This window comes from Mycolicibacterium arenosum, from assembly GCF_024320865.1.
GTDB lineage: Bacteria > Actinomycetota > Actinomycetes > Mycobacteriales > Mycobacteriaceae > Mycobacterium > Mycobacterium arenosum.
This window is the reverse complement of the sequence record NZ_JANDBD010000007.1, coordinates 1-115,343: the sequence shown is the minus strand read 5'-3', so window position 1 is coordinate 115,343 and position 115,343 is coordinate 1. Positions and strand designations below refer to the sequence as shown.

Annotated in this window: 100 protein-coding genes and 1 pseudogene (1 of these 101 running past the window's edge); 45 read left to right on the top strand and 56 right to left on the bottom strand. The window is 67.6% G+C overall.

The features are described 5' to 3' along the window. A protein-coding gene (locus NM203_RS17710) for an MMPL family transporter (RefSeq protein ID WP_255061362.1) crosses the window boundary here: on the bottom strand, positions 1 to 2,013 show its 5' portion. 240 nt of this gene lie to the left of the window's left edge; the window shows 2,013 of its 2,253 coding nt (coding positions 1-2,013); its start codon is at positions 2,011 to 2,013; its stop codon lies off the left edge, out of view. 305 nt (positions 2,014 to 2,318) lie between these two features. Between NM203_RS17710 and NM203_RS17705 the strand changes: the two genes are divergently transcribed. Continuing rightward, entirely contained in the window at positions 2,319 to 5,495 is a 3,177-nt protein-coding gene (locus NM203_RS17705; RefSeq protein WP_255061361.1) for an adenylate/guanylate cyclase domain-containing protein, read from the top strand. On the opposite strand, the gene NM203_RS17700 is transcribed toward NM203_RS17705, so the two are convergent. Next, positions 5,492 to 8,104 (bottom strand): helix-turn-helix transcriptional regulator, encoded by a 2,613-nt coding sequence (locus NM203_RS17700; RefSeq protein WP_255061360.1) that lies wholly within the window; start codon positions 8,102 to 8,104, stop codon positions 5,492 to 5,494. The two genes, NM203_RS17705 and NM203_RS17700, sit on opposite strands and share 4 nt — an antisense overlap. Positions 8,105 to 8,359: 255 nt before the next feature. Between NM203_RS17700 and NM203_RS17695 the strand changes: the two genes are divergently transcribed. Beyond that, positions 8,360 to 9,442: an FAD-binding domain-containing protein gene (locus NM203_RS17695; protein WP_255061357.1), complete on the top strand. Its 1,083-nt coding sequence runs from the start codon at positions 8,360 to 8,362 to the stop codon at positions 9,440 to 9,442. Between the two features lie 82 nt (positions 9,443 to 9,524). Here NM203_RS17695 and NM203_RS17690 read toward each other — a convergent pair. Continuing rightward, a pseudogene (locus tag NM203_RS17690) lies at positions 9,525 to 9,956 on the bottom strand (MFS transporter); the annotation flags it as partial. Positions 9,957 to 10,047: 91 nt separating this feature from the next. Between NM203_RS17690 and NM203_RS17685 the strand changes: the two are divergent. The 3 genes from NM203_RS17685 to NM203_RS17675 are packed head-to-tail and all read left to right on the top strand — an operon-like array spanning position 10,048 to position 12,637. Then, entirely contained in the window at positions 10,048 to 10,305 is a 258-nt protein-coding gene (locus NM203_RS17685; RefSeq protein WP_255061354.1) for a hypothetical protein, read from the top strand. Further along, positions 10,302 to 12,314, top strand: coding sequence for an RNase A-like domain-containing protein (locus NM203_RS33340; RefSeq protein ID WP_255061353.1), 2,013 nt, complete (start codon positions 10,302 to 10,304; stop codon positions 12,312 to 12,314). Before NM203_RS17685 ends, NM203_RS33340 begins: the two co-directional genes overlap by 4 nt. Further along, on the top strand, positions 12,311 to 12,637 hold the full coding sequence (locus NM203_RS17675) for a contact-dependent growth inhibition system immunity protein (RefSeq protein WP_255061352.1): 327 nt from the start codon (positions 12,311 to 12,313) through the stop codon (positions 12,635 to 12,637). The genes NM203_RS33340 and NM203_RS17675 overlap by 4 nt, the downstream gene beginning before the upstream one ends. Here NM203_RS17675 and NM203_RS17670 read toward each other — a convergent pair. From NM203_RS17670 to NM203_RS17645, 6 genes are all read right to left on the bottom strand, one after another. Continuing rightward, on the bottom strand, positions 12,634 to 13,413 hold the full coding sequence (locus NM203_RS17670) for a hypothetical protein (protein ID WP_255061351.1): 780 nt from the start codon (positions 13,411 to 13,413) through the stop codon (positions 12,634 to 12,636). The genes NM203_RS17675 and NM203_RS17670 overlap by 4 nt on opposite strands. 27 nt (positions 13,414 to 13,440) lie before the next feature. Further along, entirely contained in the window at positions 13,441 to 13,650 is a 210-nt protein-coding gene (locus NM203_RS17665; RefSeq protein WP_255061350.1) for a hypothetical protein, read from the bottom strand. 254 nt (positions 13,651 to 13,904) lie between these two features. After that, positions 13,905 to 15,503 (bottom strand): MFS transporter, encoded by a 1,599-nt coding sequence (locus NM203_RS17660; protein ID WP_255061349.1) that lies wholly within the window; start codon positions 15,501 to 15,503, stop codon positions 13,905 to 13,907. Positions 15,504 to 15,572: 69 nt separating this feature from the next. Beyond that, positions 15,573 to 16,133, bottom strand: coding sequence for a hypothetical protein (locus NM203_RS17655; RefSeq protein ID WP_255061348.1), 561 nt, complete (start codon positions 16,131 to 16,133; stop codon positions 15,573 to 15,575). Positions 16,134 to 16,222: 89 nt separating this feature from the next. Further along, positions 16,223 to 16,591, bottom strand: a complete 369-nt coding sequence (locus NM203_RS17650; protein WP_255061347.1) for a hypothetical protein — start codon at positions 16,589 to 16,591, stop codon at positions 16,223 to 16,225. A gap of 12 nt (positions 16,592 to 16,603) precedes the next feature. After that, positions 16,604 to 18,343 (bottom strand): SIR2 family NAD-dependent protein deacylase, encoded by a 1,740-nt coding sequence (locus NM203_RS17645; protein WP_255061716.1) that lies wholly within the window; start codon positions 18,341 to 18,343, stop codon positions 16,604 to 16,606. Between NM203_RS17645 and NM203_RS17640 the strand changes: the two genes are divergently transcribed. Continuing rightward, complete coding sequence (locus NM203_RS17640; RefSeq protein ID WP_255061346.1) at positions 18,314 to 19,129, top strand: hypothetical protein; 816 nt, start codon at positions 18,314 to 18,316, stop codon at positions 19,127 to 19,129. The genes NM203_RS17645 and NM203_RS17640 overlap by 30 nt on opposite strands. A gap of 271 nt (positions 19,130 to 19,400) precedes the next feature. Beyond that, positions 19,401 to 19,940, top strand: coding sequence for a hypothetical protein (locus tag NM203_RS17635; protein ID WP_255061345.1), 540 nt, complete (start codon positions 19,401 to 19,403; stop codon positions 19,938 to 19,940). A gap of 60 nt (positions 19,941 to 20,000) precedes the next feature. On the opposite strand, the gene NM203_RS17630 is transcribed toward NM203_RS17635, so the two are convergent. From NM203_RS17630 to NM203_RS17620, 3 genes are all read right to left on the bottom strand, one after another. Beyond that, a complete protein-coding gene (locus NM203_RS17630) occupies positions 20,001 to 20,939 on the bottom strand; it encodes a metallophosphoesterase (RefSeq protein WP_308212839.1) in 939 nt (312 codons plus the stop codon). A 40-nt stretch (positions 20,940 to 20,979) separates the two neighbouring features. Next, positions 20,980 to 21,294, bottom strand: a complete 315-nt coding sequence (locus tag NM203_RS17625) for a hypothetical protein (protein WP_255061343.1) — start codon at positions 21,292 to 21,294, stop codon at positions 20,980 to 20,982. A 263-nt stretch (positions 21,295 to 21,557) separates the two neighbouring features. After that, positions 21,558 to 21,986, bottom strand: coding sequence for a hypothetical protein (locus tag NM203_RS17620; RefSeq protein WP_255061342.1), 429 nt, complete (start codon positions 21,984 to 21,986; stop codon positions 21,558 to 21,560). Positions 21,987 to 22,841: 855 nt separating this feature from the next. Between NM203_RS17620 and NM203_RS17615 the strand changes: the two genes are divergently transcribed. Continuing rightward, the gene (locus NM203_RS17615) at positions 22,842 to 23,816 is read left to right on the top strand and encodes a hypothetical protein (protein ID WP_255061341.1); all 975 of its coding nucleotides are present in this window, start codon (positions 22,842 to 22,844) and stop codon (positions 23,814 to 23,816) included. A gap of 33 nt (positions 23,817 to 23,849) precedes the next feature. Further along, complete coding sequence (locus NM203_RS17610) at positions 23,850 to 24,350, top strand: hypothetical protein (RefSeq protein ID WP_255061339.1); 501 nt, start codon at positions 23,850 to 23,852, stop codon at positions 24,348 to 24,350. Positions 24,351 to 24,376: 26 nt separating this feature from the next. Here the strand turns inward: NM203_RS17610 and NM203_RS17605 are convergent, their stop codons facing one another. Genes NM203_RS17605 through NM203_RS17595 form a run of 3 tightly spaced genes read right to left on the bottom strand, consistent with a single transcriptional unit; the run spans position 24,377 to position 28,905 of the window. Next, the gene (locus NM203_RS17605; RefSeq protein ID WP_255061338.1) at positions 24,377 to 27,493 is read right to left on the bottom strand and encodes a cytochrome P450; all 3,117 of its coding nucleotides are present in this window, start codon (positions 27,491 to 27,493) and stop codon (positions 24,377 to 24,379) included. 60 nt (positions 27,494 to 27,553) lie between these two features. After that, on the bottom strand, positions 27,554 to 28,264 hold the full coding sequence (locus NM203_RS17600; protein WP_255061337.1) for an RES family NAD+ phosphorylase: 711 nt from the start codon (positions 28,262 to 28,264) through the stop codon (positions 27,554 to 27,556). Next, positions 28,258 to 28,905: a helix-turn-helix domain-containing protein gene (locus tag NM203_RS17595; protein WP_255061336.1), complete on the bottom strand. Its 648-nt coding sequence runs from the start codon at positions 28,903 to 28,905 to the stop codon at positions 28,258 to 28,260. Before NM203_RS17595 ends, NM203_RS17600 begins: the two co-directional genes overlap by 7 nt. 187 nt (positions 28,906 to 29,092) lie before the next feature. On the opposite strand from NM203_RS17595, the gene NM203_RS17590 reads away from it, so the two are divergent. The 3 genes from NM203_RS17590 (at position 29,093) to NM203_RS17580 (ending at position 32,163) form a co-directional block, all read left to right on the top strand. Continuing rightward, complete coding sequence (locus NM203_RS17590; protein ID WP_255061335.1) at positions 29,093 to 30,061, top strand: YihY/virulence factor BrkB family protein; 969 nt, start codon at positions 29,093 to 29,095, stop codon at positions 30,059 to 30,061. Between the two features lie 71 nt (positions 30,062 to 30,132). Next, the gene (locus tag NM203_RS17585) at positions 30,133 to 30,300 is read left to right on the top strand and encodes a hypothetical protein (RefSeq protein ID WP_255061334.1); all 168 of its coding nucleotides are present in this window, start codon (positions 30,133 to 30,135) and stop codon (positions 30,298 to 30,300) included. Between the two features lie 108 nt (positions 30,301 to 30,408). After that, a complete protein-coding gene (locus NM203_RS17580; protein ID WP_255061333.1) occupies positions 30,409 to 32,163 on the top strand; it encodes a protein kinase domain-containing protein in 1,755 nt (584 codons plus the stop codon). On the opposite strand, the gene NM203_RS17575 is transcribed toward NM203_RS17580, so the two are convergent. Continuing rightward, positions 32,076 to 32,468 (bottom strand): hypothetical protein, encoded by a 393-nt coding sequence (locus NM203_RS17575; protein ID WP_255061332.1) that lies wholly within the window; start codon positions 32,466 to 32,468, stop codon positions 32,076 to 32,078. The two genes, NM203_RS17580 and NM203_RS17575, sit on opposite strands and share 88 nt — an antisense overlap. Before the next feature lie 7 nt (positions 32,469 to 32,475). Between NM203_RS17575 and NM203_RS17570 the strand changes: the two genes are divergently transcribed. Then, positions 32,476 to 32,862 (top strand): hypothetical protein, encoded by a 387-nt coding sequence (locus tag NM203_RS17570; RefSeq protein ID WP_255061331.1) that lies wholly within the window; start codon positions 32,476 to 32,478, stop codon positions 32,860 to 32,862. 13 nt (positions 32,863 to 32,875) lie between these two features. Here NM203_RS17570 and NM203_RS17565 read toward each other — a convergent pair whose 3' ends face one another. The 4 genes from NM203_RS17565 to NM203_RS17550 form a co-directional block, all read right to left on the bottom strand. Further along, positions 32,876 to 34,618 (bottom strand): sulfite reductase subunit alpha, encoded by a 1,743-nt coding sequence (locus NM203_RS17565; RefSeq protein WP_255061330.1) that lies wholly within the window; start codon positions 34,616 to 34,618, stop codon positions 32,876 to 32,878. Next, the gene (locus tag NM203_RS17560; protein ID WP_255061329.1) at positions 34,615 to 40,068 is read right to left on the bottom strand and encodes a glutamate synthase-related protein; all 5,454 of its coding nucleotides are present in this window, start codon (positions 40,066 to 40,068) and stop codon (positions 34,615 to 34,617) included. The genes NM203_RS17565 and NM203_RS17560 overlap by 4 nt, the downstream gene beginning before the upstream one ends. A 161-nt stretch (positions 40,069 to 40,229) precedes the next feature. Beyond that, complete coding sequence (locus NM203_RS17555) at positions 40,230 to 41,903, bottom strand: alpha-amylase family protein (RefSeq protein WP_255061328.1); 1,674 nt, start codon at positions 41,901 to 41,903, stop codon at positions 40,230 to 40,232. Beyond that, positions 41,900 to 42,874, bottom strand: a complete 975-nt coding sequence (locus NM203_RS17550; protein WP_255061327.1) for a TIGR03885 family FMN-dependent LLM class oxidoreductase — start codon at positions 42,872 to 42,874, stop codon at positions 41,900 to 41,902. The genes NM203_RS17555 and NM203_RS17550 overlap by 4 nt, the downstream gene beginning before the upstream one ends. Positions 42,875 to 43,012: 138 nt before the next feature. Here NM203_RS17550 and NM203_RS17545 point away from each other — a divergent pair, with 138 nt between their 5' ends. Next, a complete protein-coding gene (locus NM203_RS17545) occupies positions 43,013 to 45,337 on the top strand; it encodes an esterase-like activity of phytase family protein (RefSeq protein WP_255061326.1) in 2,325 nt (774 codons plus the stop codon). A 72-nt stretch (positions 45,338 to 45,409) separates the two neighbouring features. Continuing rightward, the gene (locus tag NM203_RS33530; RefSeq protein WP_303624810.1) at positions 45,410 to 47,227 is read left to right on the top strand and encodes a serine/threonine-protein kinase; all 1,818 of its coding nucleotides are present in this window, start codon (positions 45,410 to 45,412) and stop codon (positions 47,225 to 47,227) included. Positions 47,228 to 47,287: 60 nt separating this feature from the next. Here the strand turns inward: NM203_RS33530 and NM203_RS17535 are convergent, their stop codons facing one another. Continuing rightward, positions 47,288 to 48,022, bottom strand: a complete 735-nt coding sequence (locus NM203_RS17535; protein ID WP_255061325.1) for an SDR family NAD(P)-dependent oxidoreductase — start codon at positions 48,020 to 48,022, stop codon at positions 47,288 to 47,290. After that, a complete protein-coding gene (locus NM203_RS17530; RefSeq protein WP_255061324.1) occupies positions 48,019 to 49,032 on the bottom strand; it encodes an alpha/beta fold hydrolase in 1,014 nt (337 codons plus the stop codon). The genes NM203_RS17535 and NM203_RS17530 overlap by 4 nt, the downstream gene beginning before the upstream one ends. A gap of 75 nt (positions 49,033 to 49,107) precedes the next feature. Between NM203_RS17530 and NM203_RS17525 the strand changes: the two genes are divergently transcribed. From NM203_RS17525 to NM203_RS17505, 5 genes are all read left to right on the top strand, one after another. Continuing rightward, positions 49,108 to 50,031, top strand: a complete 924-nt coding sequence (locus tag NM203_RS17525) for a LysR family transcriptional regulator (RefSeq protein WP_255061323.1) — start codon at positions 49,108 to 49,110, stop codon at positions 50,029 to 50,031. Between the two features lie 178 nt (positions 50,032 to 50,209). Beyond that, positions 50,210 to 51,319, top strand: coding sequence for a glycosyltransferase (locus NM203_RS17520; RefSeq protein WP_255061322.1), 1,110 nt, complete (start codon positions 50,210 to 50,212; stop codon positions 51,317 to 51,319). After that, positions 51,316 to 52,338, top strand: coding sequence for a glycosyltransferase (locus NM203_RS17515; protein WP_255061321.1), 1,023 nt, complete (start codon positions 51,316 to 51,318; stop codon positions 52,336 to 52,338). Before NM203_RS17520 ends, NM203_RS17515 begins: the two co-directional genes overlap by 4 nt. Further along, positions 52,335 to 53,819, top strand: a complete 1,485-nt coding sequence (locus NM203_RS17510) for a glycoside hydrolase family 130 protein (RefSeq protein WP_255061320.1) — start codon at positions 52,335 to 52,337, stop codon at positions 53,817 to 53,819. The genes NM203_RS17515 and NM203_RS17510 overlap by 4 nt, the downstream gene beginning before the upstream one ends. A 120-nt stretch (positions 53,820 to 53,939) precedes the next feature. Continuing rightward, entirely contained in the window at positions 53,940 to 55,022 is a 1,083-nt protein-coding gene (locus NM203_RS17505) for a fatty acid desaturase family protein (RefSeq protein WP_255061319.1), read from the top strand. Positions 55,023 to 55,028: 6 nt separating this feature from the next. Here NM203_RS17505 and NM203_RS17500 read toward each other — a convergent pair whose 3' ends face one another. The 4 genes from NM203_RS17500 to NM203_RS17485 form a co-directional block, all read right to left on the bottom strand. After that, a complete protein-coding gene (locus NM203_RS17500) occupies positions 55,029 to 56,249 on the bottom strand; it encodes an acyl-CoA dehydrogenase family protein (protein WP_255061318.1) in 1,221 nt (406 codons plus the stop codon). 81 nt (positions 56,250 to 56,330) lie between these two features. After that, positions 56,331 to 57,230, bottom strand: coding sequence for a MetQ/NlpA family ABC transporter substrate-binding protein (locus NM203_RS17495; RefSeq protein WP_255061317.1), 900 nt, complete (start codon positions 57,228 to 57,230; stop codon positions 56,331 to 56,333). A gap of 10 nt (positions 57,231 to 57,240) precedes the next feature. Then, entirely contained in the window at positions 57,241 to 57,981 is a 741-nt protein-coding gene (locus NM203_RS17490) for a methionine ABC transporter permease (RefSeq protein ID WP_255061316.1), read from the bottom strand. After that, positions 57,978 to 58,988: a methionine ABC transporter ATP-binding protein gene (locus NM203_RS17485; RefSeq protein ID WP_255061315.1), complete on the bottom strand. Its 1,011-nt coding sequence runs from the start codon at positions 58,986 to 58,988 to the stop codon at positions 57,978 to 57,980. The genes NM203_RS17490 and NM203_RS17485 overlap by 4 nt, the downstream gene beginning before the upstream one ends. Positions 58,989 to 59,117: 129 nt before the next feature. Here NM203_RS17485 and NM203_RS17480 point away from each other — a divergent pair, with 129 nt between their 5' ends. Next, a complete protein-coding gene (locus tag NM203_RS17480) occupies positions 59,118 to 60,038 on the top strand; it encodes a MetQ/NlpA family ABC transporter substrate-binding protein (RefSeq protein ID WP_255061709.1) in 921 nt (306 codons plus the stop codon). Next, positions 60,035 to 61,387, top strand: coding sequence for an LLM class flavin-dependent oxidoreductase (locus NM203_RS17475; RefSeq protein WP_255061313.1), 1,353 nt, complete (start codon positions 60,035 to 60,037; stop codon positions 61,385 to 61,387). Before NM203_RS17480 ends, NM203_RS17475 begins: the two co-directional genes overlap by 4 nt. On the opposite strand, the gene arr is transcribed toward NM203_RS17475, so the two are convergent. From arr to NM203_RS17440, 7 genes are all read right to left on the bottom strand, one after another. Then, complete coding sequence (gene arr, locus NM203_RS17470; protein ID WP_255061312.1) at positions 61,384 to 61,809, bottom strand: NAD(+)--rifampin ADP-ribosyltransferase; 426 nt, start codon at positions 61,807 to 61,809, stop codon at positions 61,384 to 61,386. The genes NM203_RS17475 and arr overlap by 4 nt on opposite strands. A gap of 166 nt (positions 61,810 to 61,975) precedes the next feature. After that, on the bottom strand, positions 61,976 to 63,058 hold the full coding sequence (locus NM203_RS17465; protein WP_255061311.1) for an HNH endonuclease: 1,083 nt from the start codon (positions 63,056 to 63,058) through the stop codon (positions 61,976 to 61,978). A gap of 91 nt (positions 63,059 to 63,149) precedes the next feature. Next, positions 63,150 to 64,334, bottom strand: coding sequence for an SfnB family sulfur acquisition oxidoreductase (locus NM203_RS17460; protein ID WP_255061310.1), 1,185 nt, complete (start codon positions 64,332 to 64,334; stop codon positions 63,150 to 63,152). Next, positions 64,331 to 65,500: an LLM class flavin-dependent oxidoreductase gene (locus NM203_RS17455; RefSeq protein ID WP_255061309.1), complete on the bottom strand. Its 1,170-nt coding sequence runs from the start codon at positions 65,498 to 65,500 to the stop codon at positions 64,331 to 64,333. The genes NM203_RS17460 and NM203_RS17455 overlap by 4 nt, the downstream gene beginning before the upstream one ends. 1 nt (position 65,501) lies before the next feature. After that, positions 65,502 to 66,953: an LLM class flavin-dependent oxidoreductase gene (locus tag NM203_RS17450; RefSeq protein ID WP_255061308.1), complete on the bottom strand. Its 1,452-nt coding sequence runs from the start codon at positions 66,951 to 66,953 to the stop codon at positions 65,502 to 65,504. Between the two features lie 76 nt (positions 66,954 to 67,029). Then, a complete protein-coding gene (locus NM203_RS17445) occupies positions 67,030 to 67,476 on the bottom strand; it encodes a hypothetical protein (protein ID WP_255061307.1) in 447 nt (148 codons plus the stop codon). A gap of 26 nt (positions 67,477 to 67,502) precedes the next feature. Then, the gene (locus NM203_RS17440) at positions 67,503 to 67,691 is read right to left on the bottom strand and encodes a hypothetical protein (RefSeq protein WP_255061306.1); all 189 of its coding nucleotides are present in this window, start codon (positions 67,689 to 67,691) and stop codon (positions 67,503 to 67,505) included. A gap of 123 nt (positions 67,692 to 67,814) precedes the next feature. On the opposite strand from NM203_RS17440, the gene NM203_RS17435 reads away from it, so the two are divergent. Beyond that, positions 67,815 to 68,492: an HxlR-like winged helix-turn-helix transcriptional regulator gene (locus NM203_RS17435; RefSeq protein WP_255061305.1), complete on the top strand. Its 678-nt coding sequence runs from the start codon at positions 67,815 to 67,817 to the stop codon at positions 68,490 to 68,492. A gap of 82 nt (positions 68,493 to 68,574) precedes the next feature. Further along, the gene (locus NM203_RS17430) at positions 68,575 to 68,997 is read left to right on the top strand and encodes a nitroreductase family deazaflavin-dependent oxidoreductase (RefSeq protein ID WP_255061304.1); all 423 of its coding nucleotides are present in this window, start codon (positions 68,575 to 68,577) and stop codon (positions 68,995 to 68,997) included. On the opposite strand, the gene NM203_RS17425 is transcribed toward NM203_RS17430, so the two are convergent. Beyond that, the gene (locus NM203_RS17425) at positions 68,994 to 69,455 is read right to left on the bottom strand and encodes a DUF5994 family protein (protein ID WP_255061303.1); all 462 of its coding nucleotides are present in this window, start codon (positions 69,453 to 69,455) and stop codon (positions 68,994 to 68,996) included. The two genes, NM203_RS17430 and NM203_RS17425, sit on opposite strands and share 4 nt — an antisense overlap. Positions 69,456 to 69,732: 277 nt before the next feature. Here NM203_RS17425 and NM203_RS17420 point away from each other — a divergent pair, with 277 nt between their 5' ends. Continuing rightward, positions 69,733 to 70,815, top strand: coding sequence for a glycosyltransferase (locus NM203_RS17420; RefSeq protein WP_255061302.1), 1,083 nt, complete (start codon positions 69,733 to 69,735; stop codon positions 70,813 to 70,815). Positions 70,816 to 70,821: 6 nt separating this feature from the next. Here NM203_RS17420 and NM203_RS17415 read toward each other — a convergent pair whose 3' ends face one another. The 3 genes from NM203_RS17415 to NM203_RS17405 all read right to left on the bottom strand — a co-directional run bounded on the left by NM203_RS17415 (position 70,822) and on the right by NM203_RS17405 (position 73,594). Next, entirely contained in the window at positions 70,822 to 71,250 is a 429-nt protein-coding gene (locus NM203_RS17415; protein ID WP_255061301.1) for a hypothetical protein, read from the bottom strand. Then, positions 71,247 to 72,290 (bottom strand): TFIIB-type zinc ribbon-containing protein, encoded by a 1,044-nt coding sequence (locus NM203_RS17410; protein ID WP_255061300.1) that lies wholly within the window; start codon positions 72,288 to 72,290, stop codon positions 71,247 to 71,249. The genes NM203_RS17415 and NM203_RS17410 overlap by 4 nt, the downstream gene beginning before the upstream one ends. 113 nt (positions 72,291 to 72,403) lie before the next feature. Beyond that, positions 72,404 to 73,594 (bottom strand): SPFH domain-containing protein, encoded by a 1,191-nt coding sequence (locus NM203_RS17405; protein WP_255061299.1) that lies wholly within the window; start codon positions 73,592 to 73,594, stop codon positions 72,404 to 72,406. A 179-nt stretch (positions 73,595 to 73,773) separates the two neighbouring features. Here NM203_RS17405 and NM203_RS17400 point away from each other — a divergent pair, with 179 nt between their 5' ends. Beyond that, positions 73,774 to 75,039, top strand: coding sequence for a KasA/KasB family beta-ketoacyl-ACP synthase (locus tag NM203_RS17400; RefSeq protein ID WP_255061298.1), 1,266 nt, complete (start codon positions 73,774 to 73,776; stop codon positions 75,037 to 75,039). Here the strand turns inward: NM203_RS17400 and NM203_RS17395 are convergent. From NM203_RS17395 to NM203_RS17380, 4 genes are all read right to left on the bottom strand, one after another. Then, positions 75,029 to 75,883 carry a cyclopropane mycolic acid synthase family methyltransferase gene (locus tag NM203_RS17395; RefSeq protein WP_255061707.1) on the bottom strand — a complete coding sequence of 285 codons (855 nt, stop codon included), beginning with the start codon at positions 75,881 to 75,883 and terminating at the stop codon, positions 75,029 to 75,031. The genes NM203_RS17400 and NM203_RS17395 overlap by 11 nt on opposite strands. Positions 75,884 to 76,009: 126 nt before the next feature. Beyond that, positions 76,010 to 76,918 carry a cyclopropane mycolic acid synthase family methyltransferase gene (locus tag NM203_RS17390; RefSeq protein ID WP_255061297.1) on the bottom strand — a complete coding sequence of 303 codons (909 nt, stop codon included), beginning with the start codon at positions 76,916 to 76,918 and terminating at the stop codon, positions 76,010 to 76,012. 45 nt (positions 76,919 to 76,963) lie between these two features. Further along, positions 76,964 to 77,674 carry a M15 family metallopeptidase gene (locus tag NM203_RS17385; RefSeq protein WP_255061296.1) on the bottom strand — a complete coding sequence of 237 codons (711 nt, stop codon included), beginning with the start codon at positions 77,672 to 77,674 and terminating at the stop codon, positions 76,964 to 76,966. A gap of 43 nt (positions 77,675 to 77,717) precedes the next feature. After that, on the bottom strand, positions 77,718 to 78,215 hold the full coding sequence (locus NM203_RS17380; protein ID WP_255061295.1) for a T3SS (YopN, CesT) and YbjN peptide-binding chaperone 1: 498 nt from the start codon (positions 78,213 to 78,215) through the stop codon (positions 77,718 to 77,720). 150 nt (positions 78,216 to 78,365) lie between these two features. Between NM203_RS17380 and NM203_RS17375 the strand changes: the two genes are divergently transcribed. After that, on the top strand, positions 78,366 to 80,018 hold the full coding sequence (locus NM203_RS17375) for a nuclease-related domain-containing DEAD/DEAH box helicase (protein ID WP_255061294.1): 1,653 nt from the start codon (positions 78,366 to 78,368) through the stop codon (positions 80,016 to 80,018). A 33-nt stretch (positions 80,019 to 80,051) separates the two neighbouring features. On the opposite strand, the gene NM203_RS17370 is transcribed toward NM203_RS17375, so the two are convergent. Continuing rightward, positions 80,052 to 81,056, bottom strand: coding sequence for a YihY/virulence factor BrkB family protein (locus tag NM203_RS17370; protein ID WP_255061292.1), 1,005 nt, complete (start codon positions 81,054 to 81,056; stop codon positions 80,052 to 80,054). Between the two features lie 106 nt (positions 81,057 to 81,162). Between NM203_RS17370 and NM203_RS17365 the strand changes: the two genes are divergently transcribed. Then, the gene (locus tag NM203_RS17365) at positions 81,163 to 81,444 is read left to right on the top strand and encodes a GlsB/YeaQ/YmgE family stress response membrane protein (RefSeq protein ID WP_255061291.1); all 282 of its coding nucleotides are present in this window, start codon (positions 81,163 to 81,165) and stop codon (positions 81,442 to 81,444) included. On the opposite strand, the gene NM203_RS17360 is transcribed toward NM203_RS17365, so the two are convergent. The 3 genes from NM203_RS17360 to NM203_RS17350 are packed head-to-tail and all read right to left on the bottom strand — an operon-like array spanning position 81,434 to position 84,403. Next, the gene (locus NM203_RS17360; protein ID WP_255061290.1) at positions 81,434 to 82,582 is read right to left on the bottom strand and encodes a DNA cytosine methyltransferase; all 1,149 of its coding nucleotides are present in this window, start codon (positions 82,580 to 82,582) and stop codon (positions 81,434 to 81,436) included. The two genes, NM203_RS17365 and NM203_RS17360, sit on opposite strands and share 11 nt — an antisense overlap. Further along, positions 82,570 to 83,856: a DNA cytosine methyltransferase gene (locus NM203_RS17355; RefSeq protein WP_255061289.1), complete on the bottom strand. Its 1,287-nt coding sequence runs from the start codon at positions 83,854 to 83,856 to the stop codon at positions 82,570 to 82,572. The genes NM203_RS17360 and NM203_RS17355 overlap by 13 nt, the downstream gene beginning before the upstream one ends. 55 nt (positions 83,857 to 83,911) lie before the next feature. Next, the gene (locus NM203_RS17350) at positions 83,912 to 84,403 is read right to left on the bottom strand and encodes a hypothetical protein (RefSeq protein ID WP_255061288.1); all 492 of its coding nucleotides are present in this window, start codon (positions 84,401 to 84,403) and stop codon (positions 83,912 to 83,914) included. A gap of 89 nt (positions 84,404 to 84,492) precedes the next feature. Here NM203_RS17350 and NM203_RS17345 point away from each other — a divergent pair, with 89 nt between their 5' ends. From NM203_RS17345 to NM203_RS17330, 4 genes are all read left to right on the top strand, one after another. After that, positions 84,493 to 85,254: a glutaminyl-peptide cyclotransferase gene (locus NM203_RS17345; RefSeq protein ID WP_255061287.1), complete on the top strand. Its 762-nt coding sequence runs from the start codon at positions 84,493 to 84,495 to the stop codon at positions 85,252 to 85,254. Position 85,255: 1 nt separating this feature from the next. Then, positions 85,256 to 85,675: a very short patch repair endonuclease gene (locus tag NM203_RS17340; protein WP_255061286.1), complete on the top strand. Its 420-nt coding sequence runs from the start codon at positions 85,256 to 85,258 to the stop codon at positions 85,673 to 85,675. Between the two features lie 82 nt (positions 85,676 to 85,757). Continuing rightward, the gene (locus NM203_RS17335) at positions 85,758 to 86,492 is read left to right on the top strand and encodes a YwaF family protein (protein WP_255061285.1); all 735 of its coding nucleotides are present in this window, start codon (positions 85,758 to 85,760) and stop codon (positions 86,490 to 86,492) included. Positions 86,493 to 86,659: 167 nt separating this feature from the next. Then, the gene (locus tag NM203_RS17330; protein ID WP_255061283.1) at positions 86,660 to 87,529 is read left to right on the top strand and encodes a hypothetical protein; all 870 of its coding nucleotides are present in this window, start codon (positions 86,660 to 86,662) and stop codon (positions 87,527 to 87,529) included. A gap of 62 nt (positions 87,530 to 87,591) precedes the next feature. Here the strand turns inward: NM203_RS17330 and NM203_RS17325 are convergent, their stop codons facing one another. Further along, positions 87,592 to 89,058: an AAA-type ATPase lid domain-containing protein gene (locus NM203_RS17325; protein ID WP_255061282.1), complete on the bottom strand. Its 1,467-nt coding sequence runs from the start codon at positions 89,056 to 89,058 to the stop codon at positions 87,592 to 87,594. A gap of 154 nt (positions 89,059 to 89,212) precedes the next feature. Between NM203_RS17325 and NM203_RS17320 the strand changes: the two genes are divergently transcribed. The 4 genes from NM203_RS17320 to NM203_RS17305 are packed head-to-tail and all read left to right on the top strand — an operon-like array spanning position 89,213 to position 92,333. After that, entirely contained in the window at positions 89,213 to 90,250 is a 1,038-nt protein-coding gene (locus NM203_RS17320; RefSeq protein ID WP_255061281.1) for an amidohydrolase family protein, read from the top strand. Continuing rightward, positions 90,250 to 90,954 carry an iron-sulfur cluster assembly protein gene (locus NM203_RS17315; protein WP_255061280.1) on the top strand — a complete coding sequence of 235 codons (705 nt, stop codon included), beginning with the start codon at positions 90,250 to 90,252 and terminating at the stop codon, positions 90,952 to 90,954. The genes NM203_RS17320 and NM203_RS17315 overlap by 1 nt, the downstream gene beginning before the upstream one ends. Positions 90,955 to 90,965: 11 nt before the next feature. Next, on the top strand, positions 90,966 to 91,991 hold the full coding sequence (locus NM203_RS17310) for an NAD(P)-dependent alcohol dehydrogenase (protein ID WP_255061279.1): 1,026 nt from the start codon (positions 90,966 to 90,968) through the stop codon (positions 91,989 to 91,991). 18 nt (positions 91,992 to 92,009) lie between these two features. Next, complete coding sequence (locus NM203_RS17305) at positions 92,010 to 92,333, top strand: putative quinol monooxygenase (protein ID WP_255061278.1); 324 nt, start codon at positions 92,010 to 92,012, stop codon at positions 92,331 to 92,333. 6 nt (positions 92,334 to 92,339) lie between these two features. On the opposite strand, the gene NM203_RS17300 is transcribed toward NM203_RS17305, so the two are convergent. Continuing rightward, on the bottom strand, positions 92,340 to 92,921 hold the full coding sequence (locus NM203_RS17300; protein ID WP_255061277.1) for a TerD family protein: 582 nt from the start codon (positions 92,919 to 92,921) through the stop codon (positions 92,340 to 92,342). 656 nt (positions 92,922 to 93,577) lie between these two features. Between NM203_RS17300 and NM203_RS33330 the strand changes: the two genes are divergently transcribed. Genes NM203_RS33330 through NM203_RS17275 form a run of 5 tightly spaced genes read left to right on the top strand, consistent with a single transcriptional unit; the run spans position 93,578 to position 98,537 of the window. Continuing rightward, positions 93,578 to 96,706: an FtsK/SpoIIIE domain-containing protein gene (locus NM203_RS33330; protein WP_255061276.1), complete on the top strand. Its 3,129-nt coding sequence runs from the start codon at positions 93,578 to 93,580 to the stop codon at positions 96,704 to 96,706. Position 96,707: 1 nt separating this feature from the next. Further along, entirely contained in the window at positions 96,708 to 97,694 is a 987-nt protein-coding gene (locus tag NM203_RS17290) for a hypothetical protein (RefSeq protein WP_255061274.1), read from the top strand. 5 nt (positions 97,695 to 97,699) lie between these two features. Continuing rightward, positions 97,700 to 97,909, top strand: coding sequence for a hypothetical protein (locus tag NM203_RS17285; protein ID WP_255061273.1), 210 nt, complete (start codon positions 97,700 to 97,702; stop codon positions 97,907 to 97,909). A gap of 9 nt (positions 97,910 to 97,918) precedes the next feature. After that, entirely contained in the window at positions 97,919 to 98,185 is a 267-nt protein-coding gene (locus tag NM203_RS17280) for a WXG100 family type VII secretion target (RefSeq protein ID WP_255061272.1), read from the top strand. A gap of 7 nt (positions 98,186 to 98,192) precedes the next feature. Beyond that, on the top strand, positions 98,193 to 98,537 hold the full coding sequence (locus NM203_RS17275) for a hypothetical protein (protein WP_255061271.1): 345 nt from the start codon (positions 98,193 to 98,195) through the stop codon (positions 98,535 to 98,537). Positions 98,538 to 98,551: 14 nt separating this feature from the next. On the opposite strand, the gene NM203_RS17270 is transcribed toward NM203_RS17275, so the two are convergent. From NM203_RS17270 to NM203_RS17260, 3 genes are all read right to left on the bottom strand, one after another. Beyond that, positions 98,552 to 99,475, bottom strand: a complete 924-nt coding sequence (locus tag NM203_RS17270) for a hypothetical protein (RefSeq protein WP_255061270.1) — start codon at positions 99,473 to 99,475, stop codon at positions 98,552 to 98,554. Positions 99,476 to 99,793: 318 nt separating this feature from the next. Further along, complete coding sequence (locus NM203_RS17265) at positions 99,794 to 100,654, bottom strand: NYN domain-containing protein (RefSeq protein ID WP_255061269.1); 861 nt, start codon at positions 100,652 to 100,654, stop codon at positions 99,794 to 99,796. Next, positions 100,651 to 100,989: a GNAT family N-acetyltransferase gene (locus tag NM203_RS17260; protein WP_255061268.1), complete on the bottom strand. Its 339-nt coding sequence runs from the start codon at positions 100,987 to 100,989 to the stop codon at positions 100,651 to 100,653. The genes NM203_RS17265 and NM203_RS17260 overlap by 4 nt, the downstream gene beginning before the upstream one ends. 24 nt (positions 100,990 to 101,013) lie before the next feature. On the opposite strand from NM203_RS17260, the gene NM203_RS17255 reads away from it, so the two are divergent. Beyond that, on the top strand, positions 101,014 to 101,466 hold the full coding sequence (locus NM203_RS17255) for a carboxymuconolactone decarboxylase family protein (RefSeq protein ID WP_255061267.1): 453 nt from the start codon (positions 101,014 to 101,016) through the stop codon (positions 101,464 to 101,466). A 127-nt stretch (positions 101,467 to 101,593) separates the two neighbouring features. Beyond that, on the top strand, positions 101,594 to 101,902 hold the full coding sequence (locus tag NM203_RS17250; protein ID WP_255061266.1) for a hypothetical protein: 309 nt from the start codon (positions 101,594 to 101,596) through the stop codon (positions 101,900 to 101,902). Positions 101,903 to 101,917: 15 nt separating this feature from the next. On the opposite strand, the gene NM203_RS17245 is transcribed toward NM203_RS17250, so the two are convergent. Together NM203_RS17245 and NM203_RS33135 are read right to left on the bottom strand one after the other, a co-directional pair. Continuing rightward, on the bottom strand, positions 101,918 to 103,345 hold the full coding sequence (locus NM203_RS17245; protein WP_255061264.1) for a glycoside hydrolase family 183 protein: 1,428 nt from the start codon (positions 103,343 to 103,345) through the stop codon (positions 101,918 to 101,920). Between the two features lie 121 nt (positions 103,346 to 103,466). Further along, on the bottom strand, positions 103,467 to 105,017 hold the full coding sequence (locus NM203_RS33135; RefSeq protein ID WP_303624806.1) for a protein kinase domain-containing protein: 1,551 nt from the start codon (positions 105,015 to 105,017) through the stop codon (positions 103,467 to 103,469). Positions 105,018 to 105,203: 186 nt separating this feature from the next. Between NM203_RS33135 and usfY the strand changes: the two genes are divergently transcribed. Then, positions 105,204 to 105,506 (top strand): protein UsfY, encoded by a 303-nt coding sequence (gene usfY / locus NM203_RS17230; RefSeq protein WP_255061263.1) that lies wholly within the window; start codon positions 105,204 to 105,206, stop codon positions 105,504 to 105,506. Between the two features lie 34 nt (positions 105,507 to 105,540). On the opposite strand, the gene NM203_RS17225 is transcribed toward usfY, so the two are convergent. From NM203_RS17225 to recC, 4 genes are read right to left on the bottom strand one after another with little or no spacing between them, the layout of a single operon-like run. Next, on the bottom strand, positions 105,541 to 106,188 hold the full coding sequence (locus NM203_RS17225; RefSeq protein ID WP_255061261.1) for an SOUL family heme-binding protein: 648 nt from the start codon (positions 106,186 to 106,188) through the stop codon (positions 105,541 to 105,543). Positions 106,189 to 106,197: 9 nt separating this feature from the next. After that, on the bottom strand, positions 106,198 to 107,868 hold the full coding sequence (gene recD / locus NM203_RS17220) for an exodeoxyribonuclease V subunit alpha (RefSeq protein ID WP_255061703.1): 1,671 nt from the start codon (positions 107,866 to 107,868) through the stop codon (positions 106,198 to 106,200). A 50-nt stretch (positions 107,869 to 107,918) separates the two neighbouring features. Continuing rightward, positions 107,919 to 111,221, bottom strand: coding sequence for an exodeoxyribonuclease V subunit beta (gene recB, locus NM203_RS17215; protein ID WP_255061260.1), 3,303 nt, complete (start codon positions 111,219 to 111,221; stop codon positions 107,919 to 107,921). Then, positions 111,218 to 114,508 (bottom strand): exodeoxyribonuclease V subunit gamma, encoded by a 3,291-nt coding sequence (gene recC / locus NM203_RS17210; RefSeq protein ID WP_255061259.1) that lies wholly within the window; start codon positions 114,506 to 114,508, stop codon positions 111,218 to 111,220. The genes recB and recC overlap by 4 nt, the downstream gene beginning before the upstream one ends. An 85-nt stretch (positions 114,509 to 114,593) precedes the next feature. Between recC and NM203_RS17205 the strand changes: the two genes are divergently transcribed. Continuing rightward, entirely contained in the window at positions 114,594 to 115,190 is a 597-nt protein-coding gene (locus NM203_RS17205; RefSeq protein WP_255061258.1) for an HD domain-containing protein, read from the top strand. The last annotated feature ends 153 nt before the right edge of the window (positions 115,191 to 115,343 follow it).

The following is a 115,343-nucleotide window of genomic DNA, read 5'->3' as shown; positions in this document are numbered from 1 at the left end:
CGTGGCCATGGCGATGAACACGACCGACATGATCAACGCCGCCGCGGTGACGACGGGGCCTACGCGCTGCAGCCCGGACATCACCGCGAGGTTGGTGTCGCCGTGCGCGCGATACTCCTCGGTGATACGCGACAACAGGAACACTTCGTAGTCCATGGACAGTCCGAACACCAGGCAGATGATGAGAATCGGCACCGGTGCAGGCAGCGTTCCGGTGACGGCGAAATCTCCGACCAGCCACTTGAGGTGGCCCTCCTGAAAGATGAACACCATCGCACCGAGAGTCGCAGACAGGCTGACTGCGTTGAGCAGCAACGCCTTGATCGGTAGAACGACGCTTCGGGTGAACGCGAACAGCACGCTGAACATCGCCAACACCATCAGTGCCGCGGCTAACGGGACTCGTTCGAACAGAGCATCTTTGGTATCGACGCTTTCTGCAGTGAGTCCGCCGACGTGCACGGTGCCTGGAGCCGGTGCTCTGCGTACCTGGTCGAGCAGCTGGTTGGCCGCGTCGCTGTAGGGATCGACGTCTGGGATCACTCGTAGATAGGCGCCGTTCGCGTCGGGCACTGGCTTTTCGCCCATCCGTTGCCCGTCGACATAGCTCGCCAGTCCCAGCTTTACCGCCACGACGTGCGGCAATCGTGACAGCGCGCCGGCATAGCCGTCCAGCTGCTCGGCACTCGCCGAATTCTCGAGGAGCACATCCATCGCCGCGGTCGCCTGTGCCGGGAACTCGGAGCGGATCACGTCGCCGACACTTCGGCTTTCGATCGTCGTCGGCAGCGACCGGTCGTCGGGAAAGTTCAAGCGGATGTTGCCGAACGGTGCCGCAAGCAGCAGAGCAAGGAGCAGAACTGCGCCCCCCATCACGACCGGTCTCCGCATGACCAGTCGTGAACTGCGGAACCAGAACCCGTCCTGCTCCGCCCGCGCTTCGTCCGGTGCGCGGCGCCCGAACAGCTGCGGAATCAGCCGGCGCACGTTGAGTGCGTCGATACGGGACCCCAGAAGTCGCAACGTGGCGGGCATGACGACGAGCGCGCACACCGTCGCGAGCAGCACCACGCCGACACACGCGTAGGCGATCGAACGCAGGAACATCATGGGGAAGGCAAGCAGCGCCAGCACCGACAACGTCACCGTGGTGGCGGAGAATACGACCGTGCGGCCGGCGGTTCGAACCGACTCGATGATGGCGTCGTCGAGGGACTGAGCCCGAGTCCGCTCCTCCCGGAACCTGGTCAGCACCAGGAGGCTGTAGTCGATGGCCAGAGCCAGACCGACGATCGTCGTCACGTTGAGTGCATAGTTGGACACCGGGGTGACATCCGACAACAAGGCCAGCAGGCCGAGTGAACCCGCGATCGACAGCACGCCGATGACGAGCGGCAAGCCGGCGGCCACCAGACTGCCGAACACCAGTGTCATCAGCACGAGGATTACCGGCAACGCGATCGCCTCACTGATCGCCAAGTCGTGGTTGAGCTGATCGGTCACATCGTTGTAGCTGACCGCCTCCCCGCCGAGTTGCAGCTTCAGTGGACCGCGCTCGGTGCCACGGTAGCTCGCGGTGAGATCTCTTGCCGATGCGGCGAACTCGCGCTCATCACCTTCGACGTGCGCCACGATCATCGCCCTCGTCCCGTCATCGCTACGCAGCAGTTCGGACCGGGCGGGCCCCCAGTACGAGCTGACCGTGTCGATACCGGGCGTGGCGGCGAGCTCTCGAGTGAGAGCCTCGCCGGCGGCGACCGCAACGGGGTCGTCGACTGACCCGCCGTCGGTGTGGGTCGCGAGGATCACCAGATTGGGTTTACCGACGTGAAACCGCTGCTCTAGCATGGCAGCTGCGCGCTGCGACTCGGACGAAACGCTGTAGAAGCCGCCCCCTGACAGCCGCTCGGTGATCCCCGACCCGTACGCGAGCGCGGCAACCGCGAGTACCAGGGTCGCGGCGAGCACCGTCTTGGGCCGGGCCACGGCCAGTCGTGCAAGCCGGTCTAGCATCGTGCCTTCTCCTGCGTCGACGGGTACGGCGATGGTGACTCTGATGGTTCGGCCCTGGAGTGTTGCTGTTGTGACAGGTAGATGATCAGTCGCGCTCGGTGCTTCGAGTGCGGTAGCACCCCACTGCAATCTCGCCCGGTTTCGGCCCGCCCTACTGAGCCGAACGAGCATCACCGACATCGCCCGGTGGTGGAATGCGGCATTGAACGGCCGTTACTCGACGTCGGAGTCCTTTAATGTGGATGCCGCAGGATCAACGCGAGCCCGTTGGCATCGTTCAACGGGCACATCGATCGGTGGTGGCGATGACGGCGGCCATGTGTGAGTCCTGCGGGTCCGACCTTCGCCAAGGGGCGCGATTCTGCGACAGGTGCGGCTCGTCGACCCTGGCGGTGCGACACGACGCCGACTACAGGCAGGTGACGGTGCTCTTCGCCGACGTCGTGCGGTCGATGCAGATCGCGTCCTCGGTGGACATCGAGCGGATGCGCGAGATCCTGACCGACGTCCTGGAGAGCGCGGCGGCGGTGGTCCGCCGCTACGGCGGAACCGTTCAGGGTACCGGCGACGGGGTGATGGCGATCTTCGGTGCACCCGTCGCGCACGAGGATCATGCGCTGCGAGGATGCCTTGCAGCCCTGGCTATTCAGGACGAATCGCGTCGGCTGGCGGCCGACGTCGCGCGCCGTGATCACATCGAGCTCCGTTTGCGGGTGGGCCTCGACTCGGGTTTGGTGATCGCCGGCGAACTGGGCTCGGGAGTCCTCGGCTACGCCGCGACGGGACGCCACGTCGGATGGGCGCAGCGGATGGAATCCGTTGCCCCGCCTGGAGAGGTGGTCCTGTCGGAGTCGACGGTGCACTTGGTGGAGCACCTCGTCGTGCTCGCCGAGCCGGAGTGGGCGCGCGTCAAGGGCGTCGACGACCCCGTGCGCGTTCGGCGCCTCTTGGCAATCGGCCATCGACGTGGATCGCCCGGAAGCACGGAGTCGACACTGGTTGGTCGGCACGCGGAGATGGCGGCACTCGTCGCCATGGTGGGTCGTGCCGGCGGCGGCCGCGGCGGCGTAGTGAGCGTCGTCGGGCCGCCGGGTATCGGCAAGAGTCGGGCGGCGCGCGACACCGCCGCGATGGCGGCCGGTCGAGGGATCGAGGTCGTGTGGACCTTCTGCGAATCCCATGCCCGTGAGGTGCCCTTCCACGCCGTGACGAATCTGGTGCGGGCGCTGACTCGCATCGCCGACGGCGACGACGCACGCGCGCGCACCCTTGTGCGGGAGAAGTTCCGCGACGGCGATGCGGACGACGTGCGATTGCTCGACGATCTCCTGGGCATCGGCGCCGCCGACGCGCCGCTGCCCGAGGTCGAACCGGACGCGCGACGGCGGCGGTTGACCGCGTTGCTGAGCTCAGCGCTCGCCACTGACGGTTCGACGCTCCTCATCGTCGAGGACGCACATTGGATCGACTCGGCGAGCGAGTCGATGCTCGCCGAACTCTTCGCCTGCGCGTCGAGTACACCGTCGATCGTGTTGGTCACCTTCCGACCCGAATACACCGGACCGCTGACGCAGATCGCCGACGCGACGACGTTGACGTTCGCGACGCTGAGTGACTCGTCCATCGCCGAATTGCTCGACGAACTCCTCGGAACGGACCCGTCGCTCGTCTCGTTGAAGAGAATCATCACCGAGCGAGCGGCGGGAAACCCGTTCTTCGCCGAGGAGATGGTGCGAGAACTGATGCAGCGCCGCGTACTCGACGGTGAGCGAGGCGCTTGCGTCTGCCTACGGGACGTCGCCGAACTGCGCGTGCCGGCCACTGTGCAGGCGGCGATCGCCGCCCGCATCGACGGCCTGACCGTCCCGGCGAAGCGAATCCTGCAGGCGGCTGCAGTGATCGGATCCCGATTCACCGTGAGCTTGTTGACTGCACTCGGTGTCGAACCGGCATTCGATGAACTCGTGCAGGCGGAGATGGTCGACCGGTTGCACGTCGCGTCGAACGACGAATACGCCTTCCGCCATCCGCTCATTCGTGCCGTGGCCTATGAGTCGCAGCTGAGATCCGACCGGGCGAAGTGGCATCGGCGCGTCGCCGCCGCAATCGAGGAACGTGCCACCGGCGGCGTCGATGAGAGCGCGGCGCTCATCGCTCAGCATCTCGAGCGTGCCGGTGAGATTCACGCGGCCTACGGGTGGCACATGCGGGCCGGCGTCTGGTCGAATACGCGTGCCCTCGACGCCGCCCGACTGAGCTGGGAGCGTGCTCGCCGCCTCGCCGACGCGTTGCCCGCCACCGATGACGCGCGGCTGTCGATGCGCATCGCGCCTCGGACGATGTTGTGTGCCACCGATTTTCACGCCCAAGACATCAAGCAGACTCGGGGGCGCTACGCGGAGTTGCGCGAGCTCTGCGAGCAGGCCGGTGACAAGGTCTCGCTGGCTATCGGTATGACGGGTTTGGCCACCGAACTGGCCTACACCGGCCGATCACCGGAGGGATCGACGTTGGCCTCCGAGCAGATGTCGCTGCTCGAGTCGATAGGCCAGCCCGCCCTGACCATGGCGCTGGCCGTCATCGGCTTCGTCAACTGGGGGGATGCCGGTCGGACCGACGAATTGTTGCGTTGGTCGCATGCCGTCGTCGAACTGGCGGACGGTGATCCCACCAGGGGAGCCGGCTTCGGAGTCGGATCGCCGCTAGCCGCGGCACTCGCGGCGCGCAGTGTTGCGCGGTCGTGGTTGGGCCTGGACGGATGGCGCCAAGACCAGCACGACGCCTTGGCCATGGCGCGGCACCGCGACCCGACGACCGTCGGGTTCGTCGTCGCCTGGACACACGGGCTCGCGATACTCCACGGCATGTTGCAAGCCGATGACGTCGCGGTCCTGGCCGGCGAGGAGGCGGTGCGGATCGCCCGCGATGCGAGCAACGACCATGCGCTGGTCCTGGCCAGTTCCGCGTTGAGCATCGCGCTGATGCACCGGACCTCGACGACCGAGCAGGACCGCGGAGTCGAACAACTCGCGCGGTTGCGCGACACAGTGCTGCGCCAGCACGGCCCCTTCCTCGTACCGATCGCCGACGCGTTCATCGCTCGCGCGACGGCCGAGCGCGGCGACGTCGATGCCGCACTGGGGACGTTGCGGGCGGCCGTCGCGGAACTGCAGGGGGCGGGACGACATTCCGTCGCCGCGGCCAGCATGCTGGTGCAGACGCTCCTCGAGCGCGGCGCTGACGCCGATCTCGTCGAGGCGGAAGAGGCGATCGGCCGTATGACGAGCCGTCACGACGGTTCGGCCGTCGTGGAGATCACCCTGGCGCGGTTGCGCGCACTGCTGGCCGGGGCGCGCGACGATGCGGGGACCTACCGAGACGCGGCGGCGCACTACTACGCATTGGCCGATTCGCTCGACTTCGAGGGGCATCTCTCATGGGCGCGGGACATGATGAACGACGCCGCTCGACGAATTTTCTAGCGAGTCGCCGTGCGTTGCCGCAGCAGTGCGCCCAGCTCGTCGCGGCTGGTGCTGCCGGCTTTCTTCATCGCCCGAAACACATGGCTCTCGACCGTGCGCACTGACAGCGTCAGCCGCTCGGCGATGGCGCGGTTCGTTAGGCCCTCGCCGATGAGCATCGCGATCTCGATCTCGCGATCGGTCAATGGCAACGATTCACTGGCCTGGCGTAGCGCCGGCGTCGAAACTCCGCAACGCTCCGCGAGCGCGTCCGCCCGCGTCGACCACGTGAGGGCCGACCCGCGCCTGTCCTGACTGCGGTAGGCGAGCGCGGTGTGAGCGGCGGCGTCGATGGCGGCGACCAGATCGTCCATCCGCTCGAATTCCTGCGACGCGGTCGCAAGTCCCTCGGCATCCCCGACGGCAAGGGCCGCCGCGAACCGTGCTGCCACCGCGACCCGCGGACCTTCGACCACGGCTGTCAGCTCCAGCAACCGCGCTGCCGCGGTACGGTCGCCGAATTGCACGGCGAGCTGCAGGCAGAACACCTCCGCCGCGAACCTCCCTGTAGCCCGTGCCTTTTCGGCCTCTGCCAACAGAACGGCGCGCGCCTCGGTGACGGCACCCTCGGCCGCCGCAACCCAGGCTCGCGCGAGGCCTCGTTCGTAATCCAGCGATCGGAACCCGCGGTTCACCCTGCCGAGCGCGGCCAGAGCGGTCGCGGCCTCGGTGGTCATCCCGACCGCGGCGAGCGCGGTCACGTAGGGAAATCCGTAGCGGTAACCCCAGCCGATCGGGTGCATGGCCAGCAACGACTCTGCCGCCTGCCGCAGCAGTGGGAGCGCTACGCGCAGATCGCCGGCGGCGAGCGCGGCCCGACCGGCCACCGCGTCGCCCAGCAGGTGCGCGGCCCCTGGAAGGTTCCTCGACTGGTCGCGTACGCGAACGGCGACCTCTCGGGCCTCGCTGATGCGCCCGGCGAGCAGCAGCGCCCCTACTTCGGCGTCGGCGATGTTGAACCTGGTGTGCGGTGCGTCGAGCGAACGCGTCGCCGCGGCGTAGCCGGCGTGCGCGGCCGAGATGGCGCGCGTCGTGCGGCCCGCGTCGGCCGACATCTGCGCCACCGCCCACGCAACCTCCGCGCCCACCACGGGAAGGTCGTTCGGGACGAGGTGTTCGGCGGCCTCGAGTGCCGCCGCCGGCTGATCCACCGCGAACCAGTACACGCTGTGGAACGCGTCGATGTACATGCGCGCGTCTCGGGGTGTCCGACGAGATGCGTCGTCGGCGAGCGCCTTGGCGCGCGCCGGATCACCCAGTGCCCACAGCATGTTGCTGCACTGCAGAAAGGTGAACCTGGCGCGATCGTGGTCGGTCAGGTCATCGTAGGGGACGGCTGCCAGCACCGCGGCAGCGTCCTCCCCGCGGCCCAGCCACGAAAGAGCATGCGCGCGAACCAGGCTCGGCTCGGGTCCGGCTCCCGCCGCGCTGGCCGCTTGGGCGAGCTGATCGGCGAGGGACAGGTCTCCCAGCCACACCGCGCCGCGCGCCGCGTCGACCAGCAGCTGGGGGTCGGGTGCCAGATCGCAGTCGAGGCTCAGCGCGCCGCGACGCACCACGTTGCGCACATCGTCACCGTCGACGTTCGCTCCGAGTTCCGTGACGACCCGTCCGCGCAGTCGCCGCAACCGGGTCCGCGGCGCGAGCGTGCGGCGTGACTCCCCGTAGAGGGGATGCGCCAAGCGCACCTCGACGCCGTTGCCCGCCGGGTGGAGCGTTATCAGCCCGCGGGTCTCCGCCTCTTCGATCGCCTCGGCCTCGGTGAGCCGCGACAGCGTCGCAAGCTCGATGGGTTCCCCGACCGCGAGCGTGTCGACGACGTCTGCGAGCCGCTCGGGCAGTGCGCCGACACGGCACTCGATGAGCTCGACCAGACCTGGCGGCAGGATCGGGTCGCCGATCCATCGCCAGCATCCGTGTTGCTCCACGATCCGGCCGTCGGTGACCTCCTGCTCCACGATGTTCTGCAGGTACAGCGTGTTGCCACGCGTCAACTGCCACAGCCGGAGCGCAGAGTCACCGTCGAACGGGCCTCCGAGCGTCGCCTCCAGCAACGTGCGCGTGTCGTCCAAGGACAGTTCCCGTAGTTCGAGCCGCTCGATGGCGCCGGACCGCCAGATCTCCCTGGTCGCCTCGCCGACGAGCACGTCGTCGCGAACGGTGAGCAGTACGGTTGCCGATCGGCGCAGTACGATCTGGTGCACGACGAAGGTGGACAGATCGTCGAGCAGATGCGCGTCGTCTACGGCGAGAACCGCCTTCGCGGCCGGCGGCGCGCTGGTCAGCGCCTCGATGACGCCGCGAACCAACCCGACGGTGTCGGTTACGCCCGAAGGCGCCCACGCTGTGAAGGCGCCGAGTGGCACATTGCGCGCCGACGAGGTGCCCGCCGCGGTGCGGGTCGCGCATCCCGTCGCCGCGGCGGCCGTCAGCGCCTCGCGGGCGAGTCGGCTCTTCCCGACGCCCTCCGGCCCTCGGATGAGAGCACCGGACGCGTCGACGCCTGAGATCACAGCGGCCAACGTGCGCAGTTCCCCCTGCCTGCCTATTAACGGCCACGACAATCGCATGTGACGAGCCTAGGAGCCGGAGACTCGAAATCCAGCGATTTGGACTCGTCGCCCAATCCAGGGTGGCCGAGCGCGTTACGTGCCGGGACGTTCACCAGCCCACTACTCCGTCCAGCCCGTGTCTCCCAGCGAAGGTGTGGTCCAGACGTTCGGGCCGGGGCAGGTCGCCGAGTGCCGAGCGGTACTCGCGCACAACGAGCTCCCACCAATTCCCGCAACTCCGGCCTGTCCGACCCCGCGGCTAACCTCGGCGGGGTGGAGTCGTTCGCGGTGTCTCGCCAGGATGTGCTCGATCAGGTGTCGCGGATCAACGCCGGGCGGTATGCCAGGACGCGCAACTTCACCGACGGCGGCACTCGGATCTCGCCCTACCTCACGCGCGGGCTGGTCACACTGCCCGAGATCCGGGATCAGATCCTCGCTCGGCACACCCCCAGCCAGGCCTACAAGTTCGTCTTCGAGTTGACGTGGCGCGAGTACTGGCAGCGCGAGTGGACGTTCCTCGGTGACCGCATCTTCAGCGACGTGAAGCGCGAGCAGCATCCTGTCAGTTCACGGCGAATCCCTCGGGCCGTCCTTGACGCCGAGACCGGAGTCGATGCGTTCGACACCGCCATCCACGGTCTCTACGACACCGGCTACATGCACAACCACGAACGAATGTGGTTGGCGGGGTTGATATGCAACCTCGGCCGCACCCACTGGTGGGAGCCCGCCCGGTGGCTCTACTACCACCTGCTCGACGGTGATCCCGCCAGTAACAGCCTGTCCTGGCAGTGGGTGGCGGGCACCAACAGCCACAAGAAGTACGTACCGGCCCAGCAGAACATCAACAAGTACTCACCGCTGCGGCAGCACGGCACCATCATCGATCACGGTTACGGTGTGCTCGCCGAGATGGCGGTGCCCGACCTCCTCGCCGAGCGCGCAGACCTCGACCTGCAGTGGTCGCCGCCGCCGAGCGACGACCCGTCGATCGATCCGGCGAAACCAACGCTGCTCTACCACTCGTTCTGGCTGAACACGGCGTGGCGCGACAACGTCGACGCGAACAGGATCGTCCTACTGGAGCCGAGCTGGTTCGCTCGCTTCCCGGTCTCGCCGATGGTTACCGACTACCTACTGCGCTGCGCACGGGAGATTCCGGGCGCCCGCGTGGTTGTCGCCGATTTCGACGATCTCGACCTCGGGCAGGACGTGACGTTCATGGGCCACCCGTCGGTGTCGCATTGGCGGGGTACCGCCGACGAGATGCCGCTCATGTTCCCCGACGTGCCGAAGAAGTCCTACGCCTCGTTCACCAGTTTCTGGAAGCAGTGCGAGAAGACGTCGCGGTGACGGTGCCGCGCAGTCACCCCACGTCCCGCACCGCCAGGTAGTGCTCCGACACCGCCTCACCGTCGACGAAGCGCTCCACGGCTTCTTCGACGAGCGTCGGCTCGGGCCAGTGCGCCGAATGCGTCAGGTCCAGATCGCTGGTCTTGGCGTGCAACGGCCACCACGGCGACGACAGGCCGCACACCACCAGCAGCCCCGCGCTCGTCAGCAGGCTGACCGAACTGCTTGTGGCCCCGGCGATCACGCCCCACAGCACCGAGCTCAGCGCCTGCCCGCCCATGAAGGTCAGCTGGTACACCGAGAGCCCGCGAGCACGGACCCACGCGGGCAGGCTCAGCTGCATCGACGCGTTGAGCGTCGACAGCGTCAGCAACCAAGATGCCCCGCCCACCACCAGGGCCGCGAACACCGCGGCGAAGCTCGGCACCAGCGCGACCGCCGCCGTCGCCACCACGGCTCCCGCTCCGAGCGCTCCCAGCAGCAGCCCGAACCCCGACGAGGTCAACCCGAGCCGGCAATCTTGTGTCGATCGGACTGGGAAACGTGAGATAGCGTCAAGGTGATTCAGTTAGCTGGTGGGGATTGGGATGTCTTACGAACTGAACGTGAACACAGACGGCCTGAGGATCGCGGCCGCTAACAGTGATGTCATCGCCGAGGAGTTGGCCACGGCCAACTTCGAAGGTGTCTCGGGCGCCCACCCGAGTCAGGCAGGGGTGGCCGCCGTCCTGGCCGCCACCCGGTTAGTGCGTATCCGTCAATCTCAGCGCATCGGCGGCCAGGCTGACGACCTGTCGGCGTGTAGCGCTTGCTACGACACCACCGACTCCGACGGCGCAGCCACCTTGGTGGTCACCGTGTGAGCGCGGCAGTGCCCTCCGGATCGGGCGGCCCTGCGCCCACCCGCTCCGAGGTCGAAGGCTGGCCAATCCAGCACCTCGACGACGTGGCGGCACATTTGCGTAGGTTGGGCGGCCAGTCCGTCAGGGTCTTCGAGCAGCACCGCCAGAACATCGCGGCCCCCGGCGGCACAACGTGGGAGGGTGACGCGAAGGATGCCGCGCTGGACCGCGCGCTTTCAGACATCGCGGTGGTTCGCTTGCAGAGCGATGTTCAGGCCGAGGCGGCCGCCGTAGCGGAGAACGGTGGCCATGACGTGCGAGCCGCCAAAAGGGCTGCCCTGGAAGCCATCTCCGAAGCCGAGGGCGACGGATTTCGTGTCGGTGAAGATCTGTCGGTCAGCGATACCCGCGAGGTCGACCCGGCCACGATGGCCGCCCGGCGGACCGCTGCGATCGAGCACGCCGAGGATATCCGCTGGACCACCGAGCAGCTCGTTCAAACAGACCGCCTCGTCGGCCGACGGCTCCAGAACAAAGCCGTTGAGCTGGAGGGGATTCGGTTCGACGGCGAGCCCTCGGTGCAACTCGTCGACAACGAGATCGGATTCGGTCCCACAGAGAACACGGCCGAAGTAGGCAAATCCGAGCCGGACAGTAAACCCGGCACAACTCAAGGGCAGATTGGGCCGTTCCCGGTGCCCCGTTCGGTGGAAGAAGCGACGAAGACTCCCTACGCCAAACCCGAGGGAATGGCGCCGGGAGCCGGCAGTGTCGGCGGCGGGCTCGAAGATCTGCTGAATCCCGAAGAAGCCCCGCCGGGTGAGCACGGCGACGAAAAGCCTGGCGGGCTTCCCGAAGTCCTCAGCCCGACTCCGCCGCCGAGCGCACTGGATACGATCTTGGCCCAACACACCGGCAACGGAGAGGCCAAGGACGGGCGCTACACCCGTTCACCCTTGGCCGCCCCAATCGTGGGGGCAGACCCATCGGTGCTCGATCGACAGGCCGTGCGAGTGGACGGTGCCCGCCAAACGCTCGACGCCGCCCAGGCCGAGTTGGACGCTGCTGCGGGGCAGACTTACACGCACGGAGCGGGGGCTGGTCCCGGCCACGACGTCACCGACCCGTTGAGCCACGTTGTGTTCGACGCCCGGCGTGAACTGACTGAGCAGAGCGCGATCCTGGACGATCTCAACCAGGCCGCGGCTGAATCCGGTGGCCAACCCTCGCCAATTCCAGCGCTCCCGGAAAATGTTGACGTGCAGTCGTTCCCGCCGGAACCGTCGACATTCGTCGAGGGCAGCCGCGCGCTGAGCGAAGGGAGCCTCGGTTTCATACCCGATGTGGCCAAGGACATCGATGTGTTCACCAATTGGGGCGAGCACTCCGTGGCCGACCGAACGCAAGCGGTGCTCGACGCCGCGGGGATGGTCCCCCTCCCCGGCGTCAAACCTCTCGCCGAAGGTGTGGACTACGGGCTCGATGCCCTTGCCGGCGTATCTCGCCACTTCGACGACGGCCCGACACCACATGCGCAAGTCGAGGACGTTCCGAGCGGCGGGCACGGCGTCACAGACGTAGTACCGCATCACGCTGCAGATGCACCGGGCACCAATCACGTGGGCGGAGACACCGGTTCCGTTGTGCCGTTCGGAATTGAAGACACTGCCGCACTTCTGACCACGAGCGAAAGCGCCGGTGGGCATCTCCTGGAGCGCCACGTCGCCCAAACTCCCGGCGACCTGGCAGCACGCCTGGAGACAACGCGACTTCAGGAGGTATCGACCTTTACGTCGGCCGACGAGGCGGCCTCGGCTGTCAGCACGGCGCTCCAACGCAATCAAGAGGCTATTGATAACTGGTTGACGAACGGAGCCGTCCGTTACCTTGAACTTGATGCGCCTTTCAGCGGCGGAGCGATACTTGAACGCGGCAGCGCGGAGACCGTTGCAGGTACCGGCGTTAGAGTGGTTCTGAAAGGCGACGGACAGGGCGGCTGGTACGTGCTGACAGGATTCCCCAGACCATGAACGACGGCTCGATCTCGGCAGATATGTACCAGTTCTTTGCCGCATACTTCCACCAGGACTGGGATTTGGAAGCTGATGATTGGCAGGGAGTCGTCGACAGTTACATCAACGCGGATCCCGTCGCTCAGCCGCTACGGACGCTCGCCCAGGAGATCGATGATCTACGCGAGGCCCGTCCGGAAGCGGACCTGAGGCAGTTTCTGGTGCGCACGGTTGGCGTCTACTACAGCCCTGAGCCGCTGACCTATAAGGAATGGCTGAGCCAGATCGCGGAACGGTTGCGTCGGCAAGCTGCCACGATCGACGCCCGCGGGGAGTCCTAGCTGGCTGTAGGTCGACTCGAGGAGCGATGCGGCCGCGCCGGATTCGCCGAGCTTCCATAGCAATACGAGAGATGGCAGTGCATTCCTCGGGTGCGCTTCGCCCTGCGCCGACCGAGCCGGTGCACTGCGCGCCGAGTTCGGCTCGGCCGGTCAGTAGACCGGCGGCCGCAGCCTGAGCAGGTTGGCGGTAGCGGGACCACCCGGTACCGGATGTTGGCATTGATGAGCGCCTGCCGAAGCCGACCGCCCTCGCCCGTGGTGGGCAGCGGTTCGGTGCCGCACCACACCACGTTCTGCACGGTGCCCTCGGCGCGCAGCTGGAAGTCCTTGCTTACTTGCGCGATCTTGAAGTCGACCTTCGCCTTCAGATCCGGCACTCCGGTGTTCCACGGCGTGGTGTTGAACTCGTAGAGCGTGCCGGTCTGTGCGTTGTAGTGATCGGCGATGCGGGCGTCCAACTTGCTTCCGGGCACAAGCTCGAATGTCTTCGCGGTCAAGGGCCCTCCTACGACGGACTCACCGTAGCGGTCGTGGATCCAGGTCGCCCTGGCCTCCTGGGTTGTCGGCGCGTTCTTGGCGGAGTCCTCGGGCAGTGCCGGCGCCTTCTTCGCCGGCGGCACCGGGTTGCACTCCTTAGGTGCGGCGGCGGTGTGCTGCGCCGCGGCGGTGCGCGTTTTGGTGACCTTCGGTGCGCGAGTCGGATCGACCAGCTTCGAGTGCAGCTTCCCGCTGCCGCGCCCCAACGTGATGATGTCGGCGGCGACGACGGTCGCCATCTCCAGCCCCGCCAGGCTCGCGTCGACTTAGTGCCCCGCCGCCCCGAGCGTGTCGCCCTCGGCCTTAGCCGACTTGGCCTTGTCGTCGCCCTTGCCGTCCTTAGTGATGTAGCTGACCGCGATGTCGGACAGGCCCCGCGACAGTCCCTTCATGGCGATCGCCCCCGGCCCCATCATGATGGTGGCGTACCGGTTCACCCGATCGAGCTTGCGGTTGACGTCAGCGAGGCTGGGCATCCGGCCGTCGTCGGCGGGTGTCCCCTGGTCTCGTCACTGACACACTGCGACCGCTGGGTGACCGACGGGCCGTCCGGCGCGGTCGGCGTTGACCCTGCTAAAACCTCAGGAGTCCAGCCTCCACGCCGAACTGGTGGAGGCGATCCTGGGCGAACGTGTTTACCTCGAACAGGTACGGATCGACTGGGCCTGGGCTGAGTCGCGAATGACGAACAGCGTTGAACGGTAGCTTAATCGGTGACGGTGCCGCGCAGTCACCCCACGTCGCGCACCGCCAGGTAGTGCTCCGACACCGCATCGCCGTCGACGAGTCGCTCCACGGCTTCTTCGATCAGCCGGTCCTGTCCGGTGAGGCGGGTGTAGTGCTGGTGCATGTGCTCGCCCCACGACCGCACGACGAACGTCTCCACGAAAGTCGACTCGTGCTCGACGCTGCGGAATACCCGCCACTCCGAGGCCCCGGTGCGCTGTCGGGATCTGCCCTGCACCGCCATCGCCTTCAGGAACGCGTCCTCGTTCTCCGGCGGGACGCGGTAGGCGGTGATCACCAGTACCGGACCGTCCAGCGGTTCGGGTTCGAAGATGAGCGTCGGCTCGGGCCAGTGCGACGACGGCGTCAGGTCCAAATCGCTGGTCTTCGCGTGCAGCGGCCACCACAGCGAGGACAGGCCGCACAGCACCAGTAGGCCGGCGCTCACCAGCAAGCTGGTGGAACTGGTTGTCGCTGCGGCGATCACGCCCCACACCACCGAGCCGAGTGCTTGGCCGCCCATGAAGATCAGCTGGTACACCGACAGTCCGCGGGCGCGCACCCACGCGGGCAGGCTCAGCTGCATCGACGCGTTGAGCGTCGACAGCGTCAGCAGCCACGACGCGCCGCCCACCACCAGGGCGGCGAACACCGCGCTGAACACGGGCACCCGCGCGACCACCACGGTGGCCACCGCGAACCCGAACGCGCCCGTCGTCAGCAGGGCGTTCTGCCCGAAGCGCGCCCGCAGCCGACCCAGCAGGAACGCGCCGGTCACGGCTCCCGCACCGAGCGCGCCGAGCAGCAACCCGTATCCCGACGACGACAACCCCAGGCTGCCGCTCGCGATCACCGGCAGCAGTCCCCAGATCGCGCTGGCCGGGATGATGAACAGCGCCGCCCGCAGCAGGATGCGCCGCACGATCGGCGAGCTGCGGATGAACCGGCCGCCCGCACTCAACGCCGCCAGCGCCCGCTCGGGCGGGTAGCCGCTCTCGACGGCGGGCCGGCGCCACGCGACGAGCACGACCACGATGCCCACGAACGACACGGCGTTGAGCGCGAACACCAGCGTCGGGCCGGAGACCGCCACCAGCACTCCGGCGATCGCCGGGCCGATCGCCCGAGCGCCGTTGATGCTCATGCTGCCCAACGCGGCCGCCGACGGGATCTGTTCGGCGGGAACGAGATCGGGCTGGATCGCCTGCCACGCCGGGGCGGTGAGCGCCTGCCCGCAGCCGATCACGAACAGCAGCGTCAGCAGCACCGCCGGGGTGGTCAGCCCGAAACCGGTCAACGTCGCGAGCAGACCCACGCCCGCGGCCATCGCCCCCTGGGTGGCGATGAGCAGTCGGCGCCGGTCGATCAGATCCGCCAGCACGCCCGAGGGCAGCGCCAGCAGCATCACCGGCAGCGTCGTCGCGGTCTGCACCAGCGGGACCAGGACCGCGGCGCGGGGATCGTCGACCAGCATCCACTGCGCGCCGACGGTCTGCATCCACGTGCCGAGGTTCGAGACGAGTTGCGCGATCCACAGCATGCGGTAGACCGGGGACCGCAGCGGCGCCCACGTCGATACGGCCCGTGTCGATGTCGATGTCATCCGTGGCGCCGTCGCACACGGGGCGGTGGCGTCAATCGGACGGGTGCCCAACCGAACTGGGCGCTGCCTCTAGGTCTTGAAGACATGCGACGGTCCGGTGCTGCTCGGCGGAAGAGCGGGCCACGGCGTGTCCATCATCCCGACCGCGGCACGCCAGCGTCGGTCGCCATTGGTGACCAGGTCGGCGGCGATCGCGAGTTCCTCCGGGTCGTTGTTCTCGCTGCCGGTCACGCAGTGGCGCAGCGCCTGGTCGTAGTCGTCGAGTGCTTCGCGGAGCGGGGCGTTCAGCCTGACGTCGGGGCTGGGCAGCTCGTCGACCAACGCGCCCGTGAGATCGAGACCGGCACGGCACGCGGTGCTCGTCGCGGCGAAGTCGCTTGCCTTGGCAGCCTCGCCGACGTCGCCGAACACCGATCGCAGCGACGCCATGAGTGGTGCCGCATGGTCCACCCAGGCCTGCAGTTCCGGCACGTCGTTCGTGTCGATGTCCACCGTCGTAGGGCCGGCTTCCCCGAACTCGACGGCGCGGTTGTGCTGCACTCTCAGTAACAACCCGAGGACCATCAACGCGCCGATGATCGTCGCGGGTACGACCCACCGGAGAAAGGCGGGCGGCGCTGAGACTGTCATGACTCCCTCGCCGGGCATGGCGGAATGGTAGTCGTGTTTGCCCGGGGTCGTCGGCTATCAAACCCGGCGGCCGGGTGCCATATGCGCGCCTATCCCGCGCGCAGCGCCTCGGCGACGCTTCGCCCATCGTCGGTCAGGCCCAGCCATATCGAGTAGTCCCACGACGTCGGGTCGCTGTAGTGGTCGATGAAGCGCTCCTTGAGACGATCGAGGGCGACATTGACGGGTTTCCATGCTTGAAAGGGGTTGTCCTGTGCGGGCAACTCGCCGAGGTCCATGAGGCCGTCGTCGAGTAACGTCCCGATCGTTTTGAGTACCAGCTGTTGACGATCCTCGTCGGTGTCGGCGAGTTGGTAGTGGGAGATGATCTGCTGGACCTCGGCCAGCGACACCCAGTCCGACAGTCCGCTGACGAGCAGCTCATGGCGCAACTGTTGAACCGGCGTTTCGTCGGTCATGAACCATCCTTCCTATTGCCCTGGGGGATGAGCGTCCGAACCCAGATCGCCGAGAAACCTCTGCACTTCGTATGCAATCGATCCGGGCTCGGCATCGCGGGTGAGGCGGGACAGGTGGAGTAACGCATCGCGCAAGATTGCTTCGTCGTCGGACAGACTGCTGTAGGTCGGGTCGAGGAAGAACGCCGCCGACGTAGTGGAGAGGAAGCCGACGAGATCGAGAAACACCTCGAGCTCGCGCGCCGCTACCTCGATGTCGACGGTCCGGTCCGCACCGGCCATCATCGGCACCACGTCGAGGTCGTCTGCCCAGATCTCCCGCTCGAGATCGTCGTGGAACAGCGTCAGCACTGTGCCGCGTCGGTTAGCGGCATCGCCGCGGGCCTTTCGCACCTCGTGGATGAGCTCCTGAAAGTCTTCGTCCTGCAACGAGTATCCGACGAACATCATGTGGCGCATCAGCAGCATGCCCTGAACCAAGCCGATGAGCGCACCGTACTGACGCGGCATGTCGAGGTAGTCCGACCGAGTCAACACGATGTGTTCGGGGTGCTCGACTGTGCCGTGCAACTTGAGGAGCCACTGACCGTCGGTGGCTTCGGGGTCCTCAGGCAGGACCGCCATGCGACGACCGCCTGTCCGTGCGGCCGTCTCGAAGAGATCGTCGAAGTTCGTCGTCACGGCCTCGCTACTCCGCAGTGAGGTGAGCAAGCCGTGCTGTAGCGAATATCTGGTTGTGCGCCGGAGCGTGTTCGCCACCTCGGTGCGAAGTTCCTTGCCGATGTTCTGAAGCCGACGTTCGATCAGCGTCGCCTGGTCCCTCGGATCCTTTTTGCCGAGCAACGTCAGTGACTCGTCGCCGAAGCCGGCGGTTTCGGCGACCCCTGAGAGCAGCGTTCCCCACGTCGGTGCTCCCGCGCCAGCACTGACGCCGGCGCCGACGAACAGCACCAGGCGGCTGGTGATGGCTGCGTTTGCAAGGTGTTGCGCCCAACGGTCTAGATCCGGTGACGCCTCGGAATGGAAAGTCCAGCCCGATTGCAGATCAGGTGTGGACAGTTGACGCCGTGCTCGTTGGGTTGCAGCGTAGGACTTCTCGCCGTACGCCACCAGAATCAGGTCGACGTCGTGCGACTCCGCCAGCGCCTCGAGTGCACGGATCAGCAGAGTGAGGAGCTGACCCTTGACGTGGGCGGCCCCACCGTAGCCGGTGCCGATCACGTTGACCGCGAGTCGCGGTTTCGGCCAGCGGTAGATCCGGTCCTGCGCGCCAAGCCGTCGCACTTCCGTGGCGGCGCGCTCAACGAACTCGCGAATCGTCACCTCGAATACCGACGTCTCGACGTCCTGCCCGTGATGCCCCGCGAGATCTCCCAACCAGACGTGAGGCTCCTTGGGACGAGCTGGCAGAGCACGCATCACTCGCGTGTTGAAGCGATTCCCGTACGTCATGCCGTGAAGAAACTGTCGCCACGAGGCGGTGATGTTGACCGCCCCGTCAGTCGGGATGAGCAGGGCGTCGCAGGCGATCTTGGTCAGGTCGCCGTTGACGATGAACAGATGCCCTGGGACGTCCGAGGTTTGACGCGATTGCATAGTCTCAAGTCTTATCGAAAAGGGCCGTGCCCCGATCACCTTTTGCTCACCAGCGGTGCTGCGCGTGCCCGCCCGAGCGCCGTCGCATCCGCTCGAAATGTCATACCCCGCTGGGAGAATCACCTGGTGAAGCATGTTGGGGATCCGCGCCTGCACCTCGTCCAATCCACCGACTGGAAGAAGGCGGTGGTCGCGCTTCTCGAGCCGGGGTCGCCGTATCGGCCGTGGCGGTGCGGCACCACCGAGGCGCAGGAGGGTGACCTCGTCGCCTACGTCCTCGACACCGATCCCGCCTCGGTGCTCACCGTCACCGCCCGCGTCGGTCCGAGCCGCAACCCGTTGGACGCCACGTTCGACCGGCCGCTGTACAAGCCGACGATCGTTGAGTTGTCGACGCTGGCGGCCCTCAGCGGGGTCGACTTCAGCATCGCCGATGCCTGGCACTTCAGCGGCGATGACGCCCTCAGATTCGATCGTGCACTCGACGACTGCCGGTACATCTCGCCGCCGACGAGTCGATTCGGCCACAACTCGATGGCTGCCGCGAGAACGCTTCTGCAGTATTGCCGGCGTTGCGAAGGATGCGATCGGTCCGTCGACCTCGCAGACGCCGGCGCCCGCGACGAACTCGTCGCTCACACCGTCGATCCGTACGTGCGGCCCGCACCGTCAGAGTTCACGCTCCATACCGGCCTCATCGACTGGCCGGCGGCGATCTGCGGTGGCTGCCGCGACCGCATGGCCGCGGAGGGTTTCACGAGATTCGTCGACTTCAAGTTCGTGTTACACCCGTCCTGTCCGCAGTGCGGACGACGGCGTACACGTGAGATGTTCTACGGCGAACCGCTGGACCCGTCGAACATCCGGCCGTGGCAGCAAGCAGCGGGATGCTGTAGGGCCCCGGAGAAGTGGCTCTGCGGCGCATGCGACCACGAATGGTGACGTGGTGATCCGACGGCCCGCCCCTAGTCTGGCCGTGCACCAGTCGCTGGAGAACGCTCAGATGAGTTGGGATGTGGCGCTGGCTTAGCAACAGATTGGTGTCAGGACCCTTGCGCGTGCACCCCTAGGCTTGCCTGGGTGGGGACACTCGAGGTTTGCGACGAGAGGCTGCGCGCACTAGCTGGGCAGTGTGCTCTCAGCGCATCGCAGTTGACCAGCCTCCCTGAGGTGCAGAAGAACTGGACGCTGACACTACCGTGGGTGAACGACTTTGTGCCCATCAACTGATTCCACGCCTGACCAGTTCGCGGCCGGAATTCTGACCGAACTGCTGCATCGCATCGAGGTCGTCAACGCCGACGCGGCTGTCAGTCCGCGACCAGGGCGCCACACGTTCCTGGTTTCCCACGCGTGGACCGACGGTGCATCGATCCGGCTCGTCTACACCGCGCCGCCGTCGGATCGAATCTGGGGAATGGCTCGCGACACCCGAGAATCACTCATCAACCCGTCTGCGTGGAACGACGCCGACAATCCGGCTCTGTACTACTACCTGCTCGATCTCGAGGAGTCGTGGCCCGGAGAGTCGTCTTCTCAGCCCGGTGACGATCGAGATCTCATCCAGTGGTGCGGCGATCCGCTTCCCGATCTTCATCAGCGGGCTTCGGAGCTTCCCGACGCCTATTGGTACACCTCGCCACCGCAGGATCCGTCGTGGATCGACCACACCCCGCCGGTACACATCGAACCGCGGCGCTGCGCGGACCCCGATGGTCCGCTCCCGCGAGGAGCGGACGGCCCTGCAGACTGAGGACCCCGCATTCCGCACGTTACCGCAGCGGCGTTGTCGCCGCAGCGGCAAGTCAACGACTCAATGATTAACCCCCACATAGTTTTCGGGTCGGATCTCCGACTCGCCGTCCCACCGATAGGCGGCCAGCGTACCGGTGTTGACCGCGCTGAAGTCCACACAGGCCGTGCGCTCGGTGAAGTCGACGCCGAGCCTGGGCTCCCCGCTTCGCCAGTAGTGTCCGTAGACGACGGGGACGTCGCCGCAATACGAGAATGACTCCTCGCCCGCGGCCACCTGGTCTTCAGGAAGCACCGGGTAGGCCTCACCAGTGGCGGTCCTGAAGCCGCCGTCCATGACGGCGAGGTCTCGAAGCGTCGATGCGCCGTACTTCCACCACGCGACTCGCGCCCGACTGCGTGCGTGGCCGTCCTTGTCGTAGTACGGCAACTGGCCATGCTTTGTGAGATCGATCTCCGGGCCCTTCAGCAGCACCTCGATGGCCTCGTACAACGGGTCGCGCTTGGCTGTCGCGCGCACGAACTGATCTCGCGACGAGAAGCGGTTCGCCCCCAGAGCCCCCTCGACTTCGCCCATCGACTGCTCATGCCAGCAGGCGTGGACGACGCGAATGTCACCCAGGTCCAACCAGAGCGGGAACGTCATGAACCACTCGAGGTAGGCGGATCGCGTGTCGCTGGTCACCTGATCGAGAAACGCTTGATGTTGCTTGGTGTTCTTCGCGTTCCGTGGCCGCAGGTGCTCGCCGGGCCGATCCGGATGCTCTGTGTCGTAAGCGATCGCGTTGAACTCGTGATTGCCCATCACGACCTGAGCGCTGCCGCAGTCGGCCATGCGCTTCACGGTCTGCAAGACCTCCAGTTGACCGGGTCCCCGGTCGACGAGGTCGCCGACGAAGATCGCCTGGCGGACGGGATGCTCGTATGCACCCGATGCCGTGCTCCTGCGATAACCCAGAGCGTCAAGCAGTGTCGTCAACTCGTTGGCGCAGCCGTGCACATCGCCGATGATGTCGTAACCAGTCATGCGTTGCCCCTCTTCAGAATTCGATGTAGCGGATGCGATAGTGGTGAGTCGGGTCGACGCAGTCGACGGATCGACTCCTGTCGCTCTCGGTGAGTCGTTTGCCGGTACTCCGCTCGGTAACCCGGAGCATCTTGATCAGGAGCTCACCGGACACGGTCGACTCGATGTCGATCACCTCGGCGTGGTCGGGATGCGCCGTGGCCTTTCCCGCCTTGATGAAGTCCCAGAGGACGTACGCCACGTCGGAGGCGGGACCGAACAAGCCGCCGCGTTGACGGAGTCCCCGCCCACCCGAGAGATCCTTGATCCACAGGTCAGTCGTCGTCATGCATACTCCCACTGTCGGCGGGTCGACTGGACCCGCAGGTCACGTTTTGAGGTAGCGCGCGCAATCGTCTCAGCCGGCGAGCCGAGGGCTCGAGCGTTGTCGCTGAACGTCGGGTGACCATGCCTCGCTGAGGACTTAACGTCACCGCTGAAACTCTCAACCGAAGGTTATCGCAGAGGTGTGACACGCTGTCAGCTCTGGAGTCAGGCCGGTACCGCAGTATCGGGTGTCAGGTGGATGCCCGTGGCTTCCCGCACGTCGGATTACCCCGGTGGCACACGGTATTGGTCGGGGATATCCGCTGAGCGTTGAGGGAGCCCTTCGCAGTCGTCCTCGCTGTATGACTGATCACCGTGCCACAGAATGACTTCGGGATCATTACCCGGATGGGGGAGCGAGGTCACTCGATTTTCGACGAGGTCCAAGAGGTAGTAGTACCTGACTGCTTCCTTGAGGGAAGGCAAGGGCGCGGGGTCGATGATTGATTCTCGGGTGTCGCGGACCAGTCCCCACGTGATGGTCGACGGTGGAGTTTGGTAGACCAGATGCATCGTTGGGCCATCGGTCCAAGCGTGTGACACCACGAAGGTGTCGGTCCCTTCGGCGTTCTCTTCGGTGATGTGCACCAGCAGGTCTCGCAGCACGGCGGCCGCGAACTTGCTGCCGCTTTCGGCTTCAGGTGATGGGGACATTGCCACTCACGGCCGGTGGAGCCATCGTCCAGTTCGGCTGCGTGTCAACTACGCCGTGGCCGCCGGGAAGGGGATACATGGTGATCACTCCTTTCTTCCTGCCGTCAGGTACGTCCCAGCGGTTCGGGGTAGCGTCGACCACAATCATCATCTCCAGGCTTTCGCCGGTGTCCTCGCAGTTACATCCGGGGCCGAATAGCTTTGAGTAGCGTGCCCGGTCAACTTTTACCTTATAGATCAGCTCCCCTTCCTTACTGCTTATCGGCCGGCTGTGTGATTTCCGACGGCACCTGGTCGACCCTCGTCAGCAACGCCAGAGGGCAGCTGCTCATCGACGGCCGGCCTCTGGTGCCGCAGTATCGCTTGTCTTCTTATGGTCCCCGGCGAAACGTGGACTTGGAGTTCGCTCGGGCAGTGTGTCTCAAGTGGTCGGCACTGAGGGATTCGGCACGATCCGCGAAGGTTCAAGGCAATCCGCTCGCTTGACCGAAAGAGGCTGGTGCGCTGCAACTCCTGAAGTTGCTTGTCGATTAGCTCTACCCGGCAATCAATGACAGCTACGCCTTTGGACCGCGGTCGCGGGAGAATGCGCAGGGAGTGGGGACAAGGGCCTGGCTCAAATGCACCCGTCAGACCTCGGTGCTCCTTAACGCTTCGACTAGCCAGACCAAGACGGTGGACGATCCGTGAGTTTCATTCGATCTGCAGGGCCGTGCAGCGGTTACGCATCTACTTGTCAGCGTGTGCCTTTAATCTCTGTGTATGGGGGAGTTACGTAGATGGCCGCCGGATCCAACGCCGGAGAAGAACATCAGAGCCATCTTGCGCACCGTTGCCCGTGCCCATGGATGGCAAGTGTCTGGCAGCGACGATGGTCATCCTAGGGACACATACTTACTGCCCGACGACCCCGGCACGGGCATTGAGGTTTTGTGGGCGGCCAGTGGTGGGGTGCTTATGGCGTCGTCTCTACGCGGCGGGGAGTTAGTGAGCCATCTCTACCGCTCCGATCATCCGGTGGCCAAGGTGGAGTGCATCTTGCGTGCCCTTGCACAGCGCACCAACGAGTTCCCAGCTCTCCCCACTGACGATTCAGAGATCATTTTCAGGTCGGCTCCCAGGCTGCTGCTCAAAACTGCCCCGGTGCTCCCGATGCGCTGGTATGCCCGACCCGAGGGTTACGGCCTGGAGTTGAGAGTCGCGCCACGCTTGGCGTCTTGGGAAAAGGCGGAGCACCCTGATCAAGCTCGGCTGCAGGCGTACCTCGACGACACCGAAGCGCTACTTGCCGAGTCACGGATTGGTGGTCCGTGGGCGCTTCGATTCGACGTGGGGCTGCCCCCAGAGCGAGATCTGCTCAACATGGGAGATCTGGATAACTACGCGTACCCGCTGGCAGATCGACTGAAGGACTCCGGGCTGGTGTCGGTCTGGTGCACCAAGCAACTGAACGAGGCGTCTTTCGTACAGATCGAGCCTGCTCGAGACGCGGTCCCACCTGCGACCGATGTGCTAATCGCACGAACGACTGAGTCGTCTTCATCGCGCGCCTTCAAAGAGCAGGTATACACCGCCGTGGTCCACAAGCCAGAGCTACCAGCCGGCCCGGTCAGGCTTGAACTTTCCTTCGTTGTCGGCCCTGGCAGGAACTGGTTGAATTTGTGGAAGCAGACGATCGACTCACTGGATCCGCTGTTAGGGCGTACCCACCCCTACAAGAGCGATTGGCATCCGCTCGACGGCAGGATCGTCGAACTTGGCTTACACGTCTCCCTTGATGCAAGTCTGCGGCACGACGTTCAGGTCGGGATCGCAGCTTCAACAGCATGATCAGCGGACAAGTTGGTCAAGAGGAGGAAATGAATGGGCGCCGGACTTGATGAAGTCATTGCACCTCCATCGAACGTGTGGGCAGAGTTGGCTCGTTACCTGATGGCCGGTGACCACCGGTTGGGACAGGCTGTCGCGTTCCTGGAGGAGGGTGGCACTGACCGGAACGTGTTCGCAGAGAGGTCGGGCATTAAAGCTGACTATGCCGACTTCCTTCTGGCATTCGCCCGCAAAATGAAGCAGGGAATCATTCGCGTCGTAGTTAGCGATAAGAACGATGGCCGCGAGTCTGCCGCTATTCAAGCCCACCACTACCGGTATGTGCTGGACGACCCACTGACATCCGAAACGCGCCAGTACGTAAAGACAGTGATTTCCAGGTTCCGTACGGTGAACGTTGATATCCCCTCGACGGCCGCGAAATCCCAAGGAGCTCAGGACTCGTACGAAACAGCACTCGGGTTCGAGCCGGTCCTCTGCACAAATTCGGGCTGCCAATGGGTTTGGACTCGGCACGCTGGAGAATGCTTATGAACGCGCAAGACTAAGAACACCACACCTCACCCCGCCCACACGTCCTCCACGTAGTGATCCGACGCGACCAACCCCTCGAGCCAGTCCTTCGCCGCGGCGTCGTCCCCACCCGTCCGCGAGCGATAGATCTCCCGGAACGCCGCGCGCACTGCCGGCGCCATCCGGCCACCATCGCCGCAGATGAAGACGTGCGTGTTCTTGGAAGGATCGCCCAGCAGCTCCCACACCTCGTCGGCGTCCGCGGCGATCCGGTCCTGCACGTACTTCACCCCGTCCACCGGTGCCCGCGAGAACGCCGGCCGCATCCGCACGATCCCCTCGCTCTCAGCGGCCTCGAACTCCGCTCGGAAGATGTAGTCCACGTCAGGATCGCGAACACCGAAGAAGCACAACGCCGGTGCGAACGGTTCGCCCGCCTGCTTCGCCGCCAACCTGTCACCCAGGAACCCGCAGAACGGCGCGACGCCAGTACCCGCGCTGACCAGAATGACATTGCGCTCCGGCTCCGCGCCCGCCCGGAACGCCTGTCGCGCCGGATCGATCCTGGCGCGCACAGTTGTCCCCGGAGCGATACCAGCCAGGTGGTTCGACGCCACCCCCTTGAACAGACCGAGGCCCGACCGCGCCGGCGTGTCGAGCACGCTCACGATCAGCGCCACCTCGTGCGCCGACAACCGCGACGACGACGCGATCGAATAGTGCCGCGGCGTCATGGGTTCCAACAGTTCCAGCAGTTCGGCACCCGTCAACGCGCACGCCCGGTACTGGGCGAGACACTCCAGCGGACTCAGCGCACACGGCTCGTCCGACTCCGCCAGCTCCTCGAGCGCCTTCCGCTCCGGGTCGCACGGATTCACCACAGCCAGCCGCTTCAGCTGGCTGCGCGTCGCCGGCTTCCGCAACTCCACGAAGTGGGTCAGCAACTCTCGCACGCTCACCTCACGGTCCAGCGCGATGAGCCGTCGCGACGTCCGCCGGGGGTTGATCGACAGCCGCAGCTCCGGGTCGATCTCCAACAGCTCCAGCACCGTGTCGACCACGTCGGGTGGGTTGTCGGCCAGCACCGTCAAATGGTCACCCGTCGAATATGACATGCCGTCGGGAAGCGCCACCCGGACATAGTGTTTGGCCTGTCCCGGCACGTTCACCAGCTCGTCGTTAAGCGTCACCGTCATCGGCTGCACCGCGAACCGCGCGTCGATCGCCGCAGTCAGCGGGCCTTCGATCAACCGGAGATCGTACAGCGGCTCGTCGTTAGCCGTCAGCGGCACCGCATCCGGATCGCCGTAGTGCTCCGCCAGCGCCGCCCATAACGCCGTCTCGAACTCCTCCAGCGTTCCCGTCAGATCACCCGACGTGTCCGCCGCCGCACGGGGGAGCAGCGCCCGGCCACCGAGCTCGGTCAGCCGCTCGAAGTAGATCTTCGGCACCGCCTGATACGTGTCCGCCCAGTTGTGGTCCCCGACGCCGAGCACCGCGAACAGCGGGTTGCCCTGCAGCACAGCCGAATCCGACTGCAACCACGCATAGAAGTCCCGCGCGTCGTCCGTCGGCTGCCCGTTGTACGACGACGCGATGATCAGCACCGCGTCGACGTCCGGCAGCTTGCCCGCGGCGGTGTCCAATGCCGCCACCGTTGCGACGCAACCGATGTCGGTCGCCTCCTCGGCGAGCTGCTTGGCCAGCGCGCGGCAGGTGCCGAGGTTCGAGCCGTGCAGCACCGCCAGCGTCGTCCCCGCCCGAACCGGCGCCGACGCCGACGCCGCGCCCACAGCAGCCACTGGAGCCGACACCACCACCCGGTCCGCCGACGTCCGCCGCACCAGATCGACGGAGAACCCGACCGGCCGCCGGCTCATCCCCTCCCACTCCAACACGTAATGCGACGAGTCGATCAGCCGGTAGCGGTGCACCAGCCGCGCGATCAGCATCGCCGCCTCGTGCAGCGCGAACTGCCGGCCGATGCACGAACGCTCCCCGGTGCCGAACGGCTTGAACAACGCCGTCGACCGCCCCTCGGCGATACCGGGATCGAACCGCGACGGGTCGAACAGCTCCGGGTTGTCGCCCCACTCCGGCTGCCGGTGCAGCGCCCCGGTCAGGATCGTGACCGCCTCACCCGCCTTGACCGGGTAGGCACCGCCGATCACCGTGTCCTGCAACGCCATCCGATCGAAGTTCAGCACCGGCGGGGACAGCCGCAGGGTCTCGCTGATCACCTGACGTAGATACGCGAGCTTGCCGATGTCGTCGTACGTCGGCACGTAGTCGTCGTCGGGGCCGAACACGGCGTCAACCTCGGCCTGCACGCGGGCCAGCACCGCCGGGTGGTGCACCAGGTTGTAGACGGTGTTCGGCATCAGCTCCGAGGTCGTCAGCTGCCCGGCGATCAGGAACGTCATGATCTGGTTGCGGATGTTGTCCTTGTCGAGAGCCTGCGCCCCCTCCGCGGCGAGCATCACGTACAGCAGATCGCCGGTGCCGCCGCCGGAGTGCCCGGCGATCAGCTCGTCGAAGTAGGCGTGCAGCGTCGACAGCTCCGCCCCGAACGCGGGTGACTCGCCGTTCACGAAGACCTCGGTCAGCGCGTTGGTGAAACTCTGCGGAATCGGGGCCAGGCCCTCGTAGTCGTACGACTCGAAGTGCGCCCCGAACCCCGCCAGCCCGACGGTGTCCATCGCCAGCTTCTGCAGATCGCCGGACACGTCGACCGGGCCCACCCCGACGCGAGCGTCCCACCGCGCCACCAACTGCTGATTGACGGTCAGCATCGCGTCGTGATAGTTGCGCAGCCCGGCGTAGCTGAATCCGGGCAGCAGCACGTCGTGCGCCTTCTGCCAGTTGGGTTCGCCGTGGAAGGCGGTGAACAGCCCGTCCCTGGCCAGTGGGCGCACCCGCGCCAACGAGGCCGTCGGATTCTTGGCGAATCTGCTCTCATCGCACAGCTCCGCGCCGAGCTCCTCGGAGCACGCGTAGAGCTTGCGGGTGCCGCTCCAGTCGCCGTAGAAGATCGGGCCGTACAGCTCGGCGAGAAGGTCGATGGGCAGCGCGTAGGGCCGGCCGGCGAGTGCTGAAGCCTCGGGCAGGGATGCGGTCGGGACGTTGTCCAGCGTCGGCGGCGGCGATGGCGCGTACTCGGGCATTCGCGCAGCATAGAGAGTGCGGGGCCGGGATACTCGGAAATTGTCGGCACCGTCAACGCGTTACGACGTCAGTGCGTTCCGTCGACACCCGGCGCACTCGTCCTCGGACACCGTCGTGACGTTGATCCCGCGGTCGGTCATCGCCACCTGCAGCCGTGTGAAGACTCGCGGGTCGGCGAGTTCCAGATCCTGCAGGCCGCCCGCACGCACGATGCGCACGTCGTCGTCGCAGTCCCACAGCGCGAGCGCGTAGCCGTCGTTGTACGCACTGCGATACCGCACGCCGCGCACCGTCGGGCCCGCCGGCTGATCCTCGTAGACCGCCCGCGCCCACTGCTGCGTCAGCGCGCGGCGTTCGGCTCCCGTGGACAGCGCGGGCAGGGCGCCGATCTGCATCGCCGCGCCGGGGCGCGCGAGGTTGAACATCGTCAGCGGACGCGTCGGCTCGACGATCGACACCCGGTACTGCGGACAGATAGCGGCGATTCCGGCCTCGCCGAACACTTCACACGCCGACGTCGCGAGGTCGGCGCCGACGTACAACACGCGTCGCCCGGTCGGATCGACCGCGGGCGGCGTCGCCTCGTGATGATGATCGAACCGGGCCAGCGGCCCGAACCGCCGAAAGGTGTTGCCATTCGGCGTGTTCGGGCTGCGGTGATAGACGCGGCACCACCACCAGCGCGAGCCCTCCGACCGTGGTTTCCACTGCCACACGTACTTGGCCGCACGCGGCAGCGGGCGATCCGGCGGGTCGAGTGCCCTTACCACCCAGTCGCCGTCAGCGTCCGCGCGAAGTCGAGCACCGCGGCGCTGCCGTACCGCACCATCTGCTCGCGGGCGGTGCGCCCGTCGAACTCCGGTCGGCTCTGCGACATCCACCGCGACAGGCTCACCGCCCCGCCGGGGAACACGTCCTGAAGGGCGTCGAGGTCGGGCAGGACGCCGGTCGCATCGTCGGGATCGAACTGCCACGCCGGCAGCCGCCACTCGCGGCCGACCTTGATGCCGACCAGCTTTCCCGACGTCAGGCGAGCGGTGATGCTCTGCGCCGACACTCCGAGCAGTTCGGCCGCCTCGTCCCGGCTGATGGCGTCGGCCGCGACCTGTCGTCGCTGCGCGAACTGATCGCTCAGATCCTCGAACACCGCCCGCGTCGCGGTGGTGGAGTCGGGGCTCGGACCCCAGAACCGCTCGTCGAGGTCGTCCTTCTCGGAGGTGGCCGCTGCCGTAAGGCGTTCGAGTTGCGCGCCGTCGGCCCCGTCGACCAACGCCGTGACCCTGGCCCGCAGCTGGGCGTCGAGGGGGACGAGGGAGTAGCCCGACTCGCGCAGCACGCCCTCAAGGCGGCCACGGTCCGCAGTGGCCTGCTTGTGGTCGGTGGCGGAGTCGACGAGGAATATGGCGGTCATGGGACACTCCTTCCTCTACGCAGGATACGCAAGTTGTGGCGGGTGTGCAGGCATCGGTATCGGGTGAGGAACAGGCGGACCGCGTCACCGCGACGACAGGCGGATCGGACCGAAGTCGCCTCGTGGTGAACTGTGTCGGACGGGGTATCACGCCCCGAAACGACGGCAGCGAGAGACGGGGTCCGCCATGGTCCAGTGGCTGGACAGGGTGCAGCAGCGCAGCCGGGCAGTCGGCTTCGCCATTGCCGTCGTCTACAAGTACATCGACGATCAGGGCGGTTACCTCGCGGCGCTGATCACCTACTACGCCTTCGTGTCGCTGTTTCCGCTGCTGCTCCTGTTGACCACGACTCTGGGCGTCGTCCTGGCCGGGCATCCGGATCTTCAGCGACAGGTCCTGGACACGGCGCTCAGCCAGCTCCCGGTGATCGGCGATCAACTCGGCGAGCCGCAGCAGCTGTCCGGGGGAACGGTCGCGGTGGTCGTCGGCATCGCCGGTGCGCTCTACGGCGGACTCGGCGTCGGTGTGGCCGTGCAGAACGCCATGGACACCGTGTGGGCCGTGCCGAAGCACCGTCGTCCAGACCCGATTCGCGGCCGTATTCGCAGCCTGGTCCTGCTGCTGGTCCTGGGCACAGCGGCGCTCGCGACGACGGCACTCTCGGCGGTCGGCCAGTCGGCGGACTTCCTCGGATGGTGGGGCAGGGCGGGGTTCGTCGTGGCGGCGGTGGTCATCAACGCCGGCATCTGCCTGGTCGCGTTCCGGGTCACGACGACGCGCAAACTGACTGTCCGACAACTTCTTCCGGGTGCCGCTGTGGCCGCCGTCGTGTGGCAGCTGCTGCAGTGGTTCGGCGCGGGCTACGTCGCCCACTCGGTGTCGACCGCGAGTGCGGTCAACGCCGTGTTCGCCGTCGTACTCGGGCTGCTGGCGTTCCTGTTCCTCGTCTCGATCACGTTGGTCATGTGCGCGGAGATCAACGCGGTCGCGGTCGACAGGCTGTATCCGCGCGCGTTGCTGACGGTCTTCACCGACGACGTCGAACTCACGCCCGCGGACCGCAGGACCTATGCGCGGAAGGCGAAGGCCGAGCAGGCCAAGGGCTTCGAGCGGATCCACGTCAGCTACGACGAGGAGGCGGCCGAGAAGCCGTAACCCCGTGGTTTGGCCGTCGCCGCGGCCGGGTAATTGACGCCCACATCAGTTGGCGCGACACGGGAGTACCGATGAACGAGATCGCCGTTCACCAGTCCAATGTTTCCGTTGACACCGGCTCGGCGCAGTCGGCGTCGGCGCTCAACGGCTTCGGCGGCTACGAACTCTTCGGGCTCGGCTGGAGTCCCGAGTCGTCCTCGGGCGACTACGTCGGGCGGCACCGCAGCGCGGACGCCTGAGTCCGCCCGTACTGACAGTGGCCGGCCCGCGGCGATAACGGGTCGGATTTTGACTGTGCCCTATTCTCTGAACTCGGTGCGAGTCGACTGTCTGGTGGGGGAGGTGCTGTGGAGGGCACCTCATTCGGGCACTACCAACTGCTGGCGTTGCTCGGCCGCGGCGGCATGGGCGAGGTGTGGCGCGCCTATGACACGAACACCGACCGGGTCGTCGCCCTGAAGGTGGTGCACGCGCACCTCTCCCACGACAAGACGTTCCTGCAGCGCTTCCGGCGTGAAGCCCACGCGGCCACACGGCTGAACAACCGACACGTCATCCCGATTCACACCTACGGCGAGATCGACGGCCGCCTGTATCTGGACATGCGGATGGTCCAGGGTCGCGATCTCGACACGCTTCTCCGCGACGGTCCGCTGGAGCCCTCGCGTGCCGTGGGGATCATCGAGCAGGTCGCGTTGGCGCTGCACGCCGCCCACACCGCCGGGATGGTCCACCGCGACGTCAAGCCCTCCAACGTCCTGCTCGAGGACGACGACTTCGCCTACCTGATCGACTTCGGGATCGCCCGCGTCGTCGCCGACACCGACATGACCGGCAGCGGCAACGTCATCGGCACGTGGGGGTACATGGCCCCGGAGCGCTTCACCAACCCGGAGATCGACGCCCGCTCCGATGTCTACGCATTGGCGTGCGTGCTCTACGAATGCCTCACCGGGACAAAGCCGTTCCCCGGTGACAGTCCCGAGCTCCAATTCGGCGGACATCTGGGCGCGCCACCGCCGAGGCCCTCGGTCGACCGTCCGTGGGTGGACGAGCGCTTCGACACCGTCATCGCCAAAGGCATGGCCAAGGCACCCGAGAAGCGCTATCAGACCGCGCTCGAGCTGGCGACCGCCGCACGAGAGGCCGTCAGCGGGTCGGCGGCACCGGATGCGGTCGAACCGGCTCCGACGTCATCCGGTCCCGTCACAGTGTCCACATTCGCATCGGCCGCAGATCAGTCGGATCTCCACTCGGATGTGACGATGCTGCGACCGGCTGCTCCAGCTGTGGCGCGCTCGTCGTGGCGGCGCAAACGCGTACTCGTCCCTGCCGCAGCTGTTGTCGCGATCGTCATCGCGACAGTGGCCACGACCGTGACGCTGAACGGCCCGTCTGCGGAATCGAGCTACGAACCCGCGCCGGCGGCCGCCCTGGGGGTCGACACGCAGCAGGTCGCGGTCGATCCGCCCGACCAGTCGTTGGGCCTCATCCCCGCCGTTGCAACCGCGCGGCCGAGCGTCGTCAAGATCCGGGCCGTGGCATCGTCGTGTCGACAAGTGAACGCGGGCAGTGGATTCGTCGTCGCGCCCAACCGGGTGATGACCACTGCGCGCAACGTCGCCGGATCGGACACCGTCACCGTCGAGGCCGACGGCCGGACGTACGACGCCCACGTGACGTCTTACGACCCGGCCGACGACGTCGCGCTTCTCGACGTACCGGATCTTCCCTCGGCGCCTCTGGCTTTCGACGGCGGCGAGGTCCCCACGGGCGCCGACGCCGTGATCCTGGGCTATCCCGGAGGGGAGGATTTCACCGCCACCCCTGCCCGTATCCGCGAGATCATCCAGCTGAACGGGCCGGACGTCTATCGCACGTCGACGGTCGCCCGCGAGACCTACACGTTCAGGGGCACGGTGCGACAGGGCGACTCCGGCGGGCCGCTGATCGACACCGGCGGCCGCGTGCTGGGCCTCGTCGTCGCCGCTGACGCGAACGACGCCGACACCGGCTACGCCCTGACATCGAGCCAGTTGAACGTCCAGATGATCAAGCTGGGCAACACCGCGAAGGTCCCCACCGGTGCCTGCGTCACGTAGAAGTCGACCGATGCAGCAAATGCAATCCGCCGAGCCTGCGATCTGATACCTTCCCACCGGCGAATCCCGACAACGGGTTTCGGATCAACGGGGACCGGGAGGGCGCAGGTGGGGTTGACGCGTATTGCACTGACGGTAATCGCGGTTGCTGCAACGGCGGTCGGGTGTTCGAGCGGTGGCCAACCCGCCGCGGAATCGTCGTCGTCGTCGACGACGTCCAGCACGCCGACGACGACCACGACATCGCGGACCACTACGACCGCGACGACTACAACGACGACCACGACGACGACCCCGACCACCACGACGTCGGTGTCGGAGACCGCGATCCGTTCAGTGGAGATCGAGCCGGTCGGGCTGTTCTGCATGGACGAGGTCGGCGCCGACCTGTACCAGCTCGAGCCCGAGAACAACTGCTCACGCGGCGCCAACTTCGAACTGGAGTGGGACGCCCGCGGCGAGAACGGCGACGTCGACTCCGACGAGTGCGCCGTCGTCATCGACGTCACGGGGCCGAACGGGCTCGACGAGCGGCGGCGCAGCGGCGACTGCACCGGCGGTGCACGGGGTTACGACAACGCGATCTACATCAAGCACGTCGCCGGGGCCTACACCATCAACATCTCCGTCACGCCGCCCGACGGCGGTGCGCCGGTCACGGCGACGAAGACGATCAACATCATCCCGTTCGGCAGCTAGGGCTCGCCGGGGATCAGTACACGTCGCGGACGTACCGCTTCTCCCGCTTGAGCGAGTTGACGTACTCCGTCGCACCGTCCGCGTCCAGGCCGCCGTGCTCGGCGACGACTACGTGCAGCGCCTTGTCGACGTCCTTGGCCATCCGGGTCGCGTCGCCGCATACGTAGAAGTGCCCGCCCTCCTCGAGCCAGCTGAACAGCTCCTGCCCGTGTTCGAGCATCCGGGTCTGGACGTAGATCTTCTCGGTCTGATCGCGAGAGAAGGCCAGCTCCAATCGATTCAGCACACCCGACTGCTGCCAGCCGGTGATCTCGTCCTCGTAGGCGAAGTCGTGCGCCCGGTGCTGATCGCCGAAGAACAGCCAATTGCGGCCCTTAGCTCCGCGTAGCGCCCGCTCCTGCAGGAACGCCCGGAACGGCGCCACGCCCGTGCCGGGGCCGACCATCACCATCGGGGTGTCGTCATCGACCGGCACCCGGAACGACTTGTTCGGCTGCAGGAAGATCCTCGCCTTCGCGTCGCGGTCGGCCAGGAACGTCGAGCACACGCCGCCGCGCTCCCGGCCGTTCGACTGGTACCGCACCGCCGCCACCGTCAGGTGAATCGAATCGGGATTCGCCAGCGGAGACGATGAGATCGAATACGCCCGGTGCTGAAGCGGTTTCAGCAGCCCGACGAACTCCTCGACGCTCAGACTGTTATCGGCGATGCGCAGGATGTCCAGCACGTCCTTGCCGTACAGCCAGCGCTCCAGCGTCTCCTTCACGCCGCCGCGCAGCACGTGCGACAGCTCCTCGTTGTCGGCGCGGCTCTCCACCTCGCCCAGCAGATCCTTGCTCGGAACGCTGATCTCGTAGCGCTGCCCCAGCAGCTCGCCGAGCGGCTCGTCGTCGACCAGCGTGCCGATCGACACCCGGAAGTGCTCGGCGATCGCATCGACCAGTGCCGGATCGTTCTCCGGGATGACGCCTAGCGCGTCGCCGGCCTCGTACTCGATTCCGCTGTCCGCCAACGCGAACTCGATGTGCCGGATCTCCTTGTCCGACCCCGCCCCCGACAGCAGCCGGTTGGTCGCGACCTCGGCGACGAACGGGTTCTTGCGCGTCCACCCCGACCGGGCGACCGCGCTCGGCGGCGGCGCACTCGGCATGCCGGTCGCACCCGACGTCGGCACCAGCGCCGTCAGCGCGTGCTGAATCCACTCCGCGGCGTCCGTCTCGTAGTCGACGTCGCAGTCGACGCGCTGCAGCACCCGCTGCGCGCCGAGCTGCTCCAGGCGCATGTCGAAGAGCTTGCCCGCCTGACAGAACCCGTCGTACCCGGTGTCGCCCAACGCCAGCACGCCGAACGAGACGCCCTCCATCCGCGGCGCCACGTCGGCCGCCAGCGCCTCCCAGAACAGCTCGGCGTTGTCGGGCATCTCGCCCTCGCCGTAGGTCGACGTCACGATCAGCACGTACTTCAGCCCCGCGAACTCGTCGAGCTCGATCTCGTCGAGCCCGCTGACCGTCACGTCGAAGCCCTGCGTCTTCGCCGCCGCCGCAGCGTCATTCGCGACGCCCTCGGCGTTGCCGGTCTGCGTTCCGTACAGGATCCGCAGCGACGGCCCCGGCTCCACCTGCTCGGCGACGGGCGGCGGCGGGGCGTTGACGTTCATCGCCAGCCGCGAGTGCAATCCCGCTAGGAAGCCCGAGATCCAGGCGCGCTGATCCTCGTTGAACGGCGCGTCCGGCGGGATGTAGGCGATCTTCGTCATGCGCTCTCCAATGACTCGAACGACGCGGCCACGTCCGGCACCGACTGGGCGGCGAACAGCTCCTCGAACGACGGCAGCCGGCCGATCCGCTCCACGTTCCTGGTGTCCTGGTCCAGGATCCAGCCGTACGTGCCGGGACTGTCCATCGACAGCACGTTGCGATGCGCCAGCGCGGTCTTGTAATCGGTGATCCGCTTGTTCGCGATGAACACCGCCAGGTTCTCGTCGGTGAAGCTGTCGACGGCCTCGCGCGCGTACTTCTGCAGCTTCTGGATGAGGAAGAAGTCCTCGGTGAGCACCAGGTTGCGCACCGTCTTGCCGACGGCCGGGTCGGAGACATCGGTGACACCCGGCAGCCGCGAAAGCGCCAGCTGCTGAGCCATGTTCAGCACCGTGTAGGTGTTGAGCAGCACGTACATCTGCTCGGTGTCGGTGACGCCGTACCCCGGCACCGCACCACCCAGCACGTACTCGTCGTCGCGGTAGGACCGCTTGAACTTCGCCACCTGATGCCCCGCCAGCGCGACGGCCAGTTCGTCGAGCAGTTCCTTGCGCGTCTTGGACGACAGGATCGCGTCGGCGTCCTGGTACTGCAGCAGCGCTCGCGGCATCGCGTACACCACGTGCTGGCGCGTCGTCTCCCAATCGGCGAGCAGCTGACTGGCTTTCACCGATCCGGTGGCCGCGACGTGCCACTCCAGCAGCGTGCGCGCCGCCACCTCGTGGAACGGCGCGTCGGTGACCGGGGCCAGCGTGACCGAGTCGGCGCTGACCTTCGACGGCAGGTCGCCGGTCGGGTCGTACTGGTAGAGGAAGCCGCCGCTCATCCCGTTGGCGACACCCTTGCCGAAGCCGCCGATATTGAACACCGCGCCGTTCGTCATGTACTCGCAGAGGAACTCGCCGACGCCCTCGACCACCGCGGTGGCGCCGGAGTTGCGCACCGCGAACCGGTCACCGGCCTCGCCCTCGACGAACAGCCGGCCGCCCGACGCGCCGAACAGCGCGAAGTTGCCGATCAGCACGTTGCCGCCCGGCTGCGTCGACCCGCCGCCGGGGGAGCGCACCGTGATGCTGCCGCCGCACTGGCTCTTACCGACGCCGTCGTTGCAGGTTCCCTGATGCGTCAACGTCATTCCGTCGTTGCAGAACGCGCCGTAGCTCTGGCCCGCGGATCCCGTCGTCGTGATGACGACGCTGTCCGGCAGCAGGTAGCGCCGACCGCGGTGGTCGGTCGCGACCGCGCTACCGGTGGCGACGCCGTCCGGTCCGGGGTGGTTCAGCATCCGCTCGATGTCGATGGCCAGCTGACCGCCGACGCTCTTGTTCATGTTGCCCAGTTCCACCGGATCCATGACCACGCCGTCGAGGTTCAGCTGCGCCAGGAACGCGTCGTCGACCGCGTAGTCCTTCTCCAGGTAGATCGGGTTCTCCGGCACGAAACCCTGCGCGGGAGCCAGCATCGCCCGCAGGTCCAGCCTGCCGATGCTCGACGGGTGGTCCAGAAGATGCAGCAGGTCGGTCCGCCCGCGGGCGTGCCGCAGCGACGGCAGTCCGAGCACCGCCAGGATCTCCCGCACCTCGTGCGAGATGTTCAGCAGGTACTGCGCCAGCGCGCGCGGATCACCTTCGAAGGCCTCGGCGTTGGTGGTCAACCCGGCCGGGCACTTGATGTTGCAGTTCTTGGCCATCACGCACTTGAGCATCATCAGCGCGGTGGTGCCGAACTCGTAGCTGTCCGCGCCCAGCAGCGCCGACTTCACCACGTCGCTGGCCGTCTGGTGCGCGCCCGACGCCCGCAGCACCACCTTCTGCCGAATCCCGTTGGCCACCAGAGCCTGATGCACCTCGGCGACGCCGATCTCCGCCGAGCGCCCGGCGTACTTCAGCGACGTCACCGCGGCCGCGCCGGTGCCACCGGTGTTGCCCGCGACGTTGATGACGTCGGCGCCCGCCTTTGCGACGCCGGCGGCGATGATGCCGATGCCCTCACTGGACACCAGCTTCACGATCACCCGCACGCGTGCGGCCTTGCAGTCGTGGATCAGCTGCGCGAGGTCCTCGATCGAGTAGGTGTCGTGGTGCGGAGGGGGCGAGACGAGCTCGACGCCGGGCGTGCCGCCGCGAGCCGCCGCGATCTGCACCGTCACCTTGGGCGCCGGAAGCTGGCCGCCCTCACCGGGTTTCGCGCCCTGACCGATCTTGATCTCCAGCTCGCGCAGCATCGGGTCGGCCAGGTAGCCGGCCCAGATCCCGAACCGGCCCGACGCGAACTGCTTGATGCGCGAGCCGCGGATGGTGCCGTAGCGGCTGATGTGCTCGCCGCCCTCACCGCAGTTCGACAGGCCGCCCACCATGTTGGTGCCGTGCGCGACGGCCTCATGGGCGTTCGCGACCAGCGCGCCGTGGCTCATCGCGCCCGACGTGAGCGTGGCGGCGATCTCGTCGGCCTGCTGCACCGCCGCAAGCGGGATCGAGTCCGGCGCGGTCCGCAACTCCGCCAGGAAGTGCCGCGCCCTGCCGCGGGCGGTCACCCGCAACCGGTCGCCGGTCACCTCGTAGTCCACGATCGCGTCGCCGAACCGCAGCAGCAGCGAGTCCGCCAGCGCCTGCAGCCGTTCCGGGCCGTGGCTCAGCTTCAGGGTGAACTCGTCCTCGACGCGCGAGATCGTCAGCCCGCGCACCAGGTAGGAGTTGTTGCCGAAGTACGCGAACTGGCCCATCTCGAAACGGAATTCCTCGGCCGTGGTGGCGAAGTTGACGTCGGCGGGGAACGCCAGCACGTCGCGCAGCGCCGCGGGCCGACGCGCCCGCTCGGCGTTGATCGCGAACACGAAGCTGCGGTAGCCCGGCGTGATGTCGAAGCTGTTGATCGCCCGCGGCGTCATCTCCTCGAAGCTGTTGTTGCGGTAGGCCTCGTCGTCCAGGCCGAACGCTCCCTCGAGCTGGTGCAGCGGCAGCGTACGCAGGAACAGCGGGTCGGCCATGTCCGGGTTCTTGGGCCGGGCCTCGTCGCCGAACGCGATGGCCTCCTCGGTCATGTCGACGAAGCCGCGCACCGCCGTCGTCCCGTAGGAGTGTCCGGCGCCCTCCGCCCGCTCCTTGAACAGGCCGAGCAGCGGCAGGTCCTTCTCGCCGCCGACTTCCAGTGCGCGGCCGTGCCATTCGGCGGACGTGTCCGACAGCGTGCGGAAGCCGACGCCGCCGACGACGGAGATCACGTTGGGGAAGTACTTGTCCAGCACCGGCCCGTTGGTGTCGAGGTAGCTCGGCTCGAAGAACTCGCCGCCGATGTAGCTCTCCACCGTGCACAGCCCGACGCGGCCCATGGTCTTCATCAGCGACTTCTCGGCGGCCTTCTTGAACCGCTTGAACGCCGCGACAATCGAGGCCTCGTCGGGGCCGAACTTCTCCTCGGCCCGCATCTGCACGCCGAGGGAGTAGACCGCCGACGCGCCGAACCCGAGCACCGTCGCGACGTGGTGCGACGAGCAGACCTGACCGCTCTCCACGATCACCGACACCCGGCGGCGCAGGCCCTGTTCGATGAGCCGCTGGTTGATGGCCGAGATGACGATGGTCATCGGCATCGCAGCGAGTTCACTGGACACGTGCCGGTCGGAGACGACGGCGATGCCGCCGGTGTCACGGGCGAACGCCTCGACCTCATCGCAGAGGTCGTCGATGCCCTTGATCAACGCAGTGGAGTTGGCCTCGCCGTCGTTGAGCACGACGCGGTACCGGCTGCCGAACCGCTTCACCGGCGTCTGCTTCTGATCGCGGATCTTCAGCATGTCCAGGTGCGTGAGGATCGGCGTCTGGATCATGATCTGCGGGGCCGGTGGCGCACCGCTGTTGGGCTTGGCGCCCAGCGCGACCCGCAGCGTCATCCCGTCGGCCTCGCGGATGCTGTCCAGCGGCGGGTTGGTCACCTGGGCGAACCGCTGCGAGAAGTACCGCGCGATACCGCCCTCGTGATTGGACAGCGCGTTGATCGCGGCGCCGTAGCCCATCGCGGAGATCTTCTCCTGGCCCGTCGCGAGCATCGGGTCCATCAGGAACTTGAAGCTCTCCTGATTCAGCGAGTACGCCACGTAGCGCTGGTAGCGGTTCAGGTCGCCGTTGTAGCGGGCCGGTGACAGCTGACCCTCCGGCGGGACGGCGGGCAGGTCGCCGAGGTTAACGCGGGCCTCGGCCACCATGCTGCGGTAGTCCTGCTGCGCGGCAAGCATTTCCAGCGCCTCGGTGGTGCCGAACGTCCGGCGACGCGAGTGGTCGTAGTACAGCATGCCGCCGGCCTCGATGCGGCCGCGCTTGGTCACCTCCTCGGGCGGGAAGTACAGCTGCCCGGCCTCGGACATGACACCGAGGTACTCCGCGGTCTCAACGGTGCGCAGCGGGCGCAGCCCCAGCCGGTCGAGCCGCGCGCCGATGTAGCGGCCGTCGCCGAAGATCAGCGCCGCGGGGCCGTCGTTCTTCTCCTCGTAGAGGCTGAAGAACTCCAGCATGGCCCGCACCTCGGGCGACAGCGTCGGGTCGTTCTCCCACGCGGGCGGCATCATCGCGACGACGGCGGTGACCAGGTCGAGGTCGTCCTCCAGGACGCGGTTCTGCAGGGTCTGGTCGAGTCGACAGCTGTCGGACTGCCCGTAGGGCCGGATGATCTCGCGGTTGCGGGCCAGCGCGACGGCGTTGTCGGAGAGCCGGTTCTTCTTGTCTGTGTTCAGCTCGCCGTTGTGGGCCATCAACCGAAACGGTTGCGCCATCGTGGCATTGGGTTCGGTGTTGGTGGAGAACCGGGTGTGGAAGAACATCGAGTGCACTTCCATCCGCGGGTCGGACAGATCGCTGAAGTAGGGGACGACCTCGTTGGAGTTGAGCCGGCCCTTGAGCACCTGGGTGCGAGCGCTCAGCGACAGCGGGTACAGGCCCCGCAACTGCGGTCGCGTGTAGGCGACCTCCTCGATCGCCATGAGGGCGTCGTGAATGCTGCGGTCGGACAGCGGGCCGCCGTTGCCCGTCGCGAACACCCACTGGCGGACGGGCAGCTGGTACTTGATCGCGGCGGGCCGGATCGCGGTCTCGTCGACGGGCACGTCGCGCTCCACCAGGATGTCGAAGCCCTGCGCGGCCAGCGCCTCGCGGATGACGGTCTCGGCCTCGGCGTGGAAGGCCGGATCGTTGGGCAGGAAGAAGTTGCCGACGCCGAAGCTGCCGAGGTCGAGGTCGGAGCGCCCGGTGACCTTGCGGAAGAAGCGCAGCGAGAGGTCCAGGTTGACGCCCGCGCCGTCGCCGACGCCCTCCGAGGACATGCCGCCGCGGTGCGGGACGGCGCACAGCGCCTCGTGGAGCTTCTGAATGACCTCGTGGGTCTGGCGGCCGTCCTTGCGGGTCAGGAACCCGACGCCGCAGCTGCTCTTCTCCTGATCAGGGTCGTACAGTCCCGACACTCGACGATTCCCCTTTGCACGTCCTCAGCACACAACACCGCCCTGGGGGCCTCGTCGTTGAGCTTGGGCCAGCGCAAACACCTAAGGTTAACGTAATCGTCACCCGGCGAGAGCGCTCAGCGACGCATCTCACTGCGGGTCAGAGGGGGTCGCGGGGGACGTCAGATCGGCTCGTCGCCGGGTCGGATCAGGCGTAGCCACCGGTAGCCGTAGGCGTCCAGCTCCAACTCGGCGAGGCCCTTGTCCAGCGGGTATTCGGCGAGGCCGTCGAGCAGATCGACGAGGATCGAGCCCGGCGGGGCGTCCTCGAGCTCGATCGACACCAGGCACCCGTCGGCGCCGAAGTTGTGCAGCGCGACCAGCTGCCACCCCGACTCCTCGCGCAGTACGTGCGCCAGCACGGCCCGGTTCGGTTGCTTCAGGATCGTGGCCGTCGACCAGCCGATCTCGGGTTGCTGACGGTAGGTGTAGATCAGGTCGCGGATGAACCACCAGAACGAGCCGTGGTCGTGGCGCTGATCGGCGGCGTTCACGCGCTCCGGTCCGAACAGCCCGTCGGTCACGGGCCGGACGACGCGCCGCTTCGCCGCGGTCGAGAAGCCGCCGTTCGCGCCGCCCGTCCACTGCATCGGTGAGCGGACGGCCAGCCGACCGGGGATCTCGAGGTTCTCGGCCATGCCGATCTCCTCGCCGTAGAACAGCACCGGCGTGCCGGGCAAAGAGAACGCCAGCGAGTACACCATCCGCATGCGGCGCTCGTCGCCGCCGACCATGGCGGGCAGCCGCCGACGCAGCCCGCGGTCGTAGAGCTGCATGTCGGGGTCGGGTCCGAGCGCGTCGAAAACCTCCTGCCGCTCAACGTCACTCAGCTTGTCGAGGGTCAGCTCGTCGTGGTTGCGCACGAAGTTGGCCCACTGGCTGGTCACGTCCAGGCCGGGGCGCTGACGCAGTGCCTTGGCCAGCGGCCGCGCATCGCCGCGCGCGAGCGACAGATAGATGCTCTGCATGCCGATGAAGTCGAACTGCATGTTCAGGCCGTCGCCGTCGGCTCCACCGAAGAACTGCTTCTGGTCCTTGTAGGGGACGTTCACCTCGCCGAGCAGAACCGCGTCGCCGACGCGGCGGGTGACGAAGTTGCGGACGTCGCCGAGGTATTCGAACGGATCGAACGCACCCGGATCGCCGGGCGCGCCGTCCTTCGCGAACAGGAACGGCACCGCGTCGACCCGGAACCCGGACACGCCGAGGGCCAGCCAGAAGCCCAGCGTTCGCGAGATCTCCTCCTGCACTTCGGGATTGGCGATGTTCAGGTCGGGCTGATGCTTGTAGAAGTGGTGCAGGTACCACTCGTTCGTCTTCGGATCGAGCTCCCACAGGCTGTCCTCCTGATCGGGGAACACCACGTCCTTGGACGTGTCCGGGGGCTCGGTGTCGGTCCACACGTAGTAGTCGCGGTAGGGATCGTCCTTACTTCGTCGGGCCGACTTGAACCACGGGTGCGCGTCGGAGGTGTGGTTCATGACGAAGTCGATGATCACCCGGATCCCCATCGACTTGGCCGTGCGCACCAGCTCGACGAAGTCGCCGAGGGTGCCCAGCCGCGGGTCGACGCCGAAGAAGTCGGTGATGTCGTAGCCGTCGTCCCTGCGGGCGGTCGGATAGAACGGCATGAGCCACAGACACGTCACGCCGAGATCGGACAGGTAGTCCAGGCGTTCGGTCATACCGCGGATGTCGCCGGTGCCGTCGCCGTTCCAGTCGTAGAACGTCTCGATGTCGGCGCAGTAGAAGACGGCGTTCTTCCACCACAGGTCGCCGGTCTCGATCCTCCTCATGCGTGCACCGCCGTCGGCGCGAGCTGCGGCAGGACGTGAGCGCCGAAGGCGTCGATGAAGTCGGCCTGGTGCTGGCCGACGAAGTGCAGGTACAGCTCGTCCCAGCCCTGCTCCACGTACTCCGCCAACCACGCCGCGTGCTGACCGAGGTCGGCGGAGATCCGCACCGACTTCGCCACCTGCTCGGACGTCACCGTCTCGCCGATGACGTCGAACGCCTCGACCGTCTCCAGGTCCCAGGACACCGGGGGAGCGAACACGTTGTTGCGCCACTGGTCGTGGGCGATGGCGGTCGCCTCGTCCTCGGTGGGCGCCCAGCTGAGATGGATCTGCAACCGCGCCGGACCGCGACCGCCCGCGTCGCGGTACGCGTCGAGGACCTTCTGCAGCACGTCCGCCGGCTGGTTGACGGTGATCAGACCATCGGCCCACGCGGCGTGCCGCGCGGCGGTCTCCGGCGTGACGGCGGGGCCGACGAGGTCGGGTACCCCGTCGGGCAGCGTCCAGAGTTGCGCCCGGTTGACGTGGACGAGGCCGTCGTGGCTGACCTCCTCACCCCGGAGCAGGCGGCGGATGACGTCGACGCACTCGACGAGGCGCGCGTCGCGGACCTCCTTGCGCGGCCACGCCTCGCCGGTGACGCGTTCGTTGGACGCCTCGCCGGAACCGAGCGCCGCCCAGAACCGGCCGGGGAACATCTCCGCGAGCGTCGCGATCGCCTGGGCGATGATCGCCGGGTGGTACCGCTGTCCCGGCGCGTTGACGACGCCGAACGGCAGGTTGGTCGTGGCGAGCGCCGCGCCGAGGAACGACCAGGCGAAGCCCGATTCGTTGTGCCGCACGCTCCACGGACTCAAGTGGTCCGACGACATCCCCGCGGTGAACCCCGCGCGTTCGGCGTGCTGGACGTCGCGCAGCAACCGTCCGGGGCTGATCTGCTCGTGTGAGCAGTGGAATCCGATGACCGTCATGTCGGGCGCATACCCGTTTTCCCGCGACTGCTGACGCCGGCGTCAGCACTCACCTCTCTCGTCTGCCCGCCGGTCACCGAGCGTTCACCTCCGCACGGAATGCTCGTGCCGCTCACAGCCGACAACCGAAGAGGTGACATGACGGCGAACCTGCGTCGCGCAGCCGTACTGACGACGATCGCGGCCCTGGCCCTGACGGCCTGCGGCACCGAGACCGCGGAACCGGACGGCACTGCCGACACCCCGCGCGCGACCTCGCCGATCGACTTCAACATCCCCGCAGGCGAGCGCTACCACCGGACGGCGACCTTCCCGGTGTATCTGAACCGGCCCAACGCCGCGCCCGCCGACGAGGAGACCGTCGCCGAGATCTCCACCGTCACCCCCGACGGCAACACGCTGATCTACACCGACGCGGCCGCCAAGCGCATCGGCTTCCTCGACATCCGCGATCCCGCGAAACCCCTTGCCAACGGGACACTCCCGCTCACCGAACTCGGCGACGCCGACGACCAGCCCACCTCCGTGGCCGCCGTCGGCGACGTCGTGCTCGTCGTCGTCGACACGACCGGTGGTGACTTCCCCAAACCGTCCGGCCGCCTCGACGTCGTCAACGTCAGGGACCGCACCCGCGTCCAAAGCATCGACCTCGGCGGCCAGCCGGATTCGATCGCGATCAGTAGGGACGGCGGGTTCGCCGCGATCGCCATGGAGAACCAGCGCGACGAGGAGTTCACCCCGCCCGGCAAGGAGGAGGGCGACCTGCCGCAGCCCCCAACGGGATTCGTGCAACTCCTCGACCTCGAGGGGGCGCCGAACACCTGGAAGCCTCGCAGGGTCGATTTCGACGTCGAGGCCGCTCGGGCCGCGGGCCTCGACACCCCTGAGGATCTCGAGCCCGAGTACGTCAGCATCAACTCGCGGGGTCAGGTCGCGGTCACGCTGCAGGAGAACAACGGCGTCGCGATCATCGACGGCCGCAGCGGCGCCGTCGAGAAGATCTTCAGCGCGGGCAGCGTCGCCGTTTCCGGGATCGACGTCGCAGAGGACGGCGCTATCGACCAGACCGGGTCGATCCCCGAGACGCCCCGCGAGCCGGACGCGATCGGCTGGGTCGACGACGACCACCTCGCCACCGCCAACGAGGGGGACTGGAAGGGCGGCACCCGCGGCTGGACGATCTTCGACACCAACGGGCAGGTGGTGTGGGACGCCGGCAACAGCGTCGAGCAACTCGCGGTGCGCACCGGTCTGCACATCGAGAGCCGCGCCGAGTCCAAGGGTCCCGAGCCGGAAGGCCTGGCGATCACGACGATCGGTGGGAAGCCCACCGCGCTGATCGCCTCCGAGCGCTCCAACTTCGTGGCGGTCTACGACGTCAGCGATCCCGCCGCTCCCGTGTTCCGGCAGATCCTGCCGACCACGCCGGGACCCGAGGGCGTGCTGCCGATCCCGGCGCGCAACCTGCTGGTGATCTCCTCGGAGGCCGACGACGCCGAGGCCCGCGTCCGCGCGTCGGTCAGCGTCTACGGCTACGGCGAACCCTTTGCGGCACAGGGCGGTATGCCGCCGTTCCCGTCGATCGTCTCCGGCGATGTGGACGGCGCGCCGATCTCGTGGGGTGCGCTGGGCGCGCTGTCGGCCGACCCCGGCGACGAGAACCGGTTGTTCACCGCCACCGACAACGCCTACGGGCCGGCGCGCATCCTCGGCATTGACCTGACGAAGACGCCGGCGCTGATCGACACCGCCCTGCCGATCACCGAGGACGGCAAGCCCGTGACCCTGGACGTCGAGGGCGTCTCGGCGCGGCCAGGAGCAGGCTGGGTGCTGGCCGTCGAAGGTGAGGAGGGGCCGGGCAACGAGTTGGTGTTCGTCGCCGCCGACGGCGCCATCGAGAACCGCGTGACCCTGCCGGATGACGTCGCAGCGGGGCTCGGCGGTCAGGGCCTGGAGGGCGTCGCGGTCGACGGCGACAACGTCTGGGTGGCGCTGCAGCGTGAGGTCAAGACCGACCGCACGGGAGTGGTGCGGCTCGGCAAGTTCACGCCCGCCGATGACAAGTGGGAGTGGTTCGGCTACCAACTCGAGAAGACCGACGTCGACGGTGACTGGGTGGGACTGTCGGAGATCCAGGTGCACGACGGGTCGCTGCTGGTGCTGGAGCGCGACAAGCTCAACGGACCCGACGCGAAGGTGAAGGCCATCTACCGGGTGCAGATCCCCGCCGGCGGCGAGGCGTTCGAGCCGGACAACACGCCGGTGGTGCTGCCGAAGACGTTGGCCCGCAACCTGCTTCCCGACCTGCAGGCCACCCGCGGGTTCGTGCAGGAGAAGGTGGAGGGCTTCGCGATCGCCGGCAACGGCAGGCTCTACGTCGTGACGGACAACGACGGGGTCGAGGACGCCAACGGCGAGACGGTGTTCCTGGACCTCGGACCGGCGGGCGACGCGTTGGGGTAGGCATCACCCCGACGGCGTCACCGCGGACGGGAAGTTGGCGCCCCCGCCCCGTCCGCTGAGTACGATCCGCGTATGCCGTTGGCTGATGGCACGACGTTCGCCGGCTACACCATCGTGCGGAGGCTCGGAGCAGGGGGGATGGGCGAGGTCTACCTCGGCCAGCATCCCCGCCTGCCCCGGCGCGACGCCATCAAGGTGCTCCGATCCGACGTCTCGGCCGACCCCGGCTACCAGGAGCGGTTCAACCGCGAGGCTGACCTCGCGGCCAAGCTGTGGCACCCGCACATCGTCGGCATCCACGATCGCGGCAAGGACGACGACCGGCTGTGGATCTCCATGGACTTCGTCGACGGCACCGACCTGAGCCAGCTCGTCCGCGAGCGGTATCCCCACGGCATGCCGCCGCAGCACGCCGTCGAGATCGTGAAGGCCATCGCGTCGGCTCTCGACTACGCCCACGGCAGGGGACTGCTGCATCGCGACGTGAAACCGGCGAACATCCTGATCGCCGATATCGACCACTCGGACCGGCGAATCCTGCTGGCGGACTTCGGCGTTGCCCGCGACATGGGCAACGCCGACACGAACCTGACCGGGACGAACATGACCGTCGGCACCGCGGCCTACGCGGCGCCGGAGCAGCTCATGGGACGCCGCGTCGACGCCCGCGCCGACCAGTACGCCCTCGCCGCAACGGCGTATTACCTGCTGACCGGTTCGCAGCCGTTCGTCGACAGCAATCCCGCTGTCGTGATCGGCAAGCACCTCACCGCGCCACCGCCGGCCGTGTCCCGCATCCGGCCCGAGCTCGCCCTCCTCGACGGGGTGATCGCGCGGGGCATGGCCAAGGATCCCGCGGCGCGCTTCCACAGCTGCATGGATTTCGCGCGCGCCCTGGAGCGGCCGCAGCCGATGCGACCCGAACCCGTTGCACCACAGCAGTTCACCGCTCCCGCAACCGCGCTGGCGCCGTCCAGTCCGCCACCGCCGCAGGCTGCGCCCCGCCGGTCGACGGGCCGCATCGTGGGTGTCGCGGTCGGGGCGACGGCGCTCGTCGTCGCGGTGGCACTGGCGGCCTTCTTCCTGCTGCGGCCGGGCGACGAGCCCACGGCGCCGTTCACGCTCGTCGGCACCGTGCACCTGGCGAGCGGCGCCACCACCACCGACGGACTTCCGCGCGGCTACGAGTGCGGCGGCGCAGGCGAATTCGGCGACGTCGGACCGAGGACCGCGATCACCGTCGAGAACGAGGCGGGCACGTTACTCGGCAAGGGCGCGATCACCGAGTCGACGAGTCGGCGCGACGGATGCGAACTGGCCTTCGAGGTGACCGACGTCCCGACGGGCGCGCGCTTCTACCGGGTCCAGGTCGGACGGCACGGCGAGTCGAGTTTCACCGAAGCGGAGGCGAAATCCGGCGTCGCCGTCGAACTCGGCGCCGCGCAGTCGGACGGCCCGACGTCGACCACCCGCACCACCACTACGACGCGGCCGCAGGATCCCGAGCAGGCCGCCCTCGCCCGACTGCAGGACCTCGCCGACGGCGACCGCTCCGACGTCGCCAACGTCCTCGCCGACCGGTGGATACCGCAGATCAGTTCGAAGCGCGTGGGCCTGGTCGCGGAGGGGCGGACGTGGACCAATCAGGCGATCCTCGACGAGCACGACCGACTGCGAGCGATGTATCCCGACGTCAAGCTGCTGTGGTCGGGCGACTGGTCGACGTTCGACGGCCGCGACTTCTGGGTCACCGTCGTCGGCCTGCCGTTCGGCGATCCGAACGACGCGCTCGGCTGGTGCTCCGCGCAGGGCTTCGACCGCGACCACTGCGTCGCCAAACTCGTCAGCACGACGCATCCGATCGCGGGAAGCACGATGTTCAATCCCTGAGCGTCGCCAGCAGACGCAAAGTGCCCTGATCTGCAGGATTTCAGGGCAGTTTGCGTCTGCTCACGCGGCCGTCGCCCCACCGTCGACCGTCACGATGGACCCGTGCATGTTCCCGGCTGCGGCCAGGAACGCCACGGTCGCGGCGACCTCCTCGACGGTGCTCATTCGGTGCGACGGCACTCTGGCCAACACCGGCGCGATCGCATCAGCGAACTCGGCGTTGCGCTCCGTCGCGATCGGACCCGGCGCGACCGCGTTGACGCGCACGCCGCGCGGTCCGAACTCCGCCGCCCAGGCCTTGGTCAGCAGGTGGATGCTCGCCTTGGTCGCGCCGTAGAGCGCCGACCCCTCGGCGCCGATGATGCCGCTGATGGAGCCGACGTTGACGATCGCTCCCTCGCCCCGCTCCGCCATCCCCGGCGCCAGCAACCCCGTCAGCAAGAAGGGCGTCGCGACGTTGACGGCGAACGCCGCTGAGATCTCGGCGGCGGTGACGTCGGAGGTCGGGGCAGGCTGAACCAGGGTGGCGACGTTGTTCACCAGGATGTCTATCCGGCCGACGGAGGCCGCCAGTTCGCTGATCGCCGTGTCCCCCTCCGAGAAGTCGACGGGGATGAAAACGGCTCTACCGTAACCCGATTCGATCCGGCGCACGACCTCCGCGCCGCGGGCCCGGTCGCGGCCGGTGACGACGACGTCCGCGCCGGCGTCGGCCAGCGCGATCGCGATCCCGGCGCCGAGGCCCGACGTCGATCCGGTGACCAGCGCGCGGCGGCCCGCAAGTGCCGCGGTCATCGGCTCACGTCTACGATCGCCTGCGCGAACTGCTCGGGCGCCTCCTGCGGCACGTTGTGCCCGATGCCGTCGAGAACGCGGTGCTCGTAGCGACCGGTGTACAGCGCCCGGTACCCGGCGCCGTCCTTGGCGGCCCCGTCGAAGTCGCTCGCGATGGTGATCGTCGGTACCGCGATCGGCGGGCGCGTCTCCAGGCGGGCTTCGTCAGCGTCGTAGCGCGGGTCACCGGGGGCGAGGCTCAACCGCCACCGGTAGTTGTGGATCACGATGGCGACGTGATCCGGGTTGTCGAACGCGGCGGCCGACAGATCGTAGGCGACGTCGGTGAACGTCCACTTCGGCGACGCCAACTGCCATATCTGCTTGTTGAAGTCGTGCGTGTTGTCGCGGTAGCCGAGTTCGCCTCGGGGAGTGGCGAAGTAGTACTGGTACCACCAGCCGTACTCGGCTTTCGGCGCCAGCGGCTCGAGATTCGTCTTCAGGTTGACGACGATGTAGCCGCTGACGGCGACGAGCCCCTGAACCCGCTGCGGCCACAGTGCGGCGACGACGTTGGCGGTGCGCCCGCCCCAGTCGTAACCGCCGAGGATCGCGCTGGGGATGCGCAGCGCATCCATGAACGCGATCACGTCATGGGCGAGCGCGGCCTGCTGGCCATTGCGAAACGTGTTGTCCGACAGGAATCTGGTGCTACCGAAGCCGCGAAGATGCGGCACCAGGACGCGGTAGCCCTGCTCGGCGAGGCGCGCTGACACGTCGGCGTAGCTGTGGATGTCGTACGGCCAACCGTGCAGCAGGATGACCGGTCGGCCGTCGGCGGGTCCCGCCTCGACGTAGCCGATGCTGAGCTCTCCGGCGTCGATCTGCTTGACCGGCCCCAGCTCGTGCGTCGGGGCGGCGGGCGGGCCGGCGGCGACGGTATCGGGTGCCGACGCGCACGCGGCCAGGGTCGCCGCACCCGCGGTCAGCGTGGCCAGCCGTCCGAAGTCACGTCTGTTCATACCCCCCATCTCACCGCTGCTACATCATCGTGTCCAACGATTGATATTGATACAAGGCATCTATGTGATAGATAGAGTGTGCCGGTGGAATTGCGCCAGATCGAGCACTTCATCGCCGTGGCGACGGAGCTGAGCTTCACGCGTGCGGCCGACCGCGCGCACGTCGTCCAGTCGGCGCTGTCGACCTCGGTCGCGAAGCTGGAACGCGAGCTCGACGTTCAACTGTTCGACCGCACGCGGCAGCGGATCAGGCTGACGTCGGCAGGGGAGACGTTCCTCGGGCGTGCCCACGACGTCGTGCGCGCCACCAGGGCGGCGGCCGAGTCCGTGGCCGAGTATCGCGATACGCTGCTGGGCACCGTCGAGTTCGGCTCGCTGATCTCCTACGGCCCGGTCGACGTCCCGCGCGCGCTCGGTGACTTCCATCGCAGCCACCCGAACGTGCGAATCACGTTGCGGCTCAGTCAGTCCGGTGCATCGTCATACCTGGGCGCACTCATCGAGGGCTCGCTTGACCTGGCGCTGGTATCGGTGCCGGACCGGATGCCGCCGCAGCTCGACATGCGGCTGCTGTTCGAGGAGCCGATGGTGTTCGTCTGCCGCGACGACCATCCGCTGGCCACGCGACGACGCGTCCATCTCACCGACACCGCCGCCGACGACGTCATCGGATTCCCGCCGGAATTCGGGCTGCGCCGCCTGATGGACGGGGCCCTGCAGAACGCCGGCGTCGCACCACGCACGCACTACGAGGTGCCAGGCGGATTCCCGGCGATCGCCGGGCTGGTTGCGAACGGTCTCGGGACGGCGTTCATGCCGCGCTCCGAGGCGGCGCGGTGCCCTGACCTGCGGGCCATCGCGCTCGCGACACCCGTGGTGTGGCAGGTCTACCTGGCCTCGCCACCGGCAGAGCGCATGAGACCGGCCGCCTCGCGCCTGGCCGACGCCATCCGCGCGGCGGCCAGCCGCGAGGTCGCCTCGCCCGGCGCCGAACCGGAAGGGGTGTAGACTAAGGCCAGCTGGCACTCCCAGCAGGTCCGGATTCGCATCAGTTTCTGCGCTGAGCCTCCGAGTCTTCCTTACGCCGGTAGCGCCGGTGGTAATCACCCAGTCGGGATACCTCTTGAATGCACCACCGTTAGTCAATCATTTGAACGCACCCTTTGGGGTGCAACACTTTTCGTATGTGCCGAAGTTCGGCATCCTCAGCACATACGCGCCGACGCCGTGCGGTTTGGCGACGTTCAGCGCCGCTCTCGTCGAGGCGATGCTTCGCAAGGGCGGCAGCGCGACCGTCGTGCGCATCGCCGACGCCGAGGTCTCGAGCGACGTTCACGTCGCGGCGGAACTGGTCAGCGGGTCACCGGATTCGATCGCCGCGGCGGTCGACGAGTTGAACCGCGCCGACGTCGCGCTCATTCAGCACGAGTACGGCGTCTACGGCGGCACTGACGGTGACGAGATCCTCCAGATCATGGCGGGCCTGCGCGTGCCGTCGATCGTCGTCGCGCACACCGTGCTGAAAGATCCGACACCGCATCAACGTTCGGTACTGGAGAGCGTGCTCTCGCTGGCCGACAAGGTCGTGGTCATGTCGAAGGAGGCGCGCCATCGCCTGACCGTCGGCTACGCCGTCGATTCGACCAAGATCGCCACCATCCCGCACGGTGCCATCGTCACGGGTGCCGACACCGCGCCGTCGCCGGGTCGCCCGACCATCCTCACCTGGGGGCTGCTGGGGCCCGGTAAGGGCATCGAGCGTGTCATCGACGCGATGGTGTCGTTGCGCAACCTGCCGAACGCCCCGCGCTATCTGGTCGCCGGCCGCACCCACCCCAAGGTCCTCGTCGCACAGGGCGAGAAGTACCGGGAAGAGCGCTTCGCGCAAGCGAAGAGCCTAGGCGTCTCCGACTCGGTGTCGTTCGACGACGCGTACCGCACCCCCGCGGAACTCGGCGCGCTCATCCAGACGGCCGCCGTCGTCGTTCTGCCCTACGACTCCCGTGACCAGGCCACCTCCGGCGTGCTGGTCGACTCCCTGGCTACCGGCCGCCCCGTCGTGGCCACGGACTTCCCCCACGCGCGGGAACTGCTCGGCCGCGACGCCATCGTCGACCACGACGACCCCGACGCGCTGGTGCACGCGCTGTCGCGAGTCCTCACCGACCGGCAGGCGGCGGGATCGATGAGCTCGCGGGCACGCGAACTGGCACCGTCGATGGCCTGGCCGGTCGTCGCCGACGCCTACGTCCGATTAGCCCAGGGGCTGGTCGTCAATGAGCGGTCCTTCACATGAGCGACATTGCGCCCCAACCGATCTTCATGCATCTGCTGAGCATGACGGACCACCGCGCCACCTTCGAGCACGCCGACATGGCCGAACCCCGTCGCGAGCACGGTTACTGCACCGATGACATGGCGCGTGTCCTCGTGGTCACCACTCGGCAACCGGACTCGTCGGGCCAGGTGAACGGCCTCGCGGGTAAGGCGCTGCAGTTCCTGAACGACGCGCAATCGTACAGCGGCGCGTGTCGCAACCGCCTGGACCGCGCCGGGAACTGGACCGATCAGCCCACCACCGGGGACCACTGGGGCCGATGCCTCCTGGGCCTCGGCACCGCAGCGGCGCACAGCGACGTGTCCATGGTGCGTCGGCTCGCCACCATCCAGTTCGAACGAGCGGCCAAGGCCCGATCGACGTCGCTGCGCGCGATGGCGTTCGCCGCCGTCGGCGCCGCCGAGCTCGTCACCGTCGAACCCGGCAACTCCGCAGCACTGCGCCTGCTCACCGACTACGCCGTGACGGTTGGTCTCGGCGCACTCGATCCCGAATGGCCCTGGCCCGAAGCGCGTCTGACGTACGGCAACGCGATCATCGCCGAGGCGATGATCGCGGCGGGCGTGGCGCTGGAGAGCACGGCGCTGCACCACCGCGGTCTCGATCTGCTGGAGTGGCTGCTCGGCGTCGAAACCCATGACGACCACCTGTCGCCCTCGTCCGTGGATGGACGCGGCCCCGGCGACACGGAGCCGGCGTTCGACCAGCAACCGATCGAGGTGGCAGCGCTCGCCGACGCGTGCGCACGAGCCGCCGCGTCCGATCCCCGGCAGATCTGGCCCGACGGTGTCCGATCAGCCGTCGCGTGGTTCCAGGGCGACAACGACAGCGGGCAGGTCATGTGGGATCCGCTCACCGGCGCCGGGTTCGACGGGTTGCACTCCGACGGGGTCAACCTCAACCGCGGCGCGGAGTCGACACTCGCGGTGATCTCGACGCTGCAACACGCGCAGCGCCTCTCGCCCGTACCGCTGTGACGTTGACTCGCATCGAACTGGCCACCCGCGGGGACCAGCGGCTTCTCGCCGATCCGTCGCGCGTCATCACCCGGCTGTTCGTACCGGGTCAGGAGGGCTTCGAGACGCAGGAGTCCCGCGCGGGCGTCGTCGTGAAACGCATCCTCGCCCTCAGCGAGGACGAGGTCCGAGCGGCGCTCGACGACGTCATCGCCCGGTTCGACGGACGGCACCGCGACCTCAACGGCACGTTCGTTCGGCACGCCCGCGAACTCGCCGACCGGCTGAACCCGAATCAACGCCTGTCAGATGCACGAATGTCGTTGCTGGGGGCCACGTTCACCAGTGAGTACGCCATCGAGGCCGCGGCGCTGTGCAATCCGAGTGTCGTGGCGCACCCCGATCAGACGGATGTCGCCGACGGCGGCCTGCGCTTCGTGATGAGCGTGCGCGGCATCGGTGAAGGTCACCGCTCCTCGATCGGATTCCGTACCGGTGTCGTCGACGCGTCGGGTGCCGTCACCATCGACGAACCGACGCCGTTCAACTCCACCGGGCGCGTCGAACCGGCACTGCTCGAGGCATCGGCGATGCGCGCCGAACTCGAAAGACAAGGTCACGCAGGCGAAGCTGCGAACTATGTCTTCAGTGGTATCGGCGACCTGTTCACCAGATCGGACCTCGACGAGCGACTGGACAGTCTGCTCGCCAATCGCCGTACCCGCGGGCACGCCGAGGATACGGTCGCGCTGATGCGGCGAATCGCATCGCGGTTCTACGCCGTCGAGTTCCCCGGTTACGTGCCGCTCTCCGAGAGAGTGCTGTGGCCCGCCACGGAGGCCGAGGACGCCGGCATGGAAGACGCGCGGTTCGTCCGCTTCGTCGACGACGACGGCTCGGTCACGTATCTCGCCACCTACACCGCCTACAGCGGGTCGCAGATCAGTCAGCAACTGCTGAAGACCAACGATTTCCAGATGTTCACGTCCAGTCCGCTCGTCGGCCGCGCCGCGGCCAACAAGGGGCTGGCCCTGTTCCCGCGACGGATCGGCGGACGCTACGCCGCCATGTCGCGATCGGACCGCGAGACCAATTCCGTCGCGTTCGCGGAAGACCTGTCGGTGTGGCCGACCGCGTCCCGGTGCCAGCAGCCGACCGAGACCTGGGAAGTCCTGCAGCTCGGAAACTGCGGTGCACCAATCGAAACCGACGCCGGCTGGCTGGTGCTCACGCACGGCGTCGGACCGATGCGCACGTACAGCATCGGCGCCATCCTGCTCGACCTCGACGACCCGACCGTCGTCCGGGGCCGACTCCGGCGGCCGCTGCTCAGCCCGACCCCCGACGAGCAGAACGGCTACGTGCCCAACGTCGTGTACTCCTGTGGCGGGCTCGTCCACGCCGACACGCTGGTGATCCCGTACGGGATCGCCGACAGCGCGATCGGAATCGCCACCGTGCCGCTACCCGACCTGCTGGCTGAGCTGGCCGAACAACGCTAGTGAGCGCAGCCGCGTAGGCTGGTACTACACGCGTCGAGCACTCCGGCCGCGGCATTCACACTTCAGTTCCTGGGTCAAGATCAATGCCCATTTCGCTGATCGATCGACCGAGGACTTTGCATGGCCATCACCGATATCGCTGCGTACACCCACCTGAAACCCGCGGACATCGAACGTCTGGGACGCGACATCGACGCGATCCGCCGCGACGTCGAGGACTCGCTCGGCGAGGCGGACAACACCTACATCCGCCGCACGATCAGGTTTCAGCGACTGCTGGACCTGGCGTCACGATTGGTGATCGGCGCGTCCACCACCAGGTTCGGCTGGATCGCCGGGACGCTGGGACTCGCGTACGCCAAGAGCGTCGAGAACATGGAGATCGGGCACAACGTCTCGCACGGTCAATGGGACTGGATGAACGATCCCGAGATCCACTCCGCCACCTGGGAGTGGGACATGGTCGCCGTCTCGTCGCAGTGGATGGCGTCGCACAACTACCGCCACCACGTGTATACCAACGTGATCGGCGAGGACGAAGACCTCGGTTTCGGTGTGATGCGGGTGACCAGTGATCAGCCGTGGAAGCCGATCTATCTGCTTCAGCCACTGCAGAACCTGCTGCTGGCCCTCCTGTTCGAGTGGGGCATCGCGCTGCACGAAGTGGACCTGAGGAAGAACCGATCGGTTCAGGGCAAGCTCCTGCTGAAGAAGATCGGCCGACAGACGCTCAAGGACTACGTCGTCTTCCCGGCGCTCAGCCGCGGCCGGTGGCGCCGCACCCTGGCCGCCAACGTGGTCGCCAATCTGTTGCGCAACCTCTGGACCTACGTCGTCATCTTCTGCGGCCACCTTCCGGACGCCACTCAGAAGTTCGACCCGGACGTGCTGAAAGGCGAAACCAAGGCCGAGTGGTACCTGCGCCAGATGCTCGGCACCGCCAACTTCAAAGCCGGTCGTCTGATGGCGTTTTCGAGCGGCAACCTGTGCTACCAGATCGAGCACCACCTGTTCCCGGATCTGCCGAGCAACCGGCTCGCGGAGATCGCCGTCAGGGTGCGCGCACTCTGCGAGGAGTACCGGCTGCCCTACCTCACCGGCTCGCTCGCCGGGCAGTATCTCTCGGCGTTGCGCGTCGTGCACCGGCTGGCGCTGCCGAACCCCACGCCGCAGCGCTCCGCGCGTCTGAAAGTCGCCGCGTAGTTTGCGCTAGGAGGGTGAGGTCTCGGATCGCTCCGTGCGACCGATGCCCCACGCGTACGGCGGGGGAGTGCCGTTGACCTGAAACGCGCCGAGCACCTTCGCCTTGAAGATGCGCGGGTTGTGCGACGCCACCGTGCGCGCGTTGCGCCAGTGCCGATCGAGTCCCTTGGGGGTCGACGTACCCGATGCGCCGAGCGTGTCGAAGAGGTTCGACGCCGCGTCGATCGCCAGCTGCGACGCCGTCACCTGCGCGGCCGACGACTCCAACTCCACCCGTTCGGACGCCTGCGCCAAGCCCTCGGTGTCGTACGGATCGACGGTCGCCGCGGCATCGGCGGCCTCGGCCACCTTCAGGGCCAGCGCCTCGGTGGTGTACGCCGCAGCCCAGATCTCACCGACACGGGCCAGCACCTGCGGGTCGTCGCGCACGCGAGAGGCGTTGGCGTGACTGAAGTTCCGCTCGCGACCCTGCACCTCGCGGGTCACGTCCGCGAGCACCGCCCTGGTGATACCGGCCAGTGACGCCAGGTGGTTCAGCTGGTACAGCGCCGTCTGGTACGGGTGCCGCCGATGAAACGGGACGAGGTCGTCGACGGCGGCGTTCTCGAACTCCGCGGTGCCCGTACCCGTGCCGCGCTGCCCGAAGCCGTCCCAGTCGTCGTGCACGGTGACGCCGGGCCGACGCGTGTCGACCAATGCGATGACCGGGTCCTCGTCGACCCGAGCGTAGACGTCGGCCCACTCCGCGAAGATCGTGCCCGTCGTGTAGTACTTGCGGCCGTTGACGACCAGCTTGCCGTCGACGGTGGTCACCTCGGTCTGGACGCGGTCGATGCTCGTCGAGCCCGTCTCGGTCCACGCGTTGCCCGCGATCTCGCCTGCGACGAATCGCTCGAACCAGCGCTGTACGTTCTCCCCTCGACGATGCCGGAACAGCACGTCCTCGGCGAAGACGAAGTGTCCGCGCAGTGCCTGCGCCAGGTTGGCGTCCGCGGCGGCCACGTCGATCCAGAGTGCCGTGACGTCGACCCAGTCCAGCCCCCAGCCGCCGAACTCGACCGGCACCCGCAGCGTCCCGAAGCCGGCGCGCTTGAGTGCGTCGACCGCGTCGACGGGCAGCACGCGGTCCAGGTCGCGCTCCCGCGTGCCCTCGGCGATCTCGGCCAAGACGGGGGCGAAGTGAGCACGTGCGCGCTGGAGTGGGTTCTCGACGAGGGTCTCGGTCATGATGCTGGATTCAACCGCGGGATCGCGGCGGGAGCACGGGTTTGATTCTCACAGAGGAGAATGCGGCTTCTGCTCGCGGTACTAGAGCGGCAGCAGGATGTCCTTCACGCTCGGGTCGGTGGCGAGGTACTGCTGCACCGCCGGATCCTTGAACGTCTCCACCAGCTTCCTGATGTTCTCGGTGTCGGCCCACTTGCTGCCGATCGTCAGCTGGCCGGCGAACTCGTCGGGTGCGGGCGGCGCGAAGATCTGCTGCTGGATCGGCACCTTGGCCGCCAGGTAGTACTCCGTATAGCCCACTGCGGCATCGAGATCCGGCAGCGACCGCGACTGCGCGGCGAAGTCGAGCAGCGTGAACTTCAGGTTCTTCGGGTTGCCGACGATGTCCTTCTGCGTCGCCGTCCACTTGTCCTTGGTGGGGTCCAGCGTGATGAGCCCGGCGCGCTCGAGCAGCCACAGCCCCTGGGCCTCGTTGGCCGGATCCGAGTAGAGCGAGACGTTCGCGCCGTCCGGCAGCTGCGCGGGGTCGGTGTACTTGTCCGACCAGATGCCGAAGCCCCAGCGGAACACCGGCGTCGCCGCTTCCTCGCGGAAGTCCGGGTTGGCCTCGAGCACCTGGCCCAGCCACAGCTTGTGCTGATAGATGGTGCCCGCGACCTCGCCGTCGCTGACCGCGCGGTTGATCGTGTTGCTGTCCGACAGGCCGCGGAACGCCACCGTGATCCCGTGCCTCGGCGCGACCTCTCTGGCGATGTACTCGATGAGCGCCTGCTCCGCCGCGTTGCCCTCGTTGGTCGCCACCACCAGCGTCGCGCCGGTGATCTCGTTGGGCGACTGCGTCTTCCCGAAGAAGATGAACCGCGCCCCGACGATCACGACCACCACCACGGCGAGGCTCAGCGCGATCCACAGCCACTTGGGCCGTCGTTTCAACTCGAAACCGTGATCGTCGGTCTCGTCGGGAGTGGTTGTCGTTGCCATGATTTTTCCCCTATGCGGTGACTGCGCGTCTGCGCAGTGGACGGGCCGCGCCGGAACGAGCCCGGCTGTGCGGCGTGGTGACGCGAACGAGTGCGTCGCCGATGAGCTGCACCGCGGCGACGGTGACGACCAGGATCACGATGGTCGCGAGCATGACGCCCTGATCGAAGCGCTGATAACCGTAAGTGACTGCGACGTAGCCGATTCCACCCGCGCCGATGGTTCCGGCGATCGCGGAGTACTCGATCATCGCGATGACGTTGATGGTGAGGCCGCCGAGGATCGACGGCACCGCCTCGGCGAGTTGCGCGGTGCGGATGATCTGCAGAGGCGAGCCACCCGACGCGCGGGCGACCTGCACCACCGACGGCGGCACCGAGCGCAGCGAGTTCTCGACGATCCTGGTGAAGAACGCGGTGCCCGCCAGCGCCATCGGCACCACCGCCGCCGCGATCCCGATGTTCGTGCCCGTGATGAACCGGGTGAACGGCATGATCGCGGCCATCAGGATGAGGAACGGCAGGCTGCGGCCGATGCTGATGATCCAGCTGAGAACCGTGTGCAGCGTCGGGTTCTCGAACAGGCCGCCGGGCGCGAGGTTGTGCACCAGCGCGCCGAGCGGCACGCCCACCACCACGACGATGGTCATCACGACGCCGACCATGATCAGCGTGTCGAGCAGCGCGGGGAAGAGCAGGCCGGGGAGTTCGTCGAACGGCACCTTGGTGTTCGCGAGCAGGGTCCGGGTCACGCGACGCCCTCCAGCTCTTCCACGGCGGGGGTGGTGGTCGTGGTCGCGAGCCCGTAGCGACTGAGCACCTCGGCCGCGCGTGAGCTGAGACGGTCCGGAATACCCAGCGTTGCAGCGCCTATCGTGACGCCACCGACCTGCTGCACCGACGCGCCGAGGACACTCAGCGGTGAACCGAGGTCCGCCGACGCCCGTGCGATCCAGTCCGGGGGCACGTCCGGGGAGTCGTAGACGACGTGCCACACCTGCTCACCCGCCGAGGCGTTTGCGGCCACCCCCTGCGGTCGCAGCGCCGCACCGAGGTGCGAATCGGGATCGGTCAGCAGATCCACCAGCCGACCGGATTCCACGATGCTTCCGTGGTCGAGGGAGGCCACGGAGTCGGCGATCTTCAGCACGGTGTCCATCTCGTGGGTGATGAAGACGATCGACAGGTCCAGGTCGTCGCGCAGTTCGCGCAGCAGGTCGACCACCGATGAGGTGGTCGTCGGATCGAGCCCGGCCGTCGCCTCGTCCGACAGCAGCACCGACGGCCGCAGCGCCAGGGCGCGCGCGATGCCGACGCGCTGCCGCTGGCCTCCGGAGAGCTGGAACGGGTAGTGGTTGGCGCGCGCGGTCAGGCCGACCCGGTCGAGAAGTTCGGCGACTCGATGGCGTGCCTCCGACGCGGTGACGCCGAGGTACTCCAGTGGCAGCGAGACGTTCTCGGCCGCGGTGCGTCGCTCGAACAGTCCCGCCGACTGGAAGACGGTGCCGATCCGCCGACGCGCGACGCGCAGCTTCTGCGTCGACAGCGTGGTGAGGTCCTCGCCGTTGACGACGACGGAACCCGACGTCGGCAGCGTCAGCAGGTTGACGCACTGCGCGAGCGTGCTCTTCCCCGCCCCGCTGGGGCCGACGACGGCGAGGATCTCGCCGGCCTCGACGCGGAAGTTGATACGGTCGAGCACCACGGTGCGGTCGTCACCGTGGCCGTAGATCTTCGTGAGGTCGGTCAGCTCTATCATCGACTGGGGACCGTCTCAGGTTTCCGTTGTCCCCGAAAACCCTTGCGCTCAGGGTGAATCAATACAGTTGAGTCCACCCTGAGCCAAACCATGGGCGAGGTGAGCCGCGACCGCCACACTCCCATGGACATGAGCATCGACGAGTCGGTATCGACCAGCGACGGGCCAGCGCCCCACGGTTTCACCATCGCCAAGCGGCGGAGGTGGCCGTGGATCGTCGCGGTGGTGGCCGTGATCGTCGCGGTCGCCGGCTACGTCGTGGTGCAGCCCACCGCCGGCACCGCGTCACCGAACGAAACCGCCGGAGCCACAGTGGAGGTGGTGTACCTCGACTCGAATCCGGCCGAGAAGGCGATCATCGAGTACATCGCCAGGGAGATCGCACCCGACTACGACGTGAAGGTCGGCGCCGTCGGGCTCGGCGACAGCACGCAGATCAACCAGGCGGTCAGCGACGGGACCTACGCGGGCACGATCTTCCAGCACCGGCACTGGCTGCAGCAGGTGCTCGACGCGAATCCCGGTTTCAAGGAGGAGGCGGCCACCGGCCCGTTCTTCCACTGGGTGTTCGGCATCTGGTCGGACAAGTACAGGACGCCGCAGGATCTTCCCGACGGCGCGACGGTGTCGCTGCTCGCCGACCCCGCCAACAACGCCCAGGGCATCTGGTACCTCGCGCAGGCCGGGCTCATCACGCTGCGACCCGACGCCGACATCACCGCGCTGACGCAGAAGGACATCATCGCGAACCCCAAGAACCTGAAGTTCACCCTGCTCGACTTCGGTGCCCAGCCCCGCGCGCTGCCCGACCTCGACGCCATCGTCGGCTACGCGGAGTCGTTCCTCGCGGCGGGGGTGTCGGAGGACAAGCTGATCTTCGCGCCGAAGTCACCAGACCAGTTCGCCTCCGTGCTGACCGTCGGCAGTGACTACGTCGACACCGAGAACATCCAGAACCTCATCAAGGCGTTCAAGGACCCCCGCGTGCAGACGTTCATCGCGAACGATCCCGAGGTGAAGAAGCTGGCGCTGCCGGGTGATCCGGCGTGACGGACCGCGAGCTGCACCTGGGTGTCAACGTCCTCTCCGACGGGATGCACCCAGCGGCGTGGCAGTACCCGGGTGCGGATCCGAACTGGTTCACCGATCCGGCGTACTGGATCGACGTGGCCCGAACCGCGGAGCGCGGCACCCTCGACGCCCTGTTCCTGGCCGACAGTCCGTCGCTGTTCCAACCCCCGGACCAACCGCTGGACGCGCCGCCGCTGGCGCTCGATCCGATCGTGCTGCTGTCGACCCTCGCGGCGGCGACCACCCATCTGGGGCTGATCGGCACGGTGTCGACGTCGTTCGAGGAGCCGTACAACGTCGCCCGCCGCTTCGCCTCGCTGGACCACCTCAGCCGCGGCCGGGTGGCGTGGAACGTCGTCACCAGTAGTGATCCGTACGCGTGGAACAACTTCGGGCACGGCGACGGACCGTTGGCGCATCCCGATCGAAGCGCTCGCTACCGTCGCGCCGCCGAGTTCGTCGACGTGGTCCGCGCGCTGTGGGATTCGTGGGACGACGACGCCGTGCTGGCGGACAAGCGCACCGGCGCGTTCAGCAGGGCCGGCTCCATCAACACGATCGACCACCGCGGCGAGTTCTTCACCGTGGACGGGCCGTTGACGCTGCCGCGGTCGCCGCAGGGCCACCCGGTGCTGTTCCAGGCGGGCGGGTCGGCCGGTGGTCTGGATCTCGCGGCCCGGTACGCCGACGGCGTGTTCGCCGCGCAGGCGTCGCTGCCGGACGCACTGCGCAACGCGCAGGAGTTGCGCTCCCGCACCGCGGCGTACGGGCGTCCGCGGGACGCGATCCGGATCATGCCGGGGCTGTCGTTCGTTCTCGGCAGTACCGAGGAGGAGGCGCGACGGCGCAACGACGAGCTGAACGAGCTCGCGGGCGAGCGGCGGCTCGCGCATCTGGCCGGCCAGATCTCCGTCGACCCGGCGGAACTCGAGTGGGACAAGCCGCTGCCGCGGTGGTTGCTCGACGGCGCGGTGACCGACACGGGGTCCCAGGGCGCGCGCGACATCGTCGTGAATCTGGCACGCCGCGAGAACCTCACGGTGCGAGAGCTTCTCGATCGAGTGATCACCTGGCACCGGCTGGTGGTCGGGTCGCCCGAGCGGATCGCCGACGCGATCGAGGACTGGTTCACCGCGGAGGCCGTCGACGGGTTCAACCTGATGCCCGACGTGTTCCCGTCGGGTCTGGAGCTGTTCGTCGATCACGTGGTGCCGATCCTGCGCGACCGCGGCCTGTTCCGCCGCGAGTACACCCACACGACGCTGCGCGGCCACCTCGGTCTGCAACGGGTGCCGGACCGGCGCCTCGCGGCGGCGCGCGCCGGTTAGTCGTAGATCACCGCCTTCCCGGTGCGCCGCAGCTCCGCGAGGCCGGCTTCCATGGCCTGGATCTGTTCTGCGGTGTGTCCCTCCCAGTCGACGAGCTCGCCGACGATGCGGACCGGCTGCCGGGAGCGATACGAGCGGGTCGGGTTGCCCGGCAGTTTCTTGTCGGTGACGTTCGGGTCGTCCTCGAGCTCGCCGAGCGGCTCGACGAGGTAGATGCGGCCGGGACCGTCGCCCGGTGCCATCTCGGCGCCCCAGGCGGCGGCGTCCAAGGTCAGCGTGACGTAGATGTGGTTCATGATGCGGCCCGCCTCGAAGTTCGACTCGCGACCCGGTGTGAGCAGGTCACCCACCTTCAGGTCGGCCTTGGTGCCGTGCAGGTAGGCGCCGGATTCGTGGACTTCGAAGGGCTTCGGTGTGGTCATGGCCGACGATTGTGCTGCAGCTACCGGGTCTTGCGGCAAGCCCCACCGTCTGCTTTAAATTGAGAGTGGGAGGACAGGCGCGACTTGGAAACTGACGACGTTTCAGTCGGGTTTTCGTCGCCAGATTCCGTATCGACGAGCGAATCCTCGGTGGTGCGGGCGTAGCTTACGGCCGCAGCCACGCAGGCGGGAAACTGATGTCGAGTCGCTCGCGCTGCCGAAAACCCGACCACGTCGGAACCCCCGTGGGTTGTCCGCGGTAGATGCCGCGAGCGGCAGCAGCGACACGGTCGCGCTGAGTAGGCCATTGCAGACTCGTGGCGATCTGCTCCAAACTGATTGCTCGGTCATCGTCGAGCGCCCTGTCGATGAGGTTGAGCGCCGGGAGGGCGCCGCTCTTATCACCGTTGCAGCGCGCACACGCCAGCACGAGATTCGCGAGACCGTCGATCCCGACGAGGGACCACGGCAGTACATGATCGATGGGATTGTTCGCAGGCAGATGTGTGCGGCAGTAGAAACAGTGCGGGCCGAATGCGTCCTTGAACGGTTCGCGCACCGCTGCGAACCCTGACCGCGACCTACCGAAGAGGTGACCCGCGACGTCGGGTACGTCCTCGTCGAGGAACTTGTTCATGCGTCGGACGTCGTCGACCCACATGACTTCCAGGGCGGGCTTCAGGAGGCCCGATAGTCTGGCCAGAGCATGTGCAACACCCGGATTGAGCACAACGGCGTCCCCGTGTGACCGCAGCGTCCTACGGCTCACCTGGTCGTGGAGGAACGCGTCGTCGTAGAGAAACGGATCGCTGGTTGGACTTCCGGGCAGCTTCTGCAAACGGTGTAGTGGCTGCTGCGCCAGGCATAGGACGACGTCGTCGATGACCTTGCGGTACGCCTCTGGAGCGCGCAGGCGGGCGGTGTCCAGTGAGCTTGCGCCTCTCGACGCGTGCCGAAGCGTCGTTGCGGCGATGAGAATGCGCGCCCGAGACTGTGTGGACTGCCGAAGCTCCCGTCCGTCGAAAGGGCGAACCTGCCGCCAGTAGAGGTCGAGTACGCGATGGGCGAGCTCGGGAATCGGCACGGCGAGCGAATCATGCTCGCGTGCTGGAAGATTCTCGATGCAGTGCTCGACGAGCGCCATGAGGGTGGCCAGCTTGTAGGTCGCGGTCCGCAGGCCCGTCTCGAGGATCGCGACCAGGCGCTGCCCTAGCAGAAGCGGATCGCCGACCGGTTGCACGGTGTCCATACTGCCGCGAACGTGCGCGTTTGCCCGCGCAACCCCGGCGTGTCGCCCGCAGACACGCACGCTCGCGGAAGGACGCGCGGAAGGAACTCGACTAGATCTGGCCGTGGTGCGGGGGCGGCGTCCCCGACAACGTGTATCGCCCGATGTGCTGAAGCTTCCAGCGCGTTGGGTCGTGCAGGGTGTGCGTGCGGGCGTCGCGCCAGTACCGCGACAGGTTGCCCGACGCGGAAGCGCTTCTGGTGCCGCCCAATTCGAACAACACGTTCGCGGCCTCCAGCGACGCCCGCACCGCCGCCACCTTCGCGACGGCGACCGCCACCGACGCCGCCGCCGTCGACTCGGGGGACAGCGACGCCTCCGCCGCATCGACTGCGCGAGCCGCCTCGGCCAGCAGCGCCTGCGCACCGCGCACCGTCACGGTCAGTTCGCCCGCGATGTTCACCAGCGTCGGATCGTCGACAGCGGCCGACACCTCCGCCTCGAAGTGCGGTCGCGCCTTCCCTGCCACGGCCACCCCGGCGGCCAGCGCACCCGTGGCGATGCCGACGTCGATGGCGCTGTGCCACAACTGCGCTCGCGCGCCGTACGTCGTCGGCCCGGAGAAGATCGGGGTGAACGGCACGACCTGAGAGGCCGGTACCACCACGTCGGACAGCGTCACCGTGCCCGACGCCGTCGTGCGCTGGCCCATGCCGTCCCAGTCGTCGACGACCTCGACGCCCGCCGAGTCACGGGCGATGAACGCCAACGCCTTCGGTGTCTGCGGGGTCGGCTCCTCGGCACCGTCACCCAACGACGCCCGGACCACCAACCAGTCCGCGAACAGCGCGCCGGTCGCGTAGAACTTCCGGCCCGATAGCACGTAGCCGCCCGACCCCTGCTCGATCAACAGAGTCGAGTCGATGTTCACCGCGTGCGGGCCGCGTTCGGTCTGTGCGTTGGCCAGCAGCGCTCCGTCGAGCACCAGCGGGTAGAACCAGGCCTTCTGCTCCGGTGTGCCCTGTAGCCGCAGCGCCTCCAGAAACGTGAAGTGCGACTGGAAGATCTGCGCCAGCGACGGGTCGGCGTGCGCGACGAGCCGGAACACCTCGGCGATCACCGACGCCGGCGCCGCCACCCCGCCGTACTCGACGGGCACCGGAAGCGCCAGCAGACCCGACGCCTTCAGCGCCTTCACCTGGTCGTACGGCAGGACCCGGTCCGCGTCGCGCACCGACGCCTCCGCCTCGAAATCGGTGGACAGCCGCGCCGCGACCTGGAGGGCGTCCAGGCTCACCGCCGGGCGCCGACGAACGGAATCGACGCCGGGGCAGCTGAATTCGCCTCACCCTTGAACAGTCCGCGTTCGCGCAGGATCGGCACGACGCCCTCGCCGAACCAGTACAGCTCCTCCAGATGCGGATAGCCGGAGAAGATGAACTCGTCGATGCCGACCTCGACGTACTCGGCGATGCGGTCGGCCACATCGGCGTGGCTGCCAACCAGTGCCGTGCCCGCCCCGCCGCGCACCAGGCCGACGCCGGCCCACAGGTTCGGCGCGATCTCCAGCGACCGCGCGTCGTTCCAGGTGCCGTTGGCGCGGTGCTCCTCGTGCAGTGCGAGCATGCGACGCTGTCCCTCGGATTCGCTGCGGTGCAGGCCCTTCTGCGCGTTGGCGACGGTCTCCTCGTCCAGCGCGGAGATGAACTTGTCGGCCTGGGCCCACGCCTCGTCGGCCGTGTCGCGGGAGATCGTGTGCAGGCGAATGCCGAAGCGGACGTCGCGGCCCTCCTGCTCGGCGAGACCGCGAATCCAGTCGACCTTCTTGCGCACGGCGTCCGGCGGCTCACCCCACGTCAGGTACACGTCGGCGTGTCGAGCCGCAACCGGGCCGGCTGCGCCGGAACTGCCCCCGAAGTACAGCGGCGGAATCGGGTTGGGCGGCAACGCCAGCGCGGCCTCCTCGACGTTGACGTGGTTGCCCTGCAGCGTCACCGTCTCGCCGGCGAACAGTCCGCGTACGACCTCGAGGAACTCGTCGCAGCGGGCGTACCTGTCGTCCTTGCTGAGGTGATCGCCGAACGAGCGCTGCTCGTGCGCCTCGCCGCCGACCACGACGTTCAGCAGGATCCGGCCCGGTGCGTGCCGGGCGAACGTCGCCGCCATCTGCGCCGACAGCGTGGGGCTGACCAGGCCGGGCCGGAACGCGACGAGGAACGCCAGCGACGTCGTCTCCCGCGCCAGGAACGCGGCGGTGACGAACGCGTCCTCGCACCACGCGCCCGTAGGGATCAGCGCGCCCGTGAAGCCGAACGACTCCGCGCCGCGCACGATCGACGCGAGGTAGTCGATCGACGCGTCGCGATCGCTGTGCGCCGAGCCGGCGGGCAGCCCGTGGCCGCCGCCGACGATGAACCGGCTGTCGCCGTAGGTGGGCAGGAACCAGTGCAGTGCAATCGACACGTCAGCGTCCTCTCGTCGGTTGTGCGGACAGCGATGCCGACGAGGACGGCAGCGTCGAGGGCCGGTCGATGATCGTCGACAGTGGCCCTCCCACACGGTACTTGGCGCCGCGGTGCTCGTCGGGCAGCCGGTCGCCGTTGGCGAGCAGCTTGTTGCGCAGCGTTCCCGGCGTGTACTCGGGCTGATAGGCCCCGCGTGCGGTCAGTTCGGGGATGACGTGATCGACGATGTCGGCGAACGATCCCGGTGTGACCGCGTAGGCGAAGTTAAATCCGTCGACGTCGGTCTCCTCGACCCACTCCTGCAGCGAATCCGCCACGCTCGCACCGGATCCCACGAAGCGCGGGCCCAGGCCGCCGATCTTGCCCCACTCGGCGATGTCCTTGATCTGCCACTCGCCGCCGTCGGGGTCGGCCGACTGGAACGCCGCGACCGCTGACAGGATCGCATTGGAGTCGACATTGCCGACCGGCTCGTCGAACCCGTAGCGCGCCAGGTCGACGCCCATCCAGCCGGACATGAACGTCAACGCGCCCTCCGGATCACCGTAGGACAGGTACTCGGCGTGCTTGGCGTGCGCCTCCTCGTCGGTGGCCGCGGTGACGACGGTCGACAGGTTGAAGATCTTCACCCCGTACGGGTCGCGGCCGGCGATCTCGAGTTCGCGCCGGATGGTCGTGACGGTCTCGGCGAGGATCGCCTTCGTCGGCGCGGCGGTGAAGATCGCCTCGGCGTTCTCCGCGGCGAAGCGAACCCCGCGGGGGGACGAGCCGGCCTGGTAGATGACGGGGGTGCGCTGCGGCGACGGCTCGGACAGGTGCACGCCCGGAACGCTGAAATGCGTTCCCTCGTGGCCGATGTGGTGAACCTTGTCCGGATCGGTGAAGACTCCGCGGTCCTTGTCGCGGATGACGGCGTCGTCCTCCCATGAGCCTTCCCACAGCTTGTAGAGGACTTCGAGGTACTCGTCGGCATGGTCGTAGCGGGCGTCGTGGGCGGGCTGGTCGGTCTGGCCCATGTTGCGGGCGGCGGCGGGCAGGTAGCCGGTGACGACGTTCCAGCCGATGCGGCCCTTGGTGAGGTGGTCGAGCGTCGAGAGCCGGCGGGCGAACGGGTAGGGGTGCTCGAAGCCGGTGCCGGTGGTGATGCCGAAGCCGAGGTGCTCGGTGACGAGGGCCATCGCCGAGACGAGAAGGAGCGGGTCGTTGACGGGGATCTGCGCGGCCTGGCGGATCGCGGCCTCGTCACTGGCGCCGTAGACGTCGTAGGTGCCGAGGACGTCGGCGATGAACAGGCCGTCGAAGCGGCCGCGCTCCAGCAGCTTGGCCAGTTCGGTCCAGTACTCGAGGTCCTTGTAGCGCGCCGACTGATCCTCGGGGTGCTTCCACAGGCCGGGGGACTGATGGGCGACGCAGTTCATGTCGAAGGCGTTGAAGCGAATCACACGGGTCACCCCGAAATGCTGCTCGCGGATTCGGCCGAAGTCAGGGGTTGAAGTCAGCGGGAATCTAAGGGGACACCCACCCGGCTCACGTCCAGCCCTCTTGTCTGACCAGAACGCCGTCGCCACCGCCCTGGTCGTCGAAGCTGTAGTGCACCCTGCCCGGCTCGAGCGTCAGCGTCAGGTCGATGGGCGTGATGCAGTGCTCGGTGCCGACGGTGATGGTCTCGACGATCGAGAGCACCTGGCCGCTCAGGTCGGCGTCACCGAGCGTGCCCGCGCACTGGAGTTCCGCGTAGTCGGTGGTGCCGACGACCGTGCCGTCCTCGTACTCGAGGGCGAGGACGACGTTGTACTGCGCGCCCGCCTGGGTGATGGGCCCGGTCCACGCGCCGAGCCAGGCTTCGACGTCTGCGCGCTCGATCTCGACGGAGGGGTTCGTCGCGGGCGCAGGTGCGCCCTCGACAGCCGATGAGCACTGGGTCAGCACGGCCACGGCGACGACCGCGGCGGCGATCGGCAGTACGCGCTTCACGCCATGAAACATAAGCCTTCTGGGAGCTAGAGGCGGTACATCTCGCGGCGCATCGCCGCGCTTTCGATGACCCGCTCGCGACGCGGCGGATAGTGCCGCTTCATGGGTTCCACGGTCGGCGCCTCGACGTGCGCGACGCGCGGTCGGGACAGGTCGGTGAGATGGCGGAGCAGTGCGGTCAGTCGGCGGGGTCCGCCGATGGAGATCAGGGCCATGGGGTCCTCCTGGATAGAGAAGATTTAGAAGTGCACTTCGGAAAAGTAACATAAGATTTAGAAGTACGCACTTGTTAGTGAAGTCGACGTCAAGTTTGTGGAGCGAGGTTTACGATGAGCGGCATGTCGCGACGGAACTACGGCCAGTTCTGCGGTCTGGCGCACGCCCTGGACGTCGTCGGTGAGCGCTGGTCGCTGCTGATCGTTCGGGAACTGGGCACCGGCCCGAAGCGGTACAACCAGCTCGCCGACGCACTCGGCGGCATCGGCACCAGCCTGTTGGCGAGCCGGATGCGGCAGCTGGAGGCCGACGGTGTCGTGGCTCGCAAGCTGCTCCTCGATCAACCGAGTTCTGCGGTCGGCTACGAACTCACCGACGCCGGACGCGAATTGGCCAGGGCGATGGTGCCGTTGGCCGTGTGGGGTGCGCGTCATCAGATGGCCGACGCCGATTGCGCAACCGAGGCGTTCCGTGCCGAATGGGCGCTGAACTTCCTGATCGTCGACAGCGAGGCGCCGGTGTCGGACGTCGACGCCGTCTACGAGTTCCACATCGACGACAGCACGGCCCACCTTCGCGTGCGCAACGGTCGCATGACGGCCCGCGGCGGTGCGGCGCCGGACGGGGCCGAGGCCACCATCCGGACCACCCGCGAGGTGGTGTCGGCCATCGTCGGGCAGCGCACGACAGTCGCGGAGGCGATCGCCGACGGCCGGATCGAGGCCGACGGGGATCCGGACGAGGTGTCGCGGCTGGCGACGATCGTCGACGGGCGCATCCGGAGCCGGCTCTTCTCCTGACGCGGGCCCGCACCGGAGTTTGCCGGCACGGCACGGACGATCGACGGTGCCGGACCCCGAACCCCTGTGCCACGATGGCGGGATGGCTGACGACATGGATTCCGAGCGGGACTTCAACGCGCAGAACATCGCGGAGTTCCGCGCCAACGACGGCAAGGTCGGCGGGCAGTTCGAGGGCTTCCCGTTGCTCATCCTGACGTCCACCGGCGCCAAGAGCGGCACGCAGCGGGAGAACCTCATCGGCTACTTCGACATCGACGGCAAGGTCTACGTCGTCGGTTCGGCGGCTGGCCGGGACGCCAGCCCCGGTTGGGTGTTCAACCTGCGCTCCCAGCCCGCCGTTCAGGTCGAGATCGGGGCGGATCCGAAACGCGACGTCGTCGCCCGCGAACTTCCGCGCGACGAACGCGACCTCGTCTACGCGCAGATCGTGGAGCGCGCGCCCGGCTTCGGGGAGTACGAGAAGCGGACCGACCGGGTGATCCCGGTCTTCGAGTTGGCCTAGTTCCTCCAGCGCACGCACTGCGCCTGCGCCGACCGCACGATGTCGTCGGCCGCGCGGTAGGCGTCGCTCTCGAGGTGCCGATCGTCGACCGGCAGTCCGGCGGCGTGCCGCATCACCAGCACCGCGAGCGGCGACGTGGTGCGGTGCGGCACGACGATGAGCTTCACCGCGGCGTCGCTGCCCATCACCTTCATCACGCGCTGCGGTCGGGTGCGCAGGCCCGGCATGGCGGACACCCCACGCCTGGTCAGCAGGTCGAGGTCGGGCTCGCCGTCGACCGAGGACCAGCTGACCTGAATGTCGACCACCTGGCCCAGCCGGTCGCGCAGCACCTCGGCGAGTCCGGGAAGCTCGGTGGCGATCGACGCGGACCGCGGCCACCACGCTCCGCAGAGGTCGTCGCCGAGAACGGGTGCCAGAATCAAGCGGACCGGAGTGGCGCTTCGTCGTTCAATCACCGTTCGATTCCCATCGTTTCGAGCCAGGCCCGCGTCGACAGACGAAACGGTGTCCTTCGGACCATACAGGGCGGTCGGGACGGGTTCGGCTGCTACAACGTTCGCTGCAGGGCGTAAGGTGGACACATCGGCGGTTCCCCGCACGCGACCGAATTCGGCTCGCGTCATCGCCGATTCGCTTATCGAGCCCTTCGGACGGCTCAGACGGGACCATCCCCATGGCACCGAAGGAATACGGTCTCAACCCCTGCCGCAAGGCATCGACGCGGGGCGGGCAGTGAGCGCGTTTCTGAAGCCGATTGCGATGCCGATCACCCACACGCCCGTGCGGATAGCGATGCTCGCTACCCCGGCACCGGAATCCGCTGCCCTCCAACGGTTCGGGTCCGGACTCCGTCAGGCGCTGAACACCTACGGTGCCGACGTCACCCTCGTCGACGTCGGCGAGGTGGCGCGCCTGAGCGACGGTGACGCCGCGATCCTCCACCACGACTTCCACTTTCACCCCGACGCCGACAAGGTGGTGGACATCCTCGGCGAGGTGTCGGTGCCGTCGATCGTCATCCTGCACACCGTGCCGAAACATCCTACGGCGCAACAGCGTTCGACGATCGAGGCGATCGCCGACGCCGCGAGCCACGTCGTCGTCCTCTCCAGGTCCGCCGCGGGCCAACTGCGCGACGGCTACACCGTGAGCAGCTCCGCCGTGACGACGCTCCCGTTCGGCACGCGGGTGTCCCGCGCCCCGCAACTGAAGCGCCCGAGCCGGCCGACCATCCTCACCTGGGGTTGGCTGGGCCCCGGCGCAGGCATCGAACGGGTCATCGACGCGATGGAGGCGCTGAGGGGCCTTCCCGGCCGGCCTCGCTACGTCATCGCCGGGCCGACCCATCCCGGCGTCCTCGCCGCCGAGGGCGAGGCGTACCGCGAGTCGCTCGTCGAGAGGATCGCGCAGCGCGGCGTCGCCGATTGCGTGACGATCGACGGCGGCGACTACGAGGCCACGCTGACCACCCTATTCCAGCAGGCCTCGGTGATCGCGCTGCCCTACGACTCCACCGACCTCACCGCCGCGCCGGTGCTCGCCGAGGCGATCGCACGGGGTAGGCCCGTCGTCGCGACGGCCTTCCCGCACGCCATCGAACTCCTCGGCACCGGTGCCGGAAGCGTCGTCGTCCACGACGACGCGGACGGCTTCGCGCTGGCCCTGCGAAAGGTTCTCACACAGCCCCGGCTCTCCGGCTCGATGGCGGCCGAAGCCCGCCAGATGGCGCCGGAGATGGACTGGAGCGTGGTGGCCGTCGGATACGTGGGTCTGGTGCGCGATCTACTCGCGCAGCGCCGCATGGTGCGGTGGTAGCGGGGCTTACGCCAGCCCCGGATCCACGGCCAGCGTCCCGACCTCCGCCTCGGCGTCGGCGACCTCGGGCTCCAGCCCGTCGACCGCTTCACGCCTAGCGGGTTCCGGCGCGACCGCGAACGAGATCAGCCTCCGGTCGAGTTCCTGAATCTTGTGCTGGACGGCCACCTGTCGTTCGATGGCGGTGGCGTCGCCCAAGGGCAGCGCCGCCACGGTCTGCGCCAGCCCGATCAGCCGCCGGTGCATCTTCGCCTCCGGGGTGTGCTGGCCCGCCCACTCCAGCGGCGCGCCCGTCGGCATGCCCGGCAGCGCCTCGGTGCCGACGGCCAACTGGCCCCTCGACCGCCTCGCCAGCGCGACCGCGAACAGTGCGCCGCTCGCCACGACGGCCACCACCAGGAGTACTACGAGCCAGGCGAATACGCCCACCGTCAACCGCCCTTCATCGCCATGTAGGCCACCACCACGAGCAGGATCACCAGCACCGCAGCGGTCACCGCGGCGGCGATCTTCACCGTGCTGTACGGCCTGCGGCCCTGCACCTCGCCGGTGAAACCGTTGATACACACCTGAAACGGCGTGCCGTTGTAGATCACCGTCAGCAGCCAGATCGGCAGCAGCACGTGCTTGAACGTCATGTTGAACCACTGCGTCTGCACGGAGTGCACCCGCTGCTCATCGCCGCCGATGTCGCTGCGCACCGTCGATGCGATGGTGCCCTCCATCGAGCTCTTCGCGATCTCGAAGCTCTGCTCGACGGTCCTGTCGTAGGTGCGCGACAGGTGCCCGGCGATGTACTCCGCGGAGAACGGCTTCGCGTACTCCGTCGGCCACGGCTCGAGGTTGTGCACCTTCTGCTCGTCGAGGCCCGTGTTGGCCAACACCGGCAGATCGTCGAAGGTGTTGTTCACCCGCCCGCTGACGTACGTCCAGTCGGTGCGGGTCTCCGTGCGCCGGTTGTCACCCTCGCCGACCGTCACCGTGTAGTGCCTGCCGCGCTCACCGGTGTAGTCGGTGACGGCCTGCGCGTCGTAGGTGAAGTAGGCGACGTAGATGCTGGAGAGCGCGCCCTTGTCGTTGTACTTCTTGAACTCGGTCGGCGCGAACCAGCGGCCGTTGATCCACTTGTCCACCACGCCACGCGCGTTCGGTTCGTCGAGCCGGAACGGCAGCACCGCGTCGACCGGCAGCCGGTCGGGGGCGTCGTGCACGTCGTCGCGCTGAATCGGCGTCGCGCAGTACGGGCACCGCACCGCGGTCAGCGTTCCGGTGAACGTGGTGTGTCCACCGCAGTTCTGGCAGACGATCTCCTTCTGCGCGGCCTGCCCGGAGAAACGCGCCATCGAGCTCGACTGCTGGTTCCACGCCGACCGCAGATCGTGTTCGACGACGCGGCGGCCGGCGTCCTCGACGATCGGCTGAATGTTGCCGCAGTTAGGACATTTCAGCTGCTGCGTGGCGATGTCGAAGTTCAACTGACCGCCGCACTGGTGACACGGGTAGGTCCGCGTCCGCTCCGTGGGTTGCAGCGACGCGCGCTGCGGCGGTAGCGGAGGCGGTGGCCCCGGAGGAGGGGGCGGCCCCTGCGTCACGCCGGCGGGCCGGGAGACGGCGGCGGGGCGGGCGGACCCGGAGGCCGCGGCGGCAGCGGCGGTGGCCCCGGCGGCGGCCCGAACAGCTGCGCCAGCACGGGAACCGACTGTGCGACAACCCAGTTCGGCATTCCCGAGGACCACACGTTCGTATGCGGCGTCACCTGGCCCGCCGCGACGTACGGACGCACCTGGTCGATGGTCAACGGCCCGACGGCCTGCCCGTTGATCTCGGCGTGGAAGGTCTGCTGCGGCGGCAGCGGTGGGGGTGCGTGGCCCTGCTGCGGTGGCCCGTACCCCTGCTGGCCGCCGGCCATCATGTGGCCCATCTGCTGGCCGAGCGCCATGCCCATGCCCGCGCCCATCATCGTGCCCGCACCGCCGCCGGGGTTCTTGGCGGCTTCGACCATCGCCTCGGCGGCCGCACCCTGCTGCAGCCGGTCCATCGGGCCGACGTTGTCCAGGTAGCGCGCCTGCTCCACGCCGCGGGCCACGCCGCGCGTCATCGCCTGCGTGATCTCCTCGGGCAGCGTGATGTTCATCGTCATGCTGTCGACCTTGAGACCGAACTCGTTGTCGACGCGCTCCTGGACGAAGTCGCGCAGTTTGTCGCTCAGCTCGACCTGACGGCCCTGCAGATCGATCGCGCCGAGCCCACTGGCCATGATCATGTCGGAGAACGCCAGCGTGATGACGCGGCGCAGCAGTTCGGCGATCTCCTCGGTGTTCACCGACGAGTCGGTGCCGATGACCTCGCGCAGGAAGACCTCAGGATCGGCGATCCGCAGGACGCACAGCCCGTTCGCGCGGACCTGCACCATGGTGAAGTCGGGGTCGCGCACGGTGACCGGCGACGGCGTACCCCAACGAAGGTCGGTGACCGGGCGGGTGTTGATGAAGTACACCTCGCTGCGGAACGGGCTCTTGAACCCGTGCGGCCAGCCCTGCAGCGTCGACAGGATGGGCAGGTTCTCGGTGACCAGTTGGTAGTGCCCCGGCCCGAACTTATCGGCGATCTGGCCGCGGTACACGAACACGGCCTGCTGCCCCTCGCGGACGATCAGCTCGGCGCCGTTCTTGATCTCGTTCTCGTAGCGGGGGTAGCGCCAGGCGAGGGTGTTGCGAGTGTCGTCGAACCACTCGATGATGTCGACCAGTTCACCCTTGAGCTTGGCGATGATGCCCATGAACCCGCAGTGTAGTGGGGTCGCGAGGCCGGTGAGTCGGCAGTTGATGGAGTTCGCCGATTAGGTGCAGCGTGGGCAGATCGACGTATGCTCCGCTATCAGCGGCTACCGGTGCGCGTGTGATTAACCCGTGCGTAAACGCCGCATAGATCATGATCGAAAGGGCTATACAGCGAATCATGGCAACGCCGAGAACCGGAGACGGACTCACCGACGTCGTCGTCACCGCGATCGCATCGACCACCTCCATCGCGCCCGACGCCGACGAGACCTGGCGCGCCCTGCTCGACGGCGGCAGCGGCATCCGCACCCTGGAACCGCCGTATGTCGACGAGTTCAACCTGCCCGTTCGCATCGGCGGTCAGGTCCGCGAGGATTTCGACACGCGCCTCAACCGCGTCGAGCTGCGTCGGCTGTCGTACCTGCAGAAGGTCGGTCTGGTCCTGAGCCGTCGGCTCTGGGACTCGGCCGGGCTCGGCGAGGACGTCGACACCACCAGGCTGATGGTGTCGATCGGCACCGCGCTGGGCACCACCGAGGAAGCCGTCGCCGCGTACGCCGGCTTCGTCTCCAAGGGCATGCGGGCCGTCTCCCCGCTCGCCGTGCAGATGTTCATGCCCAATGCGCCCGCCGCTGCGATCGGGCTGGAACGTAAAGCGAAGGCGGGCATCATCACTCCGCTGACCGCAGCGTCATCCGGCGCGACCGCGATCGCCGAGGCGTGGCGTCACCTGGCGCTCGGCGAGGCGGACATCGCGCTATGCGGCGGTATCGACGGCGCCATCACCGCGGCGCCCATCGCCGCGTTCTACCAACTCGGTCTGCTGTCGACCAACAACGACGACCCCGCCGGCGCGGCCCGTCCGTTCGACAGGGACCGCGACGGCTTGGTGTTCAGCGAGGGCGGCGCGCTGCTGGTGCTCGAGTCCGAGGAACACGCCACCGCGCGCAACGCGCCGGTTCTCGCCCGGCTGATGGGGTCCGGCATGACCTCGGACAGCTTCGACGTCGCCGAACCCGACCCGAGCGGCGAAGCCGCCGCCGACGCCATCAGCAGGGCGATTGAACTCGCCGGGCTGGAACCGGCCGACATCGACCTCGTCATCGCCGACGCCGCAGGCACCGTGAAGGGCGACCTCGCCGAGGCGACGGCACTGCACCTCGCGCTCGGGGACAACCGGCCCGCGGTGTACGCGCCGAAGGGCGCGCTGGGGCACTCCTGGGGAGCGGCGGGCGCCGTGGACGCGGTGCTGGCGGTGCAGGCGCTGCGGGATCAGGTGGTGCCCGCGACGCGGAATCTCGAGCACCTCGACCCCGCGATCGATCTCGACGTGGTGGCGGGTGCTCCCCGGCCGGGCACGTACCGCTACGCGCTGACCGACAGCTTCGGGTTCAGCGGCAACAACGCGGCCCTGGTGTTCGGCGCGCCCCGAATCAGCTCTTGACGAGGGTGAACTGCCCCAGCTGGCTGATGCCGCGCCGGAAGAAGTCGCTGCACCCGGTCAGGTACTTCATGTAGCGCTCGTAGACCTCCTCCGACGTCGCCGCGACGGCCGCGTCGTGGTTGGCCTCGAGGGCTTCGGCCCAGGTGTCCAGCGTGCGGACGTAGTGCTCGTCGAGCAGCTGCGTGCGCTCCGTCGTCAAGCCGGCCTGGGCGGACAGCCCGGTGATGTCGTCGTCGCAGGGGATCGACCCGCCGGGGAAGATCTCCTTGGCGATGAAGCGCATGAACCGCAGGTCGGTCATCACGATCGGGATGCCCATCTCGGGCCAGCGCTTCAGCGGATGCCCGAGGATCGCCTGAATCACCATGCGGCCACCCTCGGGCAGCAGGCTGGCGCACGACTTGAAGAACGGCGCGTAGCGCTCCTGCGGAAACGCTTCGATGGCCTCGATGCTGATGATCCGGTCGACGGGCTCGTGAAACTCCTCCCACCCGTGCAGCAGCACCCGCCGCGAGCGTTCGGTGTCCAAGCCGTCGAGCAACTTCTGCGCGAACGCATGCTGGTTGCGGCTCAAGGTCAGTCCGATGACGTTGACGTCGTACTTCTCCACGGCCCGCCGCATCACCGAACCCCAACCGCACCCGATGTCGAGCAACGTCATTCCCGGCTGCAGTTCCAACTTGCCCAGTGCCAGATCGATTTTCGCGAGCTGCGCCTCGGCGAGCGTCATGTCGTCGCGCTCGTAGTACGCGCAGCTGTAGGTGCGAGAGGGGTCCTGGAAGAGGCCGAAGAAGTCATCCGACAGGTCGTAATGCGCCTGCACCTCTGCGAAGTGCGGCTCCATGTCCGTTGTCGGCTCGTTCTCGACCACTGCGCTCACGACCATCTCCACTCGGAATAGACCCCGATTGGAATCTACTCGTACCGCCTACTCGTGTTCCTCATTGTCCATTGCAACACGCCGATCGAATCAGCGCTTCTCACAAGTAAATTGAGCGACGTCGGTGTAGCCTTCGCGGAACAGGTCGGCGCACCCGGTCAGGTACTTCAGGAACCTCTCGTAGATTTCCTCGGAGGTGATCTCGATGGCCTCGTCCTTCTTCGCCTCGAGGTTCGCTGCCCACGTATCGAGCGTCTTCACGTAGTGCGGCTGCAGGTGCTGCTCCTGCGTGATGGTCCAGCCCGCCTTGACCGCGTGCTCCTTCACCATCGACCCCAGCGGCAAACGGCCGCCGGGGTAGATCTCGTCCATGATGAACTTGATGAACCGCACCCGCGACATCGTCAGCGGAAGCTTCTTGGCCTTGATCTCGTCGTCCTCCGGAATGATGATGGTGTGCAGCATCATCACGCCGTCATCCGGTAGCCAGCTCGATGTCTTCTTGAAGTAGTCGTCGTACTTGTTGAACCCGAAGTGCTCGAACGCGCCGATCGAGACGATGCGGTCCACCTGCCCGTCGAAATCCTCCCACGGCTGCAGCCGGACCTCCATGCTGCGGCTGGTGTCGATGTTCGGGAACCGGTTGTCCTCGATGTGCTGCTTCTGGTTCTCCGACAGCGTCAGGCCGATGACGTTGACGTCGTACTTCTCGACCGCGCGTGCGATGGTCGAACCCCAGCCGCAGCCGATGTCGAGCAGTGTCATCCCCGGCTGCAGACCGAGCTTGCCCAGCGACAGGTCGACCTTCGCGAGCTGCGCCTGCTCGAGCGTGTAGTCGTCCTTCTCGAAGTACGCACAACTGTAGGTCTGGCTGGGGTCCTGCCAGAGCTTGAAGAAGTCGTTCGAGATGTCGTAGTGGAACTGGACTTCCTTCTTGTCCGACCCACGGGTCTCGGACGCGGACTTGGAGAGCCACTTGGACTCGGCTTTCGATGACATCGTTCGGACGATACCCGTAGCTGCCGCGCACTAATCGTCCGTTCGTCACGGACGCTCGAAGTGTTGATAATCCAGCGGGTTGGTCCAGTTCCCGCCCCAGGCCCACCCGCGATCGGTGAACACGCGGACCGCGGGATCGCCCGCATGCAGCATGCCCGGCAAAGACCGGCTGCGGTCGACGAACTCCCCGGCGTTGGCGGGCTGGGCGGGCTCGCCGCGCGGGACGAACGGGTTCAGCTTCGGATTGACGTCGATCGCCCGGCCGTACGCGTGCCACGACCAGCTCGTGCTGCCGGGGATGCCGCGGCAGTTGAACGCCGACGTGTTGTTGTCGCGCATCGACAGCTCGTCGTCGGCGTCGGGATAGGCCGTGACCGCCTGCATCCGTTCGATGGGAAAACGTTGGCGCTCGAGTTCGGCGAAGATCGCGACGACCTCGTCGGCCAGCTCCCGGTGCACGATCAACTCGCCGCGACGGGTCCGCCCGTCGAACCCGATGTAGTCCAGGTCGACGCGGCGCAGCTCCTCGGGTGGCGTCGGGCAGCCGGGTCGCCAGGACGGCCCGAGCTCCTCAACAGTGACCGGGTGGATGCGGCTCGGCGGGGCGACGGTCGTGGTCGGGGTGACGGTCGTCGTGGTCGTCGTCGTGGTCGTCGTGGTCGTCGTCGTCGTTGTCGACGGCGGCGGTGGTGGTGCGTCAGGCGCGGCGCACTGCGCCAGGACCAGGGTGGCGGCGGCCAGCGCCGCAGCGGTCATGCGGGCCCGTCGGGACATACCCCACGGTAAGCGTCGGGTTGGGTCAGGCGTCGACGCTGCCGAAGCGGCTTTGCAGCCGACAACCGAACTGCTCCGCCGCCCGGCCGACGATCTCGATGGCCAGCATCAGGTCGTGCGGCGACAGCGTGTCGACGACCTCGAGGTCAACCGACGTGACGATCCGGCGCCCGGCGGTGTCGATCACGGTCTTCGCCAGCGGCGTGTGCGCGTTGATGGCGTTGACCGCCTCGTAGAGCTCGGGCGTCAGCGCGGCATCCTCGAGCAGCAGCGTCGACACGGTGACGAACTGTTCATCGCCATCGCCGTATCGGACATGAACAACGTTGTCGCCCAACGGAACCGGAATTCCTCCGGTCTCGTCACGGGCGATGAACGCCAGTCCGAGCCGGTGTCGCAGCGTGAGCTCCAGCCACCGCCCGAGATCGCGGCAGCCCTCGGCGTCCTCGACATCGAAGTCGATCGTGTCCGGGATGCGCTCCAGCAACTCATCCAACTGTGCGCGTTCAGTGTGTATGGACATTCGGATTCCCCCATCCGTGTCGAACCGCTCACCTGCGAACCCCCCCGGTTCCCGAGCTGGGTACATCAAACCACGCGGCGGTGTGGAGCGCCCGAATTGTGAGACGGCGTCGATACCATCGGACACGTCGCAGTGAGGGAGGCCGTCGACGTGACCATTTCGCCCGAGGAGACTCCGCGTCTCGCCAATGACGCGGAGCGCGCCGTGTATCAGGCGCTCATCGAGCAGTTGAAGCCCAACGACGGCGTCATCGCCGGCCAGCGGGTGACCGATCACCTGAAGGACCACGAGCTCGACTTCGTCGTCGCGATCGAGGGCGCCGGGATCGTCTGCGTCGAGGTCAAGGGCGGGCTGGTGTGGCACGACGGCGCCAACTGGCTACAGCGCAAGGGCGGCCGCGATCAGGAGATCCACCCGGTGCGTCAGGTCCGGCAGGCCTGCTACGCGCTGCGGAAGTTCATCGAGGACGACGAACGCTGGACGCAGAACCGGCTGCGCTGGGATCACGTCGTCGTCTTCCCCAACGCGGAGATCGGGCAGGACTTCGCGCTGCCGGAGTGCCCGCGCTGGAAGGTCGTCGACCGCGACGACCTCCCGACACTCGTCGAGAAGCTGCGCGCTGTGCTGCTCGACCAGGAGCAGGACCGCCCACTGCTGACGCTGGAGGGTATCGAGCAGTTGTCGACGGCGTTGTCCGGCAGGGGTTTACCTCAGCGGTCCGTACTGGCTCGCGCGCTGGCCAACGAGGATGCGGCCGACGCGCTGACCGAGCATCAGGCGGTGATCCTCGACGCCATCCGGCTGCTGCACCGCGTCGAGGTCCGCGGCGGCGCGGGCAGCGGCAAGACGTTCCTCGCGATGGAGCAGGCCCGCAGGCTCGCGCAGCGCGGTGAGCGGGTGGCGCTGGTGTGCTACTCGCACGGGTTGGCGTCGTTCCTGGAGCGCGTCTCGGCGACGTGGCCGTGGAAGCAGCGGCCCGCCTACGTCGGCGAGTTCCACGACCTCGGCAAGAAGTGGGGCGCGGCCGAGGGCCCCGACGAGTCGCTGCGCAACGACGACACCGTGAAGTGGTGGGAACAGGACCTGCCGCTGCAGATGGCGCAACTGGCACGGGAACTGGAGCCGGGCCATCGCTTCGATTCGATCGTGGTCGACGAGGCGCAGGACTTCGCCGACGCGTGGTGGGATCCGCTGCTCGCCGCGCTCAAGGACGACGAGACGGGCGGCATCTACGTCTTCAGCGACGAGGGGCAGCGCGTGTTCGATCGGCACGGGTCGCCGCCGGTGCCGCTCGTCCCGCTGATCCTCGATCACAACCTGCGCAATACCCGGCAGATCGCTAACGCGTTCCAGCCGCTCGTCGACCACCCGATGCGCTTCCTCGGCGGAGAGGGACCAGCCGTCACGTTCGTGCCGTGCTCGCGGGACGAGGCGATGGGCGTGGGCGATGATCAGGTCGACGAGTTACTCGAATCCGGTTGGCGCCCAGAGGACGTCGCGCTGCTGACGACGGGGAGCAGGCATCCCGAGCAGATCGAGCGGCAGCGTGCGGGCCACCGGGAGTACTGGGACAGCTTCTGGGACGCCGCCCAGGTGTTCTACGGCCACGTGCTCGGGTTCAAGGGCCTCGAACGCCGCGCCGTCGTGCTGGTGGTCAACGACGAGAGCAAGTTCGAGCGGTCCCGCGAGCGGCTCTACGTCGGATTGTCGCGTGCGCGTGACCAACTCGTCGTGTGCGGCGACCCGGACTTCATCCGCGACGTCGGTGGGCCGGAGTTGGCGAGCCGGCTCAACATCACCTAGGCGTGTTGTCCCGCGAGCAGACGCAAAGTCCCCTCATTTGGCGGGATTCAGGGGCTTTTGCGTCTGCTCGGCGGAGTCGCCCGGCTCGTCGAAGGTGACGTCGACGTTCTGGAAGTCCTTGTTGCGCTGCGCTTCCGCCTGCGCCGTGTAGGCCCGTCGGTCGCCGGGGGTGAGGTCCACGCTGTCGGTGAACAGCGTCAACACCGCGCGGGGATAGAGCTTGTCGACGCGCACGACGTTCACCTCGGCGCACAGCACCACGACGATCGCGGTGGCGTAGAACAGTGCGAGCATGCCGAGGATCAGCGCGAAGACGGCGTTCGTCGCGCTCGCCGAGGTCATCACGTGGCCGATGAACGTGCCGCCGAACGACTGGATCAGCTGCCAGCCGACGGCGGCTGCGACGGCGCCTGGCGCGATCTCGGCGAGGGTGAGCTTGCGTGTGGTCGACACGTGAAACGCGAAGAGGAACGCCAGCGTGTTGACCGCGACGGTGCCGACGGGAACGGCGATTCGCGCGATCGGGCCGGTGATTCCGATGAGGTCGCCGATCTTGGGGAGGACGGCGGCGGCTAGCAGTGCGGTGCCGACGGTGGCCAGGATCAGCAGGCCGCGCGCCCTCGCCGCGAAGGGGTTGGGGCGCTCGTTGCGTGGCACCCCCCATGCGACGTTCATCGCGTTCTGCAGCGCGACCGCGATGCCGAGGCCGCCGTACAGCGCGCCGAGGACACCGATGAGGATGCCGACGACGCCGCCGCTGAGGTGCGTCGGCTGGTTGAGTTGGTCGCCGATGACGGGGAACTGGCTCAGCGCCGAATCGATCACGCGCTGCTGGAGGTCGGGATCGCCGTCGAGGACCCAACTGAGCACCGTCGACCCCAGGAGCAGCAGCGGGAACGTCGACACGAACGCGTAGTAGGCGATGAGCGCGGCGAGATACCCGCCCTGGTCGTCGACGAACTTGTAGATGACGGCCACCGGAAAGCCCAGCCACGGATGGCGGTCCTGCAGGGCGTCGATCCGGTCGGCTATACCCACCGTGGCCGGTTACCCGTTCGGCGCGGCCGTTAACTCCGCCGGATTCGGGGTAGTCCTCAGCCGCTCGGCGGAAAGAACCGCCGACACCGAACCCTTGGAGAGAATCATGATCGGAACCATCATAGGCGCCATCATCGTCGGACTCATCGTGGGCGTACTCGCCCGACTCGTCATGCCGGGCAAGCAGAACATCGGCCTGATCATGACCGTGTTGCTGGGCGCGCTCGGATCGTTCGTCGGCACATGGCTCACCTACCAGCTCGGCTACTCGAACTCCAACGGCGGCTTCGAGATCATCCCGTTCCTGGTGGGGATCATCGTCGCGGTCGTCCTGATCGCCCTGTACCTCGGCATCACGGGCAAGCGGAACCACACCGTCACGCGCTAGTCGGCACGGCCTTCGAGTAGTCGCCGAGCTCGGCCAGGAAGCCCGGCGGAAATCGCAGGGTGCCCTTGCGGGTACGGCTCAGGAAGCCGTTCGCCGCCCGTGCGGACAGCGGCTTGCCGGGGTGCTCGAGGAACTCGGCGAGGCCCGGACGCGGATGCCACTCCGGCCACGGGCCGACGTCCGCCGCGTGCACGACGCCGTCGAAGTCGGCCCACGCGGCTCTGCGTGGCCACTTCGGCGTCGTCCACGGGAGGTCGCACGTGGCGTCGTAGCGGCCGGGAGCTGCGAGCCGTCTGCCTATCCACGCCGCGGCCGGGGCGCTGACCGAGTTGCCGATCATCCGCCAGCGCTCGCCGTGGCGGGCGACCTCCTCGGCGGGCGCGGTCCAGTCGGCGGGAAAGCCCTGTAGCCGTTCGGCGTCCCGTACGTCCGGGGTGATGTACCGGCCCGACGGCAGCCGGATCGCCGGCGGTGACGGCACCCCGACCGACGACCCGCACTTGATCGGCGGCACGCAGTCGACGCCCCACCCGAACGATCGCATGCCCTCGGTCCAGTAGAAGCCGCACGCCACATCGGGGTAATCGACTGCGGGAAGCGGCTTCTCGGTGTCGTCGGCCAGCAGCACGTCACGCGGATCGCCGTCGCGGCTCGCCACCAGGTACCAGCGGTTGCGGCGCTGCGGCAGTCCGAACGCATTGCTGTCGACGACGCGATACGCCCACCGGTAGCCGAGGTCGGTCAGCGTCGTCGTGATGAGCGCGAGTGCGGCGCCCCGTGCGAGCGACATCAGGAACGGCACGTTCTCCAACACCAGCCACGGCACGTCGGACCGAGTGGCCAGCCGGAACACCTCGCCGACGAGACTGCTTCGCGCACCGTCGATTCCGACCTTGCGGCCCACGCTGCTGAGATCCTGGCAGGGGAATCCGGCGACCACGACGTCGGTGCTCCGGGGCAGTGCCACCAGGTCGCGGACGTCGCTCTCGAGCTTGGTGTCCGGGAAGCGACGGCGCAGCACGTGCATCGCGGCGGGGTTGTGTTCGACCAGTAGGTGCGTGTGGTGGCCGCCGGCGGTCATGCCGAGCTCGAGTCCGCCGATGCCCGCGAACAGCCCGGCTACCCTCAACGCAACCATTCCAGAGCCACGGCGTAGCTCAGCCGCGACGGCACCGCGTTGCCGATCATGTGCGCCAGAGCCGTGCGCTGACGCACCCGGTCGAACGAGAACCAGTCCGGAATGTACTGCAGCCGTGCGGCTTCGTGCGCGGTGATGGTGCGGCGGCGGCTCGGGTGGACGTAGCGGCCCATGCACATGCTGTAGAACCCGGTGGTGACGGTCTGCGCGGGGCGGTCCCAGGCGAGCCGGCCGTAGATGGACTTGTAGCTGTGGCTGCCGCCGGCGTGGCACGCGGGGCGCTGGCTGTCGGGGAGGTCGGCCAGCGCGTTGTCGAAGAGGTAGTCGATCCGCCGCCGGGTCGCCGGAGCGGACTGGGCGACGGCGTCGACGAGTCGGGTCCGCGCCGCGTCGGGCATGGTCTCGAGATCCTGGAACGCCCAGGCGATGTCGCGGGGCCGGCGGCGGTGGCGTGCGGTGATCTCGGCGGGGGTGACGCTGTGGGTGAGGCTGGCGAGCAGCAGGAGGCGGCGGCGGCGCTGCGGGACGCCCAGCTCGCTGAGATCGACGACACCGGTCGAGACGCGGTAGCCCAGCTCGTCGAGTGCATCGGCGGTGCGTTGCACGACGGCGCGGCGGTCGTTGACGGCGCCCGGCACGTTCTCGATCAGGATGTGCTGCGGCTCAAGGACTTCAGCAGCGCGCACCATCGTCGAGTAGAGCTCGTTCTTGTGGTCGCGGTGACGGGTCCGGTTGTTGAAGTCGCTGTGCCCCTGGCAGGGCGGTCCGCCGACGAGCACGTCGATGCCGAGATGCTGCTTGGCGAGCGCGCGTTCGACGGACGTGAGCCGCGCGCCGGGGCTGCCCGGCAGCACGTCGCCGACGTCGTCGCAGCGCGCCGCGGCGGACGGGAAGTTGGCGGCGTAGGTCTCGATGGCGGTGCGGTCGACGTCCACGGCCAGTACGGGTTCGAAGGGTCGGTTCAGCGCACGGGCCGCTTCGGCCAGTCCGATCGACAGGCCGCCGCAGCCGGAGAACAGGTCGACCGCGCGCAGTGCGGACCGAGATGCGCCCTGCGGCGGTGGCGTCGCACTCTGCAGCCAGGCGCGCTCGGCTTCACCCGCGGAGGTGGGCCGGGTGTCGCTGCCGGAGTAGCGGGCGAGGACGCTGGTGGTGTGCCGGCCCTCGCGATCGGTGAGGATGCGTTCGTAGCTGCCGTTGCGGGTGCGGAATCGCTCGAAGCCGGTATCGACACCGGGCCGTTCGCCGATTAGAACGCGCGACGGCTCGGGCACGTGGCCATCGTAGTGAGCTCGGTGGGGAAGTCGGCGCAGGTGGGACGGCGTGCCGTCAGTCGATCGACCTGGGCAACCCGAGCGATTTGGCGTGCCACTGAGTGAGCAGCGCCAGCAGGTCGGGCCCGTCCAGTCCGAAGGCGTCGGGGAAGCGAAGGCCGCGGGTGCCCGACATCGCACCGTCCGGTGTGACGAGATCGAAGCCGACGGTGAACTCCTCATCGCCGACCTCGCGGAAGTGCTGCACGTAGTTCCAGGGGACGCTCACCTGCTCCTTGTGATCGCGGAGCTGGAAACCGTTGGCGTTCAGTGTCAGTGAGCACGGTCGACGGAGGTCGCGAACGGCCAGGCCGAGGACGAGTCCACCGACGACGGCCAGGAAGAGTCCGACGGGCGGGCACGCCACGGTGCCGGTGCCGATCTTGTAGCCGACGGCCAACGCACCGAGCGCACCGGCGATATCCGCGTAGCGAATCCACTGCGGTTGGCGCAGCGTCACCGGGCTCGGATAGGACGCCAAAGCCGCGAGGACTTTCATGTCTGACATGACGCCGAGTCTCCGCGCCGGCACTTGGCGGATTCTTGGTTCTCCCCACTCCGCTTCTCGCTCACCGGCTGATCGGGTAGAAAGCAGGAATGTACATGCGTGCCGCCGCGGTCCTGGTCGTCCTCGGGGTGGTGGCTGCGTCACCGGTGGCGTCGGCCGACCCCGCGGTGCCCGTCGTCACGCCGACGGTGATCGCGGAGATCCCGCACGATCCGGCCGCCTACACCGAGGGCCTCGAGCTCGACGGTGACGTGCTTTACGAGGCGACCGGTGAGAACGGCAAGTCGGAGCTGCGGCAGGTCGACCCCGACACCGGTCGGGTGCTGCGCGCGACGCCGCTGCCGAACAACTACTTCGGCGAGGGTTTCGTGGTGCTGGGGGATCGCATCCTGCAGCTCACCTACGACGGTGGGGTCATCATCGAGTGGGATAGGGCGACGCTCACGGTGCGACGGGAGATCCCGTTCCCGAACGCCTGGGGGATCTGCCGCGACGGTGACCGCCTGGTCGTCAGCAACGGCACCGATGATCTGGACTTCTACGACATGGACCTGAGGAAGACCGGCGAGGTGTCGGTCACGCAGAACGGCGAACCGGTCTGGGGGATCGACGAGTTGGAGTGCGTCGGCGGGCAGGTGTGGGGCGCCGTGTGGCCGAGCACCGAGATCGCGAGAATCGATCCGGCGTCCGGCCTGGTGGATCTATCGGTCGACACCAGCTCGCTGTGGCGGTTCGGTGAGCGGTCGAACCGGCAGGTGTTCAGCAGCCTCGCGTGGGCGGGTGGCGACGAGTTCCTGTACGTCGGCAAGGAGTGGCCTGCGATGTTCCGGGTGCGCATCGACGGAGCGTGACGTGGCCGAGTCGTGGGCGTCGAACGCCGGGGTGCGGCGCAGCATGCAGGCGAACAAGCGTCGCGACACGAAGCCGGAGTTGGCGCTGCGCAAGGCCGTTCACGCGCTGGGGCTGCGGTACCGGGTGGATGCCAAGCCGCTGACGCAGATGCGGCGCCGCGCCGACCTGGTGTTCTCGCGAGCGAAGGTCGCGGTGTTCCTCGACGGCTGCTTCTGGCACGGCTGCCCCGAGCATCACACCGTCGCCAAGGCCAACGCGGAGTTCTGGGCGGACAAGGTCTCCGGTAACCGGGCTCGCGACCGGGACACCGATGCGCGGCTGGCGGCGGCGGGGTGGGCGTGCGTCCGGGTGTGGGAGCACGAGGACCCGGCCGCGGCCGCTGAGCGGGTGGCCGACGTCGTGCGGGCGCGGCGGAGCTGACTTTCAAGAATTCCCCAAGTGGGGCGGCGCATCGTACTGCCAACAACACGCCCTACCGACACCAAACTCACGGGGGATCGAAATGGACACGCTCGCCGCATCACAGGAATTCGTCGCATTCGGCACGTCGCATCTGATCACCCTCGGGGTGTTCGTCGTCGGCGCCGTCGCACTCGTCGTCGTCGGACGCCGGCAGACCGAAGAGCAGGCGCACCGCTTCAGCCGCGCCATGGCCCTCGTCATCCTCGCGGCCGTCGCCATCGCGATGGCCTACAAGCTGGTCGATCCCGACATCAACGAGGTCATGCCGCTGCAACTGTGCGACGTCGCCGAACTCACCGCCGCGTACGCGCTCTGGTCGCGCAAACAGTGGGCGTTCGCGCTCGTCTTCTTCTGGGGCCTGGTGCTCAGCTCGCAGGCTCTGATCACACCCGACGTCGGCGGCCCGGACTTCCCGGCCCACGGCTTCATGACGTTCATGGGCCTGCACCTGCTCGTCGTGTGGACGCCGATCTACCTCGCCTGGGGCCGCGGGATGCGCCCGGACTGGAGCAGCTACCGCTTCGCCGTCAAAGCCACCCTCACCTGGGCCGCCGTCACGTTCACGTTCAACGTCCTGGCCGGCACCAACTACGGCTACCTCAACCGCAAGCCCGAAGCCGCCAGCCTGATGGACGTGCTCGGCCCGTGGCCGGTGTACCCGATCGTCGAGATCCTGGTCGTCAGCGGAGTCTGGGCGCTCATGACCCTGGCCTCGCAGCGCGGACGCCGCGAGATCGAGGTCACGCCCGCCCAGCCGGTGGCCGCCGCCGCATAAGCCAGTTCCCTTCCGCCCCGGACTGCGACACCGCGGTCCGGGGCGGAGCCCTGTCGCGACCCGGAACCTGACGACGTATTAGGGCGTCGAGCGTCGTGGGATTCCATATCGCGGCGCCTGTGGATGGATTGAGTGCGCTCCTGCCCGGCGATGCCACCCTCCGATGCGTGGGCGACGTGCGATGGCCGTTCATCGGCGCTGAAGCGCTCGGGGCAGGCGTCATTCCCGAACGGGCGATGCGCAAGGGCTTCGAGGATGTGTATCCGGGTGTCTACGTGCCGAAGGGCCACAAGCCCACGGCGCGCGAGCGTGCGATCGCCGCGTGGCTGTGGTCGAAACGACGAGGTGTCGTTGCGGGTCATTCCGCCGCGGCCATGCACGGTGTGCGATGGGTGGAGGGCCATGAGCCTGCCGAGTTGATTCACGACAACCACAAGTCCCCGAAGAAGCTGATCGTCCGAACGGAGGCGTTGGGAGCCGGCGAATCCTCGATCGTCGGTGATGTCTCCGTAACATCCCCTGCACGAACGGCTTTCGACATAGGTCGGTATACCCGCAACCGCTTGTGCGCGGTGCAGCGAATCGACGCGGTCATGAACGTCACGGGGGTGACGGTGGGCGAGATCGAGGCTGTCGCGGCGGCGCACCCCGGCGTTCGGGGCCTGAAACGTCTGCGCGCGGTATTGCGGTTGGCGGACGGCGGGGCGGAGTCGCCGCACGAAACCGCCGCGAGGCTGGCGCTCATCGACGCAGGACTGCCGGCGCCGACGACTCAGTACCGGGTGTTCGACGACCACGGGCAGTTCATCGGCCGCGTCGACATGGCGTATGAGGACGTCAGGGTTGCGATCGAATACGACGGCGAGCAGCACTGGACGGATCCGGCGATCCGAGCTCGGGACATCGACAAGGGTGTCGCGTACGTCGACGCGCACTGGCACGTCGTCCGGGCGGGAAGCGACCTGCTCTACAAGCGTCGCGCGACCTACATTGCTCGGGTTGAGACACCGTTGCGCGAGCGTGGTCTCGTCTGGTGACCGCGAGACGGAACGTGGCGACGTTTCGGGGCCTTCAACGTCGTCGGATTCCGAGTCGCGGCTCAGTCCCGCTCCATGTGGATGTCGTACTGGGCGATCTTGCGGTACAGCGTGGCCCGGCTCATGCCGAGTTCGGACGCCACCTCCGCCATCGTCAGCCCGTCGAGACCCAGCACGCGCACGATCTCCCCGCGTTCGAACGCCTCGATGCGCGACAGGTGACGGGTGTTGCCCGCCAACACCTCCGGAGGCAACGCCTTCGCGTCGATGACGTCCATCCGGCCCGCGAGCTGACCGACCACCCGTGTCAGCTCGCCGACGTTTCCCGGCCAGTCGTATCCGGACAGCGCCCGCGCGGCCGACGGCGTGAACGTCACCGCGCGGCCGCGCACCCGCATCGCGATGTGGTGCGCCAGGGCCATCGCATCGTCCGGCCGCTCGCGCAGAGACGGCACCGGCACCACCGTGTCGACGAGCGACGCCAGCGCGGTCGGAATGTCCTCGAAGCGCTCCGCCGTCACGGCGAACGGCACGGACCCCTCGGCGCCGCTTCGCAATACGAGATCACGCAACCGCTCGGCCACCCACGGCGGCAGCAGGTCGACGTCGCGCACGATGACCGCGGTGTGCGGCTTGCCCACCTCGGGCGTCCACAGCCCGAGCCAGGTCTGCACATCCGTCGGGGCGGGCGCGCTCGCCGACAGAATGCGATCGCGCGGGAACAGGTGGCGCGCGGCCTGCGCCAACACCGTCGCCCGGCCCGCCCCCGTCTCGCCGACCGCCGCGACGACGCCTCCCGCCCGCATCCCACGCTCCGCGTGGGTGACCGCGGCGTTCCAGGCGTCCGACAGCGAGTGCAGCGTCCCCGAGCCCGGCTCCAGCCTCGGCACCTCGACGCGGAACACCTGGCCGCGCGGCACGTGTCGCGCCGACCGTCCGCTCGAGCGGGCCTGCATCAGCGCCGCGGTGTTCGACGCCGCCGACCGCGCCAGCGCGAGCAGCAGGTCACTCGAGGAGCGCGACCACGTCGTCAGGTTCACGCTGCCCTCGAGCCGGCCCGACGTGGGATCCAGCACCGGTACCGCAGCGCAGGTGAAGGTGCACAGGCTCAGCGAGTAGTGCTGATCGGCGCGCACCAGCGTCGGCACGCGGTCGGCCAATGCGAGGCCCAGTCCGTTGGTGCCGACGTCGCGCTCGGCGTAGCCGAAGCCGGGTGCGAGGTGCACGTCGTCGAGCGCCTGCAGGAGCGACCGGTCACCGGACAGGCGCGACAGCACGACACCTTCGGCGTCGGTGAGCATCATGCTGACGGGCTCGTTGGCCAGCGTCCGGTGCAGATCGGCCAGCACCTCGTTGCCGCACTGGAAGAACAGCGAACTCAGGTCGTCGGTCCCGGTGAACACCGGCTCGACCGCGTCCAGTGGAATCCCGTAGTCCTCGCTGCGCTGCCACGACGCGAGCAACCGGTCCGGCACGTTGCTGTGCTGGAGATCGGCGAAGCCGGCGCGTTCGGGCAGGCCGTCGGGCATGTGATCCACGTTACAAACCCTCGCGCGTCCGCGTCGGGAAAGCACCCCTACCTGCGTCTCAGATTGAGACGGCGACCCCCTCGGCAGCGGTCGTCGGCGCTCATAGGCTCGCCGCAGGCTGTGACAGCAGTCACACGAACAGAGGAACCAGCCCATGTATCAGAAGGACGACAACCGCTTCTTCATCGTCGACGCCCACGTGGCCCTGTGGGATGCGCGGCCGGAGAACCAGCGCAACATCCACGGCAAGCAGTTCATCGACTGCTTCTACGACTACCACCGCAACCTGTCGCCCGAGTCCGAGCTCTGGACCTACGAGGAGTACCTCTACCAGGGCGGCGCCCGGCTGATGAAGGACCTGTTCGAGGACGGGTACGTCGACCATGCGATCTTCCAGCCGGCCTACCTCGGCGAGTTCTACTACAAGGGCTTCGGTCAGACCGACGAGGCGTTCGAGCTCGCGTCCAACAACCCCGACAAGCTGACCTACAACCACCACTTCGATCCCCGTAACGGCGAGGCCGGCCTGTACCAGTTCCGCGAGGACGTCACGAAGTACGGGCTCAAGGGCGTCAAGCTCTACACCGCCGAGTGGCACGGCGAATCGCGCGGCTGGCGGATGGACGACCCGTGGGCCTACCGCTACTTCGAGGCGTGCCGCGAGCTCGGCGTGCGGAACATCCACGTGCACAAGGGTCCGACGATTCGGCCGCTCGATCGCGATGCCTTCGACGTCGCCGACATCGACCACGTCGCGTCCGACTTCACCGACCTCAACTTCGTCGTCGAGCACTGCGGGTTGCCGCGACTGGAGGACTTCTGCTGGATCGCCACGCAGGAGCCCAACGTTCACGCCGGACTGGCGGTCGCGATGCCGTTCATTCACACCCGGCCGAAGTACTTCGGGCAGATCATGGGTGAGCTCCTCTACTGGATCGGGGAGGACCGCATCCAGTTCTCGTCGGACTACGCGCTGTGGACGCCGAAGTGGCTGATCGAGAAGTTCGTCGACTTCCAGATCCCCGAGGAACTCGCCGAGTACGCGCCGATCACGATCGACCAGAAGAAGAAGATCCTCGGGCTCAACGCCGCCAAGATGTACGACATCCCGGTGCCGGCCGAGCTTCAGCTTCCCGAGGCCGACGAAACCAAGACCGGGCCGCGCGGTGCCGACAACCTGGTCGACGCGTGATGAGCCGGCACGAAAGCGCCTACGCCGCACTGGGTTCGGTGCTCGACCCCGAACTCGACGAGCCGATCACCGACCTGGGCTTCGTGCGCTCGCTGGTGGTGTCGCCCAGTGGCAACATCAAGGTGCACCTGCGGCTGCCGACGTCGTTCTGCTCGCCGAACTTCGCCTACCTGATGGCATCCGACGCGAAAGACGTTCTGAAGCAGCTCGACTGGACGCGCAACGTGGTGGTCGAGCTGGACGACCATCACGATTCGCCGATCATCAACGCCGGCCTGGCGGCTGATGCGGGGTATCGTGGCACGTTCCAACACGAGGCCGACGACAGCCTCGACGAGTTGCGCGAGACGTTCCGCCGCAAGGCGCACACCGCGGCCATGGAGCGCTGCCTGACCGCGCTGCTTCGCGCCGGGCGTCCATCCGAGTCGCTGGGGTCGGTGACGCTGGGCGAACTGCCGGACGACGACGCGACCCGCGCGCTACTGCGTCGGCGTGACGCACTCGAACTGCCCACGGCCGGTGAGTCATTGGTGCTCGTCGACCACGAAGGACGGCCGCCGGCCGATCCCGACCTGGCGCTGCGACGCGCCCGGTCGACGCGCATCTCGATCGACGGCAACGCGCACTTCTGCCGTGGGCTGCTGCGTACCCGCTACGGCGACGAGCCGAGTGCATTCATCCCCGTATCCGAACTCATCCACTAAAGGAGATCGACATGAGAGCAGTGCAAGTGGTGGGCTACCACCAGAACCTCGAGATGGCCGACGTGCCCGCACCCACGCCGACCGGGCCGTTCGACGTCATCGTGAAGATCGGCGGCGCCGGGGTGTGCCGCACCGATCTGCACATCCTGGAAGGGCAGTGGGCCGAGAAGTCACAGGTGCAGTTGCCGTACACGATCGGCCACGAGAACGCCGGCTGGGTGTCGGCGATCGGGTCGGCGGTCACCAACGTCGCGGAGGGTGACAAGGTGATCGTGCATCCGCTGATCACCTGCGGGTTGTGCCGGGCGTGCCGGTCCGGGGACGACGTGCACTGTGAGGCCAACGCGTTTCCCGGCATCGACACCAACGGCGGCTACGCGGAGTACCTGAAGACCTCGGCGCGCAGCGTGGTGAAGATCGACGAGTCGTTGGAGCCGTCGGATGTGGCGGCGCTGGCCGATGCCGGGCTGACGGCGTATCACGCGGGGGCCAAGGCGGCGCGCAAGCTGACGCCACGCGACCGCGTCGTGGTCATCGGTGCGGGCGGGTTGGGGCACATCGGGATTCAAGTGCTCAAGGCGCTCTCGCCCGCCGAGCTCATCGTGGTGGACCGTAACCCGGAGGCGCTGAAGCTCGCCGAGGCGATCGGAGCCGATCACGGTGTCGTGGCCGACGGAACGCAGGTTCAGCACGTGCTCGACCTCACCGGGGGCAACGGTGCGGAAGCCGTCGTCGACTTCGTCGGTGAGGGTGGCGCGACGGCCGAGGGGGTGGCGATGCTGCGCGGGGCCGGCGACTACTACGTCGTGGGTTACGGCGAGAACATCAACGTGCCGACCATCGACATCGTCTCCAGCGAGATCAACTTCATCGGCAACCTCGTCGGGTCCTACAACGACCTGTGCGATCTGATGGCACTCGCGGCGCGCGGCGCGGTCAACCTGCACACCCAGAAGTACCAGCTCGACGACTTCCAGTCCGCGATCACCGATCTCGACAACGGCAACGTTCGCGGTCGAGCGATCCTCATCCCCTGATCTAAGGAATGATCTGCTGTGATTTTCATCGTGGTTAAGTGGCTACCCAAGCCCGAGCACGTCGAGAGCTTTCCCGACTTCGTCGCCGACTTCACCAGGGCGACGCGGAACGAGCCGGGCAACCTGTTCTTCGAGTGGTCGCGCAGCCTGGAGAATCCATCGGAATACGTTCTGGTGGAGGGCTTCCGCGACGGGGACGCCGGTGGCGCGCACGTCAACAGCGAGCACTTCAAGACGTTCGTCGCCGCGGCGCCGGACGTGCTGGCGTCGACCCCGCTGATCATCAGCGACTCGGTCGGTGCGGACGGTTGGGGTGAGATGGGCGAGATCAAGGTCGGATAGGACTCGCTAAACCACGTTGACGCCGTAGTCGCGTGCGATTCCGGCGAGGCCCGACGCGTAACCCTGGCCGATGGCGCGGAACTTCCACTCGCCGTTGCGGCGGTAAAGCTCGCCGAACACCATCGCGGTTTCAGTCGAAGCATCTTCGGTCAGGTCGTAGCGGGCGAGTTCATTGCCCGAATTGCTGTCGACTACCCGGATGTAGGCGTTGCCCACTTGACCGAAGGTCTGGTCGCGGAGATCGGCATCGTAGATCGAAACCGTGAAGACGACGTACTTGATCTGGGCGGGAACCGAAGCGAGATTGACCTTTATGGTCTCGTCGTCATCGCTTCCGGTGCCACCGATCAGTTCGTCGCCGGTGTGTTGAATCGAGCCGTCAGGTGACTCGAGATTGTTGAAGAAGATGAAGTGCTCGTCCGACATCACGCGCCTGTCCTCGCCGCATGCGATCGCGCTGGCATCGAGGTCGAAGTCGGCACCGGTGGTCGCACGAACGTTCCATCCGAGCCCTACCGCCACGGCCTTCAAGTCGGGTGCTTCCTTGGTCAGCGAGACGTTCGCACCCTTGGTAAGCGTGACGCTCATAGAACTCATCCTCCTGCGACAATCCTCTGCGGCCGCCCCTTCAACACCGACGGCATCGGGCGTACTCGTTATATCGCGTCGGGATATGAGTCGTCAGGTGGAGTGGTCGGCCATACGAGCGGCGGTGGCGTTCGCCGACGGCACGAGAACCTGCTGGTGGTCATCGCAGCAGCCGGCAACGTTAGCGAGCGAATTTACGCGGCCGGAGATCCGGTCCGGCTTATCTCTGCCGAGCGTTGGGGGATTGGTTAGTATTTCGGCTGGCAGTTCGGCTGGAGACGGCTGGTCGAGTGGGCCGAGGGAGCGTCGGGTCTTGCACCGCCGCTTAGGGAGGGATGATCACGTTGGCAATCGACTACACGCGCCCGGACAGATCGAAGCCGACGCGGCCCGCCACACCCTCCGCGCCTTCCGAGCCCGTGACCGACCGGCCGAAGATCAACTACACGAAACCCGGACGCGCGACTTCTCGGCCACAACAGGAGCCGTCGACGTCGGGGTCCGATGCACCGCCTCCTCGCATCACCCGGCAACCCGCGAGCGGAACGAACCCCCGGCAGGCGCCGCAGACGCAGGTACCGCCGCGCCGTCCGAAGCCGCCCACCCGTACCACCACAACCGCGCTTCAGGCGGCCTCTGCATCACTGCCCTCGGCGGTGAACCAGTGGAACGACATCGCCAGGACTGTCGGTGTCGCTGCGCAAGAGATCAGTAACCGCTTCATCGCGGCTCACGGCGATCTGGGAGAGACGCTGAACGACCTCTCCCGCGCGCAGAACGATCTGAAGGCCGCGTACGAGAAGCGGTTCTCGGGCACGCAGTACTTCTCCACCAGCGGCGGCGGCACCACGGTTCCGAGCGACTGGGTACGGGTCGCGAGGACGACCACCGAGAGGCTGCGGAGCGCCCCGGTCCCGTGGACCGACAAGGGCCGCCGGCAGCTCCAGCAGGAGTTCACCCAGAAGGTGACATCCCTGATGAACACCTACGACAACACGGTGCGGGAGTACGCGCTCGGCGGGTACAGGCAGATGATCGAAGGTGGTACGGGGAACGCGCATCCTGTGCGAGACCACTACACGCGCACGACGCGGGACGCCGAACTTCCTCGACCGCCCATCGGTCCGTACGCCGGACCAATCGATCCAGCGAATCCGCCCGAGGTGGGGCCGGGTCCGTTGAACATCTACATCGGTCGCGCGACCGCCGACCAGGTCTCCTTCTCGTCGAATTCGTACGGCAACTACACAAGCCAATCGCACGCCATCGATCTTCCCGGACTGTCGGTCCCGATCGTGCTCGATCTCGACGTCGCGGGCGCATTCGTGGTCGATGACCGGCGCTGCCTTGAGGGACCCATCCTCAACCTGTTGACGGCGCTGCCCGCCAATCAGTTGTTGATCAGGTTCTTCGATCCCGAGCACGGCGGCAACTCCGCCAAGTTCCTCTTCGGCCTTGGTGATTCGGCGGATCGCGTCATCGGCGAGCGGGTGAAGACCAGCGACCGCGAGCTGACCGAATTGCTCCAGTCCACGGAAGAGCACATCACGTTCGTCACGCAGCGCTTCCTTCAGGGCGAACACAAGTCGCTCACCGAGTACAACCGCGCAGCTGGAGAGGTCGCCGAGCCGTATCGCCTGCTAGTGCTCTACGACTTCCCGTCCGGATTCGTCCGCGGTGGTCACCGGGACGAGGACCAGCTCAGCCGACTCGTGAAGATCATCCGCAACGGGCCGCGGTCCGGCGTCTTCACGATCCTGGTCTCCGACGCCGTCGACGCGGTGACTGAACAGCTGCCACGGTTCTCGGCCGGAGAGCGGCTGAACGACACGACGATCGCCGCTATGAGCGACTGGCCGTCCGGCGTCGCTCTGCCTCGCGCGACGTCGGCTCCGCGGGGTAAGGGCACCACCGCCCAGGTGGGTGCCGGCGCGGTGTCATGGCGTTTCGCTTCCGCTGAACCGCCTTCGACAGCGCTGGTCTCCAGCCAGCTGGACGCGGTGAAGCGCAACCTGCACTCCGCCGAGGACGTCAAGGTCACACCGCACCGTGTGGCAGAACTCGCCGATCAGGAGCAACGCTCGACATCGGCCACGCTCGGTGAATCCCTCAGGTCCACCGTGGCCGATCCGGACCGGCCCGAAACATGGTGGCGTGCTTCGAGTTCACGGGCTATCGCGGCTCACTTCGGCCGGATCGGCGCGCGCCAGGTCGCCGACTTGATCGTGGATTCCGAAGATGACTACGGAGCACTCATCGGCGGCCGACCCGGCTCGGGCAAGTCGGTGCTGATCCACGCCGTCATCATGAGTCTCGCGATGGAGTACTCGCCCGACGAGCTCGAACTGCACTTGATCGACTTCAAGGAGGGCGTCGAGTTCCAGCAATACGCCGACATCGGGCTACCGCACGCGCGTGTGATCGCCATCGAGTCCGAGCGCGACTTCGGCCTCTCGGTACTGCAAGAAGCATCTCGAGCCATCAAGACCCGTGGTGATCTGTTCGGTGCCGCCGGCAACGGCATCGCGAAGCTGCACGATTACCGCGAACGCACCGGACAGCCGTTGAAGCGGATCGTCCTCATCATCGACGAGTTCCAGCAGTTGTTCTACCGCGATGACAAGATCGCCTCTGCCGCTTCGGACGAGCTGGAGCAGATCCTGCGCAAGGGTCGTGCATTCGGCGTGCACGTCCTCCTGGCCTCCCAGTCACTCGCGGGGATGGCGACGCTCGGGAAACACGTGTTGGGGCTCATTCCGGACCGAATCGCGATGCAGAGCAACGACTCCGATTCCCGACTCATCCTCGGTGAGGAGAACCCCGACGCGCAGACCCTGGTCCGTGCCGGCGAGGGCATCCTGAACCGGAGATTCGGGATGAGGGATGCCAACAAGCGCTTCCAGGCGGCGTTCTGGGACGCCGATTTGCGCGAGTCAGTACTGAAACAGCTCGTACATCGCGCCGACTCCCACCGGGTGCAGTACATCACCACCGTCTTCGCCGGTCATGAGCCGGCGAGGATCGAGAAACTGACTGCGGCGTCGCTCGCGCCCGCCGAGACGAAGGCCAACAGCGTTGGTCTGCCGATCGGTCTGCCGCTGACGCTGGACCCGGATCCGACGTTCGCATGGCTGCAGCGCGAAGCCGGCAGCAATCTGCTCGTCGTCGACGAAGCGGGCGACGGGATGCTCGCCGTTGCCCTCGCGGGGCTGCGCCAGCAGGGGGTGGCCGTCGACCTACTCGACTTCGTCGGAGCCGACGAAGCCTGGGGAGCGGTCGCATCGAGTTTCGATGCGCTGGAGGATTTCGCCGTGCACAGGCATCGGAGCGATCTACGAAGGGTGCTGGGCGACTTCACGACCTTGGTGGATGAACGCCTCGCGTTCGACGACGGCAACCTACCGACCCGCGTGCTGGCCATCGCCGGTATGGGCCGGGCACGAGACTTCGATCCCGGTGACTACGACGACGATTCCCCGTTGAAGCTGCTGGGGAAAATTCTGCGCGACGGTCCGGAGGTCGGCGTGCACGTGATCGCGTGGTTCGACCGTCCGGCGGGTCTGGATAAGCGTCTCGACAGGGGCGAGCAGCGCGAGTTCGGCTTGCGGTTGGTGGGGCGTCTGAGCGCCAACGACGCATCGTCGCTCACCGATACCGAGACCGCCGCTGCGCTCAAGGACGGGCAGGGGTTGCTCGCCGACATCGACCGGACCGTCGAGGTCAAGGTCCGGAAGTTCGCGAGGCCGTCCCCTGGCTGGATCACTCAGCAGCTCGGCGGGAGCTGACGTGGCCGATCGCGCGAAGGTCGAACAGAGTGTATTCGACTTTCTGCGGCCGCAACTGAAGCGGTATCGGGAGCAGTCCACCGATCTCACACGCGCTACCGCGTCGTCGATCTCCAAAGTCGCTGCGCGAGCCGACGGGGTCGTGACGGATCGGCGGCGCGCGCTCCGCAGGGCGCAGCAGGATCTCGAAAACTGTCTGTGTCAGGAAGACGCCAACTGCTCGGGATTCGCGCGGCGGGTCCAGGAGTGCGAAGACGCCCTGCAGCGCGCGATTCGCGGGCGCGAACTCATCGAGCTCGGCAGAGCACGCTTCCAGCACGCGCAGAACAAGCACACCGCGCAAGTCGACCAGTTGTTGATTCGCGCGGAGAAGCTCGTCCGGACCGCCGACGAACGAACGACTAACTTTCAGAAGCAATCCACCTACGTTCCGCCCAGCACCGTCAGTGCACCGGGTTACAAATCATCAGGCGGTGGCGGCCTGTCAACCGGTGGCTCGGCGAGGTCGAGCGACGTCGGCGGATTCGGTGGTGGTTCGCCGGGCGGTGGGTCCGGTTCGTCAGCGGGCGGGTCCTGGCGCGACATCCCCGGCGTCAGCGTCCCGGAGTCGTTCCCGGCGGGCTTCGCGCTCATCCCGATATCGAAGATCGCCAACGGCAACCCCGTCACCGGTGTGGCCGATTTCGACAACGGTCAGGACGTCGACGCCCTTCAGTGGTCGAGCAGGGCGCTGGTCGCCGTTGTATTGCCGGCGATGCTGAAGGGCGGGACACCGAGGGAATATCTCGCCGACCGTGATCAGCGTGAGAAGCGTTCCGGCGGGCAGACGTTCGTCGCCTCGTACGACGGTTTCTTCGGTCAACATCCGATGAAGCTCAGCCCGCAATCCGACGGCACCTTCGATCTGATCAACGGCCGGCACCGGCTCTGGCTGTTGGAGAACGCGGGGGCCACCCACGTTCCGGCATGGATCGGTGGTGGCAGATGAGCCTTGTGAGCAGCCAGATCAACACGCATCAGCGCAATCTCGTGGACCGGCACCGCGCGATACAGCACGCGCAGTCGCTGTGGCAGGACTCCGCCGCACGCAGGTTCCTGGACGTGCTCGACGAATTCGATGCCGAGGACCGCGCCTACGGTGCCGCTCTGAGCGAATTGAATGCGACGTTCGATGAAGCCGAAAAACTGTTGGGGCCGTCCTAGGAGGAAGACATGGCAGGAAGAATAGACACCGATCCCGCGGCGCTTGTCGCGATGGCGAGGGAGCTGAAGAACGCGAGCGCGTCGATCGATGGATCGGTTCGCAAGGTGCGGAGCGCGTTGAATTCGAGTCAATGGAATGACAACGTGCGCAAGGACTTCGAGAAGAACCTTGAGGCAATCGCGCGGATGGCCAAGCAGATCGAGCAGGTAAGCGACGAGAGCCAGCGGATGCTCAACCGCAAAGCACAGCAACTCCAGCAGTACCTCGGACGGTAGGGCGGATATGAGTACTTCGCAGACGGGGGTTCAGCTCCGCCAGCGCGGACTGGGCATCGGGCTCGGTGGCCTCGTGGTCCAGCTCATCGGCGTGGCGATGGTGTCGACGTACGCCGCGGGGACTCTCGCGTTCATCCCGCTGACGGCAGGCGCCCTCCTGGTCGTCCTCAGCTACACGAGGGTTAAGGACTCGACTGGCTTAGCCAACTTCGCGGGTGCTGCGACGTTGCTCTTCGGCCTCATCGCGACGAGCGCCGGTTCAGGTGGCTGGACGGGTTTTCTGTTCATCCTGATCGGCGTGGCTGTCGAGGTTTTCGGCAACAAGCAACTCTCGGCAGGCATCCGCTCGTAGAAACACCTTGGGCGTTATCGCTTCTGCATCATCGTGGTGCCGTCGACACCGCGCGACGCGCTGACGATCTTTGCGAAGCAGTGGTCGAAATCCAATCCGGCGGATACGCACCAGTTCAGGGCTGTCGAGGAGTCGGTTGACGGGTCGCCGACGACGGTGACCCACCAGTCGGGCGTGCTGAACGTGGTCCAATCGCCGGACCAGATCAGTCGCACGTCGTCGTAGCGCTGCCGGAGTGCGAGGTGTTCACGGAGAATGTCCGATGGTGTCCACGTGATCCCCTCGGCGACGAGGCCCGGTCGCTTGGAACTGATCTGCGGAATCCAGCGGTCGGTGAGGGATTGCGAGATGTACGAGCGATCCGAGGCGGTGATATCCCGAAGCGCTGAAAGCGCAGCCCCGTCGGGGCTGTCATTGGCGGGCTGCATCGCGGAGGCCGCAATGATGGTCGAGGCCCCGTCGGACGTCGGTCCCGATACCGGCGACCCCGTCGAACTGGGGACGGATCTTGCGACGAGGCCGCCGGCACCGCTCGAGTAGGTCTCCGGGATACGCCAGAACATCCCATCGGGAAACACGAACTCCCGCTGTGCCGTTTCGCCCGGCAGGATCACGATGGGGTCCGACCGTGTATCGAACGTCGCGGCGGCGACGTCGCGCCCGCCGTCCGAGATCGTCAGCCCGAAAGACGGATCGGTGACGACGTCGCCCTCACCGCAATTGGCGGTGAGAAGGGTCGACACGGACAGCCCACTGCTGGTGAGTTGGGCTGACGTCACGGATACGTCGGGCGGAGTGGAGCACGGGACGGCGTCATCGGCACTCGTCGACCGCGAACCGCCGCTATCGGTCGAACTTCTCGTCGAATCCGAGAGCAGTGTGTTGCCGACGAGCACGCCGATCAGAACGACAGCTGCTGCCGCCGCTGTGGCAATCACGAAGGGCTTGACCCTACTTGATGATTCGTGCTGCCGTCCCTGCGGCGATTGGTTCGGGTAACCGTTCGGTGGCCGCTCTACTGAGCCGGGTGGAGGCGCGGGACGCACCGGAGGGGGCAGCGGGGGAGGGGAATCCGGCTTCCGCAGGTTCACCCTGGGTTGCGCGCCGTCGCTGTCTCTCGTCACGCGTTAGCCACCCCCCGTTTGTGGGCCCTCCTCCAGGGCCGTCAACCGACACATCCTCACACGAAAACGTGCTCGGCGCGGCAGTTATTCGACCGATCTCCCCATGCCCTAGCGAGTTGCTGAGCGGCCGCGCTACTTCAGTCTCACCAGCCGCGTCGTCGAGCTCTCGTCCAGCTCGACGACGTCGTCGCGGGCGCGGGCACGCAGGAAATCGCTGAAGCTCCGATAGCCCAACGACTTCTCGCTGAACGACGGGTCCATGCGCTTCATCTGAGCCTTCACCGCCGAGTTGTGCAGCCACTCCGCGTCGTCCTTCTCCAAGCCGATCTGCAGCGCGCGGGACAGCAGCGCGGTGGCGGCGTCCTGCGGATCGGGCTCCTCGTCGGCGTCCCTGCGGGCTTCTCGCTTCGGCGCCGCCTTCCTCGCCGGCGTCGGATCGGGGTCGAGCGCGGGAACCCCTGGCAGCGCGTCGTAGATGACGAACTCATCGCACGCTGACGCCAGCGCGCGACTGGAGGACCCGGCGACGCCGATGCCGACGACGTAGCGGCCCAACCGCTTGCACCGCTGCGCGAGCGCGATGTAGTCGGAATCGCCTGCCACGATCACCACGTGCGTCAGGTCGGGGAGTCGGAACATGTCCTCGACGGTGTCCACCGCCAGCCGGATGTCGGCGCCGTTCTTGCCGTACGCGGCCGCCGGGAAGAGCTGGACGAGATCGACGGCACGGGCGACGAGTTGACCGCGGTAGTCGGCGTTCATGTCCGTCGACCAGTCGGCGTACGCCCGCGTCAGCACCAGCGTCCCGAACGACGACGCGAAGTCGATGATCGCCCCGACGTCCACAGTCGAGGCCGCGAGCTTGTCCCGCTTCAGCCCGCTTGCCTTGTCCTTCTGGTAGGAGCTGCGGCCGTGCACCTGGTCGTATCGCGAGATGACGATGTTGTCGAAGTCGAGATAGACCGCGACGCGGGCGGCGGCGGTGTCGGTCATGACTTCGACTTCAGCTGCGCGATGATCTCGCGGGTCGGTTTGTCGACCACGTCGGCGTACTCGGGATGCTTCTCGACGTAGGCGACGACCGTCGGGCAGATCGGCACGATCCGCAGGCCGTCGGCTTTGGTGCGGGCGAGTGCCTCGCCGATCAGGACCGTCGCGAGGCCGCGACCGCCGTAGGCCTCGTCGACCTCGGTGTGCGGGAAGACGCGCTGCTCGCCGATGTCAACGACCTGCGTGAGGCCCACCTTCTTCCCGTCGACGGCGATGGTGAACTCGCCGGGTTCCTTGGTCACGTCGACGGGTGCGCCGGTCTTGTCGGTCAGAGCCATGACTCCACCCTACGATCAGGCCTCATGCACGATCACGTGAACATCGACAAGCAGACCCCCGCCGCCTACAAGGCACTCGTCGGAGTGTCGACCGCGGTCTACGGCGTTGCGAAGGAGGCCGGGCTGGACCGCGCCCTCGTCGAGCTCGTCAACGTGCGGTGCTCGCAGATCAACGGCTGCCCGACCTGCCTCGAGGTGCACCACCGCAAGGCGCTCACGGTGGGGGTGACCGACACGAAGCTGGCGACGCTGTCGGTGTGGCGCGACGTCGAGTTGTTCGACGACCGCGAGCAGGCCGCGCTGCGGCTCGCCGAACTCACCACCGACCTGCCCGACCACGACACCGCCGAGCGCGAATACGCGCGTGCGCGAGAGGTTCTCACCGACGACGAGCTCTCCGCCATCATCTGGGTGGCCATCGCGATCAACTCGTTCAACCGGGTGTCGATCCTCAGCAGGCACCCGGTGCGGCCCTAGCGCCACCCCTTCAGCTAAGGGCCTTTCGCCTCTAGCGCCGCACCCGCCTGTGAGCGCCTAATGAGCTGCCGGCTACGCGAGTTGCCAAGGGGTGCAACGGCATGCCGGTAAGGAAGGTAGAGGGATCATGACCATCGTGACCGCAGTCGCCATCCATCCGCGAGCGGGTGATGTCTGGGATCAGCTGCAGAAACAACTCTCGAAATCCAAGGACATCATCGAGAAGCACGGCGGGGAGAACGTCACCCTGCTGGCTACGGCGATCGGCGGGCCGCAGACGAACGTGCTGACCATGCTGGTGACGGCCCCGAACTGGACCCGCTTCGGCGAGATTCAGGAGAAGGTCTACAACGACGCCGAAATGCAGGCGTTGCTCGTCGAATCGGGGAAGATCGCCACCTGGGAGATCTCCACCGCGCAGACCGTCGACTTCTGACCGGTGCGGCCCTAGTTACGGCAGCGTCGTCTTCAGCAGCATCACGTTGTACGTCGACCACTGGGAGAGGTTGTAGTACAGGTCCTTGCCCGTCGACCACGGGTGCAGGTACGGCGCGTAGATGCCGCCGGGGATCTCGCTGGAGCGCACCAGGACCTGCTCCGGACTCCACGGGCCCTGCGGCGCAGGCGACGTGCGCATGACGACGTCGTTCGCACCGTTGCAGTACAGCGCCAGATACTGATTCAGGTAGGTGTTGTACTGGGCCGACATCTCGCCGACCGGGCCGGGGATGACGGGTGCGGCGGCCGCGGCGTCGGAGGGCACCCACGCGTTGCCGTTCCAGTACTCCCACTTGGTCAGGTCGGGTACCAGGTTCGGCGCCACTCGCGCGACGTACGCCGAACCCGAACGGCCGGAGGGGGTTCCGAACGAGTAGAGGTACGGATCGCCGGGACCGGGCTTGAGGAACGCGCCCATCTGGAAGTTCTGGTGGCCGCCGCCGACCGGGCGCACGGTGTTCGGGTAGACGCCCCAGTTCTCACCGTTGTCCGACGACACCGCGAGCGCCGAGAAGTTCGTCGACCACGAACCGGGGCTGTCCCAGTTCCTGATCGACATGAAGTTCATGACCTGGCTGCGGCCGATCGCCACACCCGCGGTGGGGATGATCCCGGTCTCCGACGGCGCTCGGTTGATCGTGTTCACGATCTGCTTGGAGATGCCCGGCCGCCACACCGGCGAACCGGAGTACGGATTGCCCACCACGCCGTCCGCCACGGCGACGGTCCGGTCGAGCGCACGATCGGTCGTCCGCATCAACGCGTTGTAGCGCCACTGCTTACCCGGCACGTCGCAGTAGCCGTTCGTGTCACCGAAGGCCATCAGCACCTGGCGGTTGGCGGAATCGCCGTTGTCCCACATGATTCCGAGGTCGGTGCCGGTGATGGCGAACCGCTCGATGGTCTTGTTCGGGCTGTCCGGGCCGGTGACCATCCCGACGACGGACGACGTCAACGGTCCCGCGGGTAAGGGCCTGGGCACGGGGGCCGCCGCGGCAGGCGCGGGCTGGGGGGCCGGAATCTGTTGCTGGGGTGCGGGAGCCGGCTGCGGTACCACGGCGGCCTGTTGCTGGACCTGCCCCGAATTCTGCTTCACCGGCGCGGGTATCAGCGCCTTCATGATCATCAACGGCAACTGGCCCAGTTTGGGCGCCGGGGCGGCTTCGTTCGCGCCCGTCGGCTTGTGACCGATCGGTCGGTTGAGCGGGGCGATGCCAGACGGGTTGGGGATCTCGAACGCCTGATTCGGCAGCGGGCGTGCCGCGGCGGCCGCGCCGGTGCACGGCTCGGCGAGTGCCTGCGGTGGCGGGACGATCGCGAGGCTCGCGCCGACGACCACCGTCGCGACTGTCGCCGAGGTGATTCGAAGACGCGGCGACATGTGACACCTTTCGGGGGGCCGAAGCTAGCTGGCTATCCGAAGTGACGTTAGTGAACGGTGTGACTCATGGGGCTACTGAGTCATCAACAGGTACGCGTTCGTGACCGTGTCGAGATGTGGCTCAGCCCTTCTGGACGGTGTTGTCGATGCCCGACTTGTCGACCTGAGCGTTCGGGTTGTAGTAGGTCACGACGTTGTCGATGCCGCTGACCGAGATCACGTCGGCGTTGTCGATGAAGACCTTGTGTCGCTGACCCGACACCGTGACCTTCAGGCAGTGCCCGGAGATGTTCACCTCGTTGCCGATGCCCGACACGACGATCTCGTCGTCGTTGCAGACGTAGGACTCCTTCGCCTCGATGCCGGAGATCGTCGTCGGCGTGGGTGCGGTCACCGTCACGGTCGACGGCGGCGGTAGCGCGGCTGTGGACGGCGCCGTCGTCAGCGACGGCGTCTCCGACGTGGATTCCGGCGTGGATTCCGGTGTGGACGACGGCGCGGGATCCTCGCTCGTCGGGGTCGTCCGCGTCGTGCTGCTCGCGGTCGGCGTGGAGTCGCTCGACAGCAACCGGGTCACTCCGAACGCGCCGAGCCCCAGGATCAGCACCGCGACCACCGCCACGGGAATCAGCACCGCGGGCCGCATCACCCCCGACGACGACTGGCTCGGCTGCTGATCCCAGTAGTTGGGGGGAGTGCTCGGGGCGGGGTGCGCCTGGAACGGCGGCGGTGTCTGCGGGTACGTCTGCACCGGCGGGGGGTACGCGGGCGGGGCGGACGGCGGTGCGTAGGCCGGTGGGGGAGGTGGCGGCAACGGTGTCGTCGCGTTGCCCTTGGCGACCTGCGACGACAGCGCGTCGGCGAAGTCGCGGCACGTCGCGTACCTGGCGTCGCGGCTCTTCGACATCGCCTTGGCGACCACGCCGTTGAGATGCCCGAGTTCCGGACGCTTCTGCATCAGCGGTGGCGGCGGCACGTTGAGGTGTCCGCTGATCACCACCGCGGGATTCGAGTTCTCGAACGGCGGATTCCCGCTCAGCAGATGGAAAGCCGTTGCGGCGAGGGCGTATTCGTCGGCCCGGCCGTCGAGCTTCTGACCCATGAGCTGCTCCGGCGGCGCGTAGGCCACCGACCCGATCGTGGTGTTGGTCGCGGTGATGCCCGCGATGTCGTCGGTCCGGCGGGCGATGCCGAAGTCGGCGAGCAGGATGCGGCGCCGCTTCGGGTTGGAGTCGTCGATCAGGATGTTCGCCGGCTTCACGTCGCGGTGCAGCAGCTTGCGCTCGTGCGCGTAGTCGAGGGCTTCCGCGACCGCGGTGACGATCTCGGACACCTGCTCCTCGGGCATGCCGAGCGGATAGTGGTCGCGCAGCAGTTGCGCCGCGTCGACGCCCTCGATGTAATCCATCGCGATCCACAGCTGACCCTCGAACTCGCCGCGATCGTGCACGCCGACGATGTGCGGATGCGACAGCTCGGCGGCCAGTTCCGCCTCGCGGCTGAACCGCTTGCGGAAGTCCTGGTCCTCGGTCAGCGACGCCGACAAGGTCTTCAGCGCGTACTGCCGCGGCAGCCGGGGATGCCGGACCAGGTACACGTCCCCCATGCCTCCGGCGCCGAGCTTCCGGATGACCTCATAGCCCGCGAACGTATCGCCGCTGGTCAACGCCATGCGCGGAGTCTACATTCCGCATGATCATGGTCGGGGTTCGCGACATGGAATCTGACGACGTTCGAGGGCCCGCAGCGTCGTCAGATTCCATCTCGCGCATAGGTGCGCGTTCGTCAGGGATGGGTAATGTGATCCAGCTCACAACAGGCGTACGCTGGGGGCATCTCTTCACGAAGGGAGATGCTGATGAAAGGCGCGCATCACGATCCCGTGGATCACGCTCGCACCACTCAACCGCACGCCGGAGAGTCCTTCATCGACACGCTGTGGCTGCCCGGCCTCGGGCTCATCATGCTCGGGACCGTCACCATCGCCGGCTTCATCGCCGCGACGGCGTACGGCAGGACCGAGATGCAACTGCCGCTGGGGTTCATCGCCGGTGCGCTGGTCACCGCGGGGGCGATTCTGATCGCTCTGGAACACCACCGCGTCAAGCGCGTCGAGCAGCGGTGGCTGGCGGAGCATCCGGAGGGCCTGCGCCTGGGTTGACGGTTCGAGTCGCTCAGGGGTCCGCGGCCGGAGCTCAGGCGTTGACGGGCACCACGACTTCGTTGCGGCGCCGGAACGGCAGCGTCCACGGCGGATCGTAGAACCAGGCCGCGACGTCACCCGTGACCTCGATTCCCTTGGCGCGCAACGTCTCGAGCAGCTCCTCGGAGCGCAGGGCGACGGCAGCGGGGCCGCGGTCGCCGGTGAAGCTCAGGACCGCGACCGTTTCGCCGGGTACCTCGGTCAGCCGGACGCGGTCGTCGTCCGGCGTCGGCAGCGTGGCCATGGTGCACTCCGACGGCATGAAGAACTTGATCACGTAGCCCTCGCCGACGTCGGTGGCCTGAGTCGCCTGCGCGACGGGCGCGGTCATCGCGATCTTGTCACCGCTGCCGCCCCGGATGCCCTGCGACACCGGCGCGGTCATGGCGATCTTGTCGTCGCGGTGATTGCGCCCGAAGATGTAACCGGCCAGCCGTCGGAAGCCCTCGTTGCGCGCCGCCTCCTCGCCGGCCGCCACGGTGGTTTCGGCGGCGATCCGCGGGCCGTAGGTGCGGATCTCGACGCGGTCGGTCAGACGCCTGCTGGTGTGTGCCGGCTCCTCGGTGCCGGACCGAATGCCGACGATCGACAGTGCCGAATCCACCACCTGGCCGATGATCGAGGTGATTGTGGACAACATGGCCGAATCCTACCCGCGCAGTCGCGATGCCAACCCGGTCGCTCGCACCGCCCGCCGCTCGATCGCCGACCGCACCTCCTCGGCCGTGCCGACGACCCGCACCTTCGCCTTGGCCCGCGTCACCGCGGTGTAGAACAGCTCCCGCGTCAGCAGCCTCGACTCGACGGGCGGCATGAGCACCGTCACCTCGTCGGCCTGCGAGCCCTGGCTCTTGTGGATCGTCATCGCGTGCATGGTCTCGACGTCCGATAGCCGCCCCGTCGCCAACGACAGCGGCGCCCCGGAGGTCGCGAGCACCGCCCGCAGCCCGTTGCCGTCGTGGACCGTGACCCCGGTGTCACCGTTGTACAGCCCGAGCCCGTAGTCGTTGGCCGTCACCAGGATCGGGCGCCCGGTGTACCACGCCGACCAGATGGCCTCACCGGTCGCCTCGGTCAGCCACCTCTCGACCTGACGGTTCCAGTGCTGCACGCCGTACGGTCCCCGGCGGTGCGCGCACAGCAGCCGGTGCCCGTCGAGGCTTGCCAGCGCGGAGTCGACCGCGTTCACCTGCGCCGCCTGGTACAGCGCCAGGGCGTGCGGCAGCAGCACCGTGCGCAGTTCGACGGTCGGATCGCTCAACTCCAGCCACTCGACGTGCTCGTCGCCCGCCCGCAGCACCTCAAGGGCCCGCTCGGCGTCCCCGTCGCGGATCGCCGCAGCCAGCATGCCGATGGTCTCGCCGAACCGGTGCGGCGTCTTGAGCTCCGCGATGCGCACGTCGTCGTGCCCGCCGAGCCCGTCGACCATGTCCGCGAGCACCGCGCCCGCATCGATCGACGCCAGCTGATCGGGATCGCCGACCAGCAGCAGCCGGGCCTCCGGCCGCACCGCCTCGAGCAGGCGCGCCATCATCGTCAGCGACACCATCGACGTCTCGTCGACGACGATCACATCGTGGGGCAACCGGTTGTTGCGGTTGTGCTTGAACCGCGACGAGTTGTCGGGTCTGCTGCCCAGCAGCCGGTGCATCGTCGTGGCCCGCAGCCCCGAGATGCGTTTGCGGTCAACCGCGTCCAGCTGGTCGATCTGCGCCTGCACCGCTTCGTGCAGCCGCGCGGCCGCCTTACCGGTCGGCGCGGCCAGGGCGATGCGCAGTGGCGGGGCGCCGGCTGCCTCGGCCTGCCCGGCCAGCAGCGCCAGCAGTCGCGCGACCGTCGTCGTCTTGCCCGTGCCGGGCCCACCGGTCAGCACCGTCAGGCGTTGCCGCAGCGCCAGTTCCGCGGCGGCCCGCTGCTCGTCGTACCCGGCGGGGAACAGCCGTGCGACGTCGGTCGTCGCGACGTCGCCGGTGTCCTCGACCATCGCGAGCAGATCCTCGGCGACCTGCTCCTCCTCGCGCCAGTACCGGTCGAGGTAGAGCAGCCCGGCGCGCTCCCGCAGCACGTGCGGTGACGCCAGCAGCGGGCTGGCCCGCACCGCCCCCAACCAGTCGTCGGGCCACGGCAGCTCCGGCCTGTCGACCTGCGCGGCCACCGACGCAAGGTCGACGCACACCGACCCGCCGCGCAACCCGCGCACCACGAACGCGACCGCCAGCGCGACGCGCTCGTCCCCGTCGCCTGCGAGCTCCGTGAGCCGCTGCGCTACAAGCACATCCGGGGTCTCGATCACCCCGGCCTCGTTGAACACCTCGAGCATCCCGGTCGCCCCGGCCGCGCGCCGCCAGTCGGTCGGCTCCAGCACATCCGTCACGCGACCGCGCTCCCCACGTCCAGCAGATCCGACATCTCCACGACGAGCGCTGCAGGCGGCCGCCAGTCGAACACGCCCGCGGGATGCCCGTCGACCACCGGGGTGTCGGGGCCGCACATCCCGCGCACGAACAGGTACAGGATCCCGCCGAGATGCAGCTGCGGGTCGTACCCCGGCTGCCGCCACCGCAGGAACCGATGCAGCACAACGCTGTACAGCAGCGCCTGCAGCGGATAGTCCGAATGCAGCATCGCGGCCACCAGTCGCGGCCGGTCGTAATCGGCGGCGGTCAGCGGGTCGTCGCCGTCACCGAGCCAGTTGGTCTTGTAGTCGACCACCACGTAGCGATGCCCGTCACCGTCTCGTACCCGCAGCACCGCGTCGATCTGCCCGCTGAGGTACCCGCGCAGGGATTGGTTGCCCAGCGCCTCCCCGGTCAGCCGGTCGGCGTAGGAGGCCATCGGGTCGTCGGCCGCGACGTGGTCGCGCAGCAGGTGGCCGACCTCGCGCAGCCGGATGTCGGGGCCCTTCGCGCGCAGGTCGCCGCCGGCGAGCGGAAACTCGAAGTCCAGCTCCCGCAACCGGTCCCGCAGCGGGATCTCGCGCAGTGTCAGGTCGTTCGCCAACGGTCCGAGCGGGGTGTCGTGCATCGGGATGAGGCCGGTGGCCAGGTCCGCGGCGGGCACGTCGACCGGCCACCACACCAGGTGCTTCCGGATGTTGGCCTCCAACTCGGCGCTCAGATCCGCCGCCAGCGGGTCGGCGGTCTCGAGTACCGCGTGTACCAGCGTGCCGAACTTGGCGCCCGTCGGCAGGTCCGCCATCGGCGACGGCACCGTCGGCCCCGACGGCGGTGCGCCGACCGGCACGTCGGCCGCCTCGTCGTCCTTCTCGACGACCTCGGGTTCGCTGCTGACACCGGTGCTTTCGGCCACCCGGATCAGCCCCGAGTACGACGTGCGCCGCCACGTCAGATCGATCGAGCGGTGGAAGTGTCGGGCGTCGAGCCCCTCGGGTGGCGGCGGCGCGGGCACGGCGGGTGCGGGCGTCAGCACCGACTCCTCGAGCACCGGGCCACCCGCGTGCTCCCACGCCCGCAGCCGCTCGAGCGCGTCGGCGTCGGTGATCTTGGCGGGCGCGCAGACGTCGGGCACGACGGGGTGGCCGGGTGCGCGGCCGCGCACGAGGCGCGACAGTCCGCCGAAGCGCTCCTCGTAGGAGGGCGCCCACCAGGCGACCACCTGCGCCTGCGCGCGGGTCATCGCGACGTACGTCAACCGGCTGTCGTCGCCGGCGTTCTCGGCGCGGCCGCGGCGCTGCGCGTCGAGGTAGTCGGGACTGTCGGGCCCGCCGACGTGCAGGCAGCGGGTCTCGCCGTCGTGGAACAGGATGATCTCCGGTTCGGGGACGTGCCGGTTGAACGCGAAGGGCAGGTACACGACCGGGAACTGCAGCCCCTTGCTGACCCACACCGTCATGATCTGCACCGCCGCGGCGTCGCTGTCGAGCCTGCGACTGCGCTCGGTCTTGCCGTCGCCGCGCTTCTCCCGTTCGGCGCGCAGCCAATCCCGCAGCGCGGGAAGCGCGAAGCCCTCGCGATGCGCCACGTCCTGCAGCAGTTGCGTCATGTGTGCGAGGTCGGTCATCAGCCGCTCACCCTCGCGCCAGGACAGCACGCGGTCGCTCATGCCCTGCAGCTGCGCCGCCTCGAAGATGGCCGCCACCCCGCGTTCGCGCGCGTGAGCCGCCCACTCCCGCAGCGTCTCCGCGAGCCGGTCGGTGAGCGCGTCGCCGCCCTCGACGAGGGTCTCGGCGGTGTGGCCGAAGAACATCGTCGCCGCCGCGGCGCGCACCATGCCGGTGCGGTGCGGCTGATCGAACGCCTCGAGCAGGGTCAGCCAGTCAGCGGCCGCATGCGAGTCGAAGATGTCGGAGTCGCCGGTGTACACGCAGGGGATGCCCGCCGCGGTCAGCGCCTGCTGGCACACGCGGGCGTCCCGGTGGGTTTCGACGATCACCGCGAGATCGCGGGCCTCGATCGGCTCGCCGTCGAACGTGGCGCCGCTGGAAAGCAGCGCGCGGATGTCGTTGGCCAGGTCCCTCCCGATGTGCTTGCGGAAGTCGGCGATCGGCACTGTCTGAGTTCCTCTGCGGCCGAACGTCTCCCGCGACACCACGCGCAAACGGAACGGATCGGCCGACGGCGCTCCCGCCAACCGGGTGCCCTGATGCCTGGCCTCCACGTCGTGCACGACGATCCGCGGATCGCCGAGCTGGGCACCGCGCAGAACCGTCTGCAGCCGAGTCACCAGCGCCGCGTCGCTACGCCAGTTCGTGCCCAGCGTCTGCTTCTCGCCCGCGGTGTCGGCGGCCCGCAGGTACGTCACGATGTCGCCACCGCGGAACGCGTAGATCGCCTGCTTCGGATCACCGATGAGGATGACGGTCGACCGGCCGCTGAACGCGCAGTCGATGACCCGCCACTGCACGGGATCGGTGTCCTGGAACTCGTCGACCATGACGACCGACCAGCGCTCCGCCATCCGGGTCCGGGCCGGTGAGTCCTCGGCCTCCAGCGCCCTCGCCAGCCGCGTCAGCAGGTCGTCGTAGCCGAGCACGCCCAGCTGCCGTTTTCGCGTCTCCAGTGCCGCCAACACGTTCCGCGCGAACGAGATGCGAATCGCAGCAGTGGAATCGGGATCGGGGTCGGCCGGGCGCAGCTCGGTCTCGGGGTTGCGCACCACCTCGCGCGCCAGCCGCAGCGCGTCGGGATAGCTGAGCGTCGGATCGTCGCGCTGCTGGCCGAAACTCGCCAGGTACAGATCGCCGACGATCTCGGTCACCAGATCGTCGAGGCTCTCGACGAGAGTCACGCCCGAGTCGGAGTCGCCCGCGACGCCCAGTGACTTCAGCACCAGGTGGCAGAACTGATGGGTGGTGGCGATGGTCGCGGCGTCGAACCCCGCCATGGCGTCGCGCAGACGACGCTGCCGCTCCGCTTTCTCGTCGGGACTGCCCGTGACGAGCTGTTCGACCACCTGGTTGTCGCCGATGAGCGATTCGTCGTCGAAAGCCGCTGCCGCCTGAGTGATCTGGTCACGCACCCGCTCACGGAGCTCCTGGCTGGCGGCGTGCCCGAACGTGATGAGGAGCATCTGGTCGAGCGTCGCGCGCCCCTCGGCGATGTAGCGGGTGACCAGGCCCGCGAGCGCGAACGTCTTGCCGGTGCCCGCGCTGGCCTCCAGCACGGTGGTCGAGTTCTCGACGGGCAGCGGGCCCAGCAGGTCGAAGGTCCTCACTGCGGGTCCTGCTTCGCCCGCAGCAACGGCGCCCAGAGCCGACACGAGTAGGCGCCGAAGCGGTTGGTCTCGCCCTCGTACTCCTCGCCGGGCCGCAGCGGTTGCATCAGCACGTCGAGCCACTTGTTCTCACCCCACGCCTGTACGTGCGCGGGCGCCGCGTCGTCACCGGGGAAGTTCTTCGACTGCCAGCGATAGCGGGCCTCTGACACCGGATCGTCGCCGGTGTGGCGCGCACTCGCCCACGCGTACGACGTCTTGACGGGTAGCGGCAGCGGCTCGCAGCGGCCCGCGTCGTAGATCGCGACGAGATCGCGCAGCAGGTCGGCGGCGGGGCCCTCGGGTCGGCCGAGGCCCTCGGTCATCGGCCGGGTACCCCGCTTGGCCCGGCCGACGCACACGGCCTCCCACTCGGTGCCCGGATCGCGAGCGTACAACGCCAGCAACGGAATCCACGATTCGAGGAACTGCTTGCCGCCGAGTTTCGAGTACGTCACCGTCACCAGGCGGTTGCCGTAGACCGGCGCGACGGTACCCGTCAGCCGGCGTCCCGAACCCAGGTCGACGTCGACGTCGAAGGCCCGCTCGTCGGCGGACCGGAACCGCATGGCCTCGGTGGCCAACAGTTCCGACTGTTCGGAGATCTCGCGGGCCTTGCGCCAGCCCAGTTGGCCGGGTGGCAGCGTGCCGCGTCGCCATTCGGCACCGCGCGCGTCCTTGGCCGTCATGCCGCGCATCATGTCGCCCAGCAGTCGGTCGCCGACGGTCCACTCCTCGAGATTGTCGATGTCGACGGTCATGTCGTCCTCGACGCCGTCGACCTCCCACGGCAGCGTGTAGTCCAGCGCGCGGAAGAACCCCTTCACCGGGTCCCTGAAGAAGGCGACGAGGTCGGCGAGCGAGACGTCGCCGGCGGTCGGCGCGGGCAGCGGACCCGACACGAACGGCGGCTTCTCCGAGCGCTCACCGGCGCTGGACCGGGCGGCGTTCAGCACCGTCGAATCGAAGGTGAACGGCACCGTCGGGACGAGCCGGCCGGGGATCACGTTGCGGATATCGAAGGGCTGCAACGGATGACGGACGACGAGCTGCTGTCGCGCGTCCGTCGACTCCGTCGTCGCGTCGAGCGCGTCGAGGAGTTCGGCCAAGGGGACCGCGGGCGGCTGCGGCTGGCCCGAGTGCGCGTTGGCCCCCGTGTAGGTGATGACGAGCTTCTCGGTGGCCGCGCCGATGGCGTCGAGCAGCAGCTGCCGGTCCTCCGAGCGGCTGTCGCGCTCACCGGTCATCGGGTCGCGACCCAGCACGTCGTCGCCGTCGCGGATGCCGCGGCGCGGGAACACCCCGTCGTCCAGACCGACGAGGCACACGACGCGATGCGGCACCGAGCGCATCGGCACCATGGTGCAGACCGTCATGGTGCCGGTGCGGAAGTTCGCTCGGGTGGGCCGACCCCCGAGCTTGCGTTCCAGCAGCGCCCTGACGTCCGGCAGCCGCAGCAGGGTGCCCGTGCGCGGGCCCGCCGCGGCGAGCACGTCACCGAATTCGCGTTCCAGCTGGGCGAACTGCCATGCGTCGGCATCGGAGACCCGCGTCAGCCGGCTGATGCCCGCGGTGAGCGCGGTGACCCAGCCGTGCAGGGGCTGCACGGTGGTCAGGGACTGCACCGTGCGCTGCAGTCGGTCGACGAACTCGGCGAGCCGGCCCGCCAGCTCGACGCGGTTGCTGCTGACGTCGTCGAGCGGCAGCGTCGACTCGATCCAGGCGTGTGCGTCGTCGGACATCGCGACGCCGGCGAGTACGCGGTCGATACCGAAACGCCATGTGTTGTGGACGAAGTCGACGCCGTACGACTTGCGGCTCTCCTGGTCGAAACCCCATCGGATGTTGGCCTCCCGCACCCAGCGGGTGATGTCCTCGAGGTTGTCGTCGGTGAAGCCGAAGCGGGCGCGCACCGGGGCGGCTTGCGCGAGGTTCAGCACTTCGCTGGCGGTCACGCGGCCGCTCGCCAGCGCGAGCACCCTGGTGGCGACTCCGAGTAGCGGGTTCGTCTGGACCAGTGCGCGGTCGGCGAGCCGCATCCTCAACTGGTGTGCCGGGTGCGCGCCGTGGACGACGTCGCCGAGGCCGAAGTCGGCGTTGATGAGCGGCGCGTAGGTCTCGATGTCCGGGCACATGACGAGGATGTCGCGCGGCTCCAGCGTCTTATCGTCCTCGAGCAGGCCGAGCAGGACCTCGCGCAGCACGTCGACCTGGCGGGCCTCGCCGTGGCAGGCGTGCACCTGCACCGAACGGTCGGCCGCGGTAAGCGTACGGCCCTGCGGCCGAACGGTATTGGCGGCGATGTCGGACTGCAGCCACCCGAGCAGGGTGGCGGGGTGGGTGACACCGGCCAGGTGCTCGTCGGTGGCCGGGTGCGCGGGGAGTCCGCGCTGCAGCTCACGCAGGTCCCGGCCGAGGGTGGCCAGCAGCGGATGGCCGACCGCGCGGTGGCTGGTGTCGTCGCGGCGGGGGATCGCGCCGCGCTCGGCGTTCAGGGCCCGCCACAGGCCATCGCTGGCGTGCGGCAGCCACAGGTGCAGGTCGTGATGGGTGGACAGCGCCTCGATCAGCTCGACCTCGGTGACCGGCAGCCGGGTGTGCCCGAACAGCGACAGCCGGGGTGGCAGGTCGGACGGCGACTCCCGAAGGCGGACAAGCGTTTTCTCATGCCGGACGTGCGGCGGGTCGGCGGCCATCCGGTCGACGAGCGCGCGCCACAGCGGCGGCTGCCAGTCGACGTCCGTCGGGAGGCCGTGATCGGTGCCGTCGAGCCAGCCGGTGAGCAGCTGCGGACGCTGCCGGGCGTACGACGAGAACAGGACGGCGATGCGGCGGGCGACGGCGAAGCGGCGCCCCAGCCGGAGGTCGCGTTCGGCGTCGGACTGCTCGTGCTGGCCGAGGTGGATCGCCAGGGTGCGGCACCAGTCCTCGTCGAGGTTCTCGTCGATGATCTCGAGCAATGGCCAGACCATGGTGTCGGGGGCCCACGGGTCGTCGTCGGCGGTGCCGGTGAGCTCGGCGATGAGCGAGTGCGGATTTCGGAATTCGACGCCGGCGCAGACCCCGTCGGCGCCCGTGCCGCGACCGAGCACGTGCGACAGGCGCTGTGACAACCAGCGTTCCACGCCGCGTGCCGGAACGAGGACCAACTCCATTGCGAACGGGTCGTCGAGGGGCTGCGCCAGGAGCGCTCCGAGACCGTCGGCGAGGACGTCGGTGCGTTCCGCGCGGTGGAGGTGAAGACCCATCGAGGCCAGCGTAGGACGAGGGGCTGACATGTCGTGGGGCTATGGGATGGTGAGGGTGGTTGAGAGAGGCGACGAAAGGGGACGGATGCCGACAGAGACGACGGATCCGAGGCTGGGGGAGCGGTTCGACGAGGCGTTGCGTTACGCGGCGACGCTGCACCGCACGCAGACCCGCAAGGGTGAGGACGGGGTGCCGTACATCGGGCACCTGCTGTCGGTCGCGGGTCTTGTGATCGAGGGCGGCGGCACGGAGACGCAGGCCATCGCGGGGCTGCTGCACGACGCGGTCGAGGATCAGGGCGGTGCGCCGACGCTGGCCGCGATCCGGGAGAAGTTCGGCGACGAGGTCGCGGAGATCGTGTCGGCGTGCAGCGATACCGACGAGGTGCCGAAGCCGCCGTGGCGGGCGCGCAAGGAGAAGTACGTCGGCCACCTCGGCTACGTCTCGGAGGCGACGCTTCTGGTGTCGCTGGCCGACAAGCTCGACAACGCCCGCGCCCTGCTGCGCGATCACCGCAAGGTAGGCGACGAGCTGTGGCAGCGGTTCAGTACGAAGGACCCGCAGGACCACCTCTGGTACTACCGGTCGCTGCTCGAGCAGTTCCAAACTCGGCTCGACGTGTGGCTGGTCGACGAGTTGGAGCGGGTGGTCGACGAGCTCGAGCGGCGCGTCAACGCGTGACTTCGGCGTGAAAACCGTCGCTGAGCGAACTGTGAAGTCTCAGGACATCGCGTACAGGGGTATGTCTCGGGACATCGCGTACACCTGATCGGGCTGGGTGGATCCAGAGTGGTTCATGGCCCAGAAGGTGACGGCGATGGATACGCGTGCGTT

What these genes read in the sequence shown, in the direction of transcription:
- NM203_RS17345 (WP_255061287.1), top strand. Translation starts at nt 84,493, where the DNA reads ATGTACATGCGTGCCGCCGCGGTCCTGGTCGTCCTCGGGGTGGTGGCT.
- NM203_RS17530 (WP_255061324.1), bottom strand. Translation starts at nt 49,032, where the DNA reads ATGGGGGGTATGAACAGACGTGACTTCGGACGGCTGGCCACGCTGACC.
- NM203_RS17700 (WP_255061360.1), bottom strand. Translation starts at nt 8,104, where the DNA reads ATGCGATTGTCGTGGCCGTTAATAGGCAGGCAGGGGGAACTGCGCACG.
- NM203_RS17590 (WP_255061335.1), top strand. Translation starts at nt 29,093, where the DNA reads ATGGTCCAGTGGCTGGACAGGGTGCAGCAGCGCAGCCGGGCAGTCGGC.
- NM203_RS17350 (WP_255061288.1), bottom strand. Translation starts at nt 84,403, where the DNA reads ATGTCAGACATGAAAGTCCTCGCGGCTTTGGCGTCCTATCCGAGCCCG.
- NM203_RS17395 (WP_255061707.1), bottom strand. Translation starts at nt 75,883, where the DNA reads ATGGAGCCGCACTTCGCAGAGGTGCAGGCGCATTACGACCTGTCGGAT.
- NM203_RS17275 (WP_255061271.1), top strand. Translation starts at nt 98,193, where the DNA reads ATGAGTACTTCGCAGACGGGGGTTCAGCTCCGCCAGCGCGGACTGGGC.
- NM203_RS17310 (WP_255061279.1), top strand. Translation starts at nt 90,966, where the DNA reads ATGAGAGCAGTGCAAGTGGTGGGCTACCACCAGAACCTCGAGATGGCC.
- NM203_RS17705 (WP_255061361.1), top strand. Translation starts at nt 2,319, where the DNA reads ATGACGGCGGCCATGTGTGAGTCCTGCGGGTCCGACCTTCGCCAAGGG.
- NM203_RS17620 (WP_255061342.1), bottom strand. Translation starts at nt 21,986, where the DNA reads ATGTCCCCATCACCTGAAGCCGAAAGCGGCAGCAAGTTCGCGGCCGCC.
- NM203_RS17665 (WP_255061350.1), bottom strand. Translation starts at nt 13,650, where the DNA reads ATGCCCAGCCTCGCTGACGTCAACCGCAAGCTCGATCGGGTGAACCGG.
- NM203_RS17670 (WP_255061351.1), bottom strand. Translation starts at nt 13,413, where the DNA reads ATGGCGACCGTCGTCGCCGCCGACATCATCACGTTGGGGCGCGGCAGC.
- NM203_RS17605 (WP_255061338.1), bottom strand. Translation starts at nt 27,493, where the DNA reads ATGCCCGAGTACGCGCCATCGCCGCCGCCGACGCTGGACAACGTCCCG.
- NM203_RS17405 (WP_255061299.1), bottom strand. Translation starts at nt 73,594, where the DNA reads ATGGGCATCATCGCCAAGCTCAAGGGTGAACTGGTCGACATCATCGAG.
- NM203_RS17255 (WP_255061267.1), top strand. Translation starts at nt 101,014, where the DNA reads ATGCACGATCACGTGAACATCGACAAGCAGACCCCCGCCGCCTACAAG.
- NM203_RS33530 (WP_303624810.1), top strand. Translation starts at nt 45,410, where the DNA reads ATGCCGTTGGCTGATGGCACGACGTTCGCCGGCTACACCATCGTGCGG.
- NM203_RS17225 (WP_255061261.1), bottom strand. Translation starts at nt 106,188, where the DNA reads ATGTTGTCCACAATCACCTCGATCATCGGCCAGGTGGTGGATTCGGCA.
- NM203_RS17435 (WP_255061305.1), top strand. Translation starts at nt 67,815, where the DNA reads ATGTCGCGACGGAACTACGGCCAGTTCTGCGGTCTGGCGCACGCCCTG.
- NM203_RS17485 (WP_255061315.1), bottom strand. Translation starts at nt 58,988, where the DNA reads ATGATAGAGCTGACCGACCTCACGAAGATCTACGGCCACGGTGACGAC.
- NM203_RS17390 (WP_255061297.1), bottom strand. Translation starts at nt 76,918, where the DNA reads ATGTCATCGAAAGCCGAGTCCAAGTGGCTCTCCAAGTCCGCGTCCGAG.
- NM203_RS17650 (WP_255061347.1), bottom strand. Translation starts at nt 16,591, where the DNA reads ATGACCGACGAAACGCCGGTTCAACAGTTGCGCCATGAGCTGCTCGTC.
- NM203_RS17325 (WP_255061282.1), bottom strand. Translation starts at nt 89,058, where the DNA reads ATGCCCGACGGCCTGCCCGAACGCGCCGGCTTCGCCGATCTCCAGCAC.
- arr (WP_255061312.1), bottom strand. Translation starts at nt 61,809, where the DNA reads ATGACCACACCGAAGCCCTTCGAAGTCCACGAATCCGGCGCCTACCTG.
- NM203_RS17675 (WP_255061352.1), top strand. Translation starts at nt 12,311, where the DNA reads ATGAACGACGGCTCGATCTCGGCAGATATGTACCAGTTCTTTGCCGCA.
- NM203_RS17440 (WP_255061306.1), bottom strand. Translation starts at nt 67,691, where the DNA reads ATGGCCCTGATCTCCATCGGCGGACCCCGCCGACTGACCGCACTGCTC.
- NM203_RS17595 (WP_255061336.1), bottom strand. Translation starts at nt 28,905, where the DNA reads ATGACCGCCATATTCCTCGTCGACTCCGCCACCGACCACAAGCAGGCC.
- NM203_RS17335 (WP_255061285.1), top strand. Translation starts at nt 85,758, where the DNA reads ATGGACACGCTCGCCGCATCACAGGAATTCGTCGCATTCGGCACGTCG.
- NM203_RS17610 (WP_255061339.1), top strand. Translation starts at nt 23,850, where the DNA reads ATGGGCGCCGGACTTGATGAAGTCATTGCACCTCCATCGAACGTGTGG.
- NM203_RS17505 (WP_255061319.1), top strand. Translation starts at nt 53,940, where the DNA reads ATGGCCATCACCGATATCGCTGCGTACACCCACCTGAAACCCGCGGAC.
- NM203_RS33135 (WP_303624806.1), bottom strand. Translation starts at nt 105,017, where the DNA reads ATGGCGTTGACCAGCGGCGATACGTTCGCGGGCTATGAGGTCATCCGG.
- NM203_RS17400 (WP_255061298.1), top strand. Translation starts at nt 73,774, where the DNA reads ATGGCAACGCCGAGAACCGGAGACGGACTCACCGACGTCGTCGTCACC.
- NM203_RS17315 (WP_255061280.1), top strand. Translation starts at nt 90,250, where the DNA reads ATGAGCCGGCACGAAAGCGCCTACGCCGCACTGGGTTCGGTGCTCGAC.
- NM203_RS17250 (WP_255061266.1), top strand. Translation starts at nt 101,594, where the DNA reads ATGACCATCGTGACCGCAGTCGCCATCCATCCGCGAGCGGGTGATGTC.
- recD (WP_255061703.1), bottom strand. Translation starts at nt 107,868, where the DNA reads ATGCTCGAGGTGTTCAACGAGGCCGGGGTGATCGAGACCCCGGATGTG.
- NM203_RS17500 (WP_255061318.1), bottom strand. Translation starts at nt 56,249, where the DNA reads ATGACCGAGACCCTCGTCGAGAACCCACTCCAGCGCGCACGTGCTCAC.
- usfY (WP_255061263.1), top strand. Translation starts at nt 105,204, where the DNA reads ATGAAAGGCGCGCATCACGATCCCGTGGATCACGCTCGCACCACTCAA.
- NM203_RS17480 (WP_255061709.1), top strand. Translation starts at nt 59,118, where the DNA reads ATGAGCATCGACGAGTCGGTATCGACCAGCGACGGGCCAGCGCCCCAC.
- NM203_RS17655 (WP_255061348.1), bottom strand. Translation starts at nt 16,133, where the DNA reads ATGACAGTCTCAGCGCCGCCCGCCTTTCTCCGGTGGGTCGTACCCGCG.
- NM203_RS17365 (WP_255061291.1), top strand. Translation starts at nt 81,163, where the DNA reads ATGATCGGAACCATCATAGGCGCCATCATCGTCGGACTCATCGTGGGC.
- recC (WP_255061259.1), bottom strand. Translation starts at nt 114,508, where the DNA reads ATGGGTCTTCACCTCCACCGCGCGGAACGCACCGACGTCCTCGCCGAC.
- NM203_RS17550 (WP_255061327.1), bottom strand. Translation starts at nt 42,874, where the DNA reads ATGACGGTCATCGGATTCCACTGCTCACACGAGCAGATCAGCCCCGGA.
- NM203_RS17245 (WP_255061264.1), bottom strand. Translation starts at nt 103,345, where the DNA reads ATGTCGCCGCGTCTTCGAATCACCTCGGCGACAGTCGCGACGGTGGTC.
- NM203_RS17380 (WP_255061295.1), bottom strand. Translation starts at nt 78,215, where the DNA reads ATGTCCATACACACTGAACGCGCACAGTTGGATGAGTTGCTGGAGCGC.
- NM203_RS17280 (WP_255061272.1), top strand. Translation starts at nt 97,919, where the DNA reads ATGGCAGGAAGAATAGACACCGATCCCGCGGCGCTTGTCGCGATGGCG.
- NM203_RS17555 (WP_255061328.1), bottom strand. Translation starts at nt 41,903, where the DNA reads ATGAGGAGGATCGAGACCGGCGACCTGTGGTGGAAGAACGCCGTCTTC.
- NM203_RS17535 (WP_255061325.1), bottom strand. Translation starts at nt 48,022, where the DNA reads ATGACCGCGGCACTTGCGGGCCGCCGCGCGCTGGTCACCGGATCGACG.
- NM203_RS17565 (WP_255061330.1), bottom strand. Translation starts at nt 34,618, where the DNA reads ATGACGAAGATCGCCTACATCCCGCCGGACGCGCCGTTCAACGAGGAT.
- NM203_RS17265 (WP_255061269.1), bottom strand. Translation starts at nt 100,654, where the DNA reads ATGACCGACACCGCCGCCGCCCGCGTCGCGGTCTATCTCGACTTCGAC.
- NM203_RS17465 (WP_255061311.1), bottom strand. Translation starts at nt 63,058, where the DNA reads ATGGACACCGTGCAACCGGTCGGCGATCCGCTTCTGCTAGGGCAGCGC.
- NM203_RS17205 (WP_255061258.1), top strand. Translation starts at nt 114,594, where the DNA reads ATGCCGACAGAGACGACGGATCCGAGGCTGGGGGAGCGGTTCGACGAG.
- NM203_RS17660 (WP_255061349.1), bottom strand. Translation starts at nt 15,503, where the DNA reads ATGACATCGACATCGACACGGGCCGTATCGACGTGGGCGCCGCTGCGG.
- NM203_RS17625 (WP_255061343.1), bottom strand. Translation starts at nt 21,294, where the DNA reads ATGACGACGACTGACCTGTGGATCAAGGATCTCTCGGGTGGGCGGGGA.
- NM203_RS17515 (WP_255061321.1), top strand. Translation starts at nt 51,316, where the DNA reads ATGAGCGACATTGCGCCCCAACCGATCTTCATGCATCTGCTGAGCATG.
- NM203_RS17585 (WP_255061334.1), top strand. Translation starts at nt 30,133, where the DNA reads ATGAACGAGATCGCCGTTCACCAGTCCAATGTTTCCGTTGACACCGGC.
- NM203_RS17360 (WP_255061290.1), bottom strand. Translation starts at nt 82,582, where the DNA reads ATGGTTGCGTTGAGGGTAGCCGGGCTGTTCGCGGGCATCGGCGGACTC.
- NM203_RS17430 (WP_255061304.1), top strand. Translation starts at nt 68,575, where the DNA reads ATGGCTGACGACATGGATTCCGAGCGGGACTTCAACGCGCAGAACATC.
- NM203_RS17300 (WP_255061277.1), bottom strand. Translation starts at nt 92,921, where the DNA reads ATGAGCGTCACGCTTACCAAGGGTGCGAACGTCTCGCTGACCAAGGAA.
- NM203_RS17320 (WP_255061281.1), top strand. Translation starts at nt 89,213, where the DNA reads ATGTATCAGAAGGACGACAACCGCTTCTTCATCGTCGACGCCCACGTG.
- NM203_RS17545 (WP_255061326.1), top strand. Translation starts at nt 43,013, where the DNA reads ATGACGGCGAACCTGCGTCGCGCAGCCGTACTGACGACGATCGCGGCC.
- NM203_RS17495 (WP_255061317.1), bottom strand. Translation starts at nt 57,230, where the DNA reads ATGGCAACGACAACCACTCCCGACGAGACCGACGATCACGGTTTCGAG.
- NM203_RS17385 (WP_255061296.1), bottom strand. Translation starts at nt 77,674, where the DNA reads ATGACCGCTGCGGCGCTGGCCGCCGCCACCCTGGTCCTGGCGCAGTGC.
- NM203_RS17260 (WP_255061268.1), bottom strand. Translation starts at nt 100,989, where the DNA reads ATGGCTCTGACCGACAAGACCGGCGCACCCGTCGACGTGACCAAGGAA.